General features: G+C 56.8%; 113 protein-coding genes and 1 riboswitch (1 of these 114 cut by a window edge). Of the genes, 50 read left to right on the forward strand and 63 right to left on the reverse strand.

The features are described from left to right. The first annotated feature begins 372 nt into the window (after positions 1–372). Positions 373–1,659 (forward strand): PAS domain-containing methyl-accepting chemotaxis protein, encoded by a 1,287-nt coding sequence (locus DBY66_RS04140; RefSeq protein ID WP_108569842.1) that lies wholly within the window; start codon positions 373–375, stop codon positions 1,657–1,659. A gap of 30 nt (positions 1,660–1,689) precedes the next feature. Here DBY66_RS04140 and DBY66_RS04145 read toward each other — a convergent pair whose 3' ends face one another. Continuing rightward, positions 1,690–2,763 (reverse strand): acyltransferase, encoded by a 1,074-nt coding sequence (locus DBY66_RS04145; RefSeq protein WP_071668358.1) that lies wholly within the window; start codon positions 2,761–2,763, stop codon positions 1,690–1,692. 443 nt (positions 2,764–3,206) lie between these two features. Here DBY66_RS04145 and DBY66_RS04150 point away from each other — a divergent pair, with 443 nt between their 5' ends. After that, positions 3,207–5,777 (forward strand): EAL domain-containing protein, encoded by a 2,571-nt coding sequence (locus tag DBY66_RS04150; RefSeq protein ID WP_233499562.1) that lies wholly within the window; start codon positions 3,207–3,209, stop codon positions 5,775–5,777. Here the strand turns inward: DBY66_RS04150 and DBY66_RS04155 are convergent. Genes DBY66_RS04155 through DBY66_RS04170 form a run of 4 tightly spaced genes read right to left on the reverse strand, consistent with a single transcriptional unit; the run spans position 5,772 to position 9,768 of the window. After that, a complete protein-coding gene (locus DBY66_RS04155; protein WP_233499563.1) occupies positions 5,772–7,103 on the reverse strand; it encodes an MFS transporter in 1,332 nt (443 codons plus the stop codon). The two genes, DBY66_RS04150 and DBY66_RS04155, sit on opposite strands and share 6 nt — an antisense overlap. Next, positions 7,093–7,731 (reverse strand): DUF4286 family protein, encoded by a 639-nt coding sequence (locus DBY66_RS04160; protein WP_108569841.1) that lies wholly within the window; start codon positions 7,729–7,731, stop codon positions 7,093–7,095. Before DBY66_RS04160 ends, DBY66_RS04155 begins: the two co-directional genes overlap by 11 nt. Continuing rightward, entirely contained in the window at positions 7,724–9,073 is a 1,350-nt protein-coding gene (locus DBY66_RS04165; RefSeq protein WP_108569898.1) for an amidase, read from the reverse strand. The genes DBY66_RS04160 and DBY66_RS04165 overlap by 8 nt, the downstream gene beginning before the upstream one ends. Positions 9,074–9,087: 14 nt before the next feature. Further along, positions 9,088–9,768 carry a DUF2848 domain-containing protein gene (locus DBY66_RS04170; protein WP_108569840.1) on the reverse strand — a complete coding sequence of 227 codons (681 nt, stop codon included), beginning with the start codon at positions 9,766–9,768 and terminating at the stop codon, positions 9,088–9,090. Positions 9,769–9,882: 114 nt separating this feature from the next. Between DBY66_RS04170 and DBY66_RS04175 the strand changes: the two genes are divergently transcribed. Then, positions 9,883–10,557, forward strand: a complete 675-nt coding sequence (locus DBY66_RS04175; protein WP_071668362.1) for a GntR family transcriptional regulator — start codon at positions 9,883–9,885, stop codon at positions 10,555–10,557. Here DBY66_RS04175 and DBY66_RS04180 read toward each other — a convergent pair. Further along, positions 10,551–11,579 (reverse strand): LacI family DNA-binding transcriptional regulator, encoded by a 1,029-nt coding sequence (locus tag DBY66_RS04180; protein WP_040113526.1) that lies wholly within the window; start codon positions 11,577–11,579, stop codon positions 10,551–10,553. The genes DBY66_RS04175 and DBY66_RS04180 overlap by 7 nt on opposite strands. 239 nt (positions 11,580–11,818) lie before the next feature. On the opposite strand from DBY66_RS04180, the gene ascF reads away from it, so the two are divergent. The 5 genes from ascF to DBY66_RS04205 all read left to right on the forward strand — a co-directional run bounded on the left by ascF (position 11,819) and on the right by DBY66_RS04205 (position 17,050). Next, complete coding sequence (gene ascF / locus DBY66_RS04185; RefSeq protein WP_108569839.1) at positions 11,819–13,261, forward strand: PTS cellobiose/arbutin/salicin transporter subunit IIBC; 1,443 nt, start codon at positions 11,819–11,821, stop codon at positions 13,259–13,261. A 15-nt stretch (positions 13,262–13,276) separates the two neighbouring features. Further along, positions 13,277–14,713, forward strand: coding sequence for a 6-phospho-beta-glucosidase (locus tag DBY66_RS04190; protein ID WP_071668364.1), 1,437 nt, complete (start codon positions 13,277–13,279; stop codon positions 14,711–14,713). Positions 14,714–14,809: 96 nt separating this feature from the next. Beyond that, complete coding sequence (locus tag DBY66_RS04195; protein ID WP_071668365.1) at positions 14,810–15,367, forward strand: YfiR family protein; 558 nt, start codon at positions 14,810–14,812, stop codon at positions 15,365–15,367. A gap of 1 nt (position 15,368) precedes the next feature. Next, positions 15,369–16,583 (forward strand): diguanylate cyclase, encoded by a 1,215-nt coding sequence (locus DBY66_RS04200; protein WP_071668366.1) that lies wholly within the window; start codon positions 15,369–15,371, stop codon positions 16,581–16,583. 17 nt (positions 16,584–16,600) lie between these two features. Next, positions 16,601–17,050 (forward strand): OmpA family protein, encoded by a 450-nt coding sequence (locus DBY66_RS04205; RefSeq protein ID WP_108569897.1) that lies wholly within the window; start codon positions 16,601–16,603, stop codon positions 17,048–17,050. Here the strand turns inward: DBY66_RS04205 and DBY66_RS04210 are convergent. Together DBY66_RS04210 and DBY66_RS04215 are read right to left on the reverse strand one after the other, a co-directional pair. Next, positions 17,037–18,014 carry a UV damage endonuclease UvsE gene (locus DBY66_RS04210; RefSeq protein WP_108569838.1) on the reverse strand — a complete coding sequence of 326 codons (978 nt, stop codon included), beginning with the start codon at positions 18,012–18,014 and terminating at the stop codon, positions 17,037–17,039. The genes DBY66_RS04205 and DBY66_RS04210 overlap by 14 nt on opposite strands. Positions 18,015–18,119: 105 nt before the next feature. After that, positions 18,120–20,150 carry a choline transporter gene (locus DBY66_RS04215; RefSeq protein WP_040113536.1) on the reverse strand — a complete coding sequence of 677 codons (2,031 nt, stop codon included), beginning with the start codon at positions 20,148–20,150 and terminating at the stop codon, positions 18,120–18,122. Between the two features lie 249 nt (positions 20,151–20,399). Here DBY66_RS04215 and betI point away from each other — a divergent pair, with 249 nt between their 5' ends. Genes betI through betA form a run of 3 tightly spaced genes read left to right on the forward strand, consistent with a single transcriptional unit; the run spans position 20,400 to position 24,186 of the window. Continuing rightward, positions 20,400–20,996, forward strand: a complete 597-nt coding sequence (gene betI / locus DBY66_RS04220) for a transcriptional regulator BetI (protein WP_108569837.1) — start codon at positions 20,400–20,402, stop codon at positions 20,994–20,996. 13 nt (positions 20,997–21,009) lie between these two features. Next, on the forward strand, positions 21,010–22,482 hold the full coding sequence (gene betB / locus DBY66_RS04225) for a betaine-aldehyde dehydrogenase (protein ID WP_071668368.1): 1,473 nt from the start codon (positions 21,010–21,012) through the stop codon (positions 22,480–22,482). A gap of 24 nt (positions 22,483–22,506) precedes the next feature. Further along, on the forward strand, positions 22,507–24,186 hold the full coding sequence (gene betA / locus DBY66_RS04230) for a choline dehydrogenase (RefSeq protein WP_071668369.1): 1,680 nt from the start codon (positions 22,507–22,509) through the stop codon (positions 24,184–24,186). A gap of 140 nt (positions 24,187–24,326) precedes the next feature. On the opposite strand, the gene DBY66_RS04235 is transcribed toward betA, so the two are convergent. After that, the gene (locus tag DBY66_RS04235) at positions 24,327–25,253 is read right to left on the reverse strand and encodes a LysR family transcriptional regulator (RefSeq protein ID WP_104085812.1); all 927 of its coding nucleotides are present in this window, start codon (positions 25,251–25,253) and stop codon (positions 24,327–24,329) included. A gap of 98 nt (positions 25,254–25,351) precedes the next feature. Here DBY66_RS04235 and DBY66_RS04240 point away from each other — a divergent pair, with 98 nt between their 5' ends. Beyond that, on the forward strand, positions 25,352–26,683 hold the full coding sequence (locus DBY66_RS04240; protein ID WP_040113546.1) for an aspartate aminotransferase family protein: 1,332 nt from the start codon (positions 25,352–25,354) through the stop codon (positions 26,681–26,683). 4 nt (positions 26,684–26,687) lie between these two features. Here the strand turns inward: DBY66_RS04240 and DBY66_RS04245 are convergent, their stop codons facing one another. The 8 genes from DBY66_RS04245 to DBY66_RS04280 form a co-directional block, all read right to left on the reverse strand. Next, positions 26,688–27,554, reverse strand: a complete 867-nt coding sequence (locus DBY66_RS04245; RefSeq protein ID WP_071668429.1) for a DMT family transporter — start codon at positions 27,552–27,554, stop codon at positions 26,688–26,690. Positions 27,555–27,586: 32 nt separating this feature from the next. Continuing rightward, entirely contained in the window at positions 27,587–28,225 is a 639-nt protein-coding gene (gene leuE, locus DBY66_RS04250; protein ID WP_040113891.1) for a leucine efflux protein LeuE, read from the reverse strand. Positions 28,226–28,448: 223 nt separating this feature from the next. Next, positions 28,449–29,846, reverse strand: coding sequence for a cytosine permease (locus DBY66_RS04255; RefSeq protein ID WP_071668371.1), 1,398 nt, complete (start codon positions 29,844–29,846; stop codon positions 28,449–28,451). Between the two features lie 183 nt (positions 29,847–30,029). Continuing rightward, entirely contained in the window at positions 30,030–31,496 is a 1,467-nt protein-coding gene (locus tag DBY66_RS04260) for an aldehyde dehydrogenase (RefSeq protein WP_040113550.1), read from the reverse strand. Between the two features lie 12 nt (positions 31,497–31,508). Continuing rightward, positions 31,509–32,546: an LLM class flavin-dependent oxidoreductase gene (locus tag DBY66_RS04265; protein WP_040113552.1), complete on the reverse strand. Its 1,038-nt coding sequence runs from the start codon at positions 32,544–32,546 to the stop codon at positions 31,509–31,511. Further along, complete coding sequence (locus tag DBY66_RS04270; RefSeq protein ID WP_108569836.1) at positions 32,543–33,484, reverse strand: flavin reductase family protein; 942 nt, start codon at positions 33,482–33,484, stop codon at positions 32,543–32,545. The genes DBY66_RS04265 and DBY66_RS04270 overlap by 4 nt, the downstream gene beginning before the upstream one ends. 3 nt (positions 33,485–33,487) lie before the next feature. Further along, a complete protein-coding gene (locus tag DBY66_RS04275) occupies positions 33,488–34,315 on the reverse strand; it encodes an alpha/beta hydrolase (RefSeq protein ID WP_071668374.1) in 828 nt (275 codons plus the stop codon). Beyond that, entirely contained in the window at positions 34,287–34,889 is a 603-nt protein-coding gene (locus DBY66_RS04280; RefSeq protein WP_108569835.1) for an amino acid synthesis family protein, read from the reverse strand. Before DBY66_RS04280 ends, DBY66_RS04275 begins: the two co-directional genes overlap by 29 nt. A 532-nt stretch (positions 34,890–35,421) precedes the next feature. Here DBY66_RS04280 and DBY66_RS04285 point away from each other — a divergent pair. Together DBY66_RS04285 and DBY66_RS04290 are read left to right on the forward strand one after the other, a co-directional pair. After that, entirely contained in the window at positions 35,422–36,099 is a 678-nt protein-coding gene (locus DBY66_RS04285; protein WP_040113561.1) for a GntR family transcriptional regulator, read from the forward strand. A 2-nt stretch (positions 36,100–36,101) separates the two neighbouring features. Beyond that, positions 36,102–36,389 (forward strand): DUF1330 domain-containing protein, encoded by a 288-nt coding sequence (locus tag DBY66_RS04290; protein ID WP_040113562.1) that lies wholly within the window; start codon positions 36,102–36,104, stop codon positions 36,387–36,389. 178 nt (positions 36,390–36,567) lie between these two features. On the opposite strand, the gene DBY66_RS04295 is transcribed toward DBY66_RS04290, so the two are convergent. After that, positions 36,568–37,764, reverse strand: a complete 1,197-nt coding sequence (locus DBY66_RS04295; RefSeq protein WP_108569834.1) for an FAD-dependent oxidoreductase — start codon at positions 37,762–37,764, stop codon at positions 36,568–36,570. Positions 37,765–37,981: 217 nt separating this feature from the next. Between DBY66_RS04295 and DBY66_RS04300 the strand changes: the two genes are divergently transcribed. After that, entirely contained in the window at positions 37,982–40,309 is a 2,328-nt protein-coding gene (locus tag DBY66_RS04300; RefSeq protein WP_040113566.1) for an FdhF/YdeP family oxidoreductase, read from the forward strand. Positions 40,310–40,353: 44 nt separating this feature from the next. Here the strand turns inward: DBY66_RS04300 and DBY66_RS04305 are convergent, their stop codons facing one another. Further along, entirely contained in the window at positions 40,354–41,190 is an 837-nt protein-coding gene (locus DBY66_RS04305) for a substrate-binding domain-containing protein (protein ID WP_108569833.1), read from the reverse strand. Positions 41,191–41,396: 206 nt separating this feature from the next. Between DBY66_RS04305 and DBY66_RS04310 the strand changes: the two genes are divergently transcribed. The 3 genes from DBY66_RS04310 (at position 41,397) to DBY66_RS04320 (ending at position 43,094) form a co-directional block, all read left to right on the forward strand. After that, a complete protein-coding gene (locus tag DBY66_RS04310; protein WP_108569832.1) occupies positions 41,397–42,086 on the forward strand; it encodes a hypothetical protein in 690 nt (229 codons plus the stop codon). A gap of 111 nt (positions 42,087–42,197) precedes the next feature. After that, the gene (gene blc, locus DBY66_RS04315) at positions 42,198–42,725 is read left to right on the forward strand and encodes an outer membrane lipoprotein Blc (RefSeq protein ID WP_040113572.1); all 528 of its coding nucleotides are present in this window, start codon (positions 42,198–42,200) and stop codon (positions 42,723–42,725) included. Between the two features lie 90 nt (positions 42,726–42,815). Next, entirely contained in the window at positions 42,816–43,094 is a 279-nt protein-coding gene (locus tag DBY66_RS04320; protein WP_094111816.1) for a VF530 family protein, read from the forward strand. A 42-nt stretch (positions 43,095–43,136) separates the two neighbouring features. On the opposite strand, the gene DBY66_RS04325 is transcribed toward DBY66_RS04320, so the two are convergent. From DBY66_RS04325 to DBY66_RS04340, 5 genes are all read right to left on the reverse strand, one after another. Next, a complete protein-coding gene (locus DBY66_RS04325; protein WP_040113892.1) occupies positions 43,137–43,349 on the reverse strand; it encodes a hypothetical protein in 213 nt (70 codons plus the stop codon). A 424-nt stretch (positions 43,350–43,773) separates the two neighbouring features. After that, entirely contained in the window at positions 43,774–43,989 is a 216-nt protein-coding gene (locus DBY66_RS04330) for a YdgH/BhsA/McbA-like domain containing protein (RefSeq protein WP_040113576.1), read from the reverse strand. A 374-nt stretch (positions 43,990–44,363) separates the two neighbouring features. Beyond that, positions 44,364–44,915 (reverse strand): NlpC/P60 family protein, encoded by a 552-nt coding sequence (locus tag DBY66_RS04335; RefSeq protein ID WP_108569831.1) that lies wholly within the window; start codon positions 44,913–44,915, stop codon positions 44,364–44,366. A gap of 316 nt (positions 44,916–45,231) precedes the next feature. Then, positions 45,232–45,387 carry a hypothetical protein gene (locus DBY66_RS17850; RefSeq protein ID WP_158249873.1) on the reverse strand — a complete coding sequence of 52 codons (156 nt, stop codon included), beginning with the start codon at positions 45,385–45,387 and terminating at the stop codon, positions 45,232–45,234. Between the two features lie 240 nt (positions 45,388–45,627). Further along, complete coding sequence (locus tag DBY66_RS04340) at positions 45,628–46,695, reverse strand: SDR family oxidoreductase (RefSeq protein ID WP_071668378.1); 1,068 nt, start codon at positions 46,693–46,695, stop codon at positions 45,628–45,630. 101 nt (positions 46,696–46,796) lie between these two features. Between DBY66_RS04340 and DBY66_RS04345 the strand changes: the two genes are divergently transcribed. Further along, the gene (locus DBY66_RS04345; RefSeq protein ID WP_040113582.1) at positions 46,797–47,699 is read left to right on the forward strand and encodes a LysR family transcriptional regulator; all 903 of its coding nucleotides are present in this window, start codon (positions 46,797–46,799) and stop codon (positions 47,697–47,699) included. Positions 47,700–47,703: 4 nt separating this feature from the next. On the opposite strand, the gene DBY66_RS04350 is transcribed toward DBY66_RS04345, so the two are convergent. Then, positions 47,704–48,822 (reverse strand): lactonase family protein, encoded by a 1,119-nt coding sequence (locus DBY66_RS04350; protein WP_071668379.1) that lies wholly within the window; start codon positions 48,820–48,822, stop codon positions 47,704–47,706. Between the two features lie 263 nt (positions 48,823–49,085). Here DBY66_RS04350 and DBY66_RS04355 point away from each other — a divergent pair, with 263 nt between their 5' ends. Then, positions 49,086–49,724 carry a LysE family transporter gene (locus DBY66_RS04355; protein ID WP_040113586.1) on the forward strand — a complete coding sequence of 213 codons (639 nt, stop codon included), beginning with the start codon at positions 49,086–49,088 and terminating at the stop codon, positions 49,722–49,724. Between the two features lie 40 nt (positions 49,725–49,764). Here the strand turns inward: DBY66_RS04355 and DBY66_RS04360 are convergent, their stop codons facing one another. The 5 genes from DBY66_RS04360 to DBY66_RS04380 all read right to left on the reverse strand — a co-directional run bounded on the left by DBY66_RS04360 (position 49,765) and on the right by DBY66_RS04380 (position 56,002). Then, positions 49,765–50,532, reverse strand: a complete 768-nt coding sequence (locus tag DBY66_RS04360; RefSeq protein ID WP_071668380.1) for an N-acetylmuramoyl-L-alanine amidase — start codon at positions 50,530–50,532, stop codon at positions 49,765–49,767. Positions 50,533–50,803: 271 nt separating this feature from the next. Beyond that, on the reverse strand, positions 50,804–51,604 hold the full coding sequence (locus DBY66_RS04365; RefSeq protein ID WP_108569830.1) for an inositol monophosphatase family protein: 801 nt from the start codon (positions 51,602–51,604) through the stop codon (positions 50,804–50,806). A gap of 14 nt (positions 51,605–51,618) precedes the next feature. Further along, positions 51,619–52,680, reverse strand: a complete 1,062-nt coding sequence (locus tag DBY66_RS04370; protein ID WP_104085803.1) for an ABC transporter ATP-binding protein — start codon at positions 52,678–52,680, stop codon at positions 51,619–51,621. Further along, positions 52,677–54,899, reverse strand: a complete 2,223-nt coding sequence (locus DBY66_RS04375) for an iron ABC transporter permease (protein WP_108569829.1) — start codon at positions 54,897–54,899, stop codon at positions 52,677–52,679. Before DBY66_RS04375 ends, DBY66_RS04370 begins: the two co-directional genes overlap by 4 nt. Before the next feature lie 74 nt (positions 54,900–54,973). Then, the gene (locus DBY66_RS04380) at positions 54,974–56,002 is read right to left on the reverse strand and encodes an ABC transporter substrate-binding protein (RefSeq protein WP_040113596.1); all 1,029 of its coding nucleotides are present in this window, start codon (positions 56,000–56,002) and stop codon (positions 54,974–54,976) included. 210 nt (positions 56,003–56,212) lie between these two features. Here DBY66_RS04380 and DBY66_RS04385 point away from each other — a divergent pair, with 210 nt between their 5' ends. Next, positions 56,213–57,247 (forward strand): LacI family DNA-binding transcriptional regulator, encoded by a 1,035-nt coding sequence (locus DBY66_RS04385; protein ID WP_108569828.1) that lies wholly within the window; start codon positions 56,213–56,215, stop codon positions 57,245–57,247. Positions 57,248–57,267: 20 nt separating this feature from the next. Here the strand turns inward: DBY66_RS04385 and DBY66_RS04390 are convergent, their stop codons facing one another. Genes DBY66_RS04390 through DBY66_RS04400 form a run of 3 tightly spaced genes read right to left on the reverse strand, consistent with a single transcriptional unit; the run spans position 57,268 to position 59,525 of the window. Continuing rightward, positions 57,268–57,675 (reverse strand): DUF2000 domain-containing protein, encoded by a 408-nt coding sequence (locus DBY66_RS04390; protein WP_108569827.1) that lies wholly within the window; start codon positions 57,673–57,675, stop codon positions 57,268–57,270. A gap of 33 nt (positions 57,676–57,708) precedes the next feature. Beyond that, positions 57,709–58,566 carry an AraC family transcriptional regulator gene (locus DBY66_RS04395; RefSeq protein ID WP_108569826.1) on the reverse strand — a complete coding sequence of 286 codons (858 nt, stop codon included), beginning with the start codon at positions 58,564–58,566 and terminating at the stop codon, positions 57,709–57,711. 56 nt (positions 58,567–58,622) lie between these two features. Then, positions 58,623–59,525: a LysR substrate-binding domain-containing protein gene (locus DBY66_RS04400; RefSeq protein ID WP_040113604.1), complete on the reverse strand. Its 903-nt coding sequence runs from the start codon at positions 59,523–59,525 to the stop codon at positions 58,623–58,625. Positions 59,526–59,622: 97 nt separating this feature from the next. Here DBY66_RS04400 and DBY66_RS04405 point away from each other — a divergent pair, with 97 nt between their 5' ends. Next, positions 59,623–60,393, forward strand: coding sequence for a 2OG-Fe(II) oxygenase family protein (locus DBY66_RS04405; protein WP_108569825.1), 771 nt, complete (start codon positions 59,623–59,625; stop codon positions 60,391–60,393). Here DBY66_RS04405 and DBY66_RS04410 read toward each other — a convergent pair. The 3 genes from DBY66_RS04410 to DBY66_RS04420 form a co-directional block, all read right to left on the reverse strand. Further along, positions 60,355–61,458 (reverse strand): DUF2817 domain-containing protein, encoded by a 1,104-nt coding sequence (locus tag DBY66_RS04410; RefSeq protein ID WP_108569824.1) that lies wholly within the window; start codon positions 61,456–61,458, stop codon positions 60,355–60,357. The two genes, DBY66_RS04405 and DBY66_RS04410, sit on opposite strands and share 39 nt — an antisense overlap. 39 nt (positions 61,459–61,497) lie before the next feature. Then, positions 61,498–62,265, reverse strand: a complete 768-nt coding sequence (locus tag DBY66_RS04415) for a transporter substrate-binding domain-containing protein (protein ID WP_108569823.1) — start codon at positions 62,263–62,265, stop codon at positions 61,498–61,500. Between the two features lie 218 nt (positions 62,266–62,483). Next, positions 62,484–63,485 (reverse strand): zinc-binding alcohol dehydrogenase family protein, encoded by a 1,002-nt coding sequence (locus DBY66_RS04420; protein WP_071668389.1) that lies wholly within the window; start codon positions 63,483–63,485, stop codon positions 62,484–62,486. Positions 63,486–63,622: 137 nt separating this feature from the next. Between DBY66_RS04420 and DBY66_RS04425 the strand changes: the two genes are divergently transcribed. Then, positions 63,623–64,537 carry a LysR family transcriptional regulator gene (locus DBY66_RS04425; protein ID WP_108569822.1) on the forward strand — a complete coding sequence of 305 codons (915 nt, stop codon included), beginning with the start codon at positions 63,623–63,625 and terminating at the stop codon, positions 64,535–64,537. Between the two features lie 403 nt (positions 64,538–64,940). Here DBY66_RS04425 and DBY66_RS04430 read toward each other — a convergent pair whose 3' ends face one another. The 8 genes from DBY66_RS04430 to DBY66_RS04460 form a co-directional block, all read right to left on the reverse strand. Continuing rightward, positions 64,941–65,399, reverse strand: coding sequence for a hypothetical protein (locus DBY66_RS04430; RefSeq protein WP_040113616.1), 459 nt, complete (start codon positions 65,397–65,399; stop codon positions 64,941–64,943). 105 nt (positions 65,400–65,504) lie between these two features. After that, positions 65,505–66,473 carry a HesA/MoeB/ThiF family protein gene (locus DBY66_RS04435; protein ID WP_071668390.1) on the reverse strand — a complete coding sequence of 323 codons (969 nt, stop codon included), beginning with the start codon at positions 66,471–66,473 and terminating at the stop codon, positions 65,505–65,507. Positions 66,474–66,483: 10 nt separating this feature from the next. Then, complete coding sequence (locus tag DBY66_RS04440) at positions 66,484–67,242, reverse strand: thiazole synthase (RefSeq protein ID WP_094110761.1); 759 nt, start codon at positions 67,240–67,242, stop codon at positions 66,484–66,486. Between the two features lie 3 nt (positions 67,243–67,245). Then, on the reverse strand, positions 67,246–67,443 hold the full coding sequence (thiS, locus tag DBY66_RS04445) for a sulfur carrier protein ThiS (RefSeq protein WP_040113622.1): 198 nt from the start codon (positions 67,441–67,443) through the stop codon (positions 67,246–67,248). Beyond that, a complete protein-coding gene (locus tag DBY66_RS04450; RefSeq protein ID WP_104085797.1) occupies positions 67,427–68,371 on the reverse strand; it encodes an FAD-dependent oxidoreductase in 945 nt (314 codons plus the stop codon). Before DBY66_RS04450 ends, thiS begins: the two co-directional genes overlap by 17 nt. A gap of 122 nt (positions 68,372–68,493) precedes the next feature. Then, positions 68,494–68,614, reverse strand: a riboswitch (TPP riboswitch). Positions 68,615–68,875: 261 nt separating this feature from the next. Further along, the gene (locus DBY66_RS18075) at positions 68,876–68,998 is read right to left on the reverse strand and encodes a hypothetical protein (protein WP_255420987.1); all 123 of its coding nucleotides are present in this window, start codon (positions 68,996–68,998) and stop codon (positions 68,876–68,878) included. A gap of 44 nt (positions 68,999–69,042) precedes the next feature. After that, positions 69,043–69,474, reverse strand: coding sequence for a type II toxin-antitoxin system VapC family toxin (locus DBY66_RS04455; RefSeq protein WP_052246551.1), 432 nt, complete (start codon positions 69,472–69,474; stop codon positions 69,043–69,045). After that, the gene (locus DBY66_RS04460; RefSeq protein ID WP_040113898.1) at positions 69,467–69,712 is read right to left on the reverse strand and encodes a hypothetical protein; all 246 of its coding nucleotides are present in this window, start codon (positions 69,710–69,712) and stop codon (positions 69,467–69,469) included. The genes DBY66_RS04455 and DBY66_RS04460 overlap by 8 nt, the downstream gene beginning before the upstream one ends. Before the next feature lie 548 nt (positions 69,713–70,260). Here DBY66_RS04460 and DBY66_RS04465 point away from each other — a divergent pair. After that, entirely contained in the window at positions 70,261–70,698 is a 438-nt protein-coding gene (locus DBY66_RS04465) for a 6,7-dimethyl-8-ribityllumazine synthase (protein WP_040113628.1), read from the forward strand. 116 nt (positions 70,699–70,814) lie between these two features. On the opposite strand, the gene DBY66_RS04470 is transcribed toward DBY66_RS04465, so the two are convergent. Both DBY66_RS04470 and DBY66_RS04475 read right to left on the reverse strand, forming a co-directional pair. After that, on the reverse strand, positions 70,815–71,027 hold the full coding sequence (locus DBY66_RS04470; RefSeq protein WP_040113630.1) for a glycine zipper 2TM domain-containing protein: 213 nt from the start codon (positions 71,025–71,027) through the stop codon (positions 70,815–70,817). A 266-nt stretch (positions 71,028–71,293) separates the two neighbouring features. Next, a complete protein-coding gene (locus DBY66_RS04475; RefSeq protein WP_040113632.1) occupies positions 71,294–72,019 on the reverse strand; it encodes a pirin family protein in 726 nt (241 codons plus the stop codon). 120 nt (positions 72,020–72,139) lie between these two features. On the opposite strand from DBY66_RS04475, the gene DBY66_RS04480 reads away from it, so the two are divergent. Next, positions 72,140–73,021, forward strand: coding sequence for a LysR family transcriptional regulator (locus tag DBY66_RS04480; RefSeq protein WP_071668393.1), 882 nt, complete (start codon positions 72,140–72,142; stop codon positions 73,019–73,021). On the opposite strand, the gene DBY66_RS04485 is transcribed toward DBY66_RS04480, so the two are convergent. Together DBY66_RS04485 and DBY66_RS04490 are read right to left on the reverse strand one after the other, a co-directional pair. After that, positions 73,015–73,950 (reverse strand): ROK family protein, encoded by a 936-nt coding sequence (locus DBY66_RS04485; RefSeq protein WP_040113640.1) that lies wholly within the window; start codon positions 73,948–73,950, stop codon positions 73,015–73,017. The genes DBY66_RS04480 and DBY66_RS04485 overlap by 7 nt on opposite strands. 162 nt (positions 73,951–74,112) lie before the next feature. Next, complete coding sequence (locus tag DBY66_RS04490) at positions 74,113–75,282, reverse strand: ROK family transcriptional regulator (RefSeq protein ID WP_104085795.1); 1,170 nt, start codon at positions 75,280–75,282, stop codon at positions 74,113–74,115. Between the two features lie 255 nt (positions 75,283–75,537). Here DBY66_RS04490 and DBY66_RS04495 point away from each other — a divergent pair, with 255 nt between their 5' ends. From DBY66_RS04495 to DBY66_RS04515, 5 genes are read left to right on the forward strand one after another with little or no spacing between them, the layout of a single operon-like run. Next, the gene (locus DBY66_RS04495) at positions 75,538–76,773 is read left to right on the forward strand and encodes an extracellular solute-binding protein (protein ID WP_108569821.1); all 1,236 of its coding nucleotides are present in this window, start codon (positions 75,538–75,540) and stop codon (positions 76,771–76,773) included. Positions 76,774–76,782: 9 nt separating this feature from the next. Next, positions 76,783–77,691, forward strand: coding sequence for a sugar ABC transporter permease (locus tag DBY66_RS04500; RefSeq protein WP_108569820.1), 909 nt, complete (start codon positions 76,783–76,785; stop codon positions 77,689–77,691). Then, complete coding sequence (locus DBY66_RS04505) at positions 77,681–78,520, forward strand: carbohydrate ABC transporter permease (protein WP_040113648.1); 840 nt, start codon at positions 77,681–77,683, stop codon at positions 78,518–78,520. Before DBY66_RS04500 ends, DBY66_RS04505 begins: the two co-directional genes overlap by 11 nt. Further along, on the forward strand, positions 78,517–79,464 hold the full coding sequence (locus DBY66_RS04510) for a carbohydrate kinase family protein (RefSeq protein ID WP_108569819.1): 948 nt from the start codon (positions 78,517–78,519) through the stop codon (positions 79,462–79,464). The genes DBY66_RS04505 and DBY66_RS04510 overlap by 4 nt, the downstream gene beginning before the upstream one ends. Before the next feature lie 3 nt (positions 79,465–79,467). Next, the gene (locus tag DBY66_RS04515; protein WP_094110767.1) at positions 79,468–80,556 is read left to right on the forward strand and encodes an ABC transporter ATP-binding protein; all 1,089 of its coding nucleotides are present in this window, start codon (positions 79,468–79,470) and stop codon (positions 80,554–80,556) included. A 3-nt stretch (positions 80,557–80,559) separates the two neighbouring features. On the opposite strand, the gene DBY66_RS04520 is transcribed toward DBY66_RS04515, so the two are convergent. Further along, complete coding sequence (locus tag DBY66_RS04520; protein WP_108569896.1) at positions 80,560–81,969, reverse strand: MFS transporter; 1,410 nt, start codon at positions 81,967–81,969, stop codon at positions 80,560–80,562. Positions 81,970–82,086: 117 nt separating this feature from the next. Between DBY66_RS04520 and DBY66_RS04525 the strand changes: the two genes are divergently transcribed. From DBY66_RS04525 to DBY66_RS04530, 3 genes are read left to right on the forward strand one after another with little or no spacing between them, the layout of a single operon-like run. Then, on the forward strand, positions 82,087–82,980 hold the full coding sequence (locus DBY66_RS04525; protein WP_052246563.1) for a helix-turn-helix transcriptional regulator: 894 nt from the start codon (positions 82,087–82,089) through the stop codon (positions 82,978–82,980). A 36-nt stretch (positions 82,981–83,016) separates the two neighbouring features. Continuing rightward, positions 83,017–83,190, forward strand: coding sequence for a hypothetical protein (locus DBY66_RS17910; RefSeq protein WP_166714220.1), 174 nt, complete (start codon positions 83,017–83,019; stop codon positions 83,188–83,190). 21 nt (positions 83,191–83,211) lie between these two features. Next, positions 83,212–83,559, forward strand: a complete 348-nt coding sequence (locus DBY66_RS04530; protein WP_108569818.1) for a hypothetical protein — start codon at positions 83,212–83,214, stop codon at positions 83,557–83,559. Between the two features lie 41 nt (positions 83,560–83,600). Here the strand turns inward: DBY66_RS04530 and DBY66_RS04535 are convergent, their stop codons facing one another. Beyond that, positions 83,601–84,794, reverse strand: coding sequence for a zinc-dependent alcohol dehydrogenase (locus DBY66_RS04535; protein ID WP_040113656.1), 1,194 nt, complete (start codon positions 84,792–84,794; stop codon positions 83,601–83,603). A 264-nt stretch (positions 84,795–85,058) separates the two neighbouring features. Between DBY66_RS04535 and DBY66_RS04540 the strand changes: the two genes are divergently transcribed. Then, positions 85,059–85,766, forward strand: coding sequence for a phage antirepressor KilAC domain-containing protein (locus tag DBY66_RS04540; RefSeq protein ID WP_108569817.1), 708 nt, complete (start codon positions 85,059–85,061; stop codon positions 85,764–85,766). Positions 85,767–85,804: 38 nt separating this feature from the next. On the opposite strand, the gene DBY66_RS04545 is transcribed toward DBY66_RS04540, so the two are convergent. Continuing rightward, positions 85,805–86,023 (reverse strand): hypothetical protein, encoded by a 219-nt coding sequence (locus DBY66_RS04545; RefSeq protein ID WP_040113660.1) that lies wholly within the window; start codon positions 86,021–86,023, stop codon positions 85,805–85,807. Between the two features lie 329 nt (positions 86,024–86,352). On the opposite strand from DBY66_RS04545, the gene DBY66_RS04550 reads away from it, so the two are divergent. From DBY66_RS04550 to crtB, 5 genes are read left to right on the forward strand one after another with little or no spacing between them, the layout of a single operon-like run. Further along, positions 86,353–87,258: a polyprenyl synthetase family protein gene (locus DBY66_RS04550; RefSeq protein ID WP_071668403.1), complete on the forward strand. Its 906-nt coding sequence runs from the start codon at positions 86,353–86,355 to the stop codon at positions 87,256–87,258. Between the two features lie 12 nt (positions 87,259–87,270). Beyond that, positions 87,271–88,548, forward strand: coding sequence for a glycosyltransferase (locus tag DBY66_RS04555; RefSeq protein ID WP_108569816.1), 1,278 nt, complete (start codon positions 87,271–87,273; stop codon positions 88,546–88,548). Beyond that, a complete protein-coding gene (crtY, locus tag DBY66_RS04560; RefSeq protein WP_108569815.1) occupies positions 88,548–89,720 on the forward strand; it encodes a lycopene beta-cyclase CrtY in 1,173 nt (390 codons plus the stop codon). Before DBY66_RS04555 ends, crtY begins: the two co-directional genes overlap by 1 nt. Next, a complete protein-coding gene (locus tag DBY66_RS04565; RefSeq protein WP_071668406.1) occupies positions 89,717–91,198 on the forward strand; it encodes a phytoene desaturase in 1,482 nt (493 codons plus the stop codon). The genes crtY and DBY66_RS04565 overlap by 4 nt, the downstream gene beginning before the upstream one ends. Continuing rightward, entirely contained in the window at positions 91,195–92,124 is a 930-nt protein-coding gene (crtB, locus tag DBY66_RS04570) for a 15-cis-phytoene synthase CrtB (protein WP_071668407.1), read from the forward strand. The genes DBY66_RS04565 and crtB overlap by 4 nt, the downstream gene beginning before the upstream one ends. On the opposite strand, the gene DBY66_RS04575 is transcribed toward crtB, so the two are convergent. Next, on the reverse strand, positions 92,063–92,596 hold the full coding sequence (locus DBY66_RS04575; protein ID WP_040113672.1) for a sterol desaturase family protein: 534 nt from the start codon (positions 92,594–92,596) through the stop codon (positions 92,063–92,065). The genes crtB and DBY66_RS04575 overlap by 62 nt on opposite strands. Positions 92,597–92,709: 113 nt before the next feature. Continuing rightward, entirely contained in the window at positions 92,710–94,110 is a 1,401-nt protein-coding gene (clcA, locus tag DBY66_RS04580; RefSeq protein WP_040113673.1) for a H(+)/Cl(-) exchange transporter ClcA, read from the reverse strand. 266 nt (positions 94,111–94,376) lie between these two features. Between clcA and glsB the strand changes: the two genes are divergently transcribed. Further along, the gene (gene glsB, locus DBY66_RS04585) at positions 94,377–95,300 is read left to right on the forward strand and encodes a glutaminase B (protein ID WP_108569814.1); all 924 of its coding nucleotides are present in this window, start codon (positions 94,377–94,379) and stop codon (positions 95,298–95,300) included. 3 nt (positions 95,301–95,303) lie between these two features. On the opposite strand, the gene DBY66_RS04590 is transcribed toward glsB, so the two are convergent. Further along, on the reverse strand, positions 95,304–96,245 hold the full coding sequence (locus DBY66_RS04590) for a D-2-hydroxyacid dehydrogenase (RefSeq protein WP_108569813.1): 942 nt from the start codon (positions 96,243–96,245) through the stop codon (positions 95,304–95,306). Positions 96,246–96,431: 186 nt separating this feature from the next. Between DBY66_RS04590 and DBY66_RS04595 the strand changes: the two genes are divergently transcribed. Together DBY66_RS04595 and DBY66_RS04600 are read left to right on the forward strand one after the other, a co-directional pair. Continuing rightward, entirely contained in the window at positions 96,432–96,830 is a 399-nt protein-coding gene (locus DBY66_RS04595) for a DUF2946 domain-containing protein (protein WP_071668411.1), read from the forward strand. A gap of 74 nt (positions 96,831–96,904) precedes the next feature. Beyond that, positions 96,905–98,635, forward strand: coding sequence for a DUF2534 family protein (locus DBY66_RS04600; RefSeq protein WP_108569812.1), 1,731 nt, complete (start codon positions 96,905–96,907; stop codon positions 98,633–98,635). Between the two features lie 39 nt (positions 98,636–98,674). Here the strand turns inward: DBY66_RS04600 and DBY66_RS04605 are convergent, their stop codons facing one another. From DBY66_RS04605 to DBY66_RS04615, 3 genes are all read right to left on the reverse strand, one after another. Then, positions 98,675–99,691, reverse strand: a complete 1,017-nt coding sequence (locus DBY66_RS04605) for an NAD(P)-dependent alcohol dehydrogenase (protein WP_040113682.1) — start codon at positions 99,689–99,691, stop codon at positions 98,675–98,677. Positions 99,692–99,876: 185 nt separating this feature from the next. Then, positions 99,877–100,263 carry a cupin domain-containing protein gene (locus DBY66_RS04610; protein WP_071668413.1) on the reverse strand — a complete coding sequence of 129 codons (387 nt, stop codon included), beginning with the start codon at positions 100,261–100,263 and terminating at the stop codon, positions 99,877–99,879. 76 nt (positions 100,264–100,339) lie between these two features. After that, on the reverse strand, positions 100,340–101,218 hold the full coding sequence (locus DBY66_RS04615; protein WP_108569895.1) for a LysR family transcriptional regulator: 879 nt from the start codon (positions 101,216–101,218) through the stop codon (positions 100,340–100,342). 131 nt (positions 101,219–101,349) lie between these two features. Between DBY66_RS04615 and DBY66_RS04620 the strand changes: the two genes are divergently transcribed. Further along, a complete protein-coding gene (locus DBY66_RS04620; RefSeq protein WP_040113685.1) occupies positions 101,350–102,525 on the forward strand; it encodes an MFS transporter in 1,176 nt (391 codons plus the stop codon). Here the strand turns inward: DBY66_RS04620 and DBY66_RS04625 are convergent. Continuing rightward, the gene (locus tag DBY66_RS04625) at positions 102,522–103,457 is read right to left on the reverse strand and encodes a LysR family transcriptional regulator (RefSeq protein ID WP_108569811.1); all 936 of its coding nucleotides are present in this window, start codon (positions 103,455–103,457) and stop codon (positions 102,522–102,524) included. The genes DBY66_RS04620 and DBY66_RS04625 overlap by 4 nt on opposite strands. Positions 103,458–103,580: 123 nt before the next feature. Between DBY66_RS04625 and DBY66_RS17980 the strand changes: the two genes are divergently transcribed. Together DBY66_RS17980 and DBY66_RS17985 are read left to right on the forward strand one after the other, a co-directional pair. After that, on the forward strand, positions 103,581–103,733 hold the full coding sequence (locus DBY66_RS17980) for a hypothetical protein (RefSeq protein ID WP_233499564.1): 153 nt from the start codon (positions 103,581–103,583) through the stop codon (positions 103,731–103,733). After that, positions 103,730–103,843 carry a DUF2798 domain-containing protein gene (locus DBY66_RS17985; protein WP_233499565.1) on the forward strand — a complete coding sequence of 38 codons (114 nt, stop codon included), beginning with the start codon at positions 103,730–103,732 and terminating at the stop codon, positions 103,841–103,843. The genes DBY66_RS17980 and DBY66_RS17985 overlap by 4 nt, the downstream gene beginning before the upstream one ends. A 24-nt stretch (positions 103,844–103,867) precedes the next feature. On the opposite strand, the gene DBY66_RS04635 is transcribed toward DBY66_RS17985, so the two are convergent. Next, a complete protein-coding gene (locus tag DBY66_RS04635) occupies positions 103,868–104,827 on the reverse strand; it encodes a sensor domain-containing diguanylate cyclase (RefSeq protein ID WP_108569810.1) in 960 nt (319 codons plus the stop codon). Between the two features lie 27 nt (positions 104,828–104,854). After that, a complete protein-coding gene (locus DBY66_RS04640) occupies positions 104,855–105,535 on the reverse strand; it encodes a hypothetical protein (protein WP_108569809.1) in 681 nt (226 codons plus the stop codon). 115 nt (positions 105,536–105,650) lie between these two features. Between DBY66_RS04640 and DBY66_RS04645 the strand changes: the two genes are divergently transcribed. Continuing rightward, positions 105,651–106,034 (forward strand): glyoxalase/bleomycin resistance/extradiol dioxygenase family protein, encoded by a 384-nt coding sequence (locus DBY66_RS04645; RefSeq protein WP_071668417.1) that lies wholly within the window; start codon positions 105,651–105,653, stop codon positions 106,032–106,034. 119 nt (positions 106,035–106,153) lie between these two features. On the opposite strand, the gene DBY66_RS04650 is transcribed toward DBY66_RS04645, so the two are convergent. Continuing rightward, positions 106,154–106,834, reverse strand: coding sequence for a DUF2268 domain-containing putative Zn-dependent protease (locus DBY66_RS04650; RefSeq protein ID WP_233499566.1), 681 nt, complete (start codon positions 106,832–106,834; stop codon positions 106,154–106,156). A 452-nt stretch (positions 106,835–107,286) separates the two neighbouring features. Between DBY66_RS04650 and DBY66_RS04655 the strand changes: the two genes are divergently transcribed. Next, entirely contained in the window at positions 107,287–107,829 is a 543-nt protein-coding gene (locus tag DBY66_RS04655; RefSeq protein ID WP_071668419.1) for a cysteine hydrolase family protein, read from the forward strand. A 119-nt stretch (positions 107,830–107,948) separates the two neighbouring features. Here the strand turns inward: DBY66_RS04655 and DBY66_RS04660 are convergent, their stop codons facing one another. Then, on the reverse strand, positions 107,949–108,449 hold the full coding sequence (locus tag DBY66_RS04660) for an adenylate kinase (RefSeq protein ID WP_108569808.1): 501 nt from the start codon (positions 108,447–108,449) through the stop codon (positions 107,949–107,951). Positions 108,450–108,898: 449 nt separating this feature from the next. Then, entirely contained in the window at positions 108,899–109,594 is a 696-nt protein-coding gene (locus DBY66_RS04670; RefSeq protein ID WP_071668515.1) for a B3/4 domain-containing protein, read from the reverse strand. A 43-nt stretch (positions 109,595–109,637) separates the two neighbouring features. Here DBY66_RS04670 and DBY66_RS04675 point away from each other — a divergent pair, with 43 nt between their 5' ends. The 3 genes from DBY66_RS04675 to DBY66_RS04685 form a co-directional block, all read left to right on the forward strand. Further along, the gene (locus DBY66_RS04675; RefSeq protein ID WP_071668516.1) at positions 109,638–110,246 is read left to right on the forward strand and encodes a cupin domain-containing protein; all 609 of its coding nucleotides are present in this window, start codon (positions 109,638–109,640) and stop codon (positions 110,244–110,246) included. Positions 110,247–110,747: 501 nt separating this feature from the next. Further along, on the forward strand, positions 110,748–111,668 hold the full coding sequence (iolE, locus tag DBY66_RS04680; protein ID WP_071668517.1) for a myo-inosose-2 dehydratase: 921 nt from the start codon (positions 110,748–110,750) through the stop codon (positions 111,666–111,668). Next, positions 111,665–112,101, forward strand: the 5' portion of a protein-coding gene (locus tag DBY66_RS04685; protein WP_071668518.1) for a Gfo/Idh/MocA family oxidoreductase. It continues 751 nt past the right edge of the window; 437 of the gene's 1,188 nt are visible here — the first part of the coding sequence; the start codon lies at positions 111,665–111,667; its stop codon lies off the right edge, out of view. Before iolE ends, DBY66_RS04685 begins: the two co-directional genes overlap by 4 nt.

Raw genomic sequence — 112,101 nt, forward strand, 5'->3', positions numbered from 1 at the left:
CTTTAACAAGCAGCCTGATCCACTCTGCTGCAGCGACATATTTCCTGACAGCGCAGCACCCGGCTGATTTCAGACCGCTGACGGTAAAATCCCCCCGCTGCGTTTTAATTAGAAAATTTACTCAGTTTTTGTTTTCCGCCGTCGATAACATATATTCAGCACCACATTTATTGCCAGCACCGGGAATCTGAACTTCAAAAAAATCCCCCTGACTGATGCCCGTTTACGCTTAACGGCTGCCGGCGCTCAGGACAACATGGAAATCGGGGGGAAACATCCAGCGCGGCACAGGCTCTGCGCTGAATGAAATTACGCGACCCTTTGTAAGGCGATCGCGCTACTTAACTGCACACTATCTGACAGAGGTCATTTATGTTTGGGGTGAAAACTTCCCGCCTGGCGCTGCCGTTCAGCCACAGCGCCAGCGTTCATCGTGATATCAATGCTATCAGACAGCATGTTGCCTGGATTGAATTTACGCCGGATGGTGAAATTGTTGATGCTAACGCGCTGTTTCTGACGCTGACGGGGTATCAGCTGCAGGAGATCCAGGGCCAGCGCCATCGCCTCTTCTGTTCACCGCTTTACAGTCAGACAGCGGGCTATCGCCGTTTCTGGCAAACGCTGGCGCGGGGTGAGTCAATCACCGGCATTTTTGAGCGCTTCGATCGTCAGCAGCAGCGTTTCTACCTGAGCGCGACCTACTTTCCGGTCAGCGATGATAAAGGCCGGGTGTATAAGGTGATCAAAGTCGCCAGCGATATCACCGCGCGCCATCAGGAGCTGGAGCATAAAGAGGCGGTTATCACCGCGCTGGATCGCTCCATGGCGGTGATTGAATTTACACCTGAGGGCGAGATCCTCAGCGCCAACGCCAATTTTCTGCAGCATATGGGGTATAGCAGTGAAGAGATTGTTGGTCAGCATCACCGACTGTTCTGCTATGACGATTTTTATCACGCTCAGCCCGATTTCTGGCAAAAAATGGCGCGCGGGCAACATTTTGTCGGTCGTTTTGAGCGTAAAACCGCCAGCGGTGAGCGCATCTGGCTGGAGGCGAGCTATAACCCGGTAGTGGATGCGGATGGGCGGGTCTATAAAGTTATTAAAATTGCCTCTGATATCACCGCGCGCGTGGAGGCCGCAAAGCGTGTGGCAGATATAGCCCTCACCACGTCAGGTGAAACGTCGCAAATCACCGACAACGCCAACGACGTTCTGGACGAAACCGTACGCAATTCAGGTCTGGTGGCCCAGCGGGTTAATGCTGCGACGGAAATTGGCGTTCAGCTTAATGCGTCTGCCAGAAATATTGGCGAGGTGGTTAACACGATTAATCTCATCGCGTCACAAACAAATATTCTGGCGCTGAACGCCGCCATTGAGTCTGCGCGTGCCGGTGACGCAGGCCGCGGCTTCAGCGTGGTTGCCGCTGAAGTACGTCGTCTGGCTGCTTCCACCGCTGCCGCGACCCGGCAAATTACCGAAGTGGTGCAGCAAAACAGCCTGCTGATAAAAGAGATGTATCAGCAGCTGGATGAGGTGCGTGAGTTTGTCGTAGCTGAGCAGGAAAAAATCGGCATGCTGTCGCGCAGCCTGCGGGAAATTAACAGCGGCGTTCACGAATTTGTTAACGTTATCCACCGCCTGGATGTCTGAAACCAGCGGGAGGCTTTCGCCTCCCGCCCGCTACTCTATGCCGCTGCCTGCGGCCGGTGCGACCGGCTGCCGTTTTTTCTGCAGCGCCCGGCGCAGCGCCGGCTCCGCGTAGCGGGTAATGACATACGCAACACCGGCCAGCACGATAACCATTACCGGCGGCATGATCATCATGACAGTGTCACTTTTGACATAGCGGTTAAGCTTAATCAGCATCGCAATCATCAGGTTTTCATGAATCAGATAGAGCGCATAACTGACAAAGCCCATAGCGGTAAAGAGTCGCAGCGAAAGAAAGTGCTGGATCCGCTGCAGCCTGAAGCTGGCGATGAAAAACAGCAGCATCGCTACCAGCGGCACCAGCGCGAGTGCCCCGCTGTTTTTCACGTAATAGCTAAAGTTGATCAGCAGCGCAACGGCTACCAGCAGATAGTGGTAGCGCCTGTCACGCCCGTGCAGACGCTCGTAGACCAGACAGCCCACCATAAACCAGGCGTAATGAATAAATCCCAGTTTGGAGATGATATCCACCAGCAGCGGATAGCCGAGTGACTTAATGACTGACGCACCGGAAAGTAACAGCATCGGTAAAATCAGCGCCGGCAGGCAATATTTACGTCCCGCAGTGAAATAGACAGCGCCGATAATCAGATAAAACAGGGCTTCAACATAAAGCGACCAGAAAGAACCCGCCATAGAGTGAAACGAAATGCCGGTCAGCTGCGTCAGCGTTTCCGGATTAATAAACAGCAGACCCGGCAGCAGATTTTTCACATAGGGGGTCATAAGAGACCACTCCGGAAAAAATCCGCCGGCCAGAAAAAGCAGCAGGCTGGCAATAAGCATCGCCGGGAAGAGCCGCAGCCAGCGCTTCTGCAGAAAGCCCGAATAGCTCTCCGATCGGTCAAGCGTCATAAAAATAACAAAGCCCGAGATCATAAAAAAGAGCTGTACTCCAGCCCAGCCAAAAGAAAAGAGCGGCAGATGCTGAGTGGTGGCGACATAAGGCAGCAGTTCTGGCCAGCGCGCCCAGGCGTGATAGGCGATAACCATCAGAATAGCCAAACCGCGCATACCGTCGAGGTGAGTGATACGAGCCTGCATGATGTTCTCAGTGACAATAATAAATAGACATAAGTCAAATTAACATTGACGCAGATTTACATTCAATAAGGCTTATTCCTATTAAGATTAAATTTATATTAAGTAAACAGCAAAATATTATAAAAATTTCTGGCTACTCATTCCGGGTAATTGATACCTCTGCTATGCCTGCAGAGCTGTCTATACTTGAACCTGAGCACTGAAACGCCCATTTATTCAGGTCCGTTTATTACATATCACCCGACAGATTCAGTTTTACTGCCTGCATATTTTTATGCACCAGCTCTCCGGCAGGGCTGTCACAGCGCAACATCACGTTCACGCATCAGGTTTTGCCAGCCTGTGCCGATAACCTGAACATACTTTTGTAATGTCATTTTAACTGGCGTATTAAGCCTATGATAGCGAAGACCTCTCTTGTCGATTCTCCCACACGCGGGCAAATGCGTGGTCTGATCCGTCAGCCTATGATGATGATGGTACTGCTGATCCTGCTGGCATTTGCCGGGGCGTTTATCAGCCTGATATTTATCGCCAGCGATTTAAACCGCCAATCCGATCGCCAGCAATCTTTGCTGCTGGACAAAGCACTGCAGACGCGGCAGGCGGTCATGCAGTTTCACCTCTCTGATAATGCCGAGTGGGGCGAGGCGTACCAGAATCTGCATCGTACGCTGAATCGCAGCTGGGCATGGGATAATCAGAATCTTGGCGCCTCGCTGTTTGATACCTTTGCCTATGAGGGGGTATTTGTTATCTCACCGCAGGATGAAACGCGCTACAGCGTAATCCGTGGGCAGCCGGAAGAGAGAACGCTCTCTCTCTGGCTGGGCGCCGATCCCCTGCCCCGGATTAAAACGCAGCTGCAGGCGAGCGCGGGTAAAGCGATCAGCGACTACGTGCTGGCAAAGGGGCAGCTCACACTCTACAGCGCGGCGTGGATCACCCCAGGAGGCGACCGCAGCGTAACGGCGCTGCCTGGTCCGCCTTCGCTGATGATTTTCACCGATCGCCTGACGCCACAGAAGCTGCTTAAGCTGGGTCATGAGTATGGTATTCAGAACCTCCATCTGGATACCTCGCCTGCCGGCCAGCCAGCCTCTCCCGCTCTGCTGCTCTCCGTGGGTGACAAGCGCGTTGCGCTGGTCTGGCGCAGCGCAAATCCTGGCGGCGCGCTGCTGACCGGATTGCTGCCTCTGCTGGTGCTGATTATGCTGCTCTCACTGTTTACCGCGCTGATGCTGATGCGCAGCGCGCTGCGTAAAGCGCAGCTTAATGATGAGAGCGCCTGGCTACTGGGACAGAGCCAGCTCGCCCTGAGCGCCAGCGAACGACGCTTCCGTGACATCGCCGAAACCACTACGGACTGGATCTGGGAAATGGACAGCCAGCTGCGCTTTGTCTGGATTTCAGGGCGGTTTCCGGTCGTCACCGGTTTCAGCAGTCAGGAGTGGATACAGCGTACGCTGGCGGATTTTCTGCTGGATTACGCGAAATATCGCAGCCGTCTGACGCTGTTTCAGCAATCCGGTGGTCAGTTGACGCTGACCGGTTGCCGCTACCGCTCCGCGCAGGGGCACGTGCGCTACTGTAACCTGACGCTGAAAGAGGTGATGCTGACCCAGGGCGTCAGCGGTTTCCGCGGCAGCGCTACGGATATCACGCTCGAGTATGAGGCGCAGGCGCGGGCGCACTACCTCTCCCATTTTGATGAGCTGACCGGGCTGGCTAACCGGGTGCAGATGCAGGAGTTTCTGACGGGCAAACTCAGCCTGCCGTCCGATCCGCAACATCGCCTGGCGATTATCATGATCGATCTGGATAAATTTAAGCCGGTCAACGATATCTACGGTCACACCGCAGGCGACAAAGTTCTGCATGAGGTATCGGACCGTATCCGCGCCTGTCTCGGCAGTCACGGACTGGCGGCACGCCTGGGGGGCGATGAGTTTGTGGCGATCCTGCCTGAAATGAACAGCCGCGATCGTATTATCGCGCTGTGTCAGCAGCTGATAGCACGTATCAACGATGCGTTTGAGGTGTGTGACAACACGCTGCATATTGGCGCCAGTCTCGGCATTGCGCTGGCGCCGCAGGACGCCGATAACGCCAGCGATCTGCTGCGTTATGCCGATATCGCGCTGTATAAGGCGAAAAACAGCGGACGCAATCAGTGGGTCTTTTTCGATCGCGATATGGAAGAGAAGATTGTGCAGCGCCGCGAGCTGGAGCATGAGCTGCGCGATGCGATTAACAGCGAGCAGCTGGCGCTGGTTTACCAGGCGCGCTATGAGCTGGCAGCCGGACAGGTTACGGCAGTTGAGGCGCTGGTACGCTGGCAGCATCCGCGGCTGGGTCTGCTGATGCCCGATCAGTTCATCCCACTGGCGGAAGAGACCGGCCTGATTGGCGCGCTGAGCGACTGGGTGCTGCTGCGCGCCTGCAGCGATATTGTTAAGTTTGAGCCGGCGCTCTCTGTGTCAGTTAATATCTCAGCGACGGAACTCCAGAATGATGCGCTGCCGTCACGTATTGCCCAGGTGCTGCAGCTTAGCGGCCTGCCCAATCACCGGCTGGAGATAGAAGTGACGGAAAACGCGCTGCTGAGCGATCCGGAGAAAACGCTGGCGACGATGCAGGCGGTTAAAGCGCTTGGCGTAAAATTCCTGATTGACGATTTCGGCACCGGTTACGCCTCGCTCTGCTATCTGCGCGCGTTTCCGTTTGATGGCCTCAAGATCGATAAATCGTTTATTTTCCCGCTGGGTGAATCCCCGCAGGCGCGTCAGGTAGTAGAAAATATGATTGGGCTGGGTAAAGCCTATTCACTGTCGGTTACGGCTGAAGGGGTGGAAACTCCCGGACATATGGCGCAGCTGCAGGCGCTCTCCTGCGACGCGGTACAGGGTTACTATATCGGACGTCCGGGTCCGCTGGCGCAGATTGCGATGGTGCTGCCGGAAGATAGTCCGATGCGGAAAAATGCGGCGGTCCCTCGCCAGCGACATTTATAGCGGTTTATGCGCCGTCTCTTTCGCTTTCCACAGGGCAAGCAGCGTGATCAGCAGCGCCAGCGACACGTAAAGTGATACCCAGAGCGTGTTGCCCGACTCACGGTAAAGCGAGGTGATGATCAGCGGCGCGAAGCCGCCGCCGATGATACCGGCCAGCGTATAGGCGAGCGAAGAGCCGGCGTAGCGGACGTGGCCGGGAAACTGTTCGGTCACGAAAGCCGCCTGCGGACCATACATAATCGCATGGATCAGTAACCCGACGATTACCGCCAGCACAATCAGTACCGGCTGTGAGCTGTCGAGCAGAACAAAAAAGACAAAGCTCCAGATCACGCCCAGCAGTGCGCCAGCAATATAGACCGGGCGACGCCCCAGCCGATCGGATAAAGCACCAAACATCGGCACCGTAATCGCATTGCCGATGGCGCCGAGCATAGTCGCCAGCAGCGCTACCGGACGCGGCAGCTCCAGCACCGTGGTGACGTAGGTCAGCGTAAAGACCACCACCAGCGCATACAGCACGTCAGATCCGATGCGTGAACCACCGGCAATCAGCAGCGCGCGCGGATGATGAGTAAACACCTCTTTAAGCGGAGCCTGCGTGGTTTTATCTGCCTGTTTCATCGCTTTAAAGGTGGGGGTCTCATCCACGCCGCGGCGCAGCCACAGCCCAAACATCACCAGCAGCAGGCTGAGCAGGAAGGGTATACGCCAGCCCCATGCCTGAAACGCCTCGCCGCTCAGTGACAGGGTCACAAGCGTAATAAAGCCGGTGCCGATAAGCGTACCGCACGACGGCCCTACCTGCGCAAACGAGGCGTTACGCCCGCGCTTGCTGGCGTCACCATGCTCCATCGAGAGCAGTACCGCACCGGCCCATTCCCCGCCCAGCGCTATGCCCTGAATAAACCGCAGCGCGACCAACAGCACCGGACTCCAGATCCCCCAGCTGGCGTAGCCGGGCAGCATACCCATCAGCGCGGTCGTGACGCCCATGATAACCAGCGTAGTGACCAGCACCGCTTTGCGTCCGGCCACGTCGCCAAGATGCCCAAAGATAAAGCCACCTACCGGACGGGAGACATAGCCAACGGCATACGTTGAGAACGCCAGAATGGTGCCGACCAGCGGATCGAAGCTGGGGAAGAACACATGGTTAAACACCAGCGCCGCCATGATGTTATAGACGGTGAAATCGTACCACTCCAGCGCCGTACCGATAGAGCTGGCGGCTGCCAGCCGCCGGGTTTTGCTGGCGCCCGTAGCGGCAGCGTGTGCGACGTCAGGCTGCGAGACCTGTGACAGTGCAGAGTCATTATTGCTCATAGGAGATCTCCTGTCGGGTAAGCTGCCAGCTCAGCGCGTAGCGCTCTGCATCAGCATTGAAAGTGTGCGCGGCCATAGCAGCCAGCGTGACAGAGGCGGTTTCATCAGCGCAGTGCAGCAGCAGCATGGCGTGCATCGGACGATCGGCATCGGTTTCGCGCGGCAACGGCGTGCTGAGTGACACATCCGGCGTCAGCAGGCAGGAGGAGATATAGCCCGGCACCTGCGGCAGCTGCAGCTGCCACGCCTGCAGCGCCGTGCCTTCAGCGTCTGCGGGCAGGGTCAGAATAGCGAGATGCGCGCCCTGACCCCGGCCATGCCGGTGTGTCACTGCGCAAACCCTTCGCTTCGGATTAATCATCCGGTTGAGATTAGTGACTGACCATTCCGTCTGGCGCGTAAAGGCGGCGTGGTAGGCGGCGCTGGTAAAAGTCTCCAGCGATGCAGTTTCATAAAGCCCCAGATAGCGGCGCGCTGCCGCTACGGCACGATAACGCGTACCGCTGAGAAAGCCTTCGATGGCGACGCGCTCTTCAACATGTTCATGGTCATACCATTGGTTAAAATCAGCATCATCTTCGGGTGCCACACTGGTGGCGACAAACAGCATACCGTGGGGATTATTCATGATGTAAACCTCGTTGCAGGGCAGATTCGGCAGCAGCGGCCCAGCTAAGCAGCGCTGCATCCTGGTTGTGAACTGACGCCAGCATCAGGCCGGCAGGTGCCTCGCCGGGCGTATGGCAGGGCAGTGAAATGGCGCAGCCATCCAGCATGTTGATGACGCTGGTGTTGCGCAGCATCAGCAGGTTGACTTCGCGGTAGCGCTCTTCATCATCCAGTTCGGCAATGGTGGGTGCGATCAGCGGCACGGTGGGCATCAGCAGCGCGTCAAAGGGCAACAGGAAATCGCTGACCTGCTGCTGCCACGTCCGGCGCAGCTGATACAGCTGCTCCGCATCCTGCGCCGTCAGCGCGCTGCCGCGCCGGATCCGCAGCAGCACCTGCGGATCGTACTCTGCCGGGGCTCTCTCCACCCACGCCTGGTGCCACTGCCAGGCTTCATACGCGGTGATACCGCCGCGCGCGTTGAGGGTATCGAGCTCGTTCAGCAGAGGCATCGGCTGCTCTGTCAGCGTCGCACCCGCCTCGCGCAGTATCCTGAGCGCGCGCTGCCAGGCAGCGCTGACGCCCTCATCCAGACCGTCGAGCACGCGGGTTTGAGGAATAAGAAAATGTGCGTCAGCCAGACTGCGCGGCCCGAGCGTCAGCGGTGCATCGGCGATAACGCTGTCCAGCAGCCAGCAGCTCCGCACGTCATGAGCAATCGTCCCGATACTGTCGAGCGACGGTGCCAGCGGCAGCGTGCCCCGCTGGTCAATACGGCTGGCGCTGGGCTTAAAGCCGGTCAGACCGCAGAGTGCGGCCGGAATACGTACTGAGCCGCCGGTATCCGTGCCTGCGGAGCCGGCTGACATACCGTCCGCAACCGCGACCGCCGCACCGGATGATGAACCGCCCGGAATGCGTTTTTCCTGCCGCCGCCACGGGTTAGCTGGCGTGCCGTAATGCGGATTAATGCCCAGCCCGGAAAAGGCAAATTCCGTCATAGTGGTTTTGCCCACGATCACAGCGCCCGCCTGCAGCAGGCGCTGCACAATAGTGGCGTCAGCCGTCGCGTGCGGGAGGCCGGGCAGCCGCGATCCGGCGAGCGTGGGGGAGCCTGCAACGTCGAACAGATCTTTAATACTGACCGGCACGCCATCAAGTGGTGAGCGCGCCGCGCCGCGTGCCCGGCGCGCATCGGCAGCGATGGCCAGCTGCTGCGCCTGCTCCGCCCATACCTGAGTAAACGCGCGCGCGCCCTCGCCCTGCTCCGCCTGAATCGCCGCCAGCGCCTGTGCCGTCAGCGCCACCGATGTGGTTTCGCCCGCCTGCAGCTGCTGGCTTGCCTGCCATAAGGTTGTCATAAGGCGCGTCTCCATCAGGCAATAACCGGCAGAGTGGACAGCGAATAGCTGTGTTCCAGCGTGCGATTCAGCACCGGGTCGTGCAGCGCCATGCGAAACGCCGCGGCGGGACGAATACCGCCAATAGCCGATAATGTGCCGCAGGAGATCGCAAATCCCTCCTCTTCAGCCGTTTTACCTGAGAAGCGCGCAATCAGCTCCAGCGGAGAGAGGAGTGCATCAAGCGTGCCGGACTGGTAGGTGACCCAGTCGCCGTTTTCCATTATCCAGGCACGCAGCTCCAGCCGATCCCAGTGCGCGGCAACCTCCGCCATGCGCCACGCCTGCTGCGCGACTGGCTTCACACATACCTGTTTTGAGAGCGCCACGCTGAAGGTTTCCAGATGACGATCGGTGTGGTCAGAGATCAGCGAAACCCAGCACTCTCCCTGGTGAAAAAAGACAAACGGCTCAGCCTCACCTGACGTCTGCTCTCCCACCACTTCAACATTCTCATGCTGGCTCAGCAGCCCTGGCGTGGCGCGATAGAACAGCGGTACTGCACCAGGAGCGGGCACGCCCAGCGCCTCCAGCTCACGGATATGGTGCAATACGGCTTCCCGATCGCGCCCGGCCCAGCCCGCAATGACCAGTCGGTTGATGGTGACGTCCAGCGACAGGGGCGGGTTTTCCTGCGTGTTGAAACGTAGCTGCATGGTCGGTTCTCCTGACTTGAAATGATTGTGAAATTTCACTGTGATTTCAAAGTAGCCATTTTCATGCCAGGTTTTTGTGTAATATGTCTCAGTACCCAAAAAAGGATGTGCGCAATGAGTGATGTAATGGCTGAAAATGTGAACCCGCAGGCGGAGGGAAAGACGCTTTCATTAAATGAGCGCGCCTATCTGGCGTTTAAACATCGCCTGATCACGCTGCGCTATAAACCCGGCGACTATCTGAACACGGCGCAGGTGATGGAAGATCTGCAGATGGGCCGCACGCCGGTTAATCAGGCGGTGCACCGGCTGGCGACGGAGGGCCTGCTGCAGATCATTCCCCGTAAAGGTGTGATGGTTTCGCCGCTCTCTATTGATGATGCGCTTGAACTGATTGAGGTCAGGCTGGTGAATGAAGCGCTATGCGTCAGGCTGGCCGCGGCGCGCATCAGTGACGCGCAGATTGCTACGTTGCGTCAGCTCAATCAGCAAATCGCACATGCCGGTGCGGCGCATGAAAGAGAGACGATGATGCTGCTGGATCGGGAATTTCATCAGGGGCTGGCGGAGATTGCCGGAAACCGGCGTCTGACCGACATTCTGAGCATTATTCATGCTCAGGCACAGCGCTTCTGGGCAACCACGCTCTCCAGCGTCCGACATATGGAAGAGGTGATCGCCGAGCATGAAGCGATCATCCTGGCGCTGGAGCAGGGTGACGTGCAACAGGCGGAAGCGGCGACGCGGGTACATATTCTCTCTTTCCGTCAGGCGCTGCTTAATCACTGAGTCGCGCGGGATAGCCAGGGACCTGCAGCCAGGGATTCACGCCGGATAAGCGTGCCGGTGTGCGGCGCGCCTGGCCTGATATCGCCGCCGTCAAGCATGGCGACCAGACGGGCGATGGTTTCATGGATCATCTCTGTCACCGGCATTTTCACGCTCGACAGCGCAGGAAGGGTATAGGGTGCCAGTGGAATATCATCAAATCCCACCACCGCCACCTGCTGCGGCACGGCAATCCCCCGGACGGCCAGCGCCCTGAGTGCGCCAATCGCCATTTCATCATTACTTGCCACCACCGCGCTGAAGCGGACGTGCTGCGTCAGCAGCTGCTCAATAGCCATGACGCCCTGTTCCGCCTGCCAGCGCCCTTCCACCACCCGTGCCGAATCGAACGCAATGCCATGCTTCGCCAGCGCCGTCTGATAGCCCGCCAGACGCTCGCGTCCGGTAGGCGAATCAAGCGATCCGGTGATAAACGCAATCTCGCGATGCCCCAGCAGAATAAGCTGCTCAACGGCTGCCGCGCTGGTGGCGTGTTGATCGGCAAAAATGCAGTAGCTGGTATGCTGACGCAGGCGGCGGTTGATGACCAAAATCGGATGCCGGTGCTGAGCAATAATGCTGTCCATCTCTTCGATGGAAAGAAAGCGCGGATAGATGATGACGCCATCGCAGCGCAGATCGAGCAAAAACTCAATGGCGGCCCGCTCTTCTGCCGCGCTGTGCTTGCCGTCCACCAGCAGCAGCTGGCGCCCCTGCTGTTCAAGCATGCGCGCTGAATGCTGCATCATCTCGGTAAAGTAGCTGCCGCTATAGAGCGTATTGGTAATGACCAGCCCGATTGTCTGGCTGGAGCGCGTCGCCAGATTGCGCGCCAGCAGATTGGGCCGGAAGCCGGTTTCAGCGATGGCCGCATACACTTTTTCCCGCGTATCCTGGCTGACATAGCCGTTACCTGACAGAACACGTGACACTGTCGCTTTTGAGACACCCGCGCGTTTCGCTACTTCGGTGATAGTGGTCATAATCTGCCTGTTTAAGCTCTCCTGCGCTGAGTTTACCTAAGTATCGGGACAGGCAAAGAAATTTATCTTTTGTCCCGCCGGGCGAGATCCGATCTGCGTCACAATTGCAGATATTAAATTTTAATTCTCTTGCCTGAACATAATGCACATCTCATGATTTTGTGAAACCGGTTTCTCATGAATAAAAAACAGGCAGCCTGCTGCCGGACAATCTTACCCTGAAAACTGAGACAGAAATCATGGCGAATAAATATGCAGACGCCGCCCGATCCATTGTTGCTGCGCTTGGCGGCCTGGAGAACGTTACGGCGGTGACCCACTGTATGACGCGACTGCGTTTTGTGGTGCACGCACGCGAAAAGATTAATGATGACGCGCTAAAAGCGATCCCGGGCGTAATGGGTGTGGTCTATACCGACACACAGTGTCAGGTGATCATTGGCAATGACGTAAACCTCGCTTACCAGGCGGTGCAGCAGCTCGGCACGCCCGGCGCTTCTGCCACCGCAGCCGCGCCGGCGCGGAAAATCACGCTGCGCCGCATCGGAGCCGGCATTCTTGATGCACTGGTGGGCACGATGTCACCGCTGATCCCGGCTATCATCGGTGGCTCAATGGTTAAGCTGCTGGCGATGATGCTGGAGATGGGTGGCGTGCTGGAGAAAGGCAGTTCAACGCTGATCATTCTCAACGTTATCGGCGACGGCGCTTTCTTTTTCCTGCCGGTGATGGTTGCGGCTTCAGCCGCGCTTAAATTCAATACCAATATGTCGCTGGCGATCGCCATTGCCGGAGTGCTGGTACACCCCAATTTTATCGACCTGATGGCGAAAGCCGCGCAGGGCCAGACGGTGGAGTTCGCGTTTATTCCGGTAACGGCGGTGAAATATACCTATACCGTGATCCCCGCGCTGGTAATGACCTGGATCCTCTCCTGGATCGAACGCTGGGTTGATCGCATCACCCCTGCCGTGACGAAAAATTTCCTCAAGCCGATGCTGATCGTCCTGCTGGCCGCGCCGGTAGCCATTCTGCTTGTCGGGCCACTGGGGATCTGGATCGGCAGCGGCATCTCTGCGCTGGTCTACACCATTCACGGCTATCTGGGCTGGCTCTCAGTCGCCATTATGGGCGCACTCTGGCCGCTGCTGGTGATGACCGGTATGCACCGCGTTTTTACCCCTACTATCATTCAGACCATCGCTGAAACCGGCAAAGAGGGCATGGTGATGCCGTCAGAAATTGGTGCCAACCTTTCGCTTGGCGGCGCGTCGCTGGCAGTCGCGTTTAAAACCAAAAACCCGGAGCTGCGTCAGACCGCTTTTGCCGCCGCCGCCTCTGCCATTGTCGCCGGTATTTCCGAGCCGGCGCTGTACGGTGTGGCCGTGCGGCTGCGCCGTCCGCTGATCGCCAGTCTGATCAGCGGTTTTATCTGCGGCGCGGTGGCCGGCATCGGCGGACTCGCCAGCCACTCTATGGCCTCACCGGGCCTGTTTACCAGCGTCCAGTTTTTTGATCCTGCTAACCCCATGAGCATTGTCTGGGTGGGCGGCGTTATGGTGCTTTCCGTGGTGGTTTCATTTGTGCTGACGCTGCTGCTCGGCTTTGAGGATATTCCTGTTACCACACCAGCAGAAAAGCCGCAGCCGGCCACCGGCAATGTCGCCATCCCTACCCGTTAATGATTGAGGTTTTTTATGTCTGACACGCCATTCCCGGCCGGTTTTTTATGGGGCGGCGCTTTAGCCGCCAACCAGTCTGAAGGAAGTTACCTGGCCGATGGTAAAGGGCTGACCACGGTGGATATGATCCCGCACGGCGCTAACCGTATGGCGGTTAAGCTGGGGCTGGAGAAGCGGTTTACGCTGCGCGAAGAGGAGTTCTATCCCAGCCATGACGCTATCGATTTTTATCATCGCTATAAAGAAGATATCGCGCTGATGGCAGAGATGGGCTTTACCGTTTTTCGTACCTCTATCGCCTGGAGCCGGCTCTTTCCCGACGGCGATGAGCTGACGCCGAATGCGGACGGGATCGCTTTTTATCATAAAGTATTCACCGAGTGCCGAAAATATGGCATTGAGCCACTGGTTACGCTCTCTCACTTTGATGTGCCAATGCATCTGGTCATTGAATATGGCTCATGGCGCAATCGTAAAATGATTGATTTCTTTGCGCGGTACGCGCGAACCTGCTTTGAAGCGTTTGATGGCCTGGTGAAGTACTGGCTGACCTTCAATGAGATCAATATCCTGCTGCACAGTCCCTTCTCAGGCGCTGGCCTGGTATTTGAACCCGGCGAGAATCATGAGCAGGTGAAGTATCAGGCGGCGCATCATGAACTGGTCGCCAGCGCGCTGGTGACAAAGATTGCGCATGAGGTTAATCCGCAGAACCAGGTGGGCTGTATGCTGGCGGGCGGTAACTTTTATCCATGGTCGTGCAAGCCAGAGGATGTCTGGGCCGCGCTGCAGAAAGATCGTGAAAACCTGTTCTTTATTGATGTTCAGGCTCGCGGAGCCTACCCTGCCTACAGCGCACGACTGTTCCGTGAAAAAGGCGTAACCCTTGAAATAACGGATGAAGACGCAGCCATTCTGCGTCACACGGTAGATTTTATCTCCTTCAGCTATTACGCTTCGCGCTGCGCCTCGGCAGAGATGAATGAGCAGAACAGCAGCGCCGCCAACGTTGTTAAATCGCTGACCAACCCGCACATTGCGCGCAGCGCCTGGGGCTGGGGAATCGATCCGCTGGGCCTGCGCATCACCATGAATATGATGTATGACCGTTATCAGAAGCCGCTGTTTCTGGTGGAGAATGGCCTCGGCGCACGTGATGAGCTTACCGCCGCCGGTGAAATTCATGATGACTACCGCATCAGCTATCTGCAGCAGCATATTGAGGCTATGGCAGAGGCTATCGCCGATGGCATACCGGTGATGGGCTACACCACCTGGGGCTGTATCGATCTGGTCGCCGCTTCTACAGGTGAGATGAGTAAGCGTTATGGCCTGGTCTACGTTGATCGGGATGACATGGGCAACGGCACCCTGCAGCGCACGCGCAAAAAATCCTTCTGGTGGTATAAAAAAGTCATTGCCAGTAACGGACGCGACCTCAGTTCTGAGTAATATTTTGCCACTTCTGTCGTCACGGCTGCGGGCGGCTGATGTGTATTGATACGGAAGAATGGTACTATCCCGGCTTTACTGACCAGGAAGAGTGCCATGCAGATAAAAGGATTTCCTGCCCCGTATTCAAAAGGATCCTGCCTTTGGCTGTGCTGCGCACTGCCTGCGCTGCTGGTGCTGCTTAGCTGGCCGATGGCATACGCCGCTGAGCATACTGCCGCTGACAATCGCGCTAACCGCATTGTCAGCGGTATCCTGAGTTTTACCCGCTGGCCACCTCGGGTGCAGGTGCCGCAGCTCTGCATCCTGGCCTCCGCCCGACACCTCACGCTTTCATCAGCCGACGCGCCGCCTGCCACGCCGTTCAGCGTCGTGCGCGCTGACAGCGCTGGCAGGTTATCCGCGCTGCACTGCGACGCGGTCTATTTCGGCACGGAAACTCCGGCTCAGCAGCACGCTGCTCTGGCAGCAATGCCTGATAAAGCGGTGCTCAGCATGGCGGAAAATAACCCTGACTGCGCAACCGGCGCCACTTTCTGTATGATTTTTGGTGAGGAACGTACCCGTTTTTCGGTGAATCTCGATTCACTGGCACGCAGCGGCGTCAAAGTCAGTCCCGATGTGCTGATGCTGTCGCGTAAAGAGAACCAATAAGATGAAATTTTTACTGAGAAAACGTCAGGGTTCATCACTGCGCGGTCGCCTGCGCCGCATCAGCACCATAAATGCGGCGGTGATCCTGCTGCTGTGCTGGCTGCTGATGACCTCGACCTCTCTCTACTTTATTAAGCGTTACGAAAACCGCAATCTGGCGCTGACGGCAACCACGCTGAGCACCAGTCTTACTGCGGCAACGGTATTTGAAGACAGCTATGATGCGCACAGTAAGATTGCCATGCTGGGTGACAAAGGGATGTTTGCGTCGGCGCAGCTGGTCACCGCCAGCCATACCGTACTGGTTGACTGGGTCAACCGCCGCGAGCACAGCGGCTTCTATGAAAAACAGCTGCGGCAGTGGATCTACGCCAGCCCGATTACCGTGGAGATACAGCACGCGGGCACGCGGGCCGGCAGCCTGACGCTGGCCGGAACGGTGAACGGCGCCAGCGAATTTATCCACTACTCCATCCTGATCCTGACCTGCGGTATGCTGTGCGTGCTGGTGATCTCTTTTATGCTGAGTGAGTTCCTGCATCGCGGCATTCTGCTCTCCATGCGCACTATCACGCGCGCGATTCACTATGTGATCCGCACCGGTGATTTTGCTCAGCGCGTGCCGCCTGAGCCGATCAATGAGTTTCAGCTGCTCTCCAGCGATCTGAACGCGCTGCTGAGTGAGATGCAGACGCTGAAAGCATCACTGCTGCGCGATAACCGCTCGCTGGCAGAAAAAGCCCTGACCGACCCGCTTACCGGTCTGGCGAACCGTTCTGCTTTTGTAGCGCGGCTGGCGCAATTGCTCGATCGTCCGTTAACGCCGCCGCGCTTTGCGCTGCTGTTTCTGGATGGTGACCGCTTTAAATACATTAATGACAGCTGGGGACACGCTGCCGGGGATGAAGTGCTGAAAGCAACCGGCGAACGCCTGGCCGCCCTGGTCTCTGAAGGCGATCTGGTTGCACGCATGGGCGGCGATGAGTTTGCGATTGTCCTCACCAGCCGCACTACGCCTGCCCGGCTGCAGGCGCTCCGGGATGCCATACAGCATGCGGTACGCCAGCCTATCGCGCTCAGTGAAGACCGCACTATTACCACCTCAGTCACCATCGGCTACGCCTGGGCGCAATCTGGCGACAGCGTGGCCTCACTGCTGGAGCGGGCAGATTTGCATATGTATAAAAACAAAAAACTGAATAAGGATCGGCTGTGAAAATCTATGGTTGCCTGATGACGCTGATACTCACCTGCGCGGGCTGCCAGTCCGGCGGCTTTACCCGTGCCCAGGTTGCAGCGCTGCAGCAGGAGGGCTTTAGTCAGAACAGCGAAGGCTGGGGGCTGGGATTACCCAACCGCATCCTGTTTGGCATTAATGAGTCAGACCTTACCGCGGCCAGTAAACAGCGCATCGCCTCCACGGCAAGCCTGCTGGCAGCTACCGGTATTACGCATCTGCGCATTGATGGTCATACCGATAACTACGGTGAAGCGGGCTATAATCAGCAGCTTTCACTTAAACGCGCCAATGCCGTCGCGCAGCAGTGGGCCGCCGGCAGCGGCGTCCCGCGCGCGAATATTGTGACGCGCGGGCTGGGTATGCGGGTGCCGGTTGCCAGCAACAGTACCTCGCAGGGGCGTGCGCAGAACCGCCGCGTCGCTATTGTGATCACGGCGCCGTAGCGTGACCACCGCGCTCCAGCGCATAGAAATAGAGCCGGTCGCGGGCGAGGTTTTTCATTTTGACTTCGCACATGATATCGAACCGGTCAAACGAGAGCGCCCAGTCGTTTAGCGTCTGATTAAAGAAGTAGTCCGAATGCGCGCGCAGCTTCATTTTGGAGGCTGCCAGCGCGTTCTGATCGGGAAAACCGCTATCGGGGATCAATCCTTCCTGCGCAATCGAGTAGTGCAGTACCGGACGCACGCCGCGCCAGGAGTCGATAATCTGTGCAATCCGGCCATCGTCAGGTTTGATAAAGGCATTCTCTTTTACCCAGTGATGGTGAATATCCAGCACCACCGCGCACAGCTCGCGCGCCTGAAGCACATCATCCAGCGCGCAGGAAACCTCATCATTCTCTACCGTGAGCATATTACGCGCCTCAGGGCTGAGCCGCATAAACGCATCGCGAAAACCAGCAAACCCCTTTTTGCCGTTCATATGGATATTGATTTTAAAATCCTGAAAACGCTGTCCATAGCCCATCAGAACGGCACAGGTGGCATGATATTCAACATCCTCAATTGCACGCTCCACCACCCCCTCATTATCAGACGCCAGCACGGTATATTGTCCGGGATGAAACGAGAGCCGAATATTGCTGGCGCGCGCCAGTTCGCCACAGCGGGCAAACAGCGGCGCCAGCTCCGGCATCGCCTCGCGGTAGAGTGGCGTAGCCTGCGGAACGGTATAGAGCGGCAGCAGATCGCTGCCGATACGCATCATGCGCAGTGCATCAGGCAGCGTGGCGAGCTGTTCCAGCAGAGCATGAAGATTGGTGAGGTTAGTACGGGCCAGCCCAATTAGCAGCGTGGCGGCGGCATCACCCTGCATGCCCAGAAAGCGGGTACGGGTGGTGCTTTTGAATGGAAAAGGCTGCTTCGCCTCATGATCGAAATACTTACACGCAAAACCCAGTTTCATAGAATTCCCCTTAACAGCAGCTAGTGAGTCTAGCTCTCAGACAGGAATGCGCGAGGCGGAGAGAAAAGAAAACGGGCAGCTGCATGGTCGCAGCTGCCCGGAGGGTTACATCTCGGGGAAGGTCAGATTACTGCCCGGTGCTTCACGATGCAGATGGATAAAGTTCAGGTGACGCTCATAGTGATCGAGAATATCGATAATCACCTGCTCCTTGTTGTAGTCCATCAAATCGTTGCCCTGGCTTCCTTCCAGTAAAAAGGTCTCCAGCCGGTAGTAGTGCGATTTACCGCTGCGGGCGCGGTAGGTAAAGCCGGGAATTGAATATTGCTGTGGCCAGACCTGATACATAAAGCTCTGCTCTTCACCCAGATCAACGCGCAGCTCAAGGTGCCCCAGCGCCTGCCCCTCTTCAGCCGGCATTTTCTCCAGCATTACGTGCGCCCCGCGCAGCTCCAGCTCTTTCGCCACATCTTCCATCGCCGGATAGATAACCGTTTCCATCATCCGCTGCGTGTAGCGCGTACCCGGATAGTTCATCAGGCGCGACAGCCGCTTCTTCCAGCTCAGGCGATCGCTGCTTGAGGGAATATAGGGCGCGGTTTCACGCACGGCACTGGCGCGGCGATGATCTTCTACCTTCAGCGATTTCCACAGGCCGGCCATCACAAAGAAGATCACAAAGCTAAACGGCAGCCCCATGATGACCGTGGTGTTCTGCAGTGCAGAAATCCCGTTGGTCATCAGCATGCCCATGGTCAGCACCCCAATCGCAATTGACCAGAAGATGCGCAGCCAGTTAGGCGCATCGCTGTTGATATCCTTGAGCTTTGAGGTGAAGTTACCCAGCACCAGCGAACCGGAATCTGCTGAGGTAACGTAGAACAGCATCCCGGTAATGGTGGCAACGGACGCGCTGAGTTTAAACGCCGGATATTGCGCCAGCAGACTGTAGAAACCGCGTTCGGCATGCGCCATCACTTCCTGCGCAAAGCCGGCATCGCCGTGAATAATTTCATACAGCGAGGCGTTACCGAATACAGAGAGCCACAGCAGCGTAAACGTAAAGGGAATGATCAGCGTGCCGAGCACAAACTGGCGAATGGTGCGGCCGCGTGAGATACGCGCCAGGAACAGGCCAACAAACGGCGACCAGGCGACCCACCACGCCCAGAAAAACAGCGTCCAGCTGTTCATCCACTGGGTCGGACGATCGAACGCAAAGGTATTCAGCGTCATCCCCATAAAGCGGTTGATATAGTCGCCAACGTTCAGCACCAGCGCGTTCAGCAGGAAGTCTGTTTTGCCCATAAACAGCACAAACAGGATCAAGCCGAGCGCCAGCGCCACGTTCAGCTCAGACAGGATCCGGATACCTTTGTCGACGCCCGATGTGACGGAGATCGTCGCAATGATCACCGACAGGACAATCAGCGCCATCTGCGCGGTCAGTCCTTCAGGGACGTCAAACAGCACCTTCAGGCCATAGTTCAGCTGCACTACCCCGATACCCAGCGTGGTAGCGATACCAAAAATGGTGCCGACTACCGCAGCGATATCCACGGTATGGCCAATCGGTCCATTGATGCGTTTACCAAAGATCGGATAGAGCGCTGAGCGAATGGTGAGCGGCAGATTATAGCGGTAGCTGAAGTAACCGAGCGCGATCCCCATCAATGCGTACATTGACCAGCCGGTCAGCCCGTAGTGAAACAGCGTCCAGACCATCGCCTGACGCGCCGCTTCCATGGTTTGTCCGGCCCCCTCCGGCGGCTGCATATATTGCGACACCGGCTCTGCAACGGAGAAAAACATCAAATCGATTCCGATACCGGCGGCAAACAGCATCGCCGACCAGCTCAGCAGGCTGAACTCCGGTTTGGATTGCTCCGGCCCGAGCTTAATCGCGCCATAGCGCGAGCAGGCCATATAGACCACAAAAACGATATAGAGCGTGGCGGCCAGCATGTAATACCAGCCAAACGTGGTTGAGACCCAGTTTACCGCTGTCTGGATCCAGGCGCCCGCAAGGTCGCTATAGAGAATGGTGACAAGTGAAAATGTCAGAATCAGTCCGGCCGAGGTGAAGAACACCACGGGATTAATTCTGTCCTTTTCACTGGCAGGTGGATTAATCATCGATAACCTCTGGTTAATTTCCTGTAACTACTCAATAAATTGATGCGATCAGTGTGGCTGATCTTGTTGTTGTACTCTCTGCTTTACCTCCGTTAGTTGGGCACGGTGATAAATCGCTACCAAGCGTAGCTCACCGTTTGGCTTTTGTAACAAACGAAGCACACCATCCTAACAACTTTCTTTTTTATATTGAACGTGCAATCAAAAAAAGTTTTAATAGGGGTCTCGATTTGAGGTGGAGCGGTAGTGATGCCAAAGGTAGGAATGCAGCCGATACGTCGCCGGCAACTGATTGATGCGACGCTTGATACCATCAACGACGTAGGGATTAACTACGCCACCATCGCGCAAATTGCCCGACGGGCTGGCGTCTCTACCGGCATCATCAGTCACTATTTCAAAGATAAAAATGGCCTGCTCGAAGCCACCATGCGTGATGTCACGCGCCAGCTGCGCGAAGCCGTTTCCATGCGGCTTAAACCGCTGGCAGACGCCAGCACCGAAGCGCGCCTGCTGGCCATTGTGGAAGGTAACTTTGATGATACCCAGCTGCACAGTGCCGCCATGAAAGCGTGGCTCGACTTCTGGGCAAGCAGCATGCATCAGCCGCAGCTGGGCCGGTTAGAGCGGGTCAGCAGTCGCCGCCTGTTCTCCAGCCTGGCTGCAGAGTTTCGCCGGGAAATGCCGCGCGAGCAGGCCCGACTGGCAGCTTACGGTTTGGCTTCTATGATTGATGGCTTGTGGCTGCGTGCCGCATTGAGTGGCAAGCCCTTTGATTTAGCGATTGCCAAAACGCTTACCACCCAATTTATTCGTCAGCAACTGGCTGACTCACCGAATCACTGAGGAAGGAGAAACCATGTCCCGATTCACCGAACAGCACCTCTACATTGATGGCAAATTTGTCCCCTCTGCAGCAGGTAACACCTTCCAGAGTATCAACCCTGCTAATGGCGATGTGCTGGCAGAAGTCCATGAAGCTGAGCGTGCGGATGTCGATCGCGCCGTTGAAGCCGCGAAAAAAGGCCAGAAAATCTGGGCTGCGATGACGGCGATGGAGCGCTCGCGCATCTTACGGCGTGCGGTGGAGATCCTGCGTGAACGTAATGACGAACTGGCGGAACTTGAAACGCTGGACACCGGTAAACCGTTCAGCGAAACCCAGGCGGTAGATATTGTTACCGGTGCTGATGTACTGGAGTACTATGCCGGGCTGATCCCTTCACTGGAAGGCCAGCAGATCCCGCTGCGCGACACCTCTTTTGTCTATACCCGCCGCGAACCGCTCGGCGTGGTGGCCGGGATCGGCGCGTGGAACTATCCCATCCAGATTGCGCTGTGGAAATCGGCACCGGCACTGGCTGCGGGTAACGCCATGATTTTCAAACCCAGTGAAGTCACTCCGCTGACCGCGCTGAAGCTGGCTGAGATCTACACCGCGGCCGGCGTGCCGGATGGTGTTTTCAACGTGCTGAACGGACGCGGCGCGGTGACCGGTCAGCTGCTGACCGATCATCCTGGTATCGACAAAGTTTCCTTCACCGGCGGCGTGGCCAGCGGTAAGAAAGTGATGGCAAACGCTGCCGGCTCGACACTGAAAGATGTCACGATGGAGCTGGGCGGTAAATCTCCGCTGATTATCTTTGATGATGCCGATCTCGACCTCGCTGCTGACATCGCCATGATGGCAAACTTCTACAGCTCCGGTCAGGTCTGCACCAACGGCACCCGCGTCTTTATTCCCGCAGCGGTAAAAGCGGAATTCGAGGCCAAAATCAGCGAACGCGTGGCGCGTATCAAAGCGGGCGACCTCGCCGATCCGGCCACGAACTTTGGTCCGCTGGTGAGCTTTGCCCATCGCGACAACGTAATGCGCTATATCGAATCGGGCATCAGCGAAGGGGCTACGCTGCTGTGCGGCGGTAAGCGCATGAGCGGCGCTGAATTTGATCAGGGCGCGTGGGTTGAACCAACCGTCTTTACCGACTGCCGCGACGAAATGACCATCGTACAGGAAGAGATTTTTGGCCCGGTAATGTCCATTCTCACCTATGAGAGCGAAGAAGAGGTCGTGCGTCGCGCTAATGCCACCGAATATGGTCTGGCCGCGGGCGTGGTCACGCAGGATCTTAACCGCGCGCACCGCGTTATTCACCAGATTGAAGCCGGTATTTGCTGGATCAACACCTGGGGTGAATCCGCCGCTGAAATGCCGGTAGGCGGCTATAAGCACTCCGGCATCGGCCGTGAAAACGGCGTGATGACGCTGCAGAATTACACCCAGGTTAAATCGGTGCAGATCGAAATGACCCGTTTTCAGTCAGTATTTTAATTGAGCTTACCTGAGGAGCGACTAATGGAATTTGATTACGTCATTATCGGAGCCGGATCCGCAGGAAACGTACTGGCTACCCGTCTGACCGAAGATAGCAATGTCAACGTACTGCTGCTGGAGGCGGGTGGACCCGATTACCGCTTTGACTTCCGCACTCAGATGCCTGCGGCCCTGGCTTACCCGCTGCAGGGTAAGCGCTACAACTGGGCGTATGAGACCGAGCCGGAACCTTATATGAATAACCGCCGCATGGAGTGCGGGCGCGGTAAAGGGCTGGGTGGCTCTTCGCTGATCAACGGCATGTGCTATATCCGCGGCAATGCGATGGACCTCGACAACTGGGCCAAAGCGCCCGGTCTTGAGCAGTGGAGCTATCTCGACTGCCTGCCCTACTATCGCAAGTCAGAAACGCGTGATATCGGCGCAAATGACTATCACGGCGGCGAAGGTCCGGTCAGCATCACCACCTGTAAGCCGGATAACAACGTCCTGTTTGCGGCAATGATTGAAGCAGGCGTGCAGGCGGGTTATCCGCGCACCGACGATCTGAACGGCTATCAGCAGGAAGGCTTTGGCCCGATGGATCGCTTTGTTACGCCAAAAGGCCGCCGTTCCAGCACGGCACGCGGCTATCTCGATACCGCGAAAAAGCGTCCGAACCTGAAGATCATTACCCATGCGACCACCGATCGCATTCTGTTTGACGGCAAGCGCGCGACCGGCGTTGAATACCTTGAGGGCGGCAGTAACACCCCGAAAACGGTCTATGCGCGGCGTGAAGTACTGCTGTGCGCTGGCGCCATCGCCTCGCCGCAGATCCTGCAGCGTTCAGGTGTCGGTCCGGCAGAGCTGTTGCAGCAGTTTGATATTCCGGTCGTGCACGACCTGCCCGGCGTGGGTGAGAATCTGCAGGACCACCTGGAGATGTATCTGCAGTATGAGTGCAAAGAGCCGGTCTCTCTTTATCCGGCGCTGAAGTGGTGGAACCAGCCGAAAATCGGCGCCGAATGGCTGTTCAACGGTACCGGCGTCGGCGCCAGCAACCAGTTTGAAGGCGGCGGCTTTATTCGCAGCCGGGAAGAGTTCGACTGGCCTAACATCCAGTATCACTTCCTGCCGGTTGCCATTAACTACAACGGCTCTAACGCGGTTGAAGCGCACGGATTCCAGTGCCATGTTGGCTCTATGCGCTCGCCAAGCCGGGGTCACGTGCGGATCAAATCACGCGATCCGCGCCGCCATCCGGCCATTCTGTTCAACTACATGTCGCATGAACAGGACTGGCATGAGTTCCGCGATGCGATTCGCATTACGCGTCAAATCATCAACCAGCCGGCGCTGGATAAATATCGCGGTCGCGAAATCAGTCCGGGAATCGACTGCCAGACCGATGAGCAGCTGGATGAGTTTGTGCGTAACCACGGTGAAACCGCTTACCACCCTTGCGGCACCTGTAAAATGGGCAGCGATGAGATGGCCGTGGTCGATGGTGAAGGTCGCGTGCATGGCCTGCAGGGGCTGCGCGTGGTCGATGCCTCCATCATGCCGCTGATCATCACCGGCAACCTGAATGCGACAACCATTATGATTGGCGAGAAGATTGCGGATAACATTCGCGGTCGCGATCCGCTGCCACGCAGCACTGCCGACTACTATGTTGCCGGCGAGCGCCCGGTGCGCGGTGAGCCTGTACGGGCATAACCTCTCTGCAGGGCAGCGCAATGCTGCCCTGCTTCATACCGTCTTATCCTCGCTGTGAAACATGCCACGACGAATGCCCGATCGGACCAGCCGACACTGAAGCTGAACGAGTTAGTTAATCAACTAACAGTATGTTGTAATTATGATAGTGTGGCAGCTTCATTTTCCGCGCCTGCTGCTGCCAGAAAATGCTGCAGAATGGCATTCCGGCGCTCTCCCTGCCGGGTCACAATCGCGATTTGGCTGCCGAAGCGCAGCCGCGAAGGCGCAATTGCACGCATCTGCTGCAGCTCACACCAGCGTGCCGCATAGTGATCGGGCAGAAAGCCGATATAGCGTCCGGTTAAGATCAGAAAAGCGATACCTTCCCGGTCAGAGGCTGTGGCCGTACAGTTAAGCGACCGATGCAGGGCAGCGGCTTCCGCGCTCAGACGGTAGCCAGGCGCTATCGCTTCATAGCGATGCAGCACCGCTGGATCCGCCTCATGCGCCTGGCTGAAAAGCGGGTGCGTACTGCTGCAGTAAAGACAGGAGATCTCTTCATAGAGCGGCATATAGACCAGGCCCGACACCGGCGCGGTATAGGGCAGCGCGCCCACGTGCAGACGTCCGTCAAGCAAACCCTGCTCAATATCAGCGGCCGTAAGCATACTGATATTAATGCGGACTTCCGCACCCTTTTCGCGTAACGCTTCCAGCGCCTGCGTAATCTGCATACGCGGCTGCGTCACCAGATTATTGATAATGCCGATATTAAGTTCACCGCGCAGCTGTTTATGCATCTGATTTATTTGCTGGCGAAAATCCTCAACCGCCGCCATCAGGCTGGCGCTGTGGCGCAGGATCTCGCGCCCCTCATCCGTCAGGGCAAATCCCGCCCTTCCGCGCTGACAGAGCCGCATCCCGAGACGCTTCTCCAGATCGCTCATATGCAGGCTGATCGCCGAACGGGTAATGCCCAGCCTGCTCTCGGCAGCCGTAAAGCTGCCGCATTCGCTAACGACTTTAAACAGCCGCAGCAGACGCAGATCGAAATCGGTAACCTGCGCCAGGGTTTTAGGTTTCATTCAGGTGAGTTTTCCGCTGACTAAACTTAAGTTAATTAGCATTTAACTTAACCGATGCCTGATTGCAAACTCTGGCTATACACTCTGGAGAACCCGCCATGTCCGAACGCATAGATACCGCTTCCCTGAACCTGCAGTCGCACTGGATGCCCTCCAGCGCCAATCGTAATTTCCAGCGCGATCCGCGCTTTATCGTGGCAGCGGAGGGACGCTGGCTTACCGATGATCAAGGGCGACACATTTATGACAGTCTGTCAGGGCTGTGGACCTGTGGCGCTGGCCACACGCGCAGTGAGATCCAGCAGGCGGTAAGCCGGCAGCTCGGCGTGCTTGATTACTCCCCCGGCTTTCAGTATGGCCATCCGCTCTCGTTTCAGCTGGCAGAACGTATCACGCAGTACATGCCGGGCGATCTCAACCATATCTTTTTCACCGGCTCCGGTTCTGAAGCGGCAGACACCGCGGTAAAAATGGCGCGCGGCTACTGGCGCGCCAAAGGCCAGCCGGCCAAAACCAAACTGATCGGTCGCGCCCGCGGTTATCACGGTGTGAACATCGCCGGCACCAGCCTCGGCGGCATTGGCGGCAACCGCAAAATGTTTGGTCAGTTTATGGATGTGGATCACCTGCCGCATACGCTGCAAAGCGACCTCGCCTTCACGCCGGGTCAGGCTGAAACCGGAGGCGAGGCGCTGGCCAATGAGATGCTGAAACTGATTGAGCTGCACGATGCGTCAAACATCGCCGCGCTGATTGTTGAGCCGCTTTCCGGCTCCGCCGGAGCCATCATTCCGCCACGGGGTTATCTGCAGCGCCTGCGTGAGATCTGCACGCAGCACAACATCCTGCTGATTTTTGATGAGGTGATCACCGGCTTTGGCCGCATGGGACGCTGGACCGGCGCAGAGTACTTTGGCGTGACGCCGGATCTGCTTAACTTTGCCAAGCAGATCACCAACGGCGCCATCCCGCTGGGGGGCGTGGCCGCCAGCAGCGAAATCTATCACGCCTATATGTCACAGCCGCTGCCAGAGCATGCGGTGGAGTTTGCGCATGGCTATACCTATTCCGCCCATCCGGTCGCCTGCGCAGCGGCTATCGCCACGCTTGACCTGCTGGAAAAGGAGTCGCTGATAGCGCAGTCGGCTGAACTGGCACCGCTGTTTGAACAGCAGCTCCACGCGCTGCGCGGTTGTCCGCACGTGGTGGATATTCGCAACTGCGGGCTGGTCGGGGCGATTCAGCTGGCGCCGCGTGAAGGTGATGCCACGCTGCGCCCTTTTGAAGCGGGCATGCTGTTATGGAAGGCGGGATTCTATGTTCGCTTTGGCGGCGACACGCTGCAGTTTGGTCCGATGTTTTCTGCTCAGCCTGACGAACTTGACAGGCTGTTTAATGCGGTAAGCGATGCGCTGTATCGCCTTGCTTAAGCGATTACGCCAGCGCTTTCGCCTGCTGCAGACGGTAATAGAGCAGCGACAGTAATATCAGCAGGCAGCCGAGCATCTGCCGGGCCGACATCGCTTCGCCATACCAGAGGGCCGCCGCCAGCACCGTCAGCAGCGGTTCCAGGATCATGATCAGTGCGGCATTTGCCGCGCTGGTCATGCTCTGTCCTTTCAGCTGCAGCCAGAAGCGCAGGCTGGTCGCCAGCAGCGCGCTGGCCGCCAGCCAGCTCCAGGAAGCCAGCGTGATCTCCTGCGGCCAGCTTTCAGAGAGCAGCGACAGCACGCCTGCTACCGCGCCGGTGCAGGCGAGCTGTACCGTGGCCAGCGGACAGACAGGGACCGTCGCGGCAAAGCGGGTGGTGAAACAGAAGTAGACTGCCTGAACCAGCGCGGCGCCGAGGAACAGGAGCTGGCTCAGTTCAAAATGGAGATCCTGCCTGAGCGTCAGCAGCGCCAGCCCCGCGATGCCCACCGGCAGGGAGAGCCAGAACGCACGCGCCGGCCGGCTGCGCAGAATAACCCAGGCAAAAAGCGGCACAAACAGCATTGAGAGGCTCATAATAAAAGCCCCCTCACCCAGCGAGCGCGTGGTGGCGACGGCATAAATCCACAGCAGCATATAAGCAGACTGCAGCAGCCCGCTCATCAGAACCGGCCTGATATTCCGCAGCGTATGGCGCAGCTCGGCGGCACGGCACAGCAGCAGCAGTACCACGCTGGCCGAAAGAAAGCGCAGCGCAACAAAGGCCAGCGCGGGCATACCAGCTATCGCTTCGCGTGAGCAGATCCAGCCAAATGCCGCGATGAGCGTGGTGCTCACCAGCAGGGCATCCGCCTGACGTTGTCTGGCTATCATTTATCTCTCCGCAGCGTGCGTGTTTGCCATCAGCTCTGGGCGCTCACCAGCCGGACGGCAAAACCAAAGAACAGCATACCGGTCAGCATGTTGGCAAATTTAACCAGCCGCGTGCGGCTGCGCAGGAAGCGGACCATCACCGCGCCCGCCACCAGCAGCACGGAGTAGTAGCTGAAGCTGATAAGCTGGATCAGCGCACCCAGCGTGGCGAACGCCGGCGCGGTATGAGTGACTTTGGGGTCGATAAACTGAATAAAGAAAGAGACGTAGAACAGGATAGCTTTAGGGTTAGTCACCCCCAGCAGTACCGCACGCAGAAAGTAGTTTTCTGCTTTGACCGGCTCAGCAGGCTGCGCATCCGCGCGCTGGCGCAGTGCGCCCATGATGATTTTGATACCCAGATAAAGTAAAAACATCGCGCCCAGATAGCGCACCATCATAAAAATGTGCGGGCTGGTGCGGATCAGCGTAGCAACCCCTGCCCAGGCAAGAAAAATCAGGATCAGATCGCCTGCCATGACGCCCGCAATCGCTTTAGACGCAGCTTTCATGCCGCGGCCCATGCCGGTGCGTAAAACATAGAGGCTGTTCGGGCCGGGTAACAGAATAATCACCAGCGCACCTGCCAGAAACGTCCATAAATCGATAATGCCTAAATCTTGCAACATTAGTGCCATAGCTCCATTCGCCGCGCGTTATTCGCACGGCGTAATCATAATATTTATACCGGGTTAACCAGACGACAGCGCGACGCTGCCGCGCGCTATGTTAGCAGGTATCCCGCATAAATCGCACCTCTGTTGCGTGCGGTTGCCGTGCATGAGAAGGTCGCAGACAACAGCACGTTCGTTGCTAAAGCGGGAAGCAGACCGGGGCATCCCTGCCCGGTTATTACACTTTGCTTTCAGGCAGTACGGTCAATACCGGCTGATGCCTGCGATGAAACAGCGGATAGGCGATGCTGGTTACAACCAGACTGATAATCCATGAGATATCCACGCCCGGGATCAGTTTTGCATAGGGACCGGAGAAAAACGCATTTTCGATGAAAGGAACCTGCACCAGGATCCCGGCAAAATAGACCAGCAGCGCCTGTGTATTAAGCCGCCCATAGCGTCCTCCGTCCGCCTGAAATATGGCTGCCACGTCGTAGTGCTGTTTATTGACGTAGTAGAAGTCGAGCAGGTTGATCACAATCCACGGGATCAGTACGGCGATCAGCGCCAGAATCAGGTTGATAAAAAATGCGACAAAGTTCTGCGACGCCGCCAGCGCAATCAAAATGCTGCCTGTCAATACCAGAGCGGACACCACCAGCCGCACCGCCGCCCCCGGCGTCCAGTGCGGACGGAAGGTCTGCACGGCCGTTATCAGCGATAACACCGCCCCGTACAGGTTCATGGAGTTATGACAGATGATATTCACCAGAAACAGGATCATCAGCAGCGGTCCCAGCCAGCCGGTGGCATGACGCACCGCCATCATGGCGTCATCCGCCGGAGCAATACTGACGGCCATCATGCCAAAGACAAACGCCAGGATAGTTCCGCCGCAGGCGCCGAGGTAAGTCGCCCAGAAAGGACGGGCGATCCCCACATCCGCAGGCAGATAGCGCGAATAATCTGAGGTATAAGGTGAAAAGCTGATTTGCCACACCGCACCAATGCAAAAGGTCCCGAACCAGCCTGCCGCGCTCAGCGATCCGCGCTGCCAGAAGTCTGCCGGTAGTGGCTGCGATAGCATCAGCGTCAGTCCCAGCAGCAGGGCCGCGCCCATGATCCATGCGCCAATTTTATTGATCCGGTGAATAAAGCGGTAACCTATCACGCCGATCGCTGTTGCCAGCACGGCGCCTAAAATCGTTGCGCTCGCCACCGGCAGCGCCGGAATGACATTGTTAATTACCCGGCCCGAAAGCGAGATATTGGAGATAAAGAACCCCAGATAGATCACGGTAGTAAAACTGATTACCAGCAGCGAACCATAGCGCCCGAACTGCGCGCGGCTCTGTACCATCTGCGGAATGCCGGTTTTCGGCCCCTGCGCTGAGGTCAGCGCAAGAAAGATGCCACCAAAGAGATGGCCGGCGATAATCGCAGAGAGCGCGGAAATTACATTAAGATGAAACGTTTCGGTTGCGATCGCCCCGCTGACCACCGCCAGCGGAGCAATATTGGTACAGAACCAGAGCGTGAACAGGCTGTGCGATTTGCCGTGCCGCTCAGACACCGGCACATAATCCACCGACTTGTTCTCGATAAACGGCCCCTGACGTGATGATTTTTCCACCTTACCCTCCAGTTGAGATGCAGAATTATTATGTGTTGCAGATACATCACTGGCGTTGTCATGCCATAGCCATCCCGACGATGTGCGTCTCGTCTTCTCGCAGGAGAAACTGCTGGCGGTAAGACTCCTGATACTTAGCGATCCGGCGGGCGGGGATGTGAATGGCCAGCGCCGGAAAGGGAATTAACGCATGATAAATGGGTCGTCGATGGGCTCATCGCTGGTGCGCAGCCATACCGTTTTGGTTGTGGTGTACTCCAGCGCGGCGTCAGTGCCGCCCTCGCGCCCGAATCCTGATTTGCCATAGCCCCCAAAGGGTGCCAGCGGTGAGACTGCCCGATAGGTGTTCAGCCAGACCACACCGCTGCGCAGCTGGCGCGTGATGCGATGCGCGCGCGTCAGATTTTGCGTAAAGACGCCGGCGGCAAGACCATATTCGGTGCCGTTAGCCAGCCGCAGCGCGTCCGCTTCCCCGCTGAAAGTCAGCACCGAAAGCACCGGACCAAACAGCTCCTGCACGACACTCTCTGCTGCCGGTACGCTGCTGCAATCAAGAATAGTAGGCGGATAATAGAAGCCAGGCTTGTGAACAGGCTCATGCCCGATAATCAGCTTAGCGCCCTGCTCCAGCGTGCGGCTGACGACCTGTTCAATGTTCTGTTTCTGGCGCAGCGTGCAGAGCGGGCCAAACTGCGTTTCAGGCTGCTGCGGACAGCCGATCACAATGCTGCGCACTTTACTCACCAGCCTTTCAATAAACGCCTCTTTAATACTGGCTTCTACCAGCAGGCGCGAGCCTGCAACGCAGCTCTGACCCGAGGCTGAGAAGATCGCAGCCACCTGAGCGTTCGCCGCACTCTCCAGATCGGCATCGGCAAAAACAATAAACGGTGACTTGCCCCCCAGCTCCAGTGAGGTGCTGGCGAGATTCTCCGCGCTGCCGCGTATAATATGGCGTGCGGTTTCTGCGCCGCCGGTAAATGCGATATGATCGATAAGCGGGTGTGCGGTGAGCCGTGCACCGCACTGCTCAGCAAAGCCGGTGATGACGTTAATCACGCCGGGCGGAAAACCCGCTTCATCAATCAGTTCTGCCAGCGCCAGAAGGGGAGCCGGAGCCACCTCTGCTGCCTTCACTACCAGCGTACAGCCAGCGGCGATCGCCGGGCCGATTTTAACCGCTGACAGAAACAGCTGGCTGTTCCAGGGGATGATTGCCGCCACCACGCCCACCGGCTCACGTCTGACCCACGTTTCCATATCGGGCTTATCGATACTTAACGTGGCCCCCTCCATTTTGTCGGCCATGCCCGCGTAATAGCGGTAATACTCCGCCACATAGGCGATCTGCGCCTGCGTCTCGCGAATAATTTTGCCGGTATCCAGCGTTTCAATGCGTGCCAGCCGCGCCGCATCCCGCTCAATCAGATCGGCCAGCCGCAGCAGCAGTTTACCGCGCGCGCTGGCGGTAAGCGCGCGCCATGCCTCTGACGTAAACGCGCGGGCAGCCGCCTCCACCGCGCGGTCAGTCTCCTGCTGTTCTGCGCCGGCGATGGTTGCCCAGGGCTCTGCGGTCGCCGGATTCAGGGATGTGAACGAGGCTGCGCCGGTTACAAACTGCCCGTCAATATAGAGTTTAAACGCGTCCATCTCTCTCTCCGCTTAGTGGAATTCCGGAACGACCTGCTCAATAAAGCGCATCAGCGAAGCTTTTTTGCGCTCAAAGGTCATACCGCTGTCGAGCCATAGCGCATATTCGTCATAGCCCAGTGCTTCATAGTTTTTCAGCCGGGCGATCACTTCGTCCGCCGTACCGATAGCCAGGTTCTGGCGCATTTTTTCCGCGCTGTAATAAGTGTTAGCGGCAATCTCTTCATCACTGAGTGGCGCAATAAGCCCCTGCGTCACCGGACGCTCGTTTTTAAACCAGGCGCCAAAGTAGTGGTAGAAGCGGTTCAGCTCCTGCGCTGCCTGCTGTGCATCCGCTTCATCCGCCGCCACGAAACCGTGCTGCAGCAGCATAATTTTTAGCGGCTGCTCCGGAGCGTATTCCCGGCACGCCTCTTTAAACGTGGTAATCAGGCGCACAATCTCCTCGTCTCCCTGATGCAGCGGCGTGCACTGCACGTTACAACCCTGCTTAACGGCAAACTCATGGCTGTTGGGATCGCGGGCAGCCACCCAGATGGGGGGATGCGGCTGCTGTTTGGGTAACGGCGAGGACGTAGTGGACGGGAACTGCCAGAACTCGCCCTGATGAGCATAATCACCGCGCCAGAGCGCTTTTACTGCCGGCACCAGCTCCCGCATGCGCTGACCGGCTCCCCAGGCATCAAGGCCCGGCAGCAGACGCTCATACTCAAACGCATAGGCGCCGCGCGCAATACCCAGCTCCAGCCGTCCGTTAGTGATGATATCGGTCATTGCCGCCTCACCGGCAAGGCGAATCGGATGGGTAAACGGCGCAATAATGGTGCCGGTACCGAGGCGCACATGTCGGGTGCGGTGCGCAATATCCACCAGATTGATGAAAGGGTTCGGTGCAATGGTGAAGTTCATACCGTGATGCTCACCGGTCCAGATCGCATGCAGCCCGCCGCGATCGGCGATTTCGCACAGCGTCATCATCTCTTCGTAGAGCTTATCCTGTGCATCATCAGCCGAGACGCGCTCCATATGCAGAAACAGAGAAAGCTTCATACCACCTCCTGATGGGCTGGCACAGAGAACTGGCGCACCGAACCTTGCGCTTCATCGCCGTAATAGAGGCCATAATTACCCGCCGCATATTCACGCATGTAGCGTCCCAGCAGCGCCTGCAGCGCACCGTTAGCCACCGGTACTGCAGCCAGATCCTGCAGATCGCGCCACTCTCCCTGGTCAACTGCGGGTTGCGTACCGCCGGTGGGCTGAGCGCATAAAAAGACAATATGCTGCTGCTTTTTCTGCCGATCCTCCCACATGGAGTAGATAAAGCCCGGACTGGCGGCAATCTGCAGCGTGCTGAATACCTGCGTCAGCGTTTCATCGACGCTGCGGCCGCGCATGGTTTGTGCCGGTAGCTCATACCCCTCTGACTGCCTGACCAGCAGCACCTTACCGGCGGACTCGATAAGCGCACTGACCACAACATCCGGCCCGCTAATCAGCGACTCTGCCTGCTGATAAGGGGTAAAATAGGCGCCGCGATAGTAGCCCAGACCCGCCGTGCCGCTGGAAGCGAACTGCAGCACGTTACCAATCAGAATTGCGTGGTCGCCCGCGTCAATCACCTGATGCAGCGAACACTCAAACCAGGCCGAGCTCTCATCAATCAGCGGCGTGCCCTGCTCTCCGCGATGCCAGCTGACGCGCGCAAACCGGTCGGCAATTTTCTGCGCAAACACGTTTGACGTCTCTTTCTGCTGTTCTGCCAGAATATTGACGGCAAAATGGCGGCACTGGGTAAAATGTTCAAAGTTAGCCGAACGTTTGTCGATGCTGACCAGCAGCAGCGCCGGGTCGAGTGATACCGATGAAAAAGAGTTTGCGGTGAAACCAATCGGCTCACCTTTAGCATCCCGGGTCGTGACCACGGTTACGCCCGTCATAAAGGCGCCAAAGGCGTCGCGCAACTCTCTGCGTTTATCTGCGTCCATAAGTTACTCCTGAATAGGCTCTTGTGACGTGACGGGGGCTGCAACCGGCTCAAGGAAAGAGAGCATCTCTTGCGTGACCCGTTCAGCATCGGTCAGATTCAACATGTGTCTGGCGTTATCGATAACCACCGCCTCACCGTAAGGTGCTGCGCCGGCCATCTGGCGTGTCATTTCCGGACTGGAGTTGGCATCCAGTTCGCCCGTCATGACCAGCACCGGACAGCGCATCTCTGCCCAGCGATCGGCATACAGCGAGTCGCCTTCAGCAAACGCCTGATAGGCGCGCGCATAGCCTGCCGGGCTGACCTGCTGCAGCCACTCGCCGACTCTGTGACGCAGCGGCTGCTCCTCCGGGGTGGCGCTGAACCAGCGCTCCAGTGGCGCATCCAGCTGGACATCACCGCTTGCCAGCTCGTGAGCGCGCTGCAGGACCGCAGCGCGGGCCGCAGCTGAGCGCCTGAAGACGCCGCTCATGACGATGGCGCGGCTGACAGAGTGCGGATAATCAATTGCCAGTCCGGCGGTGATCAGGGCACCCATTGAGTGCCCGGCAACCGCAAAACGCTGCTCTGGCTGAGTGGCGAGAAAGGCTGCCAGCCAGGAAACGTAGTCGGTCAGCGTCGCGTGATGCCCGAAGCCTGTGCTGTCGCCATGCCCGGGCATATCCACTGCGATAACCCGAAAATGGCGGCTCAGTACCGCTATCTGGGGAAACCAGGCTTCCGCATTCATGCCCACGCCGTGAATCAGCACCAGCGGAGTGCCGGCTCCCGCTTCGAGATAGCTGACCTGCGCTGACGCCTCAGACAGCGGCTGGATTTTTCTGATCATGGCCAAGCTCTTTAAGATCAAGATAACGGTTACCGATGCGATGATGCGGGCGGCCGCCCAGCGCAGCGCCCAGCGCAATCACGATCTCGTCGCTGAACGGGGCATCATTGATGGTGAACTGCATGGTCAGATAATGTTCGCGCGAGCCCTCATCTTCTGTTCCCATCATCGGGACGAGAATCGGGGTGTTGGCCGGGCCGCGCGTATTGTTGAATGCCAGATAGGTTTTGCCCTGCACCGCAGAACGGTAGTGATTACCAAAATGCAGCGTATGAATCAGCGCTGAGGCGTGCTCCAGCTCGCCGTTCAGTCCGGTAACGGCACATTTGCCATAGGCGACCACGCGATCGCCGCCCCCCGCTTCTTCAACGATTAATCCGGTCAGCAATTCGCCTAATACCGGCGCCATTTCACGGATTTCTGGTGCCAGATCTTCAACAAAGCCTCTGCCAGCCCACGGATTTTTGACCACGGCTGCAGCCGCAATCATCACCAGCGGCGTGCCCGCCGCTTTGCCGCCATCGGTATACACGGTTTCAGTGGTGACGACGGTTTTACGAATATCCGGATGCATGTAAACCCCTTTCAAGTTAACGGTTTGTTAATTACTACTGGTGAAAGGGGTATAGCATCGCCACTTTTGGGATGTCAAAACATGGTATACCATCATACAGTCATACCTTAATTGCCTGCTTTTTATGCGCCAGGATGCGCCAGACGCGGTCCTGGGCCATTTTAGCGGGCTGCCAGTGCAGGTTTTAGCGGGTAGAAAATCAGCTATCGGAGTGTGACTGGCATCATAAAAGTGAAGCAGGCCAGCGCAGCGGAAAAAAATCATGTGATTGATAAATTTGCATTATTTTTAAAGCCCGCGCGGGAAAAGGGAATACTTCAGCGATAAGTGATAAAAATGTGAGCAATAACAAATTCCGGGTATGGCGGCGTCAGACGAAATCACAGCGCCGCTGAGGGCTTTATGACCTCAGACTCTGTTGCAGCCACGTCCGCGACGTTGCGTTAACTGCCGGAACAGTGCTAATAGTAAAAAAGAGCGCGCGCAGGGGGCTTCGCGCAACGGTTCTTAACGCGGGACAATAGGGAAGATCATGATTGCGATTCACTCCTTAAGGATTGAAAACACGCCGGTGACACTGCGGGAACTGGCGCTGGTCAAAGTAAGACAGGCAATCATCTCAGGCTATTTTAAAGCGGGCGATCGTCTGGTTGAACGCTCATTGTGTGATGAGCTGGGCGTCAGTCGTACCGTGGTGCGGGAAGTGATCCGTTATCTTGAAGCGGAAGGACTGATCGAAAACCTGCCTAAAAAAGGGCCTATTGTGGCGCGGCTCACCTGGGAGATTGCGCAGCAGATCTACAGCATACGTCAGCTGCTTGAATCTGCAGCTGCAGAAGATTGCGCCCGCAAAGCCACAACGGAAGATAAGCAGAAGCTGCACACCCGGCTGATGCGAATTGCCAGAGCATCTGAACATCATGACGATATTGAACGGGTTGAAGCGTCTCAGGCGTTTTATGAAACGCTGTTTTCGATTGCGGAGCATCATATCGCCTGGGAAATCGTGCAGCGGCTCAACAGCCGTATCAGCCGGCTGCGCGCCATGACGCTGCGCAGCCCTGAACGCCAGGTTGCCGGATTTGAACGTATGTCGCGTATCTGTGCAGCAGTTGAAGCCAGCGATCCGCAGCAGGCCAGAGAAGCGGTGATACAGCATCTGACGGAAGCTGCGCAGCTGGCAAAAACGATTCTGACAACGGAGGAGTAACCATGACCGCTTACTGGATAGCACACGTGACGGTGCATGATGCTGAGCGCTATCAGCGTTACCGGGATCTTGCACCGGCGGCCTTTAATAAATATCAGGCAACATTTCTCGCGCGGAGCGAGCAGGCGCTGACGCTGGAAGGCGAGAGCTATGGCCGGCATGTGTTAATCGCGTTTCCCGATTATCAGACGGCCGTGGCGTGTTACCACTCACCCGAATATCAGCAGGCGCGTGCTGCGCGTGCTGATATTGCTGACGCAACGATTGTCATTACCGAAGGATTAGCCTGAACCGGCCCGGCTGCATAAATTACTTATCTGTTCAGCAAAATTAACTCATCGAACAAAATTCGTACGTTCGCTGAAACGTTGCTATTATAGTGACGCTAAACAGCAATGCGTTGCTGACGAGAAAGTTTACCGGTTATCGTTCGCCTGCCCGCCTCGCGGGCTTTTTTTTGTCTGAAATTCAGACTTTGCCGGTCAGACGCGGGCGTTCCGGGCGAAATCCCAGTCCGATAAGACGCCCAAACAGGTGACGCAGGAACGGGTAGCGGCTGATGAACTGCGGCACTTTTGACGGCGCGCTGCGCGTGCGTTTTTTACTGCTCATCTTTATCTGCAGAAACTGCGTGGCAACCGTCGGAAACTGACGCCGCCGCTGGACTTTCTGTAGCGTTTTCAGGCTCACCCTTCCCCTGAGCAGTGAAGGCGTGAGCAGATTAGCGGTGGCCACCGCATCCTGGATAGCCAGATTCACCCCTACGCCACCGATGGGCGACATCGCATGCGCCGCATCTCCGATGCACAGCACCCCTGGACGGCACCAGCTGTCGAGCCGATCGATCCGGATCGACAGCAGGTGAAACATCTCCCAGTGCGTCAGCACCTGAAGCCGCGCTTCGCTAAAGGGGGCCACCTCAGCAAGCCGCGTAATAAACGCAGCGACATCGCCCGCTTTGAGCCGTTCAAACTCACCTTTTTCGATGGTATAGCCGCACTGCCAGTAGTCACCGCGATCGATCACAATAAAATTCTGCTTCGGTCCTTTATGGCCCATGCCGAGCGCCGGATCGTCGGGATGCTTAGGAAGTGAAAACCACAGCACGTCACGCGGTGCGCCAAAACTCTGGCTGGTCAATCCGGCTTTGGCGCGTACCTGTGAATGACGGCCATCTGCCCCGACCACAAGCGGTGCGTGAATAGTATGTCCCTGCAACGTCGTCAGGCCGGTAACCCGGTCTCCCTCTCTGATAAAGTCAGCAAAGCCGGTCTCCTGCAGCAGCGTAAAATTGTCCCAGGCGCGGGCCTTACGCGCCAGAAAATCGAGGAAATCCCACTGCGGCATAAAGGCGATAAAACGGCAGCGCACCGGCAGGCGGGAAAAGTCCGCCATGGTGATCTCTTCCCCGCCCACTTCCGCCTGCAGCTTTTCAGCCCGCTGATGCGGCAGCGTTAACAGCTCATCCAGCAGACCAAGCTGGTGCATCACTTCCAGCGTTGAAGGATGAATAGTGTCACCGCGAAAATCACGCAAAAAGTCAGCATGTTTTTCAATCACAATCACATTTACGCCGGCACGCGCCAGCAGGTATCCCAGCATCAATCCGGCCGGACCGCCGCCTGCAATACAGCAGTCAGTATGGAGAGTTTTACCGTTGTGCATTCTGTCAGTTCCGCATCAATTTACTGATAATAATTATCATTTATATAGCATGTTATAGCGGTAAGGCGAGAATCCGATGCGCTTATATGCCCGTTTAGCAATCGCAGCACTGCAATATTCTGTAAACATTAAAATAACCTGTTTTAAATAGTTTCCTTGCGGACCCGGCAGCTTATTCCAGGCTTATGAGATAATTTTTTACGCGAGATAAGCAGCCATGAAAGAGCAAAATCGGGATGTCGGCATCAAACCTTATGGCGGCTCAGCCGGCGGCTGGGGTGCACTGAAAGCGGTAGCAGATGCCATTCGCCGTCAGATGGCGGTGAAACAGGATGTGATTGCGTTATTTAAGGTCAATCAGCCGGAGGGATTTGACTGTCCGGGCTGCGCCTGGCCCGATCCGCGTCACGCCTCGTCGTTTGAGTTTTGTGAAAATGGTGCCAAAGCTGTCTCCTGGGAAGCGACCAGCAAACGCACCACGCCCGCCTTTTTCGCCGCGCACACCGTCAGCGAACTCTGGCAGCGCAGCGCGTTTGAACTGGAAGGTGAAGGCCGGCTCACGCATCCGATGAAATATGATGCCGTCAGCGATACTTATCAGCCCATTGAGTGGGAAACCGCGCTGCAGGAGATTGGCGCGCTGCTGCGCGGTTATGACGATCCCGATAGCGTGGAATTTTATACTTCCGGACGCGCTTCAAATGAAGCGGCCTTTCTCTGGCAGCTGTTTGCCCGCGAATATGGCACCAACAATTTTCCCGACTGCTCCAATATGTGCCATGAGCCCACCAGCGTAGGCCTGCCTGAATCCATCGGCGTCGGCAAAGGCACGGTAGAGCTGGAGGATTTCGATCACGCCGATCTGGTGATCTGTATTGGTCACAACCCTGGCACCAACCATCCGCGTATGCTGGGGACGCTGCGGGAGGTCTCTAAGCGTGGTGCAAAAATTGTGGCCATTAACCCGCTGCGCGAGCGCGGGCTGGAGCGTTTTACCTCTCCGCAAAGCCCGATTGAAATGCTCTCGATGGGGTCCACGCAGCTGGCCTCAACCTACTATAAAGTGCGCGTTGGCGGCGATGCGGCCATGCTCAAAGGGGTGATGAAAACGCTGCTGGCTATGCATGATAACGCGCTTGAAGCCGGCGAGCCGCCGGTTCTGGATGAGACGTTTATCCGTGAACATACTGAAGGCTTCGCGGCGCTGAAAGCGGATCTGGATGACACCAGCTGGGATCATATTCTGAAAGTCTCCGGCATGGATATCGCCGAAATCCAGAATATTGCCCACCTCTACGCCGCCGCGGAAAACACCATTATCTGCTACGGAATGGGCATCACCCAGCATCAGTACGGCACGCAAAATGTGCAGCAGATTGCGAACCTGCTACTGCTGCGCGGCAATATTGGCCGGCGTGGCGCAGGCATCTGCCCGCTGCGCGGACACTCCAACGTACAGGGCGATCGCACCGTGGGCATTACAGAGATCCCCTCGCAGACGCTGCTGGACAGTCTGCAGAAGGTCTTTGGCTTTACGCCCCCGCAGCAGCACGGGCACGGCGCGGTGGCGGCGATTCAGGCGATTCGTGACGGACGCTCAAAGGCGCTGCTTTGCCTGGGCGGCAACCTTGCTGAAGCGATCTCCGATCCGCAAATCACCTTTGAAGCGATGCGCAAGCTCGATCTGGTGGTGCATATGGCGACGAAGCTCAACCGCTCTCATCTGTTGATGGCTAAACATAGTTACCTGCTGCCTGTGCTGGGCCGCACGGAGCGGGATCGCCAGGCGTCGGGCGACCAGAGCGTCACCGTGGAAGATTCGATGTCGATGGTGCACGCCTCGCGCGGCACGCTGGAGCCTGCCTCGCCGCATCTAAAATCGGAACCGGCGCTGGTAGCAGGGCTGGCAAAAGCGACGCTGCCGGCTTCCCGCGTAAACTGGGATAAAATGGTCAGCGACTACAGTAACATTCGTGATGCGATTGAGGCCGTCTTCCCCGCTTTTGAGAACTTTAACCAGCGCGTTATGCAGCCTGGCGGTTTCCGCCTGTACAACGCGGCTTCTGAACGTGTCTGGCTGACGCCGTCGAAGCGCGCGCAGTTTAAAGTGATGCAGGGCATCAATGAGGATCCGCGTTCGCTACAGTGTCACGATCTGGTGCTGACCACGCTGCGCAGTCACGATCAATATAACACGACGCTTTACGGGCTGAACGATCGTTATCGCGGCATTACCGGCCGGCGCGACGTACTCTTTATTTCTGCCGATGAAGCGGAGAGCCGGCAGCTGCGCTCCGGCGATACGGTCAATATGACCGCGCTCGATCCGCAGGGCAACCGCACGCAGCGCCGTATGGAGAACCTGACCCTCGTGATTTATGACATGGCGCCCGGTTCGGTAGCCGCTTACTATCCGGAAGCGAATATCATGGTGCCGCTCGACAGCCACGATACGCAAAGCGGTATTCCCGCGTATAAAAGTATTCCGGTGGTGATTGAGCCTTCCGGTGCCGCGCAGGCTGACAGCAGCGGCGTGCTGCGTTAAGTGCAGGGCTCCGGATACGCATTCATGCTGTCCGGAGCCGCGCTTTAGTGGCGAATCGCGCAGCCACATTGCGACATTTCGCCCGGGATATATTTTCCCTGATGGGAATGCCGCACTTCCAGTGCACCCTGCTGCCAGACGCTGCTGTCAGCACGCTGCTCCAGTAACCGGTTCAGCGTTTCTGCGATCTGTAACTCGCTGCGCGGTGCCCAGCGGGTAAGATGCCATGTGGATGTTGCCGCTTCGGGCACGCTGCCATAGCCCGTTACCGCCACGTGCGCACCCTGACCAAAATCACGCACGGCCTGTAGCGCGCCAAACGCCAGCTCATCGCTGCTGCACACCAGCGCGTTAATACGTTCAGCGGCACGGGTTTTCTTCAGGTAGGTCATCATACTTTGATACGCCGCTTCGCGCTGCTCACTGCCGGCCGTCAGTAAAAGCTGTATCTCTTTCTCCTGCGTCTGCAAAGCGGCATTCACGCCTGCCAGCTGCTGGCTTATAGCCGGCGTGTCACCGGCGTGCATAAAGCCTGTCCGCTGATGCCCCTGCGAAAGCAGCAGCAGGGCGAGCGCTTCGCCGGCGCTGTAGCGATCGATGGCCAGTGCATCAGCATGAAGCTGCGCGACCGCAGGCAGGATCTCTGCGGCCAGAGTCTGCTCATCGTCGCAGACAGATGAGAGATACAGCAGATGCGTAACCGGCAGCGCGGCGGCATTATGCAGCGCCTGCTGCAGCTCCTCGCGTGACTGCGCATGAATCAATAGGCTGACCATGCCGCGTTTGTTGAGCTGAGCGCTGAATGCGCTGAGCTGACGCGCGGTTGCCGCATTTTCAGGCGCGCGACAGATCAGCGCGACAAGTGAAGAGGAAGCTGACATCAAAGAGGCTCCTGCCAGTCCAGGCTGGCCTGATGAATAAAACGGTGAGTATTCCACGTTACCCGAATAATGCGCTATCGCCAACAACCGGCGGTACGCTCTGATTAAGACCGGTGCACCGGACGGCTTTCAGCCGCGCCTTAACGATCACTTCGAGCCGGCAACTGTTACACTGTTGCCACTTATCTTCTGTTTGCGGAACCCTTATGCACGTGATTATCGATCCGGCCGATCGGCCTTTTATCCACCGACTGCTGGGCAGTGAACCTGACACCATCGACGCCAGCTCTGCTGAAGCGCAGCGCCTGCAGCAGGCTCTGGTTATCGCTCGTCAGCAGAAAAACCACGAAGCCGATCTCGACTGGAAACGTAACGCGCTCTATCTGGTGCTGTTTCTGTTTTTATATGGCGTACTCGGCGCGTCGTTAACCCTGGATCTCACCGGTCTGGCACAGGATTCGCTGCATAAAAGTATCGCTTATGCTCTGGCGGCAGTACCGGTGCTGATCGCTTTCTCAGGCCTGTTTATCTCACTGCTGTTTCTGTTTGTGACACGCGGCAGCGCGCGTCGTCTGCGCAGCTGGGACCAGGGCATCTGGGTACTTGAGAAATACACAGGGTGCAACCTCATTATGCAGATCAACGAAATGGGCGCGCGCGCAACCAATTATTCACAGTCCGCTATCAGCGTAGCGCTGGCGCTGTTTATCTGTGTCACCTGGGTAGTGATGTATAACTTCTTTACCTTTACCACCAGCGGCGTTATTGGCAGCGTTATCTCTCTGTTTATCACCACCATGACTTACGTCATGCTCGATATTCAGCTGCTGAAGTCCGGGAAGTCGATTGCCATTGATGAACCTCAGTTCCCGGCGGACGACGAGAAAACGCCATAGTCCTTGCAGGCAAAGGCGCGGGCGGAACGCATCTGCCCGCGCCCGCCACGCCTCGTCAATCCTTAACTATACTCAGCATGGGATTTTTACGATGTTGTGTAAGGAGAGACAATGAAGATTTGGCCTCTGGTTGCTGTCACCGCGCTTTCACTGACGCTGGTGGCCTGCAAATCGCCTACCCCGCCTAAAGGTGTTAAGCCGGTTACCGGTTTTGATGCACAGCGCTATCTGGGCAAGTGGTATGAAATTGCGCGTCTCGATCATCGCTTTGAGCGTGGTAAAGATCACGTGACCGCCACGTATAAAAAGCGCAGCGATGGCGGACTGGTTGTTATCAATCGCGGTTACGATCCGGAGAAGAAATCCTGGAGTGAAAGCGAGGGTAAAGCCTATTTCACCGGACGCTCTGACGTTGCGGCGCTAAAGGTTTCGTTCTTCGGGCCTTTTTACGGCGGCTACAACGTTATCGCGCTGGATGAAGATTATCAGTATGCGCTGGTCAGCGGCCCGAATCGCAGCTACTTGTGGATACTGTCGCGCCAGCCGCAGATCCCGGAGCAGGTTAAACGTGACTACGTTAATCTTGCCAGGGAGCTGGGCTTTGCCACCGATAAACTCATCTGGGTCGATCAATCCTGACAAACACGTTTCACCGCGGGGTGGTTTGCGGTTACCGTATGTTTACGGTAACCTTGGCGCCCCTTTTTGCCCTGTGAGACGCAACCTGATATGCATTCAAATGACCCTCTGCACGGCGTAACGCTGGAAATGATAGTGACTGCGCTGGCAGAACATTACGGCTGGGCAGAACTGGCAAAAAAGATCAATATTAACTGCTTTAAAAGCGATCCCAGTATAAAGTCGAGCCTTAAATTTTTGCGACGTACACCCTGGGCGCGTACAGAAGTTGAAGCGCTCTATCGGGAGATGTTAACTGAACAGCCTGAGAAAGATCTTGCTGACGCCGGATTTAATCCGTGGACGCAGGGAAATAAAGAGGAGCACTGAGCGTTCTCAGGCAGGGCTAAATAGCGCCCTGCCCAATAAGTATTACTGCGTATTTTTATTCGCTTCTTTCTCTTTTTTATTCGCCATGTGATGACCTACTGCACATCCTGCTGCCGCACCGGCTACACCGTGATGCTTAAGATGCCCTGCCACACCGCCTACCGCAGCCCCTTTCAGACAGCCTTTAGCCTGAACCTGAGCAGTCGCTGATAACAGCACGCCGGCAGTTAATAAAGCAAACGCTATTTTACGCATATTCTTATCCCCGAAAATAAATGCAGATTGCATTCATGCTGAATATAGTAATGAAATTCCGGAATATCGAATGAATTACCTGAGTTGCGCCGCAATAATGTGTAACCAGAAATAAGTTACTAAAGGTTAAATTTCGCGTTGAAGCGTGTCATTGCTATGCGTTCTGCAGTCAGGGAATAAAATAGAATAAAAATGAGGCGAACAGATAGACTGGCCCGGCACAGTGCTAAGTGCGCCTTATCTGGCAAAGGGGATGGATTATGCTTGCGGGTTTATCCACATTCCGCGTGAAAAGAGCAGGCGCAAACCTGTGGATAACCTTCTGCAGGCCGCATGGCAGATACGCCGCCATTGATTGGTTATTTTTTAACCATAAGAACAGCAAAGCCGCCCGAAGGCGGCCTTAACGCTTATTCACGCCAGATTATTTATAGAGCTCAGCGGTCATATGCACACGGTTGTTTGTATTGGCTTCAGTAATTTTGTACTGCGCGCCCTGCTCCTGCGCCTGAGCGGCAATTTTCGCTTCTGCACCATCCAGCGTACCGGAGGTCACAGAGATGCTCTGTGCAAAGCTTGCGCCGGATACCAGGGTCAGAGCGGTTACAGCAGCAATTGAGAGAGCTTTCATGGTTTTCATAATCTTTTCCTTAATATCTGTTTTAAAGGCCGCACGCCTTTGATGAGAAATATAGTAACACTGTAAACTATATACATTTTGATAATTAATGCTGTTACTGTGATCTTGCTAACTAAATTCACAAGCAAGTCAAGCAGTTTATTTCACTTAAGAAAGCAGCTGGAGAATCACTCCGGAAACGCTATCAGCGCTACCTCTGTTGCGATGAAGAGAGAATAAAGGTGTTGAGGAGAGTTTAAAAGCTAAGCATTTTGCCGTTTATGTTCATATTTTTTGAATAAAAACAGGCGTAAAAAAACCGCCATCAGGCGGTTTTTCTCAGCAGGCGGAGAGGGGTACGGCTGTTATTCCTGGATCAGAGAAGCAGGTAGCGCTCAGACTTTGTTTTTATAGTTGAAGCTGATTTGCGAACCCTGTTCGCGGGGCAGTCGCCGCGCCTGGAGATAGACAGACTTCCAGTAAGGATTGTTGAGGGATGAACGCATCACACCCTGACTCACCGACGCATGCAGGAACTGGCGGTCAGTATCATAGAAGCCGACATGCAGCTCATGCCTGATGCGGAAAAAGACCAGATCGCCCGGCTGCAGATGGGCCTGATCGACCGGCTTGCCCATGGCGATGAGTTCACGTGTCGTCACGCGCTCCATCGGAATATTAAAGCGATCTTTCAGCGTGCGCCAGACAAAGCCTGAACAGTCCACGCCGGAGAGCTGCGTGCCGCCCCACTGATATTTTGTGCCCTGCCAGGAGTGCATCTGATCGTGCAGTGCAGCAATAACCGGGATTAAATCGGGCTGTTTATCACCAGAGAGATTCATTTCAGCGCTGTCAGACGGAGGCGCTTCATGATGCTTTTTCGCGCATCCAGCCAGCGTAAAGAGCAGCAGACTGGTAAAAAGAGTACGGCTTGCGGTGATAGTCATGGGTTGTCGTTTCGCCCGGCTTATTGGTGAAAGATTTATACCGTAAAAAAGCAGCACAGTTAAACCCGCAGCGGGAAAATCCTCACTCTCTCCCTGTTATTTACCTTAATTTACATAAAGGTAACATCATGTTTATACGTATAAAAACAGGATAAACAGTAATTTTGACAGGTGCCGTGGGTCGCGCGTGCTGAACGAGCTAATTTTAGCGGGTGTTTGAGAAAAGAGGAGGAGGGAAAAGAAAAATTTCAGCCGTCTTGTGAAGTGATAAAGAGGATGTCCCGGTTAACTCTGACAGCCAGCCGGGACTCAATGGCTACTCTTCTGCAGCGGCGACGGCCAGCGACTCAATTTGCTGCCAGAAATTCTCAGGCAGAGACTGAACCAGCGGAACCGGATCGCTGACAGCATGTTCGATGACGGCCAAAAGTTGCTGTGTGTCACTGTTGTTGTTTTTCAGAAGTGTTGTCATAACGCAATAACCTGGTGAAATGTATCAGCGGGTTATTGTAAGGATCTGGTACTAAAAATAAATAAACGAACCGCACTAATCTGCCGCTGGCTTAAGGCATTTGTGCGTTTTGCACGTAACTTCACAGGCTGAAAACAGACCAGGCACGTCAGTTTTACAAAATAAAAACAGTGCGGTAAAAAATAGCGTTTATGCGCAACGTCTGCCGCTCGCTAGAGGCGGCGGCAGAACCTGAGTGCATCAGCGCGGGATGATATTTTCCGCTTTGAGGCGATCGAACAGCTGGATAAAAGAGTCAACGGACGAACGATAGCCGGTAAAACCTGCTTTGCGGCTTTTGCTCATATCTGTAAACACTTCCATCGGGCGACCGAGATCGGCATCGGTATGCCACCATGACGCCAGCTTACTGATATCCGCCTCACGTAACTGATAGCGTGCAGCGATCTCCTGCCAGATTTCAGCCGCCTCCTGCATTCTCTCTTCCAGCGGCAGCGTCTGAGCCGGCAAGTCTGCAGCTTCGATACCAAAATAGGCTGCCAGCTGCGGCCACATCCAGTTCCAGCGGAAAACGTCGCCGTTTACTGCGTTAAAGTCCTGATTCGCTGCGCCTTCTGCTGTAGCCGCCCAGACCAGCTGCTCAGCCAGCAAACCAGCATCCGTCACATCGACCAGACCATTCCACTGCTCAGGCGAGCCGGGGAAGATAAACGGCCAGCCTTTCTCACGGCACAGGGTGGCATAGACGGCCAGCGTCTGGCCCATATTCATCGCATTACCCAGCGCAAAGCCGACGATGGTGTGCGGACGGTGCACGCTCCAGCGATAATCATATTTTTCGGCCCCGGCAAACAGCTCATCCTCCTGAGCATAATAGAAGTTATCTACCGGCTGGCGGCCCTGCTCTTCGCGGAACGGCGTAACTGGTACGGCTCCTTTACCATAGGCTTCAAAAGGCCCCAGATAGTGCTTAAGGCCGGTTACCAGCGCCACGTGAGCACCCTGCAGCCGTTCGCCCAGCGCCTCAATGACGTTACGCACCATGCCGCCATTAACGCGAATGTTCTCTTTCTCATTTTCCTGACGTGCCCAGACGCTGAAAAACAGCGCATCGGGTTTTTCCTGCGCCAGCGCATCGCGTACCGCGTCGCTGTCGGTAAGGTCAGCAGTCAGGCTACGGCAGCCATCCGGTACTGCACCACGTCCGCGCGATAAGCCGGTAACGTCCCAGCCCTCTTTCTGCAGCTGTTCTGCCAGCGCACGTCCGATAACGCCACTGATCCCTACAATGAGTGCCTGTTTTTTCATCATTATCCTCCCGTCGGTTTATTAATATTTAGCCTAATAGAGAAATCAGTTCTTATCTCTGGTAAAAATTCACTTCATTTCTGAATTGAGTTCATGAATAGATGCACGATCATCGCCTGAAAGATATTGTTCCTTTTGTTGCCAGCGTGGAATGCGGCAGCTTTGCTGCGGCGGCGCAGCGGCTGCATCTGACCGGTTCAGCGATCAGTAAAAGCGTTACCCGGCTGGAAACGCGTCTCGGCTCACGCCTGCTGGAGCGCACCACGCGCAGTCTGAAGCTGACCGATGCCGGCAGCGCCTACTATCAGACCTGCCTGCGCGTCATGGAGGAGCTGGCCGAAGCGGAATCGGTACTGGCCGCGCAGCGAACGATCCCGTCAGGGCGCCTGCGACTGGCCCTGCCCAGCACCTACGGCCGGCTGGCGGTGATGCCGCTGCTGATCGCTTTTTGCCAGCAGCACGCGGAAGTGGAGCTAAGCCTGACGTTTTCCGATCGCTTTATCGATCTGTTTGAGGAGGGAATCGATCTGGCCGTGCGCATCGGCGGCTCGCCGGATCTGCCCGCGTCACTGGGCTGCCGTCATCTCGGGCGTGAACGTATGGTATTTTGCGCAGCGCCGGACTATCTGGCACATCACGGCTATCCCGCAACGGAAAATGAGCTGCTGCTGCATCCGGCGGTAATGTATGAACGGGTTGATGGCACCACCAAGCCCTGGCTGCTGACTACCGCAGAGGGGCACGCTTACTGGCGTAATGTCCCGCATCGTATGGCGCTGGGCGATGTGGATGCACAGGTGCAGGCAGTCTGTGCCGGATTAGGCGTGGCGCAGATGCCCTCCTGGCTCATCGCCGGGCCGCTGCAGCGTGGCGAGCTCGAAATTATTCTCCCACAGCAGCAGCCAGACGGCTTTGCGCTGTCGCTGATCTGGCCGCGCCGCAAGCAGCTGTTACCGAAAGTTGATGCGCTGCTGACGGCGCTTGAACAGTTGCCTATCCGTTAGCCGCTCAGGGACGTTCTGTGGTCACAAATTTGATATCAGTTGGCGTGGCAATTTCTGCCGCCTTCCCTTTCGCCTCCAGCTCGCCGCTCTCTTCGTCGAAAGAAAACAGCGAAATGGCGTTAGTGAAGACATTGGTCACGTACAGATAGCGGCCGGTGGCGTCAAAAGATAACGCCCGCGGCTCAATGCCGCCTGCCGGGTAGCGTACGGGCGCCTCCGGTTTGCCGTCACGCCCAATCCGGAATACCAGCAGATGGTTATGCGAACCGCGGTTGGACACAATCAGAAATTTGCCCTGCGGGCTGAGCATGATTGCGCCGCCGCTTCTCTGATCCGCCGTAGCGTTATCGGGCGCTATGTCCGTACTCGCAATGCGTTCCGGTTTTTCTCCCGTAAACCGCCAGGTTTCGACCACCGCCGCCATTTCTGCAATGACCCAGGCGTAGTGACCATCAGCTGAAAATACCATATGACGCGGCCCGGCACCGGGTGAAAAGGTCATGTCGCGTGCCGGATCCGGCTGCAGCGGCGTGGCTGAATGCGCGTCGTAGCGATAAGCATAAAGCTTGTCACCCCCCAGGTCAGCGGCATAAAGCGTCTTTCCATCCGGCGTAAACGTGACTGAATGAGCATGTCCGCTCTCCTGACGCTCGTCCACGACGCCGCTGCCTTCAGCAAACGGAAAGTGCTGCACCGGCGCACCCAGCGATCCATCCTGGTTCACCGGCAGTACGGCAATGCCTGCACCGCCTTTATTACCGGAATAGTTGGCGACCAGCAGATAGCGGCCATCGGGGCTGAGCGTGGCGTGTGTTGGCTCATCGCCGTGGCTGGTTATCGTGTTGATCACTTTTACGGTGCCATCAGCCGCAACCGACAGTGCGGTTACGCTGCCTGCCTTCTCTTCGTTGGTGGTATAGAGAAAACGCCCGTCGGCAGATTTCACCAGCCATGACGGACTCTTCATCTTCACCACATCCAGCGGGGTAAGCGTGCCGTCACGGTTCAGCTTCAGCCGGTAGAGCCCCTCGCTTGGCTGCGCCGGTTTTTCAGCCGCCGGAGCATCAGGCACGCTGGTCCAGGTGCCCACCAGGGCGATTTGATCTTCGCTATTTTGTGCCATTACATTTCCCCCAAAAGTAAAAAGAGCCAGTGACAGTGCTACGGAAAGCGGCGTCAATGCGCCAGACGCAGCGGGTTTGAAAGGTATAGACATCGTTATGTTTATCCTGCAGACCAGAGGTGTGATACAGCGTAGTCAGGAAACGGGCAATCTGGCAACGATTCTGCAAGCCGTCTATAGGAGTTAGTCAACAATCTGATTCTGCGATTAACACTGCCTGCCAGAGATGATTTAATAGCTTTTTTACTGCCCGGGACGGATCTATGTTGCCGTTTTCAAATGGATTTTTGCTTAGCCTCTCCTTATGTCTCGATATTGGTCTTGCCAATATCGCCATGCTGACCCTGGCGATGCAGCGCGGTTTTCTGCAGGGTTTCTGGCTGGGTGTCGGCACCTGCATTGGCGATTTGATCTATGCCCTGCTGGCGCTGGCGGGTATGGCTATGGTGCTGCAATTTGCGCCTGTGCGCTGGGCATTATGGATTGGCGGTGGCCTGCTACTGATCGGGTTTGCCGGGCGTATGCTTTACGCCGCGCTGATAAAGTCTGTTGCCATGCCGGCAGCTGAAACCGCGCCCCGACAGCCGCTGTCACGGGAATTCCGGCGCGGAGTGGTGCTGGCAATGTCATCGCCTACCGCCATTCTCTGGTTTGCCAGCGTGGGCGGCGCGCTGATTGCGCGTATGGGTAACCAGGGAGCAGGCGCCACGGCAGAATTCCTGAGCGGCTTCTTTATTGCAGGTTTGCTCTGGAGCGGCGTGATTTGCCTGACCGGCGCGCTGGGCGGCAAAATGCTGGGTGGGAAGCTGCTGAGGCTCTCTTATCTCGCCTCAGCGCTGATTTTCAGCTATTTCGCGGTGTATGTGATCTACTCCGGGTATCAGGAGTTTGTCATATCCTGAAGCGTGCTCTGCCGCTATCTGTGCGGCAGAGCAGCGCCTGTTAGCCAGCAAAATATTTATCTACCAGCGCATAGAGGATTGCGGCCGTTTCTGCATCCATTACGCCCGCATAATCCTGCTGACGAAAATGCAGCTGAAACGCCCTGACCAGCACACGATAGCCGTGAGCGGATGCAGCCTCCTGCGTGTTATAGCCATATGTTTTAAATTTGCTGATAATTTCTTTTTTATCCGGCAATCCGGCAGCAAAACGCTCCCTATACATCTGTTTCGTACTTTCATCATACCAGGCACCCACGCCCGCTTCATATAATCGCTGCCACGGAAAGCTTGCGCCCGGATCGCTTTTGCGACCCGGAGCAATATCGCTGTGCCCTACTACCTGCGTAGGTGTAATATCGGGATAACGCTGCAGAATATTATATGCCAGAGAAATTATCGCCTCGATTTGACTGTCGGGATAAGGAGGAAAAATAAATCCTTCACTGCTACTTTTAGCCTCATTAACAATTTCTATGCCGATGGATGAGTCATTAATATTTGTTCGTCCGGCCCATGTGCTGACGCCGGCATGCCATGCGCGCTCGTGCTCATCCACCAGGTTAAATATACGTTCATCGGTAAATCCGGCGTCGATATACGTTTTGTCTGTAAAATCCGGGACCAGATAGTGGGCGCTGACGGAAGCGCCCGTTAGCGCATTCACTGAACCGTTAAAATTTAATGCAGTGTAATGCATAATAAGAAAGCGTACGCGGCGGTTAAAGCCTTTTACAGAACGATAGCTGTTATAATCAATTTTAATCATGATATTCTCCTTTTCGTGTAAGAGAAATCATTTTTATAGCACCTATATTAAACAAAAATAAAACGAAGGTTTGCGATGACAAATTTATACAATTTTAATTACGGAGTTTTTTAAGCGCTATTTCACGCCTTTACGCTATATTTTCTTGTTATATTTTTATTAATAAAAAATAGCCTGATGAATCGGATATTTACTGATGCAATATGCTGGCATACCAGCGTTCCGGTTACGTTAAAAAACGGATGCAATAATTTGCATCCGCTAACGGTAGTTACACGCCGGCAATCTGCCTGAGCTCGGTTTCAGCGCCTGGCGCCACTGCCAGCACCTGAGCGCCTTTCAGCAGGCGATCGCCTTCGGTATTAAACGGGTGATACCAGCCCCCCGCCTCTTTCACCAGACAATATCCCGCCAGACAATCCCAGGCGTGCATATAGGGTTCAAAATAGCCTATCACCCGTCCTGCAGCGACCCAGGCCAGCATCAGAGCGCCTGAGCCAATACGGATAAAGTTGCCGCCCGCCGCCAGCAGCGACGCGAGCAGCCTGCCCACCTCTTCCGGGCTGACGTGGCTGTTTGCACCAAAACCTGTCACGTGATTCTGCAAAGTGCGTGCGGGATCAACCTGCAGTGTCGTGCCATTCAGCGTGGCGCCAGCGCCGAGGGAGGCGGCATAACACTCTTCATAAACCGGCGCATAAATAATGCCAACCACCGGTATCCCCTCGTGCAGTACGGCCACCGACACGCACCAGTTAGGCATACCGTTCAGAAACGGGCTGGTGCCATCGATAGGGTCAACCACCCAGGTATAACCTGACGAACCAGGCTGCAGGCCATACTCCTCTCCCAGAAAACCATCCTGCGGAAACCGGAGGCGGATCTGCTCTGCTATCAGCTGCTCAACTTCACGATCGGCGCGTGAGACCACATCCTGCAGATCGTATTTCGTTTCCACCACCAGCGAATCGCGCTGCCGGAACCAGGCCAGAGCCTTTTCACCCCCCGCCCGCGCAACCTGCTCAGCCAGCTCCCGTCGCGCCTGTAGCGCACTGCTTACTGTCTCACTCATGACGCTTCCTCTTGTCAGCCGGCAATCAGAGCCAGCCCCTGTGGTTTGAAATCGACGCCGACCCGTGCCGCCAGCGGCAGCTGCTGCTCCATCTGTGCATCGACGATAAACAAGGCGCCCAGCTCAGTGGTCACTTCATATTCGATATGGTCGCCCAGCCAGGTGCAGTGCGTGATCTCCCCCGTCAGTGCCCCGGCGCGGTGAGTGCTGAGCGTAATAAACTGCGGGCGCACGGAGAGACGGGCGGTGCCGGCGAGGACGCCGTTGTCCGGCACGCGATAGCGCTGATTTCCCAGCCGAATCAGCGCCTCACTCTCTGCGACCTCTTCAACTTCACACGGCAGGATATTCGCCTCTCCCATAAAATCGGCAATAAACTCGGAGGCCGGACTGCGATAGAGCGTTTCCGGCGCGCCCTGCTGAGCGATATCTCCCTCTTTCATGACAATAATTTTGTCGGATACCGCCAGCGCCTCCTCCTGATCGTGCGTGACATACACTGCCGTAAAGCCAAGCCGCTGCTGCAAATCACGGATATCGGTCCGCACCCGGCGACGCAGCCGTTCATCCAGGTTAGAAAGCGGCTCATCCAGCAACAGCACCTGCGGCTCCAGCACCAGCGCGCGCGCCACCGCAATGCGCTGCTGCTGGCCACCTGACAATTCTGAAGGCAGACGCTGTCCCTGACTCTCCAGTCCTACCAGTTTCAGGCCTTCACGCGCGCGATCCTGCGCCTCACGCTTCGTCATCCCGGACGACTGTAGCCCGTACATGATATTTTCCAGCGCGCTCATATGGGGGAACAGCGCGTAGCTTTGAAAAACCATCGCCACATCGCGTTCGTTAGCGGGCAGATGGGTGACGTCTTTCCCGCCAATCAGTATCCGTCCGGAGGTAGGATGTTCCAGCCCGGCGAGCAGGCGCAGCGTCGTGGTTTTACCGCAGCCGGAAGGACCCAGCAGCGTCACCAGCGTACCCGGCTCCACGGTGAGCGAGAGATCCGGCAGCGCGTTAAACCCGGCAAAACGCTTAGTGACGTGTTCAAATACAACGGAACCTGCTTTGATGGCACTCATACAGCACTCTCCTGGGTTAAGGATGGAGCAACGGGCGGAGCGGCGACATCTACCGGGCGCGCCACGCGGCGCAGCCGGCGCTCACCCACCAGCCACTGGAACAGGCCAATAATCAGCAGCATGACAAAAATCAGTACGGTGGAGTACGCGATAGCCACACCATATTCTCCGTTCTCCACCAGGCCAACGATGTAGGACGTCGCCATGTTGTACTGCGCGCTGACAAGGAAAATCACGGCGCTGATAGAGGTAATCGCGCGCACAAAGGCGTAGACCAGCGCGGCGCTGATGGCCGGTTTCAGCAGGGGCAGTACCACTTTGCGCAGCGTGCGGAAACTGCTGGCACCCAGCGTCAGCGACGCTTCATCCAGACTTTTATCGAGCTGGCTCATGGCGGCAATGCCGCCGCGCACGCCCACCGGCATATTACGGAAGACAAAACAGGCGATCAGGATCATCGCCGTCCCGGTGATCTCCAGCGGCGGCAGGTTATAAGCCATAACATAGCTCACGCCGATAACCGTACCGGGAATGGCAAAGCTCAGCATCAGCAGAAACTCAAACGTCTGCCGCCCGGCAAACTTCTGGCGCACAATCAGCCAGGCGGTCAGCAGCCCGACAATTGCGGTGAGCGGCGCGGCGATCAGCGCTATCTCCAGCGTGGTCCAGAAGGAGTTCCATGCCACCCCGCTCCACAGCAGGTGTCCGTCGCTGATGCTCACGCGGAAAGCGCGCACGTAGTGCTCAATCGTCAGCGCACTGTTCAGGCCCCACGACTGCACAAAACCTCCGACCAGAATCATGCCGTAGACCACCAGGGTAAAGAGGCCCCACGGGATCACCAGCCCATAGACGCCGCCGCGCAGCAGCCGCGGCAGCTGGCTGTGCTGGCCACCATCCCCTTTGCCGGTTACGGTGGCAAAGTTTTTGCCCCCCAGCCACAGGCGCTGCAGCACAAAGGCCGCCAGCGTGAAGCAGAGCAGGATCATCGCCAGCACCGCCGCGCGGCTCGGATCGTTCTGGGCGCCTACCACCGAGAAGAAAATTTCTGTCGAGAGCACGCCGTGGCTGCCACCCAGCACCATCGGGTTGCCGAAATCGGCCATGCTTTCGATGAAGCTGATCAGAAAGGCGTTTGCCAGGCCCGGCGCCATCAATGGCAGCGAAACGCGGCTGAAGGTGCGCCAGCGATCGGCACGCAGCGTCTGCGATGCCTCTTCCAGCGAGGGGCTGACGCCCTCGGCTACGCCAATCAGCACCAGAAAAGCGATGGGTGTAAAAGAGAGCACCTGCGCGATCCAGATCCCGGTCAGGCCATAGAGCCAGCGACCGGGCTCTATGCCAAACAGCGCGGCCAGATGTTCTGTCACCACTCCCGAACGGCCAAACAGCAGGATCAGCGCCAGTCCGATAACAAACGGTGGCGTGATAATGGGCAGAATGGTCAGCATGCGCAGCGCTTTTTTACAGGGCAGCGGCGTGCGCGTGGCGGCGAGCGCGAAAGCGAGCCCCAGCAGCGTGGAGCCGGTCGCCGTCATCAGCGCCAGCCAGAGCGTGCGCCAGGCTGTCCCGCAGCTGCCGCCCGCCAGACAGGAGAGGCTCCAGATTGAGGGATCCTGCAGGTTAGCTAACAGGCCCTCGGGTTGAAAGCTGCCGTCAACGTCCTGTACGGAGACCACAAACATACTCAGCACCGGGTAGAGCACAAATACGCTGACCAGCGCGGTGATCAGCACCAGCGCTGCCACCACAAAGGCATCTCCTCTCAGCACGCCGCGCTCGGCCAGCGCAAAGGCGAAAAGCAGCAGAAAGGTGGTCAGCAGTAAAATTGCGCCAGCTCCCATTGCAGGCTGCCCCTGTTCCAGCGTGCCAAACTGATTCTCCAGCCACAGCCAGCTCCAGCCGCTGTAGCCAATGGCATGGCCCTCAATCACCAGAAACAGAATCCCCAGCGCGCTGAATAACAGCAGCAGCGCGCTGCGCTGTCTGCCCGGCAGCAGGCCACTGACACCGCATAACAGCCAGAGCGTCAGCGCGCCCCACAGCCACGGATGTGCCGCGAGCTGCCACAGCGCCGGCGCGCTGGCCTCATCACGCCAGAGCGACAGGATCCAGCCGGTATCAAAAAAACCCGCTTCCAGGCTGTACCAGGGCAGCAGCGCCAGCGCTACGGCCCCCGATAGCAGAGCGCCTGTCAGACGGCGATTATGTGCATTCATATAACACCTCGAACGGGAGGGAGCGGGCTGGCGCGATCTGCACCAGCCCGGAATATCTGTCTGCATAGATGGGCTTACTGCGCGCCAGAGCCGATCTCTTTATCCCAGCGGCCGAGCAGCGCTTTACGTTTGGCCGTATCGCCATAGGTTTTGAAGTCGTAATCGATCAGTTTGATGTTCTCAAAACGCGGCGCATATTCTGAGATTTCCGCAGTGCGGTTAGAGGGCAGCTGGAATGACTTCGCTTCTTTCATATGCGACTGCGCTTCTGCGCTGAGCGCCCAGTCATACCAGACTTTGGCATTGGCCAGATTGCGTGCGCCTTTCACAATTGACATCGAGCCGATTTCGTAGCCGGTGCCTTCACACGGCGCAACGGTTTTTATCGGGAATCCATCAACCTGCATGGCGACGGCATCGTGCATAAACACAATACCGACCGTCGCTTCACCGCGCGCTGCGGCTTTCACCGGTGCCGAACCCGATTTGGTATATTGTGAGATATTGGCATTGAGTTTTTTCAGATAATCAAAAGCCTTGTCCTCACCCATAATCTGCACCAGCGTGGCCAGCGTGTTGTATGCCGTGCCGGATGAATTCGGATTAGCGATCTGAATTTCGCCTTTAAAGGCCGGGTCAAGCAGGTCCGCCCAGCAGGTGGGTTCTTTCAGTTTTTTCTCTGCCAGCAGTTTCGTGTTGTATCCCCAGCCCAGCGCCCCCGCATAGATCCCCACGGTGCGATAACCGGCATTTTCCGCCTGTTTCTGTGCCCACGGCTGCTGCTGATCGAGCAGCGGTGATTTGTAGACCTGCGTCAGTCCTTCCGCCGCCGCCTGCATATGCGGATCGCCGGTGCCGGCCCACCAGATATCGGTACGCGGATTACGCGCTTCACTGCGCAGACGAGCGTAGGCTTCACCGGCTGACAGCCGCACCATGCTCACTTTGATGTCAGGATGGCTCTGGCTGAAAATACGCGTCATCTGTTCGCACACCACGACATCCGCTGAACAGATCATATTAAGATTGCCTGCAGCTGAGGCGGTTATCGGCAGGCCAGCCGCTGAGAGGGTGAGAGCAACGGCAAGGGATAGGGTTCGCATAGTAGTCTCCTGTCGGGCAGAGGGTGCGCATTAATTGTTATTTGCACGTGTGTGCAAATTAGTAACGGACAGAAAATAGGCTGTCAAACGCTGTACTCTGCAATTGACTGCCTGCGTCACAAAAATGCAACATTTAAGCCGAAGGATAATTTGCACAGCTTTGCAATTTGCGGCAGACTCAGTTAAGCGACGGGAGTTGAGGATGTAACCATGCATAACGATAAAGCGGGCGTCAGCGCGCAGGATGTGGCAGCGCGGGCCGGAGTCTCCCGGTCAGCCGTTTCACGTGCTTTTACGCCGGGTGCCAGCGTCTCTGCCGCTACGCGGGCCAGAGTAATGAAAGCCGCAGAAGAGCTGGGGTATCACGTAAATCATCTGGCACGCGGCCTGGTGCGTAACCGCAGCGGCATTGTCTGCCTGATCGTCTCAGAGATCGCCACGCCCTACCGCGCGACGCTGATGCGCTGGCTGACACAATTTTTGCAGGAGGCGGGCAAAGTGGCGATGGTGATCAATACCGATCGCTCTGACAGCAGCGTGTCGGCCGCGCTGCTGCAGGCGATCAATTTCCGCGCCGACGCCTCGATTATCCTGTCAGGCATGCCGGACCGTGCCATCACCGCCCAGTGCTACCGGCACGGACAGCGCATCATTCTGATTAACCGCGATGAAACGCTGCCAGGCTCGCTCAGCATTCATCTGGACGCGCAAAGCGCTGCTGAAACCGCCGTTATGGCCTTTCAGCGCGCAGGCTGCCGCCATCTTGCCTTTGCTAACTCGCTGGCCGGCACGCCCAGCCTGCAGAAGCGTGAAGCGGCGTTTCTGGCCGTTGCGCAAGACGCTGGCCTGCACGTTACCGTTGAGAGATTTGGTACAACCTCATATGAAAGCGGACAGATTCTGGCACACCGTCTGCTGACGCGCGCGCATCGGCCTGATGCGATATTTTGCGTGACAGACCTTATCGCCTGCGGCGTTATGGATGAAGCGCGTCACCGCTTCCGGCTACGGGTGCCAGACGATCTCTGCCTGTTCGGCTATGACAACATTGCGCAGGCGGGCTGGGCGTCCTATAACCTGACAACCTTTGCACAGCCGGTAGAGCAGTTTGCACGTGACGCCGTGGCCTGGCTTAGCGCCACGGAATCGGGCGAGCATGGCGCCTCCGGTACGGATGGAGAGCCGCCCGCGTCGCGTCTTTATCAGGCAGAGGTGATCTGGCGCGGCTCGGTGCGCGGCGGATGACGCCGCGTCAGCCGGGCTGACTACTCATGCAGCGCCAGCCCTTTGATCGCTTTGTCGACCGCTTTTTTCGGACCAAAAAGCGCCAGGCCAACCAGATTCATCTCCTGCGCGTTTTCTGCCAGAAACACCTCGCGGTTAGCCGCGTCGTTGCCGGTAGAAAACATCGCTTCTACATAGGGTATCAGCGTCAGTTCACGCTCCCGCCCCTGGCGATGCGCGCGCTGCAGGCCAGCGAGATTGCCGGAAAACACCCGTATCGGCTGTCCGGCGATCCGGCCATAGTGACGTCCCTGCGCATCGATGTAGGGTTCCCCCAGCATCTCCGGTGCCCCGGCGGCAAGGCCGGTAGCGATAAACGCCACCACGTTCAGACGCTGCCAGGTGGCTAAATCATCGCGTACGATCAGGGCAATTTTGGTGTCAGACATGGCATAACGCTCTCTTCAGAAAGGAAAAGGCTATCATTCCTGATGCGGCGGTGCGCCGTATAGAACGTTTGTGCACGCCCGCTGATAGGCCGCCGGCGTCATATGCCAGGCGCGCCGGAACCAGCGGCCGAGATGACTCTGATCGGCAAACCCGGTGCGGGCAGCGACTTCAACCGGTGCCACGCCCTGCGCCAGCAGCGCGCGCGCCGCGCGCAGCCGCAGGCGTACCAGATAAGCGTGCGGCGTCTGACCAAACGCCTGCCGGAACTGGCGCGTCAGGCGAAAGCGATCCAGCCCGGCCAGGCGTGAAAGCTCGTCGAGTCCGACATCCTGCGCCATAAAATCATGCAAATAGTCGCGCAGCAGCAGCATCTGACGCTGTGCCACCGTATCAGGTCGCTCCGGACGCCGCTCAAGATGCCGCGACAGAAGCGTTATCAACTGCTCCAGCGTCTGATCGCGCGCCAGACGCCCTTCGCGCTGGTGAATGGCATACCACGCCTCTTCCGTGGCGCGGGCAAGCTGCACGTCATCCGTCAGCGTATGCCGGAATGCGCCGCCGATCCGGGCGATATCTCCCTGTCCGCGCTGCTGCATCATGTCAGCCACCCACGGCTGCGGCAGGTAAAGCATGACATAGGTAAAACCCGCAGCCTCCGGCGCGTGGCCATCATGCACCGCGCCCGGTTCAATAAGAATGACGCGGCCGGGGGTGCTGGTATGCAGCGCGCGGCGGCAGTTAAAGCGCTGCAGTCCCTGCCGGGTCACCCCGACCAGCAGCTCATCGTGATCGTGTGCGTCGTAAGCGTGACCGCTGAAGTGGGCGTTGATACTCTCAATGCCGGTCTCCTGGTCGCGTCGCAGCTCAACCCAATCTTTATTATCTGACATAGTCTCGTCCCTTCCGGCAGCAGTGCAGATTATCTGGCTACAGCGTGCGGGTAAAATCAGGCGGCCGCAAGCGCAGTGAGCCACTCTATCAGCGCCCGGGCGTCGGGCTGCTGCAGCGTGCGCTGCGGCCAGGCGAGATAGTAGGGCTTACTGAGCGGCAGGCTGAAGCTATCTGCGATCGCCAGATCGCCCCGCGCCAGCTCAGCGGCAATAAGACGCCGCTGGCCCAGCAGCAGCCCGGCCCCCGCAACCGCAGCATCTATCGCCAGCGACGTGAGGTTAAAGGTGAAAGCGGGCTGCTGCGCGGGTTCGCCGTGGCCGCGCGCCTGCAGCCAGCTTTGCCAGTCCGGCAGAAAACGCCCCTCATTGCCCCAGTCGAGATGGATCAGCGGCGCCTGGTTAAATAGCCGATCGCGCGGGAAGCGCTGCAGCAGCGCCGGGCTGGCTACCGGCAGCACCTCGTCATGAAACAGCCGCTGTTTCTCCAGCTGCGGATAGCGATCGTCACCGAATACGATAGCGAAATCAGCCGGCGTGGCGCTGAAATCGACCTGTGCATGGGTGCCATGCAGGCAGAGGTCGCTCGCGGGACAGCACGCGCGCCAGTGGTTCAGCTGCGGCATCAGCCACTTTGACGCCAGCGCCGGCAGTGCGTACAGAGTCAGCGCAGGCCGGCTGGCCGCCTGGCGCAGACTGAGCTGTCCCATCCGCAGGATATCAAACGCTTCTGAAACATAGCGCAGATAGGCCCGGCCGCTCTCTGTCAGCATGACCCCGTTTTGCGTGCGCACAAACAGAGCGTGACCCAGCAGCGTCTCCAGCTGGCGGATCTGCTGGCTGATCGCCGCCGGCGTCAGCGCCAGGTGCGCGGCTGCTTTTGCAAGACTGCCCAGCTCTGCAGCAGCTTTGAACGCGAGAATAAGGCTGATTTTTGGCAGACGCGAAGCACTGACGGACATTAACGTTTCCTTAGCAGGGCAGTAATGATTTATCGTTACGCATTCCCGCCGCAGCAACGTAGAGTTTCAGTACACTGTTGCTATCGGGAACCGCACTATGTCTGGATTAATACGTTGTGACCTGCATCCGCTGGCGGACGCTGACTGGCGCGCGCAGTGTCGCGCGCAGCTGGAACAACACGGCGCCCTGGTGCTGCGGCAGTTTCTGCAGCCGGCAGCGCTGCAGGCTATCATTACAGAAGGGAACGCGCAGCGCCATCTTGCCTGGCATACGCGCAGCAACCATAACGTCTATCTGCTGAAAACAGACGAGACATTGAGCGCAGATCATCCCCGTAACCGCGATGTCATCAGCACCAAAGGCTGTATTACCGATGAGGCGATTGCTCACGACTCACCGCTGCGTCAGCTGTACAACGATACGCTGTTTAAACAGTTTCTCTGCGAGGTGCTGAACGAGAGCGCCCTCTATCCTTATGCCGATCCGCTCTCGTCAATCAACCTGCACTATGCCGCACAAGGGCAGGAGCTGGGCTGGCATTTCGACAACTCCTCCTTTGCCATTACTCTGCTGCTGCAGAAGCCGCAGGCGGGCGGCGTGTTCCAGTATGTGCGCGATCTGCGCGATGCTGACGCGGGCGAGATGAACTACGAGGGCGTCGCCGCTGTGCTCAATGAAGCCCGCACGCCGGATGCGCTGGCGATTGAGGCGGGCGATCTGGTGCTGTTTCGCGGACGCAATTCGCTCCATCGCGTGACGCCGACCGAAGGTGATATCACCCGCATGCTGGCGGTGCTCGCTTACAATACGCAGCCGGGAATTGCCTTGTCAGAGACCGCCCGTATGACGTTTTATGGCCGGCTGTGACAGCAGCGCCTGCCAGCCGCGCCGGAAAATTTGCTGCGTGCGGAATGCCGTCAGCTCGCGCCAGTCGCGGTCCTGTGGCCAGAATCCCTCAACCAGCTGCTGTTTGAGGGCCTGCCCGGCCGCACTCTGCACATCGCCCTCTAAGTGCAGCCAGTGATCGTCCCGCACCCGCCGGTGCATCTCCTCACCCGCGTAAGTGCCACACTCCACCACCAGCGGCAGGATGGCACCGTGCGGCAGCTGATCCAGCAGAAACTGCGAGACGTAACCGGTGGCCGTTGCCGTGACGCCGGTGGCGCTCTCCTGCCCGCTTCCGGTATCGATCAGCGTCAGCCATTCACCATACAGTTCGCGTCCCCAGGCGTGCGCGGGAGCCCGCTTCTGCGCAATGCCCAGCAGCATCGGGTGTCCCCATGCGCCTGCGCCGGTATGCAGATCGAAACTCAGGATCTGTTCTGCCCGCAGCAGATGGCCGGTTACGATCTTATGCAGCGTCTGCTGCGACCAGGTGGCGTGCTCTCCGCCATAAAACAGACCATCAGCGTGCTGATACTGTCCGGCCTCCACCACCCGCTTGATCGCCGGCCAGCCGTCGCGCTGCAGCGCGGCAGCCAGCAGCCGATCCGCCTCTGCCCGCTCGCCGTGATAAAACGCGTGATAGCGTGCATAGTCAGCGTTATCCGGCAGCGGCGCGCTGAACGGAATAAAATTGCGGTTCAGATCGATATTCTCTTCATTGACGCGCCGCAGATGCGCCGCTCCCCACGGGTTCAGCAGATGAATCAGCATCACAGCACACTCTGCCGGTAAGCGGGCCGCATCCAGATCTTTCAGCCACTCTATCTGATTATCCGACCCGTAATATCCCTCCACGCCGTGCGTGCCGGAGATAATCAGCATGACGCGCGAGGCGTGCGGGTTGCCAATCACGGCAAGATCGGTAAACAGCGCTTCACCGGCCGGACCGCATAACGGATGCTGCCAGGTGTGCAGCGCCCCTTTTTTATGCTTAACGGCAGCCAGGAAGCGGGCCCGTTGCGTGCGGTAATCGGTCAGGTTACGCATAATTCTCCTGCTGGCAGATAACGGATCCACAGAGCCCGATCAGGGGTAAACTTTATATTTGAAATACTTCTGCGCCAGACGATCGTAGGTACCGTTGCGGTGCAGTTCTGCCAGGGCCGCATTAATCAGTTTAAGATTTGCGACATCATCTTTGCGCAGCCCGATTCCCACGCCGTTACCTAATACGGCTTTATCGGTCAGGGTCACTTTATTCACATATTTCTTTCCTTCTGCGGTATTCAGGAAGCCCTGATCGGCAGACACCGCATTCGCCAGCGTGCCATCAAGCCGTCCGGCAACGAGATCGGGATAAATCTCCATCTGGTTGGGATAGGAGACCACGCTGACGCCTTTGGGTGCCCAGTAAGTCTGCGCGTAGGTTTCCTGAATAGTCCCCTGCGCTACGCCGATGTTTTTACCGCGCAGCGTGGCGATGTCATCAGTCAGGACGCTGTCAGCCGGGGTGATGAGCGCGCTGGGGGTGACATAAAGCATATCGCTGAATGCAACCTGCTCGCGTCGTTTCTCCGTCATCGACATGGCTGACAAAATCGCGTCAAACTTCTTTGCCTGCAGCGCCGGAATAGAGCCATCAAAGCCAATCTGAACCCATTTGCAGCTCACTTTGGCCTGGGCACAAATGGCGTTGCCGAGATCGATGTCAAACCCCTGCAGCGAGCCATCGCTGGCTTTGGATTCAAAAGGGGGAAAGGTGGGATCGACGCCAAAACGCAGCGTCTGTTGCGCCGCGGCTGACTGAATAGCGCAGTACGAGAGCAGCAGAGCCAGTGAAATTCGCTTATACATAATTCTCTCCGGAAGGCTGAAAGCACAGAGAGCAGTCATATCATGACCCGCAGCATTCAGCCAGAGCGGCAGCCGCGATTTGCAGAGCAAATTCTTATAATAGTTAGGGGGTTAGCGAAAATTACGACGGCCATCAGATTAACTTAAGGCGGCGGGTGACGTTTTCCTGACTGAAACCCGGCACGAAGCGGCCGCTCCGTGCCGGGTGAATCACGTTATCAGAAACCGCTAAGCACCAGCTTGCCGCGCGCGCGTCCGCTCTCGATCAACGCATGCGCTTTGCGCAGGTTAGCCGCATTGATGCTGCCAAGATGCTCCCCGGCGGTGGTCTGCAGGGTGCCATCATCAATCAGCTGGCTGATACGCTGCAGAATCTCATGCTGGCGCTGCATATCCGGCGTTTCAAACAGCGAGCGCGTAAACATCAGCTCCCAGTGTAATGAGATCGCTTTACGCTTAAGCGGCATGGCATCCAGCGTCTCCGGATCGTCAATCAGCGCCAGCTTGCCCTGCGGCGCCAGCACCTCAATCAGCTGCGTATAGTAGCTGTCGGTATGGGTCAGCGACGCAACATATTTCACCGTGTCGATGCCGAGCGCACGCAGCTGCTCCGCCAGCGGCTGGTGATGATTGATGACGTGATGCGCGCCCTGCTGCTGCACCCACTCTTCAGTCTCAGGACGGGATGCCGTACCGATAATTGTCAGCCCGGTGAGTTTGCGTGCCAGCTGGGTGAGAATAGAACCCACTCCCCCGCCCGCGCCCACAATCAGCAGCGCTGCGTTCTCATCCGCCTGCACCTCAAGACGGTCAAACAGCAGCTCCCATGCGGTGAGTGACGTCAGCGGCAGCGCAGCCGCATCGGCATCGCTCAGGGAGCGCGGTTTGTGGCCGGCGATGCGCTCATCCACCAGACCATACTCTGCATAGCTGCCGGCCCGGCTGATATCGCCGGCATAAAACACCTCATCGCCCGGGCGGAACAGCGTAACCGCTTCACCCACCGCCTCTACCACACCGACGGCATCCCAGCCCAGAATGCGCGGCTGCTCAGTGGCGGCGCCTTTACGTACTTTGGTGTCGACCGGATTCACCGCAATGGCATTGATTTTGACCAGCAGATCGCGGGCGCCGGGCTGAGGTTTGGCGACATCAGCGTCATACAGCGCATTTTCATCCGAAATGGGTAAGCCGTTCTGACTATAAACAATGGCTTTCATGCCTTATCTCCATGGTGATTGACAGATTTTCTGAATACCCATCAAGCATAGCGGGCAATGGCGCATGGAAAAATCGACGTTGCAGGGGAAGACTTTCACTCGTAGAGTGAAAATCCGGTTTGCCAGGTAAAAACGTCATGGTTCGTCTCGAAGATATTACGCTGTTTGTCCGCTCAGCTGCGCTGGGCAGCTTCTCCCGTGCCGCGCGCGAAGCAAACCTGCTGCCGGGTCAGGTCAGCGCGGCGATTCAGCGGCTGGAGCGCGATCTCGATCGTCGCCTGTTTGCGCGCTCAACGCGCAGTCTGCGGCTGACCGCCGAAGGTGAGCGCTATCTGCCTTTTGCACAGGAGATGCTGGCGCTGATGCAGGCAGGTGCCGAGAGTCTGCAGCGTCATGACGACGAACTGCGCGGTGAACTGAAAATTGCGATGCCATCCGATATCGGGCGGCATATCCTGCTGCCGTTACTGACCCGTTTCTGCCGTCAGCATACCGGATTGCAGCTGCGCCTTTCACTCTCCGATCAGGTCAGTAACGTCTTCCGCGATCCGGTAGATATCGCTATTCGCTACGGCAAATTAGAGGAGAGCAGCTACGTTGCGCTGCCGCTGGCTGAAAATAACCGGCGGGTACTGGTCGCATCACCCGATTATCTTATTGAACATGGCCGGCCTGCCGCGCTGACCGATCTCACCCGCCATCACTGTCTGCCGTTTATGATGGGAGGCCACGTATATGATAAATGGAGCTTTCCGCAGGCGGAGGGCGCGCAGCTTATCACGGTAAAAAGCCGCCTTATGTGTGATGACGCGGAAGTCGCACGCCGCTGGGCGCTGGCAGGAATGGGTATCGCCTATAAGTCCTGGCTGGACGTGGCTGAGGATGTACATCAGGGGAGGCTGGAGTTGATTCTGCCTGAGGTAAAAGGTGAGGCGACGCCACTGCATCTGATCTGTCCGCACCGCAGGCAATTCTCGCCAGCGATTCGCGCCCTGCACCATCACTTACATGAGCATCTGCAAAACAGCGTGTCGCTGCCGGGCAAAGATTAATGAGTGAGCCAGCGGTTAACCGCTACTCTCACGCTTATCAGCGCCAGCATCACGAATAATCCCGTTCGGATTCCTCTCTATTCTCTGCTGCCTTTACGCTATCAAACCAGAGCCGGTCAGCTTTTCCTGACGCATAACCCTTGTCCGCCTCCGGTTTAAGATGGCCTGGCATGGTATTCTTATTCTGAATCAGTAATAGTAAGCCACAGCACATATTTGTCAGGCTAACTATTCAGGATAGATAATGTCTTATTCCAGACCCCGATCGCGCAACCTGCTCACACACCTCGTGCTGTTTATTGTGGTAATCAATGTCATTGATGTTATTCATGCGCTGCTGAGCTGATGTCAGACAGCCAGATGAATATCGCGGGAGGGAGCGGTGCTGCAGCACCGCACTTTCTCAGGAGTTATCGGGAGGCGTACTGCTTTCACTGAACTGCGGACGCTGGCGGGTCACTGAATAAACCACATGTTTCGGCTTAGCCGTATCCGTGGTGATATCAACGCCCGGAATGGTGACTTTGCCAAAACCAAACAGCGTCTGTACATAGCCGCCGATTTCATGCTTGCCTGCCGCCACGCGGATCTCTTTATTCTCACCTTTTTTCAGCATGCCCGCTTCCTGGCCGTCAACGGTAACATACACTGCCGATCCATCATCCGTGCGCGTAACCAGGTGTGAAACGTTGATTACCGTAGGTCCGCTGGCAAAGGGCGTGTCGGTGTTGCTGTTCTCAATCGGTGCGGCAGCACTCACCTCTGCCGGCGCGGTGCTGGCAGTCTCATCAGCGTGATGACGGGCGCAGCCGGTAAGCAGTAAGGCAGCGGTTAAAGAAGCCAGTGTAAAACGTGAAAGCATTGTGACGATCATCCCTTAGCAAAATGAGAAGCGTTGAGTTTAGCGTGGCTTCTCATGTGATAACAGTCACAGGATTCCAGTATTTTCCGAAAAACCTGCCGCCGGCTAACTGCTGCTGGCCGCCAGAATCGCCAGGTCCGTATAGCCCCGCTCCGCCAGCTCGCTGGCCGCCTGTGCGGCGCGTATACCGCTGGCGCAAACCAGCACGATGCGCCGCCCAGAGGGTGGCTGCCAGGCCGCCAGATCTGCCGGCAAAATACGCTCAGCCTGGCTTGCCACGCTGTGGGGCGCTTCATCCCGGCTGCGTAGCTCGACAATACAATCTGCCGGGGTAAGCAGCGAGCAGTCGATAAAGGGCACGCCCGGCACGACAGGCTCCTGCGCTTCATCAAAGCGAAACGCGCGAAAGTGCCAGTTCACAAAATCGCAGTTGACCAGTAATCCCAGCGGAGACGGCTGCAGATCAAGCAGCACCGTAAGCGCCATCTGCGCCTGTATGGCGCCAAGCGCGGCCACAGCCGGCCCCATCACCCCTGCCGTGTTGCAGCTGGCAGCCGTACGCGGCAGCCGGGGAAACAGCGCCCGGTAGCTGGGCGCACCTCCGCAAAATCCGCCCGCATAGCCCTGCCGGCCCAGCACTGAAGCGCTGATAAACGGTGTACCGGTCGCATAGCAGGCGTCTGAAAGCTGCCAGGTCACGGCAAAATTGTCGGCCGCGTCGATGACCAGCGAACAGTCAGCCATAGCCTGCGCGATGTTGCTGGCCGTCAGGGCCTGTGCGCAGGTTTCGATATTGACCTCAGGATTGCGCTGCGTCAGCGCCTGACGCGCGCTGAGCACTTTTGACTGCCCGATATCCTGCTGCGTAAAGAGCGTCTGGCGATGCAGATTATGCAGCGCCACTTCATCGGCATCATAAATACGCAGCGTCCCCACGCCGGCCCCCACCAGCTGCGGCAGAAGCGTCGCGCTCAGCCCGCCCGCGCCAGCTACCAGCACGCGCGCCTGCGCCAGCTTACGCTGCCCTGACGCACCGATTTCCGGCAGTATCATCTGTCGCTGATAGCGTTCCATCCTGTTCTCCTCAGCTTAGTGTGGCCAGACCGAATACCGGCGTTGATGCCATCGCCATATCGCGCTTTTCCATCAGCCCTGCCTCACAGGCGCTGCGCCCCGCAGCAATGGCCTGGCTGAACGCCGCTGCCATGCGGATGGGATCGCCCGCTTTCGCGACGGCGGTATTAAGCAGAATGCCGTCAAAGCCCAGCTCCATCGCCTGCGCCGCCTGAGAAGGAGCACCGATCCCGGCATCGATAATCAGCGGCGTATCCGGGAACCACGCCCGCATGGCGCGCAATCCGTCAATATTACGCAGGCCCTGCCCTGAGCCAATCGGTGCGCCCCAGGGCATCAGTAGCTCGCAGCCGGCAGCCAGCAGTTTCTCGCCAACAATCAGATCTTCCGTGGTATAGGGAAATACGCTAAATCCTTCAGCACACAGGATGCGTGCGGCTTCCACCAGCGCAAACGGATCGGGCTGCAGCGTATCGGCATGCCCAATCACCTCAAGTTTGATCCAGGCCGTATTGAACAGCTCGCGCGCCATATGCGCCGTGGTTACCGCCTCTTTCACCGTGTGGCAACCTGCGGTATTGGGCAGTACGCGAACGTTAAGGCTGGCCAGCAGGTCGCGAAACGCGGCACCCGCACTGCCCTCCCGCCGCAGGCTTACGGTAATAATTTCACTGCCCGCCGCCGCTATCGCCTGCTGCAGAATGGCCGGTGACGGATACCCTGCTGTACCCAGCAGAAAGCGCGATGCGCCCGTAAAGTCGTAAAACATGCGTTACCCTCCCTGCATCGGTGACAGGACTTCCAGCTGGCAGCCTGCCGCAAGCGGCTGACGGGAGTAAGCGCTTCTGGGCACGAAGTTGCCATTCAGCGCTGTCGCCACGCAGCTGGCATCGATTTGCTGCTCCTGCAGCAGTTCGCTGACTGTCTGCGCCTGGGTTTCAACGATCTGTCCGTTAAGCTGGATTTGCATAAGGGGTCTCCTGAATCAGTTTTTGCATCAGCTGCTCTGCCAGCATCGGCGCCAGCAGAAAGCCGTGGCGATACATGCCGTTAAGATAATAAATACCGTTTTCATAACGAATTTCGGGCAGGTTATCCGGCCAGGCGGGCCGCAGGCCGCTGGCGCTCTCGATAATGCGCGCTTCAGCCAGCGCCGGATGTATCGCCCAGGCGGCGCTCAGCAACTCCATCATGGCGCGGGCGCTGATGGCGCTGCCATCATCGCTCTCGACCATGGTGGCACCCAGCATAAAGCAGCCGTTACGCCGCGGAACCAGATAGCAGGGAAAACGCGGATGCAGCAGACGAAGCGGTCGCGAAAAGTGCAGATCCCGACTCTGTAAGATAATCATTTCACCGCGCACGGCCCGCAACGAGGGCAGCGCGTCGCGGGCATGAATGCCACGACAATCGATGATCTGGCCGGAAGGCGCGGAGTGATGGAACGTTGCACCGTGCGCCTCAAGCTTCTGGCGCAGCTCAGTGAGCGCCAGCCGGGGATCGAGATGTGCTTCGCCCGCAAACAGCAGCCCCCGTGCGAAGCGATCCTCCAGCGCCGGCTCTACCTCTGCCGGATTGACCCACTGATGCGCGTGAGTCAGGCGCGCAAAACGGTTCAGCTCCTGACTGTCGCGTGGCGGAGCCAGCACCAGCGTGCCCTGATGCTCAACGCAGCTTACGCGCTGCTGCCACCAGCGAGCGGCATGCTGACCCAGTGAAATAACCTCGGCGGGCGCGCTTTCTGCTTCACACCAGGGCGCCAGCATGCCACCGGCATACCAGGATGCGGGCGGACGCTGCGCGTCATCGATGACTTCAACTGATTCACCACGCTCCGCCAGCAGGGTGGCCACGCATAGTCCGCTGACGCCTGCGCCTAACACGCTCCAGCGGCTCATTGTCTGTGTTCCGGATAAAAAAGAAGGGTCACATCGGCCTCTCAGTGTTGACTGAGACCCGCGGATACAGGAAGGGAGATAAGGAGGTGCAGCCGTTTGCTGCAACATCCCGGACGGCACCGGTCTGGCGCCCTCAGTCTTCCTACGCCAGTATCAACTGGGTCAGGTTCAAAGGGTCGCTGAACCGCGCGGTTGCGCTATCAGCCTCTCAGTCTCTGTGGCGAGACTCCCCCGACATCTTTAGTTTTATTCAAGCCGCATCACGCCGTCAAGGAGAGCCTTTTAAGGCTCTCTTCAGGCGCTTAAATCTTGCACTGCAAAAAACGACTATTTACGGTTTCTCAACACTTTTAAACAATAACTTAGAAGCCGTTTTGAACGCGGTTTTCTGGCTTATCGGCGTCTGAGACCAGAAATCAGATCACATTAAATTAATATATTTTCTACGGAAAACAGCGAATGTAATGCCACGTTTACGTCTGGGATTATGAAAGACTCAAAGCCTTAATTCGTCGCGGCGAGGGCTTTGGCTGCTTCCTGTGGGTCGGTAATGCTGCGGTAATAAACTTTGCCGAAGGTGCGATCGGGCACGCCACCCAGCTCGATCCCGGTCATTGTTTCATGCATGAATTTAGCCCATAAAAAACCCGCTCGGGACGGGTGTGTTTTTATCAGAACGTTTTCATCGGAATGTAATCTGAACAATATCGAATAATTTTTTCATCATCCGTGATTAAGGTCAGCGCCTCCATGTTCGCCTGAGCAACGATCAGCCGGTCAAACGGATCGCCGTGCATATCACGAGGCAAACGTTTAAGACTTACGGTGTGATGTGATGAAATGGGAAGTTCGTTATAACCGTTTGCGAGCAAGCCGCGCAAAATCTCCTCTGGATCAACCGTAAAATGAGGTTTACCTAACGCGAATTTTATGGCGATTTCATGAATAGATGCGGCGGAAAAATATAGCTCGTTTAAGGGATCAACAATCAGATCGAAACAGGCTTGCGGAAGACGCTTAGAGTCTGCGCAAGCCCAGATAAGATAGTGAGTATCAAGAAGATAGCGATTAAAGATGTTCCGCGTTCTTACAGGACTAGTCATTGCCACCTTCAAACATCGACTGGATTTCATCTGACATGAAATCGTTGAAATTATCAGGAATGGCATACTTTTTATGATCTAAAAAGCCAACACGGTTTAACAGAGGCGCTGATTTATAAGGAACGATCATGGCTATCGGATCGCCGTGGTTAGCAATGATGAAACTTTCACCGCTACTCGCTGAACTCAAAATCTGAGAGTAACGAGCTTTCGATTCGGCTACATTCAGGACTTTCATATTAACCTCATTAATTGCGGTCATGAGGTCATATTATCACCTACCTGATAAAAGTGGTCAAGTGGCCATATTTTGTATAAGCAACTGATATTAATAATCTTATTTGATAACCGATGTTTATTCTATGAAATGGACGAATATTCGGGATCGGAAAATTTGCATCGAACAAAGTTAAACAGGGATGAAAATCGTCATTGATATGGCCAACATGCTAATGGGTGCAAAACGTTCAGTCCTGGATGTTCTTGATCAGCTTTGAGCGCTCAGCAACGACTCAGATCGCGTGGTCCCGGCGTTGAGCTTAAATCAGATCATGGTTGCCTTTACCCGCGCACGCGAGAAGACCGGGCTCAAATGGAAAGTTTCAGCGCCAACTTTTCACAAGATTCGCTAGCGTGATTTCGGCCCGAAGATGACATGAAAAACCTGCATCGCAACGGAGTGGATCGCGCTCTCAGCCTATGTTATACACACTCATGTTAATGAAAATGATGAGATTTTACGGATAATTATCCGCCTACTCTACTTTGGCAAATGACGGAAGACTTATGGAACAGATTAGAATCGCCTTTATCAAGGCTGGCTGGCATAAAGATATTGTGAACAATGCGCTGGCAGGATTTGTCAGTGAATTCAATGAGCAGGGCGCAGACAGCGTGCTGAAAACCTATGATGTGCCCGGTGCTTTTGAGATGCCGCTGCTGGCAAAGCGCCTGGCCGAAACCGGTCGTTTTGATGCCATTGTCTGTGCCGCGCTGGTCGTGGATGGCGGGATTTACCGTCACGATTTTGTTGCGCAGGCAGTGGTTGACGGCCTGATGAGCGTGCAGCTCAGTACCAACGTACCGGTGTTTTCTGTTTCACTGACGCCACATAATTTTCAGCCGGTCAATGAACTGGAATCATTTTATACCGAGCATTTTATTAAGAAAGGAAAAGAAGCTGCACGAGCCGTGCTGGCTATCCATCAGCTTAATATTGATTAAGGCTGATAAAGCATTACGTTTGTTCCGCCTGTTTAATAATGGCGTGCAATGCAGAAATAAGCTTATTTACAGGACGCGCAATAATACCATTATGCGCGTCCTGTCATATTTACTGTTTAACGACTTGCTTCATGGCCAATCAATCCGCCAATAGCCGCCCCGCCCAGCGTACCGAACGTACTGCCGCCAGTCAGCACGGCACCGCCCAGCGCGCCAACGCCAGCACCAATTGCGGTATTTTTACCACGATGAGACATGCCGCTGCATGCGGTAACAGACAAAGCCAGCACCAGTACGGCGGCAATATTAAAGCTGCGTTTTAAAGTCATCAAAATCCTCATTACCATTTAATAATGGAATGCAATCAGGTTAATGTTGTTAGTTATTTGATCGCCCTTTGCCAGCAGGCGGCATGGGTCTCAGGATGCGAATTTAAAGTGCTGCAGAAATTTAAGAAAGGTAAAAATTCTTATTTTAGTCTGGCCCTGTCCGGGTTCCGAATTAAGCGCTGATAAAACAGCCAATGGTGAAGAAATAATGGAGAATAGTTATGAATAAAGGGTAGCGCGCCGCAGCACGCTACCCTTTTTGGCTATTAACGCTGAGGATGATTCACTTCAAGCGGACGCAGATCAAACACCAGCACCTCGGCATCATTACCATTCGCAAAAGTCAGCGCCGTTTCATTACGCACCCGCGCGCCGTCGCCCGCGCTGAAGCGCACGCCGTTAACCTCAATACTGCCGCGCGCAACATGAATATAGGCGTAGCGATCGGCTGCCAGCGTCAGCGTCTGCTGCTCATTATCGTTGAACAGGCCGGCATAGATGCGCATATCCTGTCGCACCTGCAGCGAACCGGACTCGCCCTGCGGCGAGACAATCAGGCGCAGTTTGCCGCGCTTATCCTGTTCCGCCACGGAAACCTGCTGATAGCCTGGCGCGGTATTGCGCTCTGCCGGCACAATCCAGATCTGCAGAAAATGCACGTTGTCGCTTTTCGAGTGATTAAACTCGCTGTGCGTCACGCCGCTGCCAGCGCTCATCAGCTGCACATCACCCGGCACGATAACAGAACCGGTACCCATTGAGTCTTTGTGCTCCAGAGCACCTTCCAGCACATAGGAGATGATCTCCATATTATTGTGCGGATGGGCACCAAAGCCGCGACCGGGTGCAACCTGGTCGTCGTTAATCACCAGCAGATCAGAGAAGCCCACCTGCTGTGGATCGCGGTAGCCTGCAAAGGAAAAGGTGTGGCGTGAATACAGCCAGCCGTGATCGCCGGTGCCGCGCTGATTTGAAAGGCGTTGTTCAATCATGATCTGCTCCTGAATAAGTAAGGGAAACGATTTTGCTTCCTGATGTGATTCATTATACGTAAACTGATTTGCTCAACAATGTGCTGACATGACAATCACTGTCACGAATTAGTGGACACTATGCAGATAGACGATCTTCGTATTTACGTTGCTGTTATCCATGCGGGCAACTTCAGTGCAGCCGCTGAACAGCTGATGCTTTCAAAGCAGTATGTCAGCCGCCGCATGGCGGCGCTGGAAGCGGCGCTGGGCACCCGCCTGCTCAACCGGAATACCCGCAAGCTTTCGGTGACAGAAAATGGTCTGCTGTTTGCGCATCACGCACAGCGCATACTGGATGATGTACAGGAAGCGGAACTGGCAGTATCCGGTCGTCATCAGGCTCTGCAGGGTAACTTCCGTCTGAGCGTGCCGATGTCGTTTGGCATTACGCATCTCTCCCCCTACATTGCTGAATTCCTCACGCTGCATCCCGGCCTGCAGTTCCAGGTTGAGCTGGCCGATCGCCATGTCGATATGGTGGGAGAGGGATTTGATATGGCTATTCGTATCGGCACCCTGCCCGACTCCAGCCTGATCGCACGCAGGCTGGGCGAATTCCGGCGGCTGATCTGCGGCAGCCCTGCCTATCTTCAGGGCGCCGGAGCGCCGGAGACGCCTGCGGAACTGTCGCTGCACCGCTGCCTGCGCTACGGCCGGGAAAGTCAGCAGGGCTGGGAGCTGTTCAGGGACGGGCAGCGCAGCGTCGTGGCAGTTCAGGGGCCGATGGTCAGTAATAATGGTGAAATGCTGCGCGATGCGGCGATTGCCGGGCTGGGGCTGATCCTGCTGCCGGAATTTATCGTGGCGCCGGCGCTGGCCAGCGGTGAATTAATACGCGTGCTGGATGCGTGGCAGCCCGCCTCGCTGCACCTTAATGCGCTCTACCCGCAGCATCGCCAGCGCAGCGAGATCCACCGGCAGTTTATTGCGTTTTTACAGCAAAAACTGGCGGCTCAGTGAGCCAGCGCCAGCAGCGCTGCACCCAGCATGCCACCCTGATGAGCATGGCGGCCGGGGATCACCAGCGGCTGCGGCGTACGGCGCAGCACCCGCTGCTGCACCGCCTCGTTAAGGGCAGCTATCAGCGGAACAACGGAGGCCAGCCCGCCGCCGACGGCGACGCAGCTCGCTCCGGTGATGTTAACGGTGTAGGCCAGCGGCTCACTCACCAGCTGGAGCCACGCCTCCAGCGTCTGCTGCGCCTGGTTTTCGTCTGCCTGCCAGCGTGAAACGATCGCTTTGCTGCTGAGCGTTTCATCATGCAGCACGCGGTGCAGGGTTTCCAGACCGCGCGCTCCACCATAAGTATCAAGACAGCCGCTCTGACCGCACGGGCACGGCTGACGCGGTATGGCAACCGTTTTGCCTGCGATATCAACTTCGCGTAGCGTGATCGGGCCATGTCCCCACTCACCGGTTAAGCCATTCTGACCGGTGATCAGCCGGCCATCTGCAACCAGTCCGCCGCCCACGCCTGAACCGAGGATAGCGCCCAGCACCACTTTATGCCCCTGTCCGGCCCCGGCCAGCGCCTCCGCAACGGCAAAACAGTCGGCATCGTTATGGACCGTGACCGGACGCTGCAGGTATGCGCCAAGCTCCTGCGCCATATGACGTCCGTGAAAGGCAGGTATGTTACTGGCAAACATCTCGCCGCTCAGTGGCGCGACAATTCCGGCGGTGGAAACCGCGACCGGGGAGTGCGCGCTGAAATGTGCCTGATGTCTGGCGATCGTATCGCTGACGGTAGCGCAAAACGCTTCCCAGGAGCGGGCGGGCATCGGCTGCTGATCGAGCAGCTGGATCTGCTCAGCCTGCGTCATCACGCCAAGTTTAATAAATGAACCGCCAAGATCGAGGCAGATTACCGGTAAGGCAGGAATAGTCATTGCAGAGTCCGCTGGGTCAGCAAAAAGTTGCTGGCAATGTAAATAAAATAACGCCGGCAGGAAACGGGCCGCACAGGTTTTTTCGCATCGGCGCAATAAACGGCTAAAAGGTATGCAGACGCCGCGCAGGATTACCGGCGCCAGCCTGGCGCATCATCATGCTCATTTCATTAATACCTGAAACTGCGGATTAAACTCATCAAACAGCGGCAGCGCTGCCGCACCCAGCGCGGCGGTATCACTGCCGCTCATTCCGGTCCGTATGCGCGTGGCGGTCAGGTAGCGCCCGCGCACAGACTGGTAAAGCGGCGGCAGGCGCGCAACGATTTTCTCCAGCAGGGCAGCAGGGATCATACCGCCAATAATCACGCTCTCCGCGTCAAAGATGCACTCCAGCATATTGATGGCCTGGCGCAGCGGCGTCAGCGCAGTGGCGATCCACGCGTCAAACAGCTCTGCCGGCACCGCCAGCAAATCGTCCGGCAGCGCGGTCATGGGATCAAGCCCGCAGAATTCATAGGCTGCCTGCAGCGAGACATAGCGTTCCAGGCACCCCTGATTGCCGCAGTAGCAGTCGCGCCCGCCGGGATCCACCACCATATGGCCAACTTCACCGGCGTTATGTGCATCACCGCTGCAGACGTGACCATCAACAATGATACCTGCACCCAGCCCGGTACCGATGTAGAGATAGATAAACGAATTAAGATGGCGCGCCACGCCGTGAAAGCGCTCGCCAATTGCCGCTACCGTGGCATCATTTTCCAGCGTCACCGGCAGCTGACTGAGTGCCGCCAGCTCTCCTGCAATATCGACATCTTCCCAGCCGTGCAGCGTGGTCGGCCCCAGTGAAGAGAGTCCCTCAACGCCAAAGGGCCCGGGCATCACAACGCCGATACCCAGCACTTTGCGCCAGCGCGCACCCAGCTGCGTCTTAATCTCATCCAGTACCGAGGCGATGCGCGCCAGGGTGGCAGCAGGCTCCGGTTTTTGCACCATAATGAGACGGCGAAAATGGATTTCGCCGGTTAAATCCACCAGCACCATCAGCAGCGTCTGGTGATCAAGATGAATACCGATTGAAAACGCACTGGCCGGATTCAGCGTGACGGGAATAGCGGGCTGTCCGCGTCCCTGACGTCGCGGTCCGTGGCTTATCAGCAGTTCAGCCTGTTCAAGTTCAGCGACAATATTGGATACCGTTTGCGCGGTCAGGGCCGTGAGCCGCGCCAGCTCAGCCCGTGTCAGTTCACCGTGCAGGCGAATGGCCTCAATGATCACGCGCCGGTTATGCGCCCGCGCGTGTTCAAGGTTAGTCCCTGATGTTCTCATCGTACTGTTTCCTTTTCACGCCTGGCCGCTCTGCCACCGCAACAATATCTATGATCGCTGGCACATTTTACAACCTGTTTACCTGACAGCGGCGGGAAAACGTGCAAAGTAGAAGCAGGACCCGCAGCAGATCGTTTCTGGCACATCGCTTGCTTACCTTTCTGTGGCATGGCAACTGACGCACACTTTTGCGCACGTTATTAAATCAATCAAATTGATTTAATTAATCTCTCACAGCTTTCAGGCGGACATATCATGAAAAAATCGGTTCACGGTTGTTTGGCACTGTTTCTGCTCGCCAGCGCTGCCAGCGCGACGGCGGCCACCTCACTCAATGCGCTGTTTATGACTCAGGCAGCCTATAGTGAGAGCGATATTCGCGCCATGACGCAGGCGTTTGAAAAAGCGAATCCGGACGTAAAGGTCAACCTTGAGTTTGTGCCGTATGAAGCGCTGCACGACAAGATTGTCGCGGCACGGGGTGCGGGCGGAAATGGCTACGACGTGGTGCTGTTTGATGCGATCTGGCCGGCGGAATTCACAAAATTTAACCTGCTGCAGGATGTCAGCAGCCGTATCAGTGCCGAAGATAAGGCGCAGATTTTCCCCGGCGCGCTTAAAACCGTGGTGTTCAACGGTAAAACGCTCGGTATGCCGTGGATTCTGGACACCAAATATCTGTATTACAACAAAGCGATGCTGGAGAAAGCGGGTATCCGCGACCTGCCGCAAACCTGGCAGCAGGTAATGGATGACGCGCGCATTATTAAAGAGAAAAAGATCGTGAATTATCCGCTGGTGTGGAGCTGGTCTCAGGCGGAAGCGCTGGTATGCGACTACACCACGCTGGTCTCCGGCTTTGGCGGGCAGTTCTATCAGAATGGCAAGCTTAGATTCTCCAGCCCCGCTTCACTGCAGGCGGTAAAACTGATGAAAAGCTCGCTTGATGACGGACTGACTAACCCCGCCTCACGTGAGTATCTGGAAGAAGATGTGCGCAAAGCGTTCTCCAATGGCGACGCCGCGTTCGCGCTGAACTGGACCTATATGTACAACATGGCCAACGATGCAAAACAGAGCAAAGTTGCGGGTCAGGTTGGCATTATGCCTGCACCCGGCGATGCGCCAGGCAAAGCGGGCGCGGTCAACGGCTCAATGGGGCTCGGTATCGCCAGCGGCAGCACCCATGCCGATCAGGCGTGGCAGTATATCCGATACATGACCTCTCAGCCGGTGCAGAACAACTATGCCCGTCTGAGCCTGCCTATCTGGAAAAGCTCTTATCAGGATGCGGCGGTGATGAAAGATCAGGAGAGCCTGATTAAGGCAGCGGACACGTCGCTGAGCGTAATGCTGTCACGTCCTGAAACCGCAGACTATTCGCGTCTCTCCAGCACGCTGCAGCAGCAGCTGCAGCAGGTGCTGACCGGCGGCGCGACCCCGGAAGCCGCCATGCAGGCGGTCGATAAAAGTGCCGCGCGGCTGCGCTAAGGAGCGGGCATGCTGAGTTTGCGTCAACGTGAGCGACGGCAGGCATGGGTGCTGCTGGCCCCCATGCTGCTGGTCATGCTGCTGCTTACCGCCTGGCCGCTGATGCGGACCATCTGGCTGAGTTTTACCGACGCAGCCCTGATAGGCAGCGGCGATGCGCCCGGCTGGATCGGCGTGGAGAACTACCTGTACGCCTTAAGCGATCCCGACTTCCGGCTTTCGCTGTGGCGCACGCTCTATTTTACGCTGATGTCGGTTGCTTTCGAGGGCGTCATTGGCGTGCTGGTGGCGCTGCTGCTTAATCAGCGGTTTACCGGCCGCAACGTGCTACGCGTGCTGGTGATCCTGCCGTGGGCGCTGCCGACAATCGTTAACGCGATGATGTGGCGGCTTAATTTCAATCCGGACTACGGCAGCGTCAACGCGCTGCTGACACAGCTCGGTATCCTGGATGGCTATCGCAGCTGGCTGGGTTCACCCGACTCAGCGCTTAACGCCGTGATGTTTGCTGATGTGTGGAAGAACTATCCGCTGGTTACGCTGCTGGTGCTGGCTGCGCTGCAGTCGATTCCGGACGATCTTTTTGAGGCGGCGCGCCTGGACGGTGCCTCAGCCTGGCGACGGTTTCGCGCCATTACCTTTCCGGCCATCGTCGGAGCGCTAAGCGTGGCGCTGGTACTGCGCACCATTGATGCGTTCAAAATATTCGACATCATCTATGTCATGACCCGGGGCGGGCCGGTAGATAGCACCAAAACGCTCAGTTTCTACGTCTATCAGGAGTCCTTCAGCTATCTGCGCGCCGGCAGCGGAGCGGCCTATGCCATCCTGATGACGCTGCTGTGCGCAGTGCTGATTGCGCTCTATATGCTGCTGCTGTGGCGGCAGCGTCGCCGGGGGAGTGCCCATGAAGCGTAAGATGATATCTGTGGCTAAATATGTGGCGGCGGCCGCCGTGGCGCTGTCGGTTCTGGCCCCGATGGGCTGGCTGTTTCTGATGAGCGTCAGCGCCACCAGCGACCTGACGCGCGTGCCGCTGGAGTGGATACCGCGCCAGTGGGATTTCAGCCGCTACGGCCGGCTTTTGTCGCTGGCGCCGGGTGAACCGGGAACCCTGTTTCTGCATGCGCTGGGTAATAGTCTGCTGGTGGCGACGGGAGGAACGCTGGTCTGTCTGCTGCTGGCGATCCCGGCCGCTTTCAGCTTTTCGCGCTATCCCGGACGCGACGGCTGGCTGTTTGCGTCACTGGCCATCTATATGGTGCCGCCGGTGGCCTTTGTACTGCCGCTCTACTTTCTGCTGCAGCAGCTGGATCTGCTGAACACCCGCCCGGGGCTGATTATCGTTTACTGTTCGCTGATCCTGCCGTTTCTGACCTGGATGCTCAAAAACCAGTTTGACACTCTGCCGCGTGATATTGAACAGGCTGCGCGGCTTGATGGCCTGCGGGTGTGGCAGGTGCTGCTGCGCATCACGCTGCCGCTGGCAAAACCGGTTCTGGGCGCCGCAGCGCTGTTTGGCTGGCTGCTGGCGTGGGATGAATTTTTCTATGCCCTGCTGTTCACCAGCAATATTACGGCGCAAACGCTGCCGGTGACCATTGCCGGCTTTACTGCCGGACGCGCAACCGATGACGGCCTGATTGCTGCGGTTGGCATTCTGGCTTCGGTTCCCCCTCTGTTAATTGCTGTCTGGCTGCAGAAAACGCTGGTGAGCGGTCTGGCCAGCGGCGGGAGTAAAGGATGACAATTGACTGTAACGCAACGCTCTACGTCGCTGGCAACGTTAACGCCGATTTGATTATGGGTACGCTGGATAGCTGGCCACAGCGCGGCACTGAAGTCATGCTCCCTCAGAGTGAACTGCGTCCGGGCGGCTCGGCGGGTAACTGTGCGCTGGCACTGGAAGCGATGCAGGTTCGCCATCGCGCTGTCGCTAATCAGGGGAATGATGGCCTCAGCGCCTGGCTGGCGGGCTACTTCCCAAACAGTGCGGCGCACTGGAGACGCTACGCCTGCGAAACGTCTGTCACCGTTGGCATTACGCACAGCGATCACGAGCGCTCGTTTCTGAGCAATTTTGGTCACGTGGCGCAACTCAGCGTGGATGACGTACTGGCTCAAATTCCGCTGCGTGCTGCACCGGGAGATATTGTTCTGCTGTGCGGCACCTTTCTCTGCCTGGCACTCAGTTCGCACTATGCCGCACTGCTGGAAGAACTGCAGCGGCGCGGCTTTATAACCGCCGTTGACACCGGCTGGCCTCCGCAGGGCTGGAGCACGGCGGTGCGGCAGCAGGTCGCACAGTGGCTGCCGTACTGCGACTGGCTGTTACTGAATGAAGCAGAGACGCTGGGCCTCGGTGCGGCGGCAACGCTGCCGGAGAGCGCACGGCAGCTGGCGGGAACCCTGAGCGGACGTGGCGGCTGCGTGGTGAAGCGCGGTAGTGCCGGTGCCGCCTGCTGGCAGGGTGCGCATTGGCTGGAACAGCCTGCCACTCCCGTCACCGTCGTGGATACCATAGGAGCCGGTGACAGTTTCAACGCCGGCTTTCTCACCGCGCTGTTACATCAGCAGCCGCTGAGCCGCGCGCTGCAGTGGGGCATTGCCGTGGCATCACAGGCGATCAGCACGCAGCCACGCCGCTATCCCGGCTGGCAACAGCTGCCATTTTCTGCAGAGGAGAGGTAATTTATGGCCAGTATTGAGCTCGTCAGCGTCGCCAGACGCTACGGCAAACAGACGGTATTGCATCCGCTCAGTCTCAGCATTCCCGATGGCAGTTTTACCGTACTGGTTGGCCCGTCCGGCTGCGGTAAGTCCACGCTGCTGAGGCTGCTGGCCGGGCTGGATAGTTTGTCAGAGGGAACCATTCTGATGAACGATATACCGATTGGCGATCGCGATCCGGCCGACCGCGACATGGCGATGGTGTTCCAGAGCTACGCGCTCTATCCGCACCTTACCGTGGCTGAAAACCTCGCCTTTCATATGCAGGTTAAAAAGGTGGGCCGCGCGGAGCAGCAGAGTAAGATTGCGCGCGTTGCCGCTATTCTGGGTATCGATAAATTGCTGCAGCGCTACCCGCGCGCCCTCTCCGGCGGCCAGCGTCAGCGCGTGGCGATGGGCCGGGCGATGGTGCGAAATCCTCAGGTTTTCCTGTTTGATGAACCGCTCTCTAATCTTGATGCTCAGCTGCGCATGGAGCTGCGGGCGGAAATCAAAGCACTGCACCAGCGTTTTAAAACCACCATGATTTATGTCACACACGATCAGGTTGAGGCGATGACGCTGGCCGATCAGATTGTAGTAATGCGCGAAGGTCAGATCGTTCAGCAGGGCGCCCCGCTCAGCATTTACGATCGTCCTGCGGATCTGTTTGTCGCCCGCTTTATCGGCTCGCCTCCGATGAATCTGCTGCCGGCGCACCTGGTAACGCGTGATGGCGTGCCGGGCATTGAATGTGAAGATCTCTGGCAGCCGCTTCCTCCGCGCTGGCAGCACGCGGCACAGGAAGGGGCTGCGCTGATGATTGGCATCCGCCCCCACGATTTGATACCGGCGATGCAGGGCAGTCTGGCGCAGGTCGCCGTTACGGAGATCACCGGAGAATCCACGCTGCTGCATCTGACGTGGCACGGGCATACGCTGCATATGCAGGTACCTGGCCGTCACGCAGCCGGCAGCGGCGATCCGCTGACGATTGCGCTGCGCATGGAAAAAATCCACCTGTTCGATGCGCAGAGTGGCCAGCGTCTGCCGGAAGCGCCGCCGTTACCGTGAACGTTATCCTTCTGCGGGTGTGGTTGCCACGTTGTCATGCTGCATTAAGGCGATCGCCACCAGCAGCAGCATGGAGAGCAGTTCAGTCCCCAGCGTACCGCTGATAGCACTCAGCCAGGATCCGGTCTGGCTGAAATGGCTGAATACGCCGCCCAGCAGCATCGGCCCCAGCCCCATCGCCGACTGCTGCACGGTCGACAACATGGCGCTGCCAGCGCCCGCCTGATGATGCGGAATATCGCGCATGCCAATACGGTAGAAGGTACTGACGATAAAAGACTGACCAAATCCAATGAGTGCCGTAGCTGGCGCCAGCGCAAGAATACCCGCCTGCGGCCACCGGAGCTGCAGGGTTGCCATCAGAGCCAGCAGGCCGGTGATCTGAATAGCACAGCCAGCCAGCAGCATTGTGCGCGTACCAAAGCGCGTGACCAGTGCGGTCGACCGCATGGCACCGATAAAATAGGCTACCCCCAGCGCTATGAAAGCGTTACCGGAGTCAAAGGCGCTGAAGCCAAGCCCGGACTGCAGCGTCAGAGCCATGACAAACATAAACCCGCTCCAGCTGGAGAAAAAGATAACGGCAAGCGTAAGGCTGAAACGCACGCCGGGTAAACGCAGCAGTGACGGGGGCAGCAGCGGTGAACGGCCTGACGCTTCAGCACGCACAGAGACCCGTCGCAGCTGCAGCAAAAACAGCGGCGCCAGCAGTAGTAACAGCACGCATGGCCAGCGCCAGTTCAGCACCGGCCCCAGCGCCAGGCTCAGCAACAGTGCGCCTGTGGCTCCGCCCAGCAGCAGCGCACCGCTAATATCAACCGGTACGCGGGTCGCATTGCGGGTTTCCGGAATAAAGCGGCGCGCAGCCACCAGTACGCCCAGACAGATCGGCAGGTTGATCAGAAACACGCTGCGCCAGCCATACCCACCCGGATCGGCTTTGATAAGAAAGCCGCCCAGCACCTGACCAATCACGAACGCCAGCCCGCCCATTCCGCCATAGAGACCAATCGCCCGCGCATGCTCCCTGCCCTGCAGCGTAATATGCAGCGTTGCCAAGATCTGCGGCACGATAAGTGCCGCGCCCACTCCCTGCAGCGCGCGGGCAAACATCAGCATCCCGGCCCCGCTTGCCATACCGCACAGCAGCGAAGCCAGGGCAAAGATCCCGACACCGCTGATAAAAACCCGGCGCCGGCCATAGTTATCTCCGAGCCGCCCTCCCATCGCGAGGCAAACAGCAAAAGCAATACCATAGACAGCAACAATCAGCGCCAGCTCGGTGGGCGTTGCCTGCAGGCTATGCGCCATTGCATCCAGCGCCACGTTAACGATTGAAAAGTCGATCATAGGCAGTAACAGCCCGGCCAGCAGTACCATCAGTCCCGCCTGACGAAGTTGCGGAGTGTGCATCAGTTTCACCTTGTTTTCGTGTTCATTGCGGCATAGCATCTGCTGAAAAATAACCGGGTACCAGTTTTTGATTATCATGGTATTAAAACCACCCGTCTGGCCGGAGAAATGACGCTGATGTCGATTCAACCCGCTGTAAAATATGCTGAAAAAGAGGTTCATACGAATCGCAAACTGCTGGGCGCCTTTTTGCGTTCCCGACGGGAAAACCTCGATCCTGTCAGGCTGGGTCTGCCGCGTATGCGCCAGCGGCGCACGCCGGGCCTGCGCCGCGAAGAGGTCGCCCAGCTGGCTGATGTCGGCGTCACCTGGTACACCTGGCTGGAACAGGGTCGCGATATTAAAGCGTCGCTGAAAACGCTGACGGCGATCGCATCAGCACTGCAGTGTAATGACGTTGAAACGCAACATCTTTTCTCGCTCGCCGGTCATAAACTGCCCGCCCTTCAGGTTGCCGCCTGCTGCAAACTCGCTGAGCATAATCAGCAGATGCTGGATGCTATCCAGCTGCCGGCCATTATTGAGACACCGCGTTTTGACATCATTGGCTATAACGCTGCGTGGTGTGCGCTGATGGGTATAGATCTGGCAAGCGTAGAGGCTGAGGATCGCAACTGTATCTGGCTGGCGTTTAATCATCCCGGCTGGCGCGGCATGATACGCGACTGGGATGAAGTCATGCCGCAGATGGTGGCCATGTTTCGCGGCCAGATGGGAGAACACCTTGGCGATCCGCACTGGGAAAGCTTTCTCACCCGGCTGATTAACAGTTCTGATGAATTTGCACAGACCTGGCAGCGTTACGAGCTGGGAAAAGTGGAGAATCGGATCAAGCGTTTCTGGCGGGCGGAAACCGGGGAATTTACGCTGCGTCAGAATAACTGGTGGTCCGCTTCACGCAATGGTGACCGCCTGCTGGTTTACGTCCCGGCGGACGAAACAAGCGCAGCGGCACTGGAAAAACTCATTGCCGGATATCAGGCGCTGCGCTCCACAAATGCGTTAATCTGACTATGCTTACTTCATGATAAATAATCAGGAGAAAGCATGAAATTTCTTTATTTCGTTGCGCTTATTGCGGCGGCGGGTTATTTGCTGGCATTTCTGCCTAAATTGCGTACCCGGCGTGAACCCGTTGCTTACTGGGGCTGCTGGGCCTGGCTGGGCCTGAACGCGGTTTACTGGTCGGTATATGCTGTACGCAACTATTTCCCGCACTGAAATATTATTCAGGAGTAATGTATGTCTGAAATTAATCGCGATCGGATGCCCTATCTGCTTTATTTTGCCCGCCAGCGTCTGCTGTTAGAAAATATCGATGCCAAAGTAGTTGATATTGGCAGCGCAGAAATCGTGGGTAATCATTTTCGCTGGAGACTGGATGGTAAAGACGCTCAGGGTGAAACCGCAAAAGAGGTGGATGAGCTGCTGGAAGAGGTTGAACGGCATCTGAGTTTTCTGTTTGTTGATGGTCAGTTCACCAGCCTGCCTGATGTCAGTGAAGATTACGGCGACAGGCTGGATAACATGCCGTTTGTTGAAGTGTCGCTTTCTGAACTCAGCGACCGTGACGAAGGCAGCGTACGCTGAATTTCTGTTATGCAGGCTGCCACGCGGCAGCCTCCATAGCGTCAGGCTTCAGCAGTAGCCGATTTCATTCCCGGCACCAGAATGATTTTGCGGCAATCCTCTTTGCGTTTATCAAAGATCTCATACCCCTCTGCCGCCGCATCCAGCGGCATATGATGCGTAACAATCTCTTCCGGCGTTAATAATCCCTGTTCAATCAGCGACAGCAGCCGTGGCAGATAGGCGTGCACGTGCGTTTGTCCCATTTTGAAGGTCAGCCCTTTATCGAACGCATCGCCAAACATGAAGCCATGGATAAAACCGGCATAGACGCCCGGCACGCTGACCACCCCACCGCGACGCACGGCCGCAATACACTGACGCAGCGCTTTGCCGCTGCTGCCTTCAAGTTTCAGATTGCTGAGGACGGTTTCGGTCAGGCTGCCTTTGGCTTCAAAGCCCACTGCATCAATCACCGCATCCACGCCGCGGTTCCCTTTGGTATGGTCAATAATCCAGGCTGCGGGATCGTCAATCTCGTCAAAATTTATCGGCGTAACGCCATAGCGCTGACGGGCAAACTCCAGACGATAGGCGTTATGATCAATCATAAAGATATCTTCGGCACCCATCAGCCTTGCACAGGCGGCGCTAAGCAGACCTACCGGGCCGGCACCAAAGATCGCGACGCTTGAGCCTTTATCCAGCCCGGCATTCTGCACCGCCTGCCAGGCGGTCGGGAGGATATCGGACAGAAACAGCACTTTGTCATCCGGCAGCGCCAGCGGCACTTTGAACGGGCCGGTATTCGCTTTCGGCACGCGAACATATTCTGCCTGTCCGCCGGGTATTCCGCCATAAAGATGACTGAACCCAAACAGGGCGGCGGGTGGCGTGATATTTTTTTTATTGAGTATCGCACCGCGACCCGGATTAGTGGTTTCACAGGCGGCATACTGATGCAGATGGCAGAAGAAGCAGTCGCCGCAGGCGACCACAAACGGCACCACCACGCGGTCGCCAATCGCCACATTGGTTACGGCACTGCCAGCTTCCACCACTTCACCCATAAATTCATGACCAAATATATCGCCATGTTCAGTTTTTGGGATCTTACCGCGATATAAATGCAAATCAGAACCGCAGATAGCGGTTGCAGTGACACGCAGAATAATATCATCCGCTTCCTGCAATACCGGATCGGGAACCGTTTCAACGCGTACTTTGTGCGGGCCATGATAGGTTAACGCTTTCATTCTTAACTCCTCATTAATAAGCGCAGCAGGTGTCTGACATTATTTAAGGCGAATTGCCTGAGCCTGGCATCAATTGCTGATTAGGCAAGCGCATCGGCAGTTCTGCCCGCGCGGTGCAACCGGGTTGCAGTGGTGTCGGAACGTGGCGCACAGCAGCAGAAAAACTACCGAATTGGTTAAAAAAAACACTGGATATAACTACAGTAAGCTGTATACTTATCCAGCAGTCTTGATGACTGAATGACGTTTTAAGAGGTGATACGAATGATGATCTCAACGGAAATTCTTGCTGCTCAAACCGCGTCTCTGCTGATGAGCAGCCGTGACCTTGCCAGACTGACTGGCATCACGCACGGCGAAGTGAAGCGCCTGATTAAAAGCCTGGAAACCGCACAGCGCCTTTCCCAGCCTGTTACGGTCAGTCTTTACGAGCATGAAGGTGAGAGCCGTCAGGAGTTTCTGCTCAATAAACGCGACTCGTTACTCGCCGTAGCCCGACTTTCGCCCGGCTTTACTGCCGATCTGCTCGATCGCTGGCAGGAGAAAGAAAAGATCGCTCAGCTGCCGGACTTCACGGATCCGGCCGAAGCAGCCCGTGCCTGGGCGGAGCAATTTGAACAGCGGCGGCGCGCAGAGCAGCAGCTGGCGCTCTCTGCACCAAAAGCGGAGTTTTTTGACCGTTTCACTGAGGTCAATGAAGCGCTGGGATTTCGTCAGCTCTGTAAAATGCTGAAGGTCAAAGAGACTGACTTCCGGCAATTCCTGCTTGAACGCAATATTATGTACCGGGAGAAAAATACGCTGGCGCCACAGAAACACCATGTGCAGGCGGGCTATTTCTCTTTCCGCACCGGTACGGGTGAAAATCAGCACGCGTTCTCACAGGCCCGCTTTACCGTGAAAGGCGTGAAATGGGTTGCAAGCCTGTGGGCGGGTCACCTGGCCTCTCATCCTGCAGGCGTCGCCGCCTGATACAGCAGAGCCGATGAACAGACATCGGCTCTGCCTGCTTACTTGTGCTGATGCCGCTGACGCTGTAGCTGATGGCGAAACTGCCTGACCTCCTGCGGTGACCAGCACCGGCTGGAGAGCGGCAGCTCTTCATCAATTGCAGAGGGGAGCGGCACCTTCTCCAGCGTGCCGCGATTACAGATAGCGCGAATCAGCACGGCGGGAGAGACGCCCAGGTAGCGCGCCATATCCGATAAACGCATTAGTGATTTGCTCATTGCTGCCTCCGGTTATTTCCTGACTACAGGTATCTTCCTGCAATGCTGATGGCTGAAATTTGATCGCGATCGGCAAGTTCGTTTTTTCAGGTTAAAAAATAACCTCTTCTGCCTCTCTTCCCTGCTCTGCGCGCTGCTGTTTCTGAGGATGCTGACAGCAATGTATTCCGATCTGCCGGGCCTGATGCCATACCAGCCAGCCGGAACGGTAAATTAATATAAATAATTGGTTTCTGAGACTTAACGAGTCATCACCGCTGGCATTCTTCCCCTGCGCAGTCTACGGTTAATAAAAAAAGCGCCACGTTTATTAACCATGGATAGCCGCTATGACCGCCCATGCCGAAATTGCAGCAAATCAGGAAAACGATCTTCGCCAGCTTTGCCATGCTCTGCAGGAGAATCTTGAGCTGCTACTGCCAGCCGGACAGCCCTCCGATCGCGTGCGGGCCGCTATGCGTGCCGGCACGCTGCCGAGCGGTAAGCGCATACGTCCGCTGCTGCTGTTACTGGCGGCGCGTGACATGGGCTATGACCTGACAAAGCGTGGCATTCTCGATCTCGCCTGCGCGGTTGAAATGGTGCATGCGGCCTCGCTGATACTGGATGATATTCCCTGCATGGACGATGCGCTGATGCGACGCGGTCGTCCCACCGTGCATCGCGAGTTTGGCGAAAACGTGGCTATCCTGGCAGCAGTCGCGCTGCTCAGCCGCGCTTATGAAGTTATCGCGCTCGCGCCGGATTTGCCCTCCCAGCACAAAACAGACGCCATTGCTGAACTCTCTGCGGCGGTAGGTTTGCAGGGGCTGGTTCAGGGTCAGTTTCAGGATCTGCATGAAGGTGGACAGAGCCGCAGCCCGGAAGCGATTGCCATAACCAACGAACTGAAAACCAGCGTGCTTTTTCGCGCTGCGCTGCAGATGGCGGCGATTGTGACTGATGCTGCGCCGGTAATGCGTCAGAAACTCAGCTACTTTGCGCAGGATCTGGGCCAGGCTTTTCAGCTCCTGGACGATCTTGCTGATGGCTGCAAACATACCGGTAAAGATATTCATAAAGATCAGGGCAAATCGACGCTGGTTCAGATGCTGGGGGCTGACGGTGCGGAGCGCCGTTTGCGTGAGCATCTGCGCAGCGCTGATGAACATCTTGCCTGCGCCTGTCACCGCGGCGTTGCAACCCGTCAATATATGCATGCCCTGTTTAATCAGCAGCTGGCAATGTTCAACTAACGCGGATCATTTATGGGGCATTTTGCCGTTATTGCGCCGCCACTCTATAGCCATTTTCACGCGCTGCAGTCACTGGCACAGACCCTTATCAGCCGCGGGCATCATATTACCTTTATCCAGCAGGCCGACGCACGTACGCTGCTGACCGATGAACGCATCGCCTTTACTCCGGTGGGTGAACAAACTCATCCGGCCGGATCTCTGGCGGCGGCTCTGCAACGCCTGGCCGCGCCCGGCGGCCTTTCCCTGTTTCGTGTAATCAATGATATGGCTGAAACCACCGATATGCTGTGTCGTGAATTACCGGCGGTATTGAAAAAACTGCAGGTGGATGGCGTGATTGCCGATCAGATGGAGGCATCGGGCGGGCTGGTGGCTGAGGCGCTGGGCCTGCCGTTTATTTCCGTTGCCTGCGCGCTGCCGGTTAATCGCGAAGCGGGCATTCCGCTGGCGGTGATGTCGTTTCGCTATGGTCAGGATGAGAAGGCGCTGAAACGTTTTGCGGCCAGCAGCCGCATGTATGACCGCATCATGCGTCGTCATCGCCACGTGATCGCTTACCATGCGCGCGCATTTGGTTTATCGCCACGTTCAGGCCTGCAGGATTGTCTCTCATCGCTGGCCCAAATCAGCCAGCTGGTGCCGGCATTTGATTTTCCGCGCCATCAGCTTCCCGCCTGCTATCACGCCGTAGGGCCGCTGCGTCAGCAGAGTATCACGACTCATCTGCCGCCGCCGTGGCCCGCGCTGCGTCAGCCGGTGGTCTACGCTTCGCTGGGTACGCTTCAGGGACGCCGCTTTCGGCTGTTTCTGCGCCTGGCGCGCGCCTGCTGCAATCTCGGATTATCACTGGTTGTTGCCCACTGCGGCGGGCTGACCGCGCATCAGGTACGCAAGCTGGAGCTGGCCGGGGCGGCCTGGGTAACCGATTTTCTCGACCAGCACGCTGCCCTGCAGCATGCCCAGGTGTTTATTACGCACGCCGGACTGAATAGCGCGCTGGAAGCGCTGGCGCAGGGCATTCCAATGCTGGCGCTGCCTATTGCGTTTGACCAGCCCGGTGTGGCATCGCGTATCGAATGGCATGGCGTGGGGCGTCGCGCCTCACGCTTCAGCCGCACTCATCAGCTGGAGACACATTTGCAACTGCTGCTGTCCGATTCTCACTACCGTCTGCGCATGTCCGCGATTCAGGCGCAGCTGCAGCGCGCCGGCGGCTGTCAGCGTGCGGCTGATATCGCTGAACAGGCGCTGTGCCGGCAACAGATTGTGCTGGCGGAGGCGACCTGATGTCAGAAACACATGCCGATCTTATTCTGGTGGGGGCCGGGCTGGCAAACGGGCTGATCGCCCTGCGGCTGATGCAGCTGCAGCCGGCCCCTGACATTCTGCTGCTGGAGAGTGCCGCTCAGCCGGCAGGCAATCATACCTGGTCGTTTCACCGCGACGATGTCAGTGACGCACAGTTTACCTGGCTGGAGCCGCTGCTATCCGCGCGCTGGCCAGGCTATCAGGTCCGCTTTCCGGCGCTGCGGCGTAATCTGCGCGGGGAGTATTGTTCCATCGCCTCACAGGACTTCGCCCGCCATCTGCGCGAAACGCTGGGAGACAGGTTGCGCACCGCAGCGCCCGTGCGCAGCGTAACACCGCAAAGCGTAACCCTGGAAAACGGCGACGTGCTGCACGCCCGCGCCGTGATTGATGGACGCGGCCTGCAGCCCACGCCACATCTGCGGCTTGGTTATCAGTCGTTTGTCGGTCAGGAGTGGCATCTGGCGCGTCCGCACGGCCTGCAGCAGCCGGTACTGATGGATGCCACGGTCGATCAGCACAGCGGCTATCGCTTTGTCTATACCCTGCCGCTCAGCGCTGAACGGCTGCTGATTGAAGATACCCACTATATCAATCACGCCACGCTCGATAGCGAACAGGCACGACAAAACATCATGCACTATGCAGAGCAGCAGGGCTGGCAGCTAAGCCGCCTGTTGCGTGAAGAACAGGGTTCCCTGCCGATCACGCTTGATGGTGATATTGAACGCTTCTGGCAGCAGCAGCAGGGTCAGCCCTGCAGCGGGCTGCGCGCCGGACTGTTTCATGCGACCACGGGCTATTCGCTGCCCTCTGCCGTTGCGCTGGCGGATGAGATCGCGGCTGCCCTGCCCTGTAATGCAGAAATGCTCAGCCAGCGTATTGAACAGTTTGCCCGCCGCCAGTGGCGCAAGCAGCATTTTTTCCGCCTGCTCAATCGTATGCTGTTCCTTGCCGGACGGCCGGAAAAACGCTGGCAGGTTATGCAACGTTTTTACCGGCTTGATGCCGGTCTTATCAGTCGCTTTTACGCCGGAGAGCTCTTTCTCAGGGATAAAGCACGCATATTATGCGGTAAACCACCGGTGCCGGTGGGAGAAGCGCTGCGCGCACTGTTGATGACTCCTTCGCTACCAGGGAAGAAAGAATGAAACGTACTTATGTGATTGGCGCGGGCTTTGGCGGCCTGGCTCTGGCTATTCGTCTGCAGGCGGCGGGTATTCCGACCACGCTACTGGAGCAGCGTGATAAACCCGGCGGGCGCGCCTACGTATGGCAGGATGAGGGCTTTACCTTTGATGCCGGTCCGACAGTGATCACCGATCCCAGCGCCATTGAAGCGCTTTTCACGCTGGCCGGAAAAAAACTCAGCGACTACGTTGAGCTGATGCCGGTCACGCCCTTTTATCGTCTCTGCTGGGAAGATGGCAAGGTGCTTGATTATGACAATAATCAGACCCTGCTGGAGCAGCAGATCGCCGCGTTTAATCCGCAGGATGTTGAAGGCTATCGCCGGTTTCTTGCCTATTCACAGGCGGTATTTAAAGAGGGGTATCTCAAACTCGGCACGGTGCCGTTCCTGAATTTCCGCGATATGCTGCGCGCCGGCCCGCAGCTGGGCCGCCTGCAGGCGTGGCGCAGCGTATACGATATGGTGGCAAAATTTATTCAGGACGATCATCTGCGCCAGGCCTTTTCGTTCCACTCTTTACTGGTGGGCGGTAATCCGTTTGCAACATCCTCTATCTACACTTTGATTCATGCGCTGGAACGCGAATGGGGCGTCTGGTTTCCGCGAGGCGGTACCGGCGCGCTGGTCGATGGCATGGCGCGGCTGTTTCGCGACCTCGGCGGCGAGCTGCTGCTTAATGCCGAAGTGAGCCAGCTGGAAACGCAGGGTAATCGCATCAGCGGCGTGCAGCTAAAAGATGGACGTCGCTTTGACGCCAGTGCCGTAGCCTCCAATGCTGATGTCGTACATACCTATGACCGGCTGCTGCAGCACCATGCGGTCGCCCGTAAGCGCGCCGCCACGCTGAAGCGGAAGCGAATGAGTAATTCGCTGTTTGTACTCTATTTTGGCCTTAACCAGCCGCACGCTCAGCTGGCGCACCATACGGTCTGCTTCGGCCCGCGTTACCGCGAGCTGATTAATGAAATATTTAACAGCAACCAGCTGGCGGACGATTTCTCGCTCTACCTGCATGCACCCTGCACCACCGATCCGTCGCTGGCACCGGCAGGCTGCGGCAGTTTTTATGTGCTGGCGCCGGTTCCGCACCTTGGCACTGCCGCAATCGACTGGCAGCAGGAAGGGCCGCGCTTCCGCGACCGTATTTTTGCTTATCTTGAGGAGCACTACATGCCAGGCCTGCGCGATCAGATAGTGACACAGCGTATGTTTACGCCGGAAGATTTCCGCGACACGCTGCACGCACATCAGGGCTCAGCGTTTTCGCTGGAGCCGATCCTTACCCAAAGCGCCTGGTTCCGGCCGCATAACCGCGACGCCGACATCAGCAATCTCTACCTGGTCGGTGCGGGCACGCATCCCGGCGCTGGCGTTCCGGGTGTCATCGGCTCAGCTAAAGCTACCGCGCAGCTGATGGTAGAGGATCTTGCCGGATGAATCAGCCCCCCCTGATTGAGCAGGTCACGCAGACCATGGCGGCGGGCTCGAAAAGCTTCGCTACTGCAGCAAAGCTTTTTGACCCGGCTACGCGCCGCAGCACGCTGATGCTCTATGCCTGGTGTCGTCACTGTGATGATGTGATTGACGGCCAGACGCTGGGTGAAGGTGGCACGCAACATCAGGTGGCAGACGCGCAAACGCGCATGCAGCATCTGCAGATTGAGACCCGCCGCGCATACAGCGGCGCGCATATGGATGAACTCGCCTTTCGTGCGTTTCAGGAAGTGGCGCTGACGCATGAACTTCCGCCCCAGCTGGCGTTTGATCATCTGGAGGGGTTCGCTATGGACGCGCGCGAAGAGCGCTACATCACCTTTGATGACACACTGCGTTACTGCTATCACGTAGCGGGCGTCGTGGGTCTGATGATGGCGCGCGTAATGGGCGTACGCGATGAGAACGTACTCGATCACGCCTGCGATCTCGGCCTGGCGTTTCAGCTGACAAATATTGCACGCGATATTGTTGAAGATGCGCAAAACGGGCGCTGCTATTTGCCGCAAAGCTGGCTGACGGAAGCCGGGTTACGTGCCAGTCAGCTGGCCGATCCGCACTATCGTGCGGCGATAGCGCCGCTGGCTGCACGCCTGGTAGCAGCGGCGGAGCCTTACTACCATTCGGCCCGCAGCGGGCTGCCCGATCTGCCGTTGCGCTCGGCGTGGGCTATCGCGACGGCCCACGGGGTGTATCGCGAAATCGGGGTAAAAGTGCAGGATGCGGGTATGCGGGCCTGGGATGCGCGGCAGCGCACCAGCAAAGGGGAAAAGCTGGCGCTGCTGCTCAAAGGCGCGGGGATTGCGCTTACTTCTCGCGTGGCGCGTCCGCAGCCGCGTCCTGCCGATCTGTGGCAGCGGCCGCGTTAGGTTTGCGACCGTGACGTTCACGCAGCGTAGCCTGCAGCTTATGCAGCGGCGGAGCGTAGAGAAAACCAAACGAGACGCAACCTTCACGCCCGCGCACCGCATGATGCATCCGATGCGCCATATATAAACGCTTCAGATAGCCTTTGCGCGGAATGTAGCGAAACGGCCAGCGCTGATGCACCAGCCCGTCATGCACCATAAAATAGAGCGCGCCGTAGGTGGTCATCCCGGCGCCGATCCACTGCAGTGGCCACATGCCCTGCACGCCATAGTAAATCAGCCCGACTGAGAGCACGGCAAACACAACGGCGTAAAGGTCGTTGAGTTCAAACCTGCTGGTATGCGGTTCATGATGAGAGAGATGCCAGCCCCATCCCCAGCCGTGCATAATATATTTGTGCGAGAGCGCCGCCACTGCTTCCATCAGTGCAACGGTTGCCAGCAAAATAAGCGTGTTCCATAACCAGAGCATGGTGCGTCCATTTTAAAAGGTCAAAGAGTAAAGGTGGACTGCGATACGGGATGCCGCAAGTCAGCATAGGTGAAATAAGCGCGAGGGTCACGCTTATCTCTGCCACAGCCGGGTCAGCTGGCATCGCGCGACAGCGGTTCTTTCAGCGGGGTTTTCGCCAGCGTGCGCGCCAGCAGTGATGAATAGAGCGGCTTGCCGCCAAAAAACTGTGCCGCCAGCGTAGCGCCCAGACAGGTAATGATCATCGGCAGGATCAGCTGATAATTGCTGGTCATCTCCAGCACCAGCACAATCCCCGTCAGCGGCGCACGGACCGACGCGGCAAACAGCGCGCCCATACCGGCAACCGCAAAGGTGCCCGCTTCCAGATGCCACGCCGGAAACCAGGCTATAGCGATCTGGCCAAAACAGGTGCCCAGCAGCGTACCCAGCGTCAGCATGGGCGCAAAAATGCCGCCCGGTGCGCCGGAGGCAAAGCAGCAGAGCGTCACCAGCGTGCGCAGCATAAAAAGACCAAACAGCATCAGCGCGCTATATTCGCCGCCAGAGAATGCCGGGATCAGCGTTATCCCGCCACCGGCCGCCTGCGGCAGCAGCATACTCAGTACACCGCAAAGTCCGGCCAGCACGCTGCCCCACAGCACCCACGCCGTGGTGCGCCCGCGATGCAGACGCTGAAAGCGATCCTGCATGGTGAAGATCAGCCGGTTAAACGCGACGCCGACAGCGCCAAACACCACCCCCAGCAGCAGATAGAGCCATAATGTATCAGTGGGCGCATCTCTGAGCTGGCCGATATCGATGATAGCGCTATTGCCCTCGCAGAGCCGGTAGACGATGCTGGCCATGATGACGCCAACAAATACCGCTTTGATTGAAACCAGACTGTAGCGAAACTGCGGACGCATCTCTTCAATAATAAATAAAATCCCCGCCAGCGGTGCGTTGAAGGCCGCTGCAAGACCGGCTGCCGCACCAGTTGCGAGCAGCGTGTGGCGCGATTCAGCGCTGCGCAGGCGAAACAGATCGCTGCACATGCCGCCGATATTCCCGCCCAGCTGCACCGTCGGTCCTTCCCGACCCAGCACCATCCCGGAACCGAGTGCGCCCATGCCGCCAAAAAATTTTACCGGCAATACGCGCCACCAGCGTACCGGGCGCAGCTCTTCCAGCGCACCTTCAATTTCCGGAATGCCCGAGCCACCCGCCTCAGGCGCAAAGCGGCGCACCAGAAAATAGCCCACGCCGCCCATGATGGCAGAGGCGGCAAAGGCAGAGATCGCTCCGGTCACGAAACCGCTATGCTGTGCAGTGAGCGTATCGATACGCAGCTGCAGCATCAGGTTGACCGCCCGGTTAAATGCCACACCCACCAGGCCGGTCAGGGTGCCGACCAGCGCCGCCAGCAGCAAAAGCCTTACCGGCGTGGTGTCCCGGCGCAGCAGCGTTTGCAGCCGCATAAACCGGCCAGGGCGACGCATAGTCTCTTCAGCGTCAGAAGGTGTAACAGGCATCAGTTTCTCCTAATCAGAAATCCATGTGCAGCGTCCCGGCGCCCTGCACCGTTCCAGCATAGTCAAAAGCGGGCAGCCCGTAACCTGGTCATTCGCAACAGAATTTTACGTTGCGGTTAATTCATATACAGTCCGCAACCGCGCTGTCACCGCGCGCGACAGAATGTGTCACAGAATTGCGGCTGGCGGATTGACGCGGCGCCTGCAAATCACCATCATCCTGGCCATCGCCCTTGTGGCCAGATTCATTACTATCGGAGCGGGATGTGTCAGAACTCAGTAACGCATTGCTTGAAGAGATTATCAGCGAGGTCCGGCCGCTGACGCGGCAGGGAAAGGTGGCGGATTATATTCCGGCGCTGGCGGACGTGGATCCTGACCAGCTGGGGATCGCGATCTGTACCCCGTCCGGCGAGTGCTATCAGGCGGGTGATGCCGCTACGCGCTTTTCAGTGCAATCCATCTCTAAGGTGCTGTCGCTGACGGTGGCCCTGACGCTGTATGAAGACGCTGAAATCTGGCAGCGCGTGGGTAAAGAGCCATCCGGACAGGCGTTTAATTCGCTGGTCCAGCTGGAGCTGGAGCAGGGCAAACCGCGTAACCCCTTTATTAACGCCGGCGCGCTGGTGATGTGCGATTTGCTGGAGAGCCGCCTGACGGCTCCGCGCCAGCGCATGCTGGAATTTGTCCGTGGCCTGGCGCAGCAGGAGGATATTCTGTATGACCGCGGCGTCGCGCGCTCTGAGTATGAGCACTCTGCCCGGAACGCTGCCATTGCCTGGCTGATGAAATCGTTTGGCAATTTTAATAACGATGTCAGCAAGGTGATGGAAACCTATTTTCACTACTGTTCGCTGGCCATGAGCTGCAACGAACTGGCGCGTACATTTCTCTATCTGGCCAACCAGGGACGCACACAGGATAATCGCCGGGCGGTGATCTCGCCGCGTCAGGCGCGTCAGGTGAATGCGCTGATGATGACCAGCGGCATGTATGATGGCGCCGGCGAATTTGCCTGGCGGGTGGGCATGCCGGCCAAATCCGGCGTGGGCGGCGGCATTATTGCGGTGATCCCGGGGGAGATGAGCATTGCCGTCTGGTCTCCGGCGCTGGATCGCTCAGGCAATTCACTGGCCGGCACCGCGCTGCTGGAGAAGCTGAGCGACCGCCTGGGCCGCTCGGTATTCTGACCCTTAGCTCACCTGATTACGCGGTTTATCCTGCGCAAACGCCTCCAGGTTGGCTTCAATACCGCGCAGCAGATTCGCCACGCCCTGCCGGGTTGCCCAGGCGATATGCGGCGTCAGCAGCAGCCGGGGCACGTCGGGTTGCAGCAGCGGATGCGTAGCGGGTGGCGGCTCACTGCTCAGCACGTCCAGCGCCGCGCCGCCGAGGGTTCCCTGACGCAGCGCGGCCGCCAGATCCTCCTCTTCAATCAGTCCGCCGCGCGCGGTGTTGATCAGTAACGCTCCCGGTTTCATCGCGGCCAGCGTCTGCCGGTTGATCATCTGCTGCGTCTGCGGCGTCAGCGGGCAGTGCAGCGTCAGTACGTCGCTGCGCGCCAGCACCTCATCAAAGGCGGTATAGCCGGCGCGGATGGCTGCCGCCCCCGGCCGTTCAGCATAGAGCACCGTCATGCCCAGCGCCTGCGCCATCTCACCCGCTGCGCTGCCAATATCGCCTTTGCCGACCACGCCCAGTACCGCACCCTGAATATCCTGCAGCGGCTCGCGATGGATACAAAAGTGCGGCGAGGCGGGCCACGCGTCGCGGCTGCTGATGGCGTAATCCATCAGATGTCGCCGCAGCGCGAACAGCGCAGCGATTACCCCCTCCGCCACGCTGCGGGTGGAGTAGCCGGGTACATTGCTGACCACAATGCCCTGCGCCCGGCAGGCGTCAAGGTCGATACAGTCATAGCCGGTAGCCGTGACGCAGATATAGCGCAGTTCAGGCAGCTGCCGCAGCGTGTCGGCGCGCAGCGGGACTTTATTTGTCATGGCTATCGTCGCCCCCTGCAGGGCAGACACAATCTCCGCGGGTGCGGTCTGTCCGCGCCAGACCCATGCACTGCACCATTCTGGCTGCGCCGGCCGTTCGGGCAGCGTATCACCATCCAGCATCACTATTTTCATCTTCGCTCCGCTTTATTGTTTCTGCACTGTTCTCATCAGGTTGCAGTAAGGTTAACAAAAACGGCGTCCGGGGTGAGCTTTTTCAAAAAATGCGAATTATTTCCCTCTCCGGCGGCGTTTGTTTAACGCGGCAGCGGCAATCGCGTTACAATTCCGCCTCTTCTCTGACGTGACCTGCTATCTGCTATGACGGTTTTACCTGCACTTCGCCAGCGCTTTACTGCCTGCCTCGCCATTCTGGCGGTGCTGCTGCTGTTTGTTGCGCCGGTGGTGTCGAAAAGCCTGATTGAGCAGCAGCGCGTTTCGCAGCCTGCCCCGGCCATGATGGAGATGGATCATCATCAGATGATGGAGCACGCCATGCCGGGCATGATGCATCATGACGCGGACGACGGCGAGCTCGCCTGCGGCTACTGCGATCTGCTGGTGCATGTGCCGCTGATGATTTGGGTGTTTATTCCCTTTATCTGGCTGATGCTGCTTCACTCCCGTGCGCCACCGCTGCCGCGGCGCGCGGCACCCGTAGTGCGCAGGCGGGTGGCCATACCCCGCCCGCGCGGACCGCCTTCCCCGCTTCTTAACTGAATCCGCTTTAACGTGGCGCGGACGCAGCGTGCTGCCCGTCGCCCCGGTTGTTTACTTTCAGAAGGAAGACGCTTTTGTCTGCTGTTAATTCTGCAGCACCGCGCGGCGCGGTGCTCAATCTGCTTCGCCGCCTGCATTTTTATATCGGCCTGTTCGTTGCGCCGTTTATCTTTATTGCTGCGCTGAGCGGCACGCTCTATGTGCTCACGCCTCAGCTCGAACAGCTGGTCTATCACGATGCGCTGACGGTAACGCCCGCTGGTGAACCGCAGCCGCTGTCGGCTCAGATCGGCGCGGCACGTGCCAGGGCTGGCGCAGATGCGCATATTTACGCGGTGCGACCGGCACCGGGTGCAGAGGAGACCACCCGCGTGCAGTTCAGCGATCCGGCGCTGGGCGCCTCGACCTCGCGCGCGCTGTTTATCGATCCCTATACCCTGCAGATAAAGGGAGATATGCCGGTCTACGGAACCAGCGGCATACTGCCGCTGCGCACCACGCTCGATTTGCTGCACAGCAGCCTGCTGCTGGGCGATGCCGGACGCAACTACAGCGAGCTGGCGGCAAGCTGGCTCTGGGTAGCCGCGCTGGGTGGCGTGGTGTTGTGGCTGGCGACCCGGCCGAAGCGCCGGCTTAAACCGGCACGCAGCGGGTTGGCTTTCAGCCGCCACTGGCACGCCACCCTGGGACTGCTGCTGCTGCTCGGGCTGCTGTTCTTCTCTGCGACCGGCCTCACCTGGTCACAGTGGGCAGGCGCGAACATCGATAAAATGCGCAGTGAGCTGAACTGGCTGACGCCGCAGGTCAGAACGGTACTCGATCCGGATGCACCGGTCGCCCCCGCCGATCCGCACGCCGATCATCACAGTATGTCAGTGACCGATATGGCGGCGATGCGCAAACCCGGCATGCCCATGATGAAACCGGCGCCCGCCAATATGCCCGATGCTGACTGGGACCAGGCGCTGAATGCCGCGCGCGCGAACGGGATTGATGCAGCGAAAGTGGAGCTGCGCCAGCCGAAAAACAGCGGCAGCGCCTGGACCGTCACGGAAATCGATCGCCGCTGGCCCACGCAGGTGGATGCGGTGTCGGTGGATCCGCACAGTTTCGCGATCGTGGATCGCGCTGAATTTGCCCGCTTTCCGCTGGTGGCAAAACTGACCCGCTGGGGCGTGGATGCTCATATGGGCGTGCTGTTTGGTCTGCCCAATCAGCTGCTGCTGGCTCTCTTTGGTTTCGGCCTCTGTACCATGATTGTGCTGGGCTACCGCATGTGGTGGCTGCGCCGTCCCGCCTCGGCTGCCGCCAGCCCGCTTGAGACGCTGACGGCAAGCTGGCTGGCGCTGCCGCTCACGGCGCGCCTGCTCTCCCTGCTGCTGGCCGTAGCGCTGGGGTATGCGCTGCCGGTCATGGGTGTCAGCCTGCTGCTGTTTTTAGCCATCGATTATCTGCGCTGGCGCAGGCAGCAGCGTACGCCAATGACTGAAGCGGAGATCCTCGCTGCACAGCAGTCACCGCTGGGCATTATTCGCGCCCGCTTTACGGTCAAACGTAAAGAGATGCGCTATTTTCTGCGTGGCCTGTTCATTCTGGCGCTGATTGTCGGTACGGTGATGAGTAATGCGATTATCGGTGGCGTGATCGATCAGTATGGTATTCCGTTCAGTCACTGGTCACTGACCATGTATCTGACGCAGGGCTTTATGATTACGCTCTATACGCTGGTATTTACCGGACTGATGTCGATTCCGCTCTGGTACTTCTTCCTCGGCGAGCAGGACGATTCAGCAAACAAAGAGTAAAAAAAAGAGGTGGCTCAGCCACCTCTTTTCATCTTTGCATCAGAAATCAGCTTTCAGCACGACGCGGTAGTTCGCTTTACCGGCGCGCACATGCTCCAGCGCATCGTTGATTTTTGACATCGGGAACTCTTCTACCTGCGGCGCGATATCAGTACGCGCGGCGAGGCGCATCAGCGTACGCAGCTGGCCCGGCGAGCCGGTAGAGGAGCCGGTTACCGCGCGATCGCCCATGATCAGGGTAAATGCCGGAACCGGGAACGGCTTCATTACTGCACCGACGGTATGGAACTTACCGTGCGGGGCCAGCGCCTGGAAATAGGGCTGCCAGTCGAGATCGACCGCAACCGTACTGATAATCAGGTCAAACTGACCCGCCAGCGCCTTCAGCGCTTTTGGATCGCGGCTGTTGACCACGCGATCGGCGCCCATCGCTTTAACAGATTCAGTTTTGCTGGCGTTTGAACTAAACGCGGTCACCTCTGCACCCATGGCACGCAGCAGTTTGATGGCCATATGGCCCAGACCGCCAATTCCGATGACGCCGACGCGGCTGTTAACGTTGATGTTGTGCATCAGCAGCGGTTTGAATACGGTAATACCACCGCAGAGCAGCGGGCCGGCTGACGTGATATCAATTGATTCCGGTAGCGGGATCACCCACTGCCAGTCCGCACGCAGGTGGCTGGCGAAGCCGCCTTTGTTCATAATGGTCGGGACAGAGCCTTTTTCGCAGTTTACCTGCTCGCCGTTAATACAGGCATCGCAGTGCTGACAACTTTTCGCCGTCCAGCCGATGCCCACGCGCTGGCCCACTTTCAGCCCTTTGTTTTGCGCTGCGGCTCCCAGCTCGCTAATGCGGCCGATAACTTCATGCCCGGCAATGACCGGGAAAGAGGAGATGCCCCACTCATTGTCGATCATAGAGAGATCGGAGTGGCAGACACCGCAGTAGTCCACTTCGACCATCACCTCTTCCGCGTTCAGCGGACCAGCTTCATATTCGTGCGGCACCAGTGCTTCGCCCGCTTTCATCGCGGCATAGCTTTTGATTTTCATTCCAGTCCTCTGTTTTTTAGTTACGACCCGGCAAGTTTAGCAGAGGCGCCGTGATGATTTAGGCGAGCAACCAGGCAGCCAGCCCGATCAAAACGCTGCGGGGCGCAAAAAGCATTAAGGGTTAAAGCGAACCGGGTGCAGATCGGCGCTGTTGCGCCTCCGGTCACTCTCCACCCGGCTCAACGCTAAAACTCCGGCTCTTCACCCGGCAGCGGCTCAGAGAGCGACTGCCCCTCTGCCCCGGCATAAAAAATAATCAGCTCGGTCGCCTGCTCAGCGGTATAGCCGCGATGCGCACTGTTAACCGTCTCATTCAGCGCTTCACCGGCATTAAAATGCTGGCGCCGGCCGCTCTCTTTATCTTCAATAATCAGCTGGCCCGACAGCACGTAAGCCGTGTTGGGCATGGGATGCGTATGCCACGGCAGTTCACTGTGGGGCGGCAGCGACATGCGCATAACGGAAATCTGTGGCTTGCCTGACGGATAGCAGTCGTAAGCCTGACCGTTCCATGCGGTGCCGCTCTCTGACACCAGTTCATGCACGATTTCACTGTTTTTTGAGTTCGTCATCTTTTCTCCTGTTACTTTGCGCGTTACCGGAGTGTAGAACATTGCTGCGCTTACCGACGCGCGCGCTGGATTTTGCTCAGCGTTCAAGCTGCTCCCGGCATTCGCTGAAGAGTCCGATAAGATGATCGGCCACCGCGCGTACGCGACCCGACGTTGCCAGATCGGCGTGCATTACCAGCCACAGCGGCTGATCGGCACTACTGTCGCGCTGCAGGCAATGCAAACCGCTGGCTCTGGCCATAAAGTGCGGCAACACGCCAACGCCCAGTCCGGCCGTCACCGCCGCAACCTGCGCGGTCAGCGTGTTGGCTTCCAGCCGGCAGGGCCTGCCGCGCAGCACGCGCTTGATCCAGCGGGCGGCAGGCAGATGCTGGTGTGATTCAGACCAGCCGATACAGGGCGCTTCATTGAGGGTAAAAGGTGCTGAAGCGTGCAGTAATGACGGCGCCATATACAGACCGAATCCCAGGGTTCCCAGCCGTCTGATGGTCAGGTTGCCCGCCTCAGGGCGAACCAGACGAATCGCCAGATCGGCCTCTCTGCGGTGCAGATTGACTGACTGCACCCCGCTCAGCACCTCCAGCCGAAGCGCCGGATGCGTCTGCAGCAGAGACGGCAGTGAAGGCAGAATAAAATGGGTGGCCAGATTATCCGACGTTGCCAGCCGTACCGGTCCGGCCACCGCTCCCTGCAGCTGCGCTTTTTCGGTCACCGCCCGCCCCGCCTCTTCCAGCGCCTCCGCCCGCTCCAGCAGCGCTTCGCCATCATCCGTTAGCCGGTATCCGCTCTGATGCCGGCTGAACAGCGGCAGTCCCAGCGACTGCTCCAGCCGGTCCAGCTTTCTGGAGACGGTCGCGATGCCGGTTTCCAGCGCACTCGCCGCGCCGCTCAGCGTTCCGGCGCGGGCGATTGCCAGAAAGATCCTGATGTCATCCCAGTAAAATTCACTCTTCATAGTTTCCATTTATGGAAAATAGCCTTCCATTCTCCGCACTGTTTTCCCGATTTCGATCAGATGATACTGCGCATCCCCGGGAAGTTAAACCGGTTGAGAATTCCGGAATCTGAACATAAGGAGACTGCACCATGAATGACACTGTTATCGCTACGCACGCTGTGCCAGCGCGTAACTGGATTGCTATTGCCGCGCTCGGCCTCAGCGCTTTTACTATTGTCACCAGCGAGCTGGCGCCGGTAGGGATGCTGAACGCCCTGGCAAACGATCTGCACCAGCCTGCTGCCACCACCGGACTGATTGTTACCGCTTATGGCTGGGTCGCTGCGCTGGCTGCACTCTGCTCCGGCATGCTGCCAGCACGCACTCCGCGCAAGGCGCTGCTGGTTGGATTAATGGTGATTCTGGCGGGCTCCTGTCTGATGGCGATGCGCGCTTACGCTCTGCCCGCGCTAATGACCGCCCGCATTACCGGTGCGCTGGCCCATGGCGTATTCTGGGCGCTGATTGGCACCGTTGCCGCCCGGCTGGTGCCGGCCAGCAGGCTGGGACTGGCGACATCAGTGATATTTGGCGGCGTCTCAGCCGCCAGCGTACTGGGCGTACCGCTTGCCAGCTTTATGGCTGCTGCTGCCGGCTGGCGCAGCGCGTTCGGTGCCATTGCGCTGCTTGCACTGGCCGCCGCCGTGGTTCTCTGGCGCACGCTTCCGGCTCTGACGCCTCCTGCCCCCTTAAAACTGAATGACTATCTGGCTATTTTTCGCCATCGCACGCTGCTGACGCTGTTTGGCGCAACGGCAGCCGTCATCACCGCGCACTTTGCCGCGTTTACCTATATCGATCCGCTGCTGACGTTAAAGCAGGGTATTGCCCCTGCTGCGGTTTCCGCCCTGCTGCTGATGGCCGGCATCGCCGGCGTAGCGGGCAATATGATTGCCGGGAAGTTGATCGATCGGCATCTCAGGGGCCTGATTCTTTCAGCGCTGCTGCTGAGCGCGCTGGCGCTGGGCGCACTCAGCATCGCCGCATTGCCGCACGGCCTGACCGCGCTGCTGCTGGCACTCTGGAGCGCCGGGATCGCAGTAATATTCGTCGGGCTGCAGACCTGGCTGCTGCGCAGTGCCGGTACGGCCGCGCAGCCCGCTTCTGCGCTCTATGTCGCGATATTTAATGCCGCCATCGGCAGCGGTGCGCTGGCAGGAGGACATCTGGCTGGGCTTATCGGCCTGCAGAAGATGGTGCTGATGGCAGCAGCAGTGATGCTCGTCAGCAGCCTGTTCATACTGCGGCTGCGCACTCCGCGTTAATCACCCCGGACCGGCGCCGATGACATCTTTTCATCTGTGGCAACCGCTGCCGCAATGTAATCAATAAACGCCCTGACTTTTGCGCTCAGGGCGGAACGCTCACTGACGCAGGCGTAAATGATCATCGGCAGCGACTGAATCGCCTGTTTGTCGTCAGTAAACAGCGGGATTAGCTGGCCGCTGGCGATCAGCGGCCGGGCGATAAAGCTTGCCAGCCGTGCAATTCCGCCACCGCTGACGGCAATTCTGGCAATAATATCGATATCGTCACTGATAAAACGGGGATTCAGCCGGGCGGTAACGACCTCCCCGTCTGCGCTGAAGCTCCAGGGAAGAAACCGGCCATCTGTGGGATAACGAAACACCAGACAGGCGTGCTCGCTCAGCTCGTCAATGCGTTGCGGAGTACCTGCACGGGAGAGATAAGCGGGTGCCGCACAGAAAATAAACGGCAGGGATGCGATTTTTCGCGCCACCAGCCGATCGTTCAGCTGCGCCTCAATGCGCAGGCTGACATCGATATTTTCCAGCCGGTGATCGACATCACGATCGGTAGCGATCAGTTCTATGTCAATTCCGGGGAACATTTCATTAAAAGCCGGCATAAGAGGGGCAACCACGTAGCGGCCAAACGCCGCGGTGGTGGCAATGCGCAGCGGACCCTGCGGTCCGGTTTCCACAGCGGCAGCCTGCGCAGCAAGCGCAATATCATACAGTATATGGCGGACTTTGGCGTAATAACGCTGACCGCTTTCCGTCAGGACCATACTGCGGGTGGTACGTGAAAGCAGACGCACGCCGAGGTGTGTTTCGAGCCGGGCCAGGCTCTGGCTTACGGCTGCAGCACTCATTCCTCTGGAGCGGGCAGCAGCGGCAATAGTGCCGTTTTCCACTACGCGAACAAAATTGTCGATCAACCCCAGCATATCCATCAGCGGCCCGCTCTTTTCGTAAATGTTGCTTAGCAATGATTAAAGCACAGCTGTGCTTTTTTTGTCCGGCACAGGCCCGTAAGGTAGCCGCTGTTTCTTAACTTACCGGTCAGGAGAGATCTTATGATTAAAGCAATTGCGTCAGCTGGCGTGCGCTTACGGCTGCCACATCGGGTTACCCCTTATATATTTTCTCTGTACATGGCGACCATTATGGCGTTTCTGATGAGCTGGTTATTACGCTGGCAGAGTCTGGTCCAGGCCCGCATTATATGACAAATGTGATGAATGCTTATCAGGTGGCGATGCCTGCTGCCTTTGTCTGCATTCTGCTTGTACGTCCGGTGGTTATCCGGCTGGTGGCGCTAACCGTTCACGGCCACTAATCTCCTGCACAGCTGGCCGCGTGCTTAGCGCGGCTTTTTTCGACGCTTTTCGGCATACATCACGCTGTCGCTCTCGCCGATCATTTCCGCGAGCGAGGCATATTTGCCTGCCTCACTGGCGATCATGCCAAACGAGTAATTAATGTTGTAGGGCTTAGCCGCCTGCTGATTCCATACTGACAGCGCCTCGCGCAGCCGGCACAGGTAGGCTTTAGCATCGCTTTGCCGGGCCAGCAATACAGCAAACTCATCGCCGCCGAGACGGCCTGCAATGTCATCCGGTCCGAGCTGCTGATAGAGCAGCGCGGCGAAGATCTTCAGCACGTTGTCGCCTTCTGCATGGCCCCACAGGTCATTGATAGGCTTGAATTTGTCGAGGTCAAAATAGAGGATGGCAAAGTCGCGATCCTGCTGCTGCAGTTGCTGAAACCGCTTTTCTCCCATCGCATAAAACCCGCGCCGGTTGGGAATATCCGTCAGGCTGTCCACCATTGCGATGTGCGTGACCTGAAATTCATTTTCGACAATCGCCGCCACGTCTTTCATTGCGGCAATGTCTTCGTCGGTAAAACGGCGCGGTTCGCTGTTAGCCAGACACAGAGTACCGGCAACGGCACCGTCGGGCAGCCGCACCGGATACCCCACATAAAAACGGATAAACGGCGTGCCGGTCACCAGCGGATTGTCATAAAACCGCGCATCTTCGCGCGCGTCTGTGATGATTAAAGGCTCATCCAGCATAATGGCATGCGCGCACAGAGAGATGTCGCGTTTCATCTCGCGGCCGTTGATCCCCTGACACGCCAGCGCCCACTGACGATCGCGATCGATAAGGTTGATTAGCGCTATCGGTACCTGAAACAGCCGGCGGGAAATGCGGGTCAGTCGTTCAAAGCGCTCATCGTCCTGCGTATCCAGCAGGCCAAGTTTGTGGAGCGACTTCAGCCGCGCAGCTTCATTTTCCGACATTCCCGGCAATTTCATAGCAACCTCTTCTCTTTTCGCCCTGGACTATTTTAAGGGATAGCACTCTGTCCAGTTATAGTTAGTTTTCACCAGCGTCAGTTCCCCGGCTACATCACCGAACGTGGCGGCCTGATGCTTAAAGAAAAACGCGCGCACAGGTTCAGGTAAAAACGCCGCCCCGTAGCGCAGCAGCGTGCTGTGCCAGAAGGGAGCCGGCAACGCTCTGCCGGCATGGCGCATCAGGATTTCATTTTTCCACTGAGAATCGAGCACCTTTGCACAGAACTGCTCGCGCAGCGCCAGCGCAGGATGTGCCGGGATCCCCGCCAGCAAAAGCTGATCGGGTAACGCTACCAGCCGCAGATGCGTAATCACAACTTTTTCCGCTGCAAATTCACGCCAGATTGCCATTAATTGATCCACTTTCGCTGGCAGTGGCTCATCTGCGTGATAGAGCGGCAGAGTCAGGGGTAAGAAAGTAAAATGCAAACCGCAGGCGGGCAACGTATCGGCAAGCCGGTCACCTGCGGTGAGCTGAGTTAACTTCGCAATAAGGCGTGAAATATCTGCGGTCACGGAGGGCCGTATGCCCGTTGCCAGCGCGAGCCGGGTCGGATCGTAGTAGTTTTCCTCTCTGACCTTCCCGATACCTGCATTTTCCGCCCACACTGCCGCAGTATTGTTATTCACAGCGTGATATCTGTTTTGCAAACTTATTGCGTTCATAGCAACCCTTCAGGCATCAATTTAAGCATCGGCTTGTGGTCATATATTTGTCAGAAACAACGACTAATGACCTGGGCCTGGCGGATTGCTTACTTTGCATACTCAGATGTCACTAATGAAAATTTCACATTTAGCTTTATGGACGGGAAATATTGAAGCGCAAAAAATATTCTGGCGAGACTATTTTGGCGGAACCCCTAATGAGTTATATATCAGCAAAAACCGGCCCGGTTTTTCCTCTTATTTTATCAGCTTAAGTGAAGGACCTACTATTGAGCTAATGCACCTGAAGGGTATGGCAGAGGGACAACACGGTGCAGAGCTTACCGGCTGGGCGCATGCTGCTATCGACGTTGGCTCCCGCCACCGGGTTGATGAAATGGTTATTAAAGCATCCGAAGATGGAATTTTAGTGAGTTCGGCTCGCCTCACAGGTGATGGTTATTATGAAGCTATCATCAAGGATCCCGATAGCAATCTTATTGAAATTATGGGTTGAATTTTTGTGAGCAATAACCTGCTTATAACTCAGCTGCATTATTATTTTGATTGTCAAAACCAGAACGTCCGTTTTTGCCTGCAAAACGGACGTTCTGAATAAACAGGACACGAATATTTTTAAATGAACATCCTGAAATCCTCAGCGCTAATATCTGCCAGCGCTGAAGCTTTCAGATGCGAAGAGGCTGCCAGATACCGGGAAATCAGCTCAAAGCCTGCGGTGTATCCCAGCCACTTTGGCAAATCGCCGGTTCCGTAAAACCAGGCATTGTGATCGTAATCGGTGCGATGCCAGCTGTCATGCAGTTGCCGGGCGAAGGATTGAATAATATCTGAGTTGAGGCTTTCCCAGAGTTCAGGTTTACCGCCTAGAAGCTCAAGAGAAAAGTGCCCGGCAAGTCCTTCAGAAACGATAGCTTCCCCTAACGTTGAGCCGTATCCGGGCCCTGCCCACCTGGCCGCATGGTGCAGTTCATGAGCGAACATTCGCTCAAGCGAGTGCGCTTCATTTTTACAGAATGCCGGGTTTTCAGGGTCGACCGTTAAATAGATAACGCCTGGCTCAGGACAAAAACCCGTGTGCCCTTTTTCAGGGATCACAAACTTTCCGGCTTTAACCACCACATCCAGCGAAGGAACCGGCATCAGCCGCTGAGCTTTTTCATAGGTAGCGGTCAGGCTGGCCTGAAGCCATTCACGGTGAGCGGTCAGTTTTTGTTGGGCATTCAGAATATGCAGGGTTATGTGAGGCATGTCAGCACCATCCAAAAACGAGAGTATATATCCGCCTGCCAGCAAACATATAGTGAATCTCCTGATCCGCCATTACAGATCGCGCTATCTGCTTCTGACACAAAGCCGCCTTTTATGCAGTGATGCTATATCAGACATTACCAGGTGGCCTTATGTGAAAAACGGAAGTCATATTACCATGCATTATCTGGCCTGGATGTCACAGGAAAAAACCGATATCAGTCAACGGACATATCTGTTGTAACAGGTGAGTTATGGTGTTAAAACCAGAAAACAGCTTTTTTAAGTTATTATGTTTCCTCTTACTGTCACCAACTTATAAGCGAAAACCAGGCGATGATTAAGTCAGTTCAGTCAACAACCACCGTCACAACCACCGGCACCTTCGGCGGCGTGAGCGCATCTGTGACTGGCACCTGACAAAACAGACTCTGACTCCCCGCCAGACCGGACGGGGAAAACGATCTCTCCGTTCATAACTTACCGAATGGAGATATATTATGATTTCTGAAAATGCGCTTTTAATTATCGATATGCAGCACGGGCTTTTTCGCGGGCCGGTTTCCCCCTATTCCGCGGCTTCTGTACTCTCGAATATCTGTCTGCTGATTGAAAAAGCCAGGCGGGCTCAGATACCCATCTTTTTTGCGCGCCATACCGGACCTGATGACTCTCCTTTCTCAGAGCAGGGGCCGTTAACCCGACTTATACCTGAAATGAACGTGCACGCTGAGCGTGATGTCGTGTTTATTAAAAAGCATCCCAGCTGTTTTCAGAATACGGACCTGCAGCATCAGCTCAGCCAGCGAGGTATCAGGGAACTGGTTATCGCCGGGATGAAAACAGAATTTTGTGTGGACACGACCTGCCGTGCAGCGTCGGAACGCGGATTCAGGACAGTGCTGATTTCAGATGCGCATACCACAATGGATAACTGCTGCCTGTTAGCTAAAGAGATCGTCAGCCATCATAATGTCACGCTGGCTGGCCCGTTTGTTACGCTATCCACTGCGGCCGACTGGAACGTTATCGGGAAATGAGTATTAACTGTAGCCGCCCGCAGGGCGGCTGAAGACACTACGCTCAACGTATAGAACAATCCGATCTATCGGCCAGTGTCCGCTATGAGTGAGGAGCGGACGTTTAATGAACTGCATTATCAAAGTTGAGTGAGGAACTGATTGATATCTTCGCGACTAGCTAGCTTTATTTGGTTCTCGGGACTGACTTTTGAAAAGACAGTAAGATGCCCCTCATAACTACTCGACCCGGTTCGTATTTCATACAAGGAAGCCCATTCCAGCAAGGCTTTATAATCTTCAACAGATCCATTGTTCCTTATCCCCCTGACTTCAATGTTTTCAACACATTCGCTTGGCTTAGGCGTCAGCCATATGACATGAGAAGCGTAATAAGAGACTTGATCAGCGATCCAGCCATATACGCCCTCAATAATCCAGCGTTCTTTATTTGCTATTGCAAGAACATCTTTAATCACTTCTGTCTTTTCCCTGGCTCTCCCGTAACCATCTTGTTCCCAGTAAAGAGTATCTAAATCTGTAACAGGTAATGTTTTGAATTCAGAGATACGTGCAGCAAGCCAACTTTTGCCTGAACCGCTATTTCCCATAATCAGCACACGCTGTAAGTCATTGCACATGTTTATGCTCTTATTATTAATCACTTCTGAAAACGTATGATATATAAAACAAAATGTAGTAAAAACCTGTTTCTGCAGAATCGGCACTTTATAAATTGATGATCATCTCATTTCTTTCTGCTTGAGAGAAAAAATGTCTGCTTCTGGCACATAGCGGACGGAGTTCGATGAACATCTGCTAAGAGCGAGAAGCGTGCTTTATACGTTTATCGTAAAGTTTGTCATTCAGGCAGAGCGTTGCCTCTGACTGGTCTGCGGCATGAGAGGCAAGCGTGTAGTTTATCCGTAAAGGTGAAATGGGTAGTGCCGGGATTATCATAAATGCAAACCGATACAGACACGTGGAAAAAGGAGGCGCCTGCCCTCTTTTCATCCACGTTGCTGGCGGTAGACGGGGTTAATGAAAACGCCGTCAGGCCGGTAAACATACATGCCTCTCCTGAAGGGTGTTACTGATGTACTTCTTGGATGAGAGAGGCCTCGAACTCTACACCGGGCATCATTTTTTTCAGGCCGTCTGTCAGCATCTTCCCGGCTTCGTGAAGCATCTCCAGCGGCATCTGGGGAAGACTCTCAAGGATGAACCACATCTGCTGTGCTTCGACACCCAGGCGAGTTCTGATCCCCTGGCGCCAGTTCCAGCGTCGGCAAGTCACACCGGCCTCATCACACCATATCACCTCACCCTGCGAAGGATATTCAATGGTGGTCTCGCCTTCTTTAAGCGTATCAAAAGGTTCTGTTCCTTTTGCCACAGTCAGGCATGGTGCTCCCTGATAGGCAGAGATATTTTCGCCACCCACCGGCACAGCATAACGAAGACTGACAGCATTATAGAGATCAACAATGGGGTCGAGCGCCGGCATTGTACCGTCGCGCAATACGCGCTTACGCAAGGCATCAGCTGAACACGGCGTACGCTTGGGCTTAGCGCCAAATTTCTGGAAAACTTCCCCCCAGGCGGCCAGATGAGATTCCGCCCATTCTGGCTGACCCGCCAGAACTGCTTTACATGCATCCTGTAGCGCAGCTTCTCCTGCACCAGGATTTATCACCGGTGCGGCTTGCACGACGATACTCAATGCCCGAAATCCAGGTGCAATGCGATAAATATCGGGAGCAATTGACGGAGATACTTTTAACACGAGATAATCCTTTAATGACCAATTTACATCATGATAATGACCGATGACCGAAAAAGTCAATTTACTGACCGACGCTAATGCTATCGCCGACAATGTTAATGAAGCCGTATCTCAGCGGATTAAGGTGTATCGTCAGCAAAAAAAAATGTCTCTTGATGAACTCTCCCGCCGGGCCGGCGTGAGCAAGGGAACGCTGGTTGAGATAGAGGGATGCAGAGCGAATCCCAGTATCGCCCTGCTATGCCGGCTGGCTGCCGCGATGGGCGTTGCAGTGGCTGACTTTGTGGATGTCAGCTCAAAACCGGCAGTCCGCCTGATTTCATCAGATGAAATACCGGAACTGTGGAAAGGAGAAAAAGGCGGCAGTGCAAAATTGCTCGCTGGATCTGGCGGCCCTGATATGACAGAACTCTGGATGTGGGAAATGCAACCGGGTGAAAGGTTTGACTCCCCCGGCCATACAGCAGGAACGCTTGAACTTTTTTATGTTCAGGCGGGTTCACTCACGCTTGGGGTACAGGACCATCAATATCTTTTAAGAGCCGGTTGTTCGGCGACTGCCAGAACAGATGTTCCTCATTTTTATGAAAACCGGGAGGAAGATCCCCTGGTTTTTATCATGACTGTACACGAAAAGCAGTCTGCCAGATGATGTACGCTTTTGTCGTGAAGTTCCAAAGTGAGATTTCAGATAGTTTAGTGCTTATTTTCTAAAACCCAGCAGGTAACTTCATGTTTAAAAGAGCGGATCACGTCGGTTTTTCAGTCAGAAACATTGAAGAGTCCCTGTTCTTCTGGACTCAGAGTAATATATCTACAAAGCCCCGATAGACAGATGCTGGAGTTGATGGAGCAGGGTCAATGAAAGGCATATTCCGGATCATGCGCGCGCCATTAACCGTTATTGCGGCCAGCTTCCGAACAATTCTTGTGCATCGCCTGTCATCTCTGGAGCGTTTAATGTGCCGGATCTGTCAGTCTGAAAATTAACCCGCAGAATGGGTTATTTATAAAGTTAATCCTGGCAATAACACGCTGAAACAGAGAGATTCACTATTTTCTTCAGTTGAGGGTTTTACCTCATTGAACCGATATCGGTTCTGCTTACGCCTTCCTTATAGTGCTTACAGACTGACCTGTAAGGAGGTGTGTCCTGATGAGTTCACGTATTCGATTAGGTGTAAGCCCGTTAAGCTGGACCAACGACGTTCTGCCCGATCTGGGCGACACTATTTCACTTGAAACCTGCCTGACACAGGCTGCCTCTGCCGGTTATCAGGGGATTGAGCTGGGCAGAAAATTTCCCCGAACCCACACCGAATTAGCCCCACTATTGCATGAAGCGGGGCTTCAGCTCGCTTCGGGCTGGTACAGCGGTTTCCTTGCCGAACGCAGCGTTGCTGATGAAATCGCGGCCGTGGAACCACACGCCGGGCTTCTCAAAGCATCAGGAGCAGACGTTATGGTTTACGGCGAATGCGGCTGTATGCCTGGCAGCTATCCGCTGGACGAGCCTCTTTCTCTTTCTCCGGCCCTGTGCAGCCTGGATGCTGATGAATATGCCGGCAAAGTCAGCGAGTTTGCCGATATTCTGATGGGGAGATTTGGCCTGAAACTTGCCTACCATCATCATCTGATGATGCTGGTTGAGCAACACCATGAACTGGAAGAGTTTCTGACTAAAACCGCTGAGAGTGTCGGACTGGTTCTGGACTCCGGGCACGCTTTTGCCGCGGGTGTTGACCTGGCTCAGATAACAGAAAAGTTTGGTCATCGTATCGTGCATATCCACCTGAAGGATGTCCGCGCTGAGGTGCTACATCGCGTCCGGGAAAACGACCTCAGCTTTAATGATGCAGTACGCGCGGGACTCTTCACGGTGCCGGGCGAGGGATGCATTGATTATTCTCCGCTGACTGATTTTATTGCGCGCTCAGATTATCAGGGCTGGCTGATAGTAGAAGCCGAACAGGACCCGCAAAAAGAAGAGCCGTTTGCTGCCGTTTCCCGGGCGTTTCACTGGGTAAAAAGCACTTTTTCACAGTCCCTCTCAACAGAGGAAGTTGCTCAATGAAAGACAAACTCAACATTGGCTTAATCGGCTCGGGCTTCATGGGGCAGGCGCATGCTGATGCTTACCGCCGTGCGGCAATGATCTATCCCGGCCTGCCAAAGCGCCCTCATCTCTATGCACTGGCCGATCAAAACCAGACTTTAGCCGATGCGAATGCGGTGCGCTTTGGGGCTGATAAGGCTTACGGAGACTGGCACGATCTGATTAACGATCCGCAGGTTGACGTGGTCGATATCACCTCCCCCAATCATCTGCACTATGAGATGGCGCTGGCCGCGATTGCGGCAGGTAAGCACGTTTACTGTGAAAAACCACTGGCCGTCAGCACGGAAGAGGCGCTGCAGATGACTCTGGCAGCAGAACAGGCGGGCGTCAAAACGATGGTGGCTTTCAATAATATCAAAACGCCTGCGGCGCTGCTGGCAAAACAGAT

Source organism: Pantoea sp. RIT413 (assembly GCF_003057675.2).
GTDB classification, from domain to species: Bacteria; Pseudomonadota; Gammaproteobacteria; order Enterobacterales; family Enterobacteriaceae; genus Pantoea; species Pantoea eucrina.

What these genes read in the sequence shown, in the direction of transcription:
- DBY66_RS17850 (WP_158249873.1), bottom strand. Translation starts at nt 45,387, where the DNA reads ATGACAACACTTCTGAAAAACAACAACAGTGACACACAGCAACTTTTG.
- DBY66_RS04290 (WP_040113562.1), top strand. Translation starts at nt 36,102, where the DNA reads ATGACCGCTTACTGGATAGCACACGTGACGGTGCATGATGCTGAGCGC.
- DBY66_RS04595 (WP_071668411.1), top strand. Translation starts at nt 96,432, where the DNA reads ATGACGGTTTTACCTGCACTTCGCCAGCGCTTTACTGCCTGCCTCGCC.
- ascF (WP_108569839.1), top strand. Translation starts at nt 11,819, where the DNA reads ATGGCGAATAAATATGCAGACGCCGCCCGATCCATTGTTGCTGCGCTT.
- DBY66_RS04335 (WP_108569831.1), bottom strand. Translation starts at nt 44,915, where the DNA reads ATGACTATCACCGCAAGCCGTACTCTTTTTACCAGTCTGCTGCTCTTT.
- DBY66_RS04260 (WP_040113550.1), bottom strand. Translation starts at nt 31,496, where the DNA reads ATGGACGCGTTTAAACTCTATATTGACGGGCAGTTTGTAACCGGCGCA.
- DBY66_RS04415 (WP_108569823.1), bottom strand. Translation starts at nt 62,265, where the DNA reads ATGTATAAGCGAATTTCACTGGCTCTGCTGCTCTCGTACTGCGCTATT.
- DBY66_RS04635 (WP_108569810.1), bottom strand. Translation starts at nt 104,827, where the DNA reads ATGAAATTGCCGGGAATGTCGGAAAATGAAGCTGCGCGGCTGAAGTCG.
- DBY66_RS04380 (WP_040113596.1), bottom strand. Translation starts at nt 56,002, where the DNA reads ATGCGAACCCTATCCCTTGCCGTTGCTCTCACCCTCTCAGCGGCTGGC.
- DBY66_RS17985 (WP_233499565.1), top strand. Translation starts at nt 103,730, where the DNA reads ATGACAAATGTGATGAATGCTTATCAGGTGGCGATGCCTGCTGCCTTT.
- DBY66_RS04555 (WP_108569816.1), top strand. Translation starts at nt 87,271, where the DNA reads ATGGGGCATTTTGCCGTTATTGCGCCGCCACTCTATAGCCATTTTCAC.
- DBY66_RS04475 (WP_040113632.1), bottom strand. Translation starts at nt 72,019, where the DNA reads ATGATTGAACAACGCCTTTCAAATCAGCGCGGCACCGGCGATCACGGC.
- DBY66_RS04450 (WP_104085797.1), bottom strand. Translation starts at nt 68,371, where the DNA reads ATGAGCCGCTGGAGCGTGTTAGGCGCAGGCGTCAGCGGACTATGCGTG.
- DBY66_RS04510 (WP_108569819.1), top strand. Translation starts at nt 78,517, where the DNA reads ATGACAATTGACTGTAACGCAACGCTCTACGTCGCTGGCAACGTTAAC.
- DBY66_RS04165 (WP_108569898.1), bottom strand. Translation starts at nt 9,073, where the DNA reads ATGACAACCTTATGGCAGGCAAGCCAGCAGCTGCAGGCGGGCGAAACC.
- DBY66_RS04360 (WP_071668380.1), bottom strand. Translation starts at nt 50,532, where the DNA reads ATGATTAAAATTGATTATAACAGCTATCGTTCTGTAAAAGGCTTTAAC.
- DBY66_RS04390 (WP_108569827.1), bottom strand. Translation starts at nt 57,675, where the DNA reads ATGTCTGACACCAAAATTGCCCTGATCGTACGCGATGATTTAGCCACC.
- betA (WP_071668369.1), top strand. Translation starts at nt 22,507, where the DNA reads ATGGAATTTGATTACGTCATTATCGGAGCCGGATCCGCAGGAAACGTA.
- DBY66_RS04540 (WP_108569817.1), top strand. Translation starts at nt 85,059, where the DNA reads ATGATGATCTCAACGGAAATTCTTGCTGCTCAAACCGCGTCTCTGCTG.
- DBY66_RS04455 (WP_052246551.1), bottom strand. Translation starts at nt 69,474, where the DNA reads ATGACTAGTCCTGTAAGAACGCGGAACATCTTTAATCGCTATCTTCTT.
- DBY66_RS04170 (WP_108569840.1), bottom strand. Translation starts at nt 9,768, where the DNA reads ATGCAGCTACGTTTCAACACGCAGGAAAACCCGCCCCTGTCGCTGGAC.
- DBY66_RS04535 (WP_040113656.1), bottom strand. Translation starts at nt 84,794, where the DNA reads ATGAAAGCGTTAACCTATCATGGCCCGCACAAAGTACGCGTTGAAACG.
- crtY (WP_108569815.1), top strand. Translation starts at nt 88,548, where the DNA reads ATGTCAGAAACACATGCCGATCTTATTCTGGTGGGGGCCGGGCTGGCA.
- DBY66_RS04460 (WP_040113898.1), bottom strand. Translation starts at nt 69,712, where the DNA reads ATGAAAGTCCTGAATGTAGCCGAATCGAAAGCTCGTTACTCTCAGATT.
- DBY66_RS04265 (WP_040113552.1), bottom strand. Translation starts at nt 32,546, where the DNA reads ATGAAGCTTTCTCTGTTTCTGCATATGGAGCGCGTCTCGGCTGATGAT.
- DBY66_RS04150 (WP_233499562.1), top strand. Translation starts at nt 3,207, where the DNA reads ATGCGTGGTCTGATCCGTCAGCCTATGATGATGATGGTACTGCTGATC.
- DBY66_RS04440 (WP_094110761.1), bottom strand. Translation starts at nt 67,242, where the DNA reads ATGTTTTACGACTTTACGGGCGCATCGCGCTTTCTGCTGGGTACAGCA.
- DBY66_RS04320 (WP_094111816.1), top strand. Translation starts at nt 42,816, where the DNA reads ATGCATTCAAATGACCCTCTGCACGGCGTAACGCTGGAAATGATAGTG.
- DBY66_RS04435 (WP_071668390.1), bottom strand. Translation starts at nt 66,473, where the DNA reads ATGGAACGCTATCAGCGACAGATGATACTGCCGGAAATCGGTGCGTCA.
- DBY66_RS04400 (WP_040113604.1), bottom strand. Translation starts at nt 59,525, where the DNA reads ATGTCCGTCAGTGCTTCGCGTCTGCCAAAAATCAGCCTTATTCTCGCG.
- DBY66_RS04325 (WP_040113892.1), bottom strand. Translation starts at nt 43,349, where the DNA reads ATGCGTAAAATAGCGTTTGCTTTATTAACTGCCGGCGTGCTGTTATCA.
- crtB (WP_071668407.1), top strand. Translation starts at nt 91,195, where the DNA reads ATGAATCAGCCCCCCCTGATTGAGCAGGTCACGCAGACCATGGCGGCG.
- DBY66_RS04465 (WP_040113628.1), top strand. Translation starts at nt 70,261, where the DNA reads ATGGAACAGATTAGAATCGCCTTTATCAAGGCTGGCTGGCATAAAGAT.
- DBY66_RS04660 (WP_108569808.1), bottom strand. Translation starts at nt 108,449, where the DNA reads ATGTGCAATGACTTACAGCGTGTGCTGATTATGGGAAATAGCGGTTCA.
- DBY66_RS04545 (WP_040113660.1), bottom strand. Translation starts at nt 86,023, where the DNA reads ATGAGCAAATCACTAATGCGTTTATCGGATATGGCGCGCTACCTGGGC.
- DBY66_RS04285 (WP_040113561.1), top strand. Translation starts at nt 35,422, where the DNA reads ATGATTGCGATTCACTCCTTAAGGATTGAAAACACGCCGGTGACACTG.
- DBY66_RS04520 (WP_108569896.1), bottom strand. Translation starts at nt 81,969, where the DNA reads ATGCACACTCCGCAACTTCGTCAGGCGGGACTGATGGTACTGCTGGCC.
- DBY66_RS04410 (WP_108569824.1), bottom strand. Translation starts at nt 61,458, where the DNA reads ATGCGTAACCTGACCGATTACCGCACGCAACGGGCCCGCTTCCTGGCT.
- DBY66_RS04200 (WP_071668366.1), top strand. Translation starts at nt 15,369, where the DNA reads ATGAAATTTTTACTGAGAAAACGTCAGGGTTCATCACTGCGCGGTCGC.
- DBY66_RS04370 (WP_104085803.1), bottom strand. Translation starts at nt 52,680, where the DNA reads ATGAGTGCCATCAAAGCAGGTTCCGTTGTATTTGAACACGTCACTAAG.
- DBY66_RS04575 (WP_040113672.1), bottom strand. Translation starts at nt 92,596, where the DNA reads ATGCTCTGGTTATGGAACACGCTTATTTTGCTGGCAACCGTTGCACTG.
- DBY66_RS04640 (WP_108569809.1), bottom strand. Translation starts at nt 105,535, where the DNA reads ATGAACGCAATAAGTTTGCAAAACAGATATCACGCTGTGAATAACAAT.
- DBY66_RS04340 (WP_071668378.1), bottom strand. Translation starts at nt 46,695, where the DNA reads ATGAAAAAACAGGCACTCATTGTAGGGATCAGTGGCGTTATCGGACGT.
- DBY66_RS04155 (WP_233499563.1), bottom strand. Translation starts at nt 7,103, where the DNA reads ATGAGCAATAATGACTCTGCACTGTCACAGGTCTCGCAGCCTGACGTC.
- DBY66_RS04330 (WP_040113576.1), bottom strand. Translation starts at nt 43,989, where the DNA reads ATGAAAACCATGAAAGCTCTCTCAATTGCTGCTGTAACCGCTCTGACC.
- DBY66_RS04405 (WP_108569825.1), top strand. Translation starts at nt 59,623, where the DNA reads ATGTCTGGATTAATACGTTGTGACCTGCATCCGCTGGCGGACGCTGAC.
- DBY66_RS04615 (WP_108569895.1), bottom strand. Translation starts at nt 101,218, where the DNA reads ATGAAGAGTGAATTTTACTGGGATGACATCAGGATCTTTCTGGCAATC.
- DBY66_RS04240 (WP_040113546.1), top strand. Translation starts at nt 25,352, where the DNA reads ATGTCCGAACGCATAGATACCGCTTCCCTGAACCTGCAGTCGCACTGG.
- DBY66_RS04515 (WP_094110767.1), top strand. Translation starts at nt 79,468, where the DNA reads ATGGCCAGTATTGAGCTCGTCAGCGTCGCCAGACGCTACGGCAAACAG.
- DBY66_RS17910 (WP_166714220.1), top strand. Translation starts at nt 83,017, where the DNA reads ATGAAATTTCTTTATTTCGTTGCGCTTATTGCGGCGGCGGGTTATTTG.
- thiS (WP_040113622.1), bottom strand. Translation starts at nt 67,443, where the DNA reads ATGCAAATCCAGCTTAACGGACAGATCGTTGAAACCCAGGCGCAGACA.
- betB (WP_071668368.1), top strand. Translation starts at nt 21,010, where the DNA reads ATGTCCCGATTCACCGAACAGCACCTCTACATTGATGGCAAATTTGTC.
- DBY66_RS04365 (WP_108569830.1), bottom strand. Translation starts at nt 51,604, where the DNA reads ATGAGTGAGACAGTAAGCAGTGCGCTACAGGCGCGACGGGAGCTGGCT.
- DBY66_RS04485 (WP_040113640.1), bottom strand. Translation starts at nt 73,950, where the DNA reads ATGACTATTCCTGCCTTACCGGTAATCTGCCTCGATCTTGGCGGTTCA.
- DBY66_RS04590 (WP_108569813.1), bottom strand. Translation starts at nt 96,245, where the DNA reads ATGAAAATAGTGATGCTGGATGGTGATACGCTGCCCGAACGGCCGGCG.
- DBY66_RS04280 (WP_108569835.1), bottom strand. Translation starts at nt 34,889, where the DNA reads ATGCATCCGGATATTCGTAAAACCGTCGTCACCACTGAAACCGTGTAT.
- DBY66_RS04310 (WP_108569832.1), top strand. Translation starts at nt 41,397, where the DNA reads ATGCACGTGATTATCGATCCGGCCGATCGGCCTTTTATCCACCGACTG.
- DBY66_RS04480 (WP_071668393.1), top strand. Translation starts at nt 72,140, where the DNA reads ATGCAGATAGACGATCTTCGTATTTACGTTGCTGTTATCCATGCGGGC.
- DBY66_RS04500 (WP_108569820.1), top strand. Translation starts at nt 76,783, where the DNA reads ATGCTGAGTTTGCGTCAACGTGAGCGACGGCAGGCATGGGTGCTGCTG.
- DBY66_RS04195 (WP_071668365.1), top strand. Translation starts at nt 14,810, where the DNA reads ATGCAGATAAAAGGATTTCCTGCCCCGTATTCAAAAGGATCCTGCCTT.
- DBY66_RS04430 (WP_040113616.1), bottom strand. Translation starts at nt 65,399, where the DNA reads ATGCTTTCACGTTTTACACTGGCTTCTTTAACCGCTGCCTTACTGCTT.
- DBY66_RS04610 (WP_071668413.1), bottom strand. Translation starts at nt 100,263, where the DNA reads ATGACGAACTCAAAAAACAGTGAAATCGTGCATGAACTGGTGTCAGAG.
- DBY66_RS04495 (WP_108569821.1), top strand. Translation starts at nt 75,538, where the DNA reads ATGAAAAAATCGGTTCACGGTTGTTTGGCACTGTTTCTGCTCGCCAGC.
- DBY66_RS04215 (WP_040113536.1), bottom strand. Translation starts at nt 20,150, where the DNA reads ATGATTAATCCACCTGCCAGTGAAAAGGACAGAATTAATCCCGTGGTG.
- DBY66_RS04180 (WP_040113526.1), bottom strand. Translation starts at nt 11,579, where the DNA reads ATGACCACTATCACCGAAGTAGCGAAACGCGCGGGTGTCTCAAAAGCG.
- DBY66_RS04525 (WP_052246563.1), top strand. Translation starts at nt 82,087, where the DNA reads ATGTCGATTCAACCCGCTGTAAAATATGCTGAAAAAGAGGTTCATACG.
- betI (WP_108569837.1), top strand. Translation starts at nt 20,400, where the DNA reads ATGCCAAAGGTAGGAATGCAGCCGATACGTCGCCGGCAACTGATTGAT.
- DBY66_RS04645 (WP_071668417.1), top strand. Translation starts at nt 105,651, where the DNA reads ATGAAAATTTCACATTTAGCTTTATGGACGGGAAATATTGAAGCGCAA.
- DBY66_RS04160 (WP_108569841.1), bottom strand. Translation starts at nt 7,731, where the DNA reads ATGAATAATCCCCACGGTATGCTGTTTGTCGCCACCAGTGTGGCACCC.
- DBY66_RS04395 (WP_108569826.1), bottom strand. Translation starts at nt 58,566, where the DNA reads ATGTCAGATAATAAAGATTGGGTTGAGCTGCGACGCGACCAGGAGACC.
- DBY66_RS04565 (WP_071668406.1), top strand. Translation starts at nt 89,717, where the DNA reads ATGAAACGTACTTATGTGATTGGCGCGGGCTTTGGCGGCCTGGCTCTG.
- DBY66_RS04375 (WP_108569829.1), bottom strand. Translation starts at nt 54,899, where the DNA reads ATGAATGCACATAATCGCCGTCTGACAGGCGCTCTGCTATCGGGGGCC.
- DBY66_RS04470 (WP_040113630.1), bottom strand. Translation starts at nt 71,027, where the DNA reads ATGACTTTAAAACGCAGCTTTAATATTGCCGCCGTACTGGTGCTGGCT.
- DBY66_RS04205 (WP_108569897.1), top strand. Translation starts at nt 16,601, where the DNA reads ATGACGCTGATACTCACCTGCGCGGGCTGCCAGTCCGGCGGCTTTACC.
- DBY66_RS04300 (WP_040113566.1), top strand. Translation starts at nt 37,982, where the DNA reads ATGAAAGAGCAAAATCGGGATGTCGGCATCAAACCTTATGGCGGCTCA.
- DBY66_RS04675 (WP_071668516.1), top strand. Translation starts at nt 109,638, where the DNA reads ATGACCGAAAAAGTCAATTTACTGACCGACGCTAATGCTATCGCCGAC.
- DBY66_RS04355 (WP_040113586.1), top strand. Translation starts at nt 49,086, where the DNA reads ATGTTGCCGTTTTCAAATGGATTTTTGCTTAGCCTCTCCTTATGTCTC.
- DBY66_RS04385 (WP_108569828.1), top strand. Translation starts at nt 56,213, where the DNA reads ATGCATAACGATAAAGCGGGCGTCAGCGCGCAGGATGTGGCAGCGCGG.
- DBY66_RS04350 (WP_071668379.1), bottom strand. Translation starts at nt 48,822, where the DNA reads ATGGCACAAAATAGCGAAGATCAAATCGCCCTGGTGGGCACCTGGACC.
- DBY66_RS04235 (WP_104085812.1), bottom strand. Translation starts at nt 25,253, where the DNA reads ATGAAACCTAAAACCCTGGCGCAGGTTACCGATTTCGATCTGCGTCTG.
- DBY66_RS04275 (WP_071668374.1), bottom strand. Translation starts at nt 34,315, where the DNA reads ATGATCAGAAAAATCCAGCCGCTGTCTGAGGCGTCAGCGCAGGTCAGC.
- DBY66_RS04210 (WP_108569838.1), bottom strand. Translation starts at nt 18,014, where the DNA reads ATGAAACTGGGTTTTGCGTGTAAGTATTTCGATCATGAGGCGAAGCAG.
- clcA (WP_040113673.1), bottom strand. Translation starts at nt 94,110, where the DNA reads ATGCCTGTTACACCTTCTGACGCTGAAGAGACTATGCGTCGCCCTGGC.
- DBY66_RS04305 (WP_108569833.1), bottom strand. Translation starts at nt 41,190, where the DNA reads ATGTCAGCTTCCTCTTCACTTGTCGCGCTGATCTGTCGCGCGCCTGAA.
- DBY66_RS04490 (WP_104085795.1), bottom strand. Translation starts at nt 75,282, where the DNA reads ATGAGAACATCAGGGACTAACCTTGAACACGCGCGGGCGCATAACCGG.
- leuE (WP_040113891.1), bottom strand. Translation starts at nt 28,225, where the DNA reads ATGTTGCAAGATTTAGGCATTATCGATTTATGGACGTTTCTGGCAGGT.
- DBY66_RS04420 (WP_071668389.1), bottom strand. Translation starts at nt 63,485, where the DNA reads ATGAAAGCCATTGTTTATAGTCAGAACGGCTTACCCATTTCGGATGAA.
- DBY66_RS04175 (WP_071668362.1), top strand. Translation starts at nt 9,883, where the DNA reads ATGAGTGATGTAATGGCTGAAAATGTGAACCCGCAGGCGGAGGGAAAG.
- DBY66_RS04620 (WP_040113685.1), top strand. Translation starts at nt 101,350, where the DNA reads ATGAATGACACTGTTATCGCTACGCACGCTGTGCCAGCGCGTAACTGG.
- DBY66_RS04270 (WP_108569836.1), bottom strand. Translation starts at nt 33,484, where the DNA reads ATGGACGCAGATAAACGCAGAGAGTTGCGCGACGCCTTTGGCGCCTTT.
- DBY66_RS04530 (WP_108569818.1), top strand. Translation starts at nt 83,212, where the DNA reads ATGTCTGAAATTAATCGCGATCGGATGCCCTATCTGCTTTATTTTGCC.
- DBY66_RS04345 (WP_040113582.1), top strand. Translation starts at nt 46,797, where the DNA reads ATGCACGATCATCGCCTGAAAGATATTGTTCCTTTTGTTGCCAGCGTG.
- DBY66_RS04605 (WP_040113682.1), bottom strand. Translation starts at nt 99,691, where the DNA reads ATGAAAATCAAAAGCTATGCCGCGATGAAAGCGGGCGAAGCACTGGTG.
- blc (WP_040113572.1), top strand. Translation starts at nt 42,198, where the DNA reads ATGAAGATTTGGCCTCTGGTTGCTGTCACCGCGCTTTCACTGACGCTG.
- DBY66_RS04295 (WP_108569834.1), bottom strand. Translation starts at nt 37,764, where the DNA reads ATGCACAACGGTAAAACTCTCCATACTGACTGCTGTATTGCAGGCGGC.
- DBY66_RS04140 (WP_108569842.1), top strand. Translation starts at nt 373, where the DNA reads ATGTTTGGGGTGAAAACTTCCCGCCTGGCGCTGCCGTTCAGCCACAGC.
- DBY66_RS04505 (WP_040113648.1), top strand. Translation starts at nt 77,681, where the DNA reads ATGAAGCGTAAGATGATATCTGTGGCTAAATATGTGGCGGCGGCCGCC.
- DBY66_RS04425 (WP_108569822.1), top strand. Translation starts at nt 63,623, where the DNA reads ATGGTTCGTCTCGAAGATATTACGCTGTTTGTCCGCTCAGCTGCGCTG.
- DBY66_RS04625 (WP_108569811.1), bottom strand. Translation starts at nt 103,457, where the DNA reads ATGGATATGCTGGGGTTGATCGACAATTTTGTTCGCGTAGTGGAAAAC.
- DBY66_RS04550 (WP_071668403.1), top strand. Translation starts at nt 86,353, where the DNA reads ATGACCGCCCATGCCGAAATTGCAGCAAATCAGGAAAACGATCTTCGC.
- DBY66_RS04145 (WP_071668358.1), bottom strand. Translation starts at nt 2,763, where the DNA reads ATGCAGGCTCGTATCACTCACCTCGACGGTATGCGCGGTTTGGCTATT.
- DBY66_RS18075 (WP_255420987.1), bottom strand. Translation starts at nt 68,998, where the DNA reads ATGCATGAAACAATGACCGGGATCGAGCTGGGTGGCGTGCCCGATCGC.
- DBY66_RS17980 (WP_233499564.1), top strand. Translation starts at nt 103,581, where the DNA reads ATGATTAAAGCAATTGCGTCAGCTGGCGTGCGCTTACGGCTGCCACAT.
- DBY66_RS04190 (WP_071668364.1), top strand. Translation starts at nt 13,277, where the DNA reads ATGTCTGACACGCCATTCCCGGCCGGTTTTTTATGGGGCGGCGCTTTA.